Annotated in this window: 114 protein-coding genes, 2 tRNA genes and 4 pseudogenes (2 of these 120 cut by a window edge); 49 read left to right on the top strand and 71 right to left on the bottom strand. The window is 35.5% G+C overall.

Features of this window, described 5'->3' with window-relative positions:
- The 6 genes from GYY69_RS02635 to cyaY form a co-directional block, all read left to right on the top strand.
- A protein-coding gene (locus GYY69_RS02635; protein ID WP_174796291.1) for a DNA polymerase III subunit psi crosses the window boundary here: on the top strand, positions 1–238 show its 3' portion. 170 nt of this gene lie to the left of the window's left edge; the window shows 238 of its 408 coding nt (coding positions 171–408); its start codon lies off the left edge, out of view; the stop codon is at positions 236–238.
- Positions 207–668, top strand: a complete 462-nt coding sequence (gene rimI / locus GYY69_RS02630) for a ribosomal protein S18-alanine N-acetyltransferase (RefSeq protein ID WP_174796290.1) — start codon at positions 207–209, stop codon at positions 666–668. The genes GYY69_RS02635 and rimI overlap by 32 nt, the downstream gene beginning before the upstream one ends.
- A gap of 34 nt (positions 669–702) precedes the next feature.
- Positions 703–1,326 (top strand): thiamine diphosphokinase, encoded by a 624-nt coding sequence (locus GYY69_RS02625; protein ID WP_174796289.1) that lies wholly within the window; start codon positions 703–705, stop codon positions 1,324–1,326.
- An 84-nt stretch (positions 1,327–1,410) separates the two neighbouring features.
- Positions 1,411–2,196, top strand: a complete 786-nt coding sequence (locus GYY69_RS02620) for a hypothetical protein (protein ID WP_174796288.1) — start codon at positions 1,411–1,413, stop codon at positions 2,194–2,196.
- On the top strand, positions 2,196–2,711 hold the full coding sequence (locus GYY69_RS02615) for a surface-adhesin E family protein (protein WP_174796287.1): 516 nt from the start codon (positions 2,196–2,198) through the stop codon (positions 2,709–2,711). Before GYY69_RS02620 ends, GYY69_RS02615 begins: the two co-directional genes overlap by 1 nt.
- Before the next feature lie 99 nt (positions 2,712–2,810).
- Complete coding sequence (gene cyaY / locus GYY69_RS02610) at positions 2,811–3,122, top strand: iron donor protein CyaY (RefSeq protein ID WP_174796286.1); 312 nt, start codon at positions 2,811–2,813, stop codon at positions 3,120–3,122.
- A gap of 80 nt (positions 3,123–3,202) precedes the next feature.
- On the opposite strand, the gene uvrD is transcribed toward cyaY, so the two are convergent.
- From uvrD to GYY69_RS02550, 12 genes are all read right to left on the bottom strand, one after another.
- Positions 3,203–5,386 carry a DNA helicase II gene (gene uvrD / locus GYY69_RS02605; RefSeq protein ID WP_174796285.1) on the bottom strand — a complete coding sequence of 728 codons (2,184 nt, stop codon included), beginning with the start codon at positions 5,384–5,386 and terminating at the stop codon, positions 3,203–3,205.
- 202 nt (positions 5,387–5,588) lie between these two features.
- Positions 5,589–6,302, bottom strand: coding sequence for a 5-amino-6-(5-phospho-D-ribitylamino)uracil phosphatase YigB (yigB, locus tag GYY69_RS02600; RefSeq protein ID WP_174796284.1), 714 nt, complete (start codon positions 6,300–6,302; stop codon positions 5,589–5,591).
- A 2-nt stretch (positions 6,303–6,304) separates the two neighbouring features.
- Entirely contained in the window at positions 6,305–7,225 is a 921-nt protein-coding gene (gene xerC, locus GYY69_RS02595) for a tyrosine recombinase XerC (protein ID WP_174796283.1), read from the bottom strand.
- A 9-nt stretch (positions 7,226–7,234) separates the two neighbouring features.
- Complete coding sequence (locus GYY69_RS02590) at positions 7,235–7,969, bottom strand: DUF484 family protein (RefSeq protein WP_174796282.1); 735 nt, start codon at positions 7,967–7,969, stop codon at positions 7,235–7,237.
- 158 nt (positions 7,970–8,127) lie between these two features.
- Complete coding sequence (dapF, locus tag GYY69_RS02585; protein WP_174796281.1) at positions 8,128–8,952, bottom strand: diaminopimelate epimerase; 825 nt, start codon at positions 8,950–8,952, stop codon at positions 8,128–8,130.
- 121 nt (positions 8,953–9,073) lie between these two features.
- Complete coding sequence (gene lysA, locus GYY69_RS02580; RefSeq protein WP_174796280.1) at positions 9,074–10,327, bottom strand: diaminopimelate decarboxylase; 1,254 nt, start codon at positions 10,325–10,327, stop codon at positions 9,074–9,076.
- Positions 10,328–10,339: 12 nt separating this feature from the next.
- Positions 10,340–10,507 carry an LPS translocon maturation chaperone LptM gene (gene lptM / locus GYY69_RS02575; protein ID WP_174796279.1) on the bottom strand — a complete coding sequence of 56 codons (168 nt, stop codon included), beginning with the start codon at positions 10,505–10,507 and terminating at the stop codon, positions 10,340–10,342.
- 307 nt (positions 10,508–10,814) lie between these two features.
- Positions 10,815–11,690, bottom strand: a complete 876-nt coding sequence (locus GYY69_RS02570; RefSeq protein ID WP_174796390.1) for an L-ribulose-5-phosphate 3-epimerase — start codon at positions 11,688–11,690, stop codon at positions 10,815–10,817.
- A 96-nt stretch (positions 11,691–11,786) separates the two neighbouring features.
- Positions 11,787–12,431, bottom strand: a complete 645-nt coding sequence (locus GYY69_RS02565) for a 3-keto-L-gulonate-6-phosphate decarboxylase UlaD (RefSeq protein ID WP_174796278.1) — start codon at positions 12,429–12,431, stop codon at positions 11,787–11,789.
- A 19-nt stretch (positions 12,432–12,450) separates the two neighbouring features.
- Positions 12,451–13,143, bottom strand: a complete 693-nt coding sequence (locus GYY69_RS02560; RefSeq protein WP_174796277.1) for an L-ribulose-5-phosphate 4-epimerase — start codon at positions 13,141–13,143, stop codon at positions 12,451–12,453.
- Positions 13,128–13,619: a PTS sugar transporter subunit IIA gene (locus GYY69_RS02555; protein WP_174796276.1), complete on the bottom strand. Its 492-nt coding sequence runs from the start codon at positions 13,617–13,619 to the stop codon at positions 13,128–13,130. Before GYY69_RS02555 ends, GYY69_RS02560 begins: the two co-directional genes overlap by 16 nt.
- A 27-nt stretch (positions 13,620–13,646) precedes the next feature.
- Positions 13,647–15,368: a PTS ascorbate-specific subunit IIBC gene (locus GYY69_RS02550; RefSeq protein WP_446718875.1), complete on the bottom strand. Its 1,722-nt coding sequence runs from the start codon at positions 15,366–15,368 to the stop codon at positions 13,647–13,649.
- Between the two features lie 394 nt (positions 15,369–15,762).
- Between GYY69_RS02550 and ulaR the strand changes: the two genes are divergently transcribed.
- Both ulaR and ulaG read left to right on the top strand, forming a co-directional pair.
- Positions 15,763–16,524: an HTH-type transcriptional regulator UlaR gene (ulaR, locus tag GYY69_RS02545; protein ID WP_174796274.1), complete on the top strand. Its 762-nt coding sequence runs from the start codon at positions 15,763–15,765 to the stop codon at positions 16,522–16,524.
- 25 nt (positions 16,525–16,549) lie between these two features.
- A complete protein-coding gene (gene ulaG / locus GYY69_RS02540; protein WP_174796273.1) occupies positions 16,550–17,617 on the top strand; it encodes an L-ascorbate 6-phosphate lactonase in 1,068 nt (355 codons plus the stop codon).
- Between the two features lie 136 nt (positions 17,618–17,753).
- On the opposite strand, the gene recG is transcribed toward ulaG, so the two are convergent.
- The 5 genes from recG to pmbA form a co-directional block, all read right to left on the bottom strand.
- The gene (recG, locus tag GYY69_RS02535) at positions 17,754–19,847 is read right to left on the bottom strand and encodes an ATP-dependent DNA helicase RecG (RefSeq protein ID WP_174796272.1); all 2,094 of its coding nucleotides are present in this window, start codon (positions 19,845–19,847) and stop codon (positions 17,754–17,756) included.
- 5 nt (positions 19,848–19,852) lie between these two features.
- Entirely contained in the window at positions 19,853–21,958 is a 2,106-nt protein-coding gene (spoT, locus tag GYY69_RS02530; RefSeq protein WP_174796271.1) for a bifunctional GTP diphosphokinase/guanosine-3',5'-bis pyrophosphate 3'-pyrophosphohydrolase, read from the bottom strand.
- Positions 21,959–21,976: 18 nt separating this feature from the next.
- On the bottom strand, positions 21,977–22,267 hold the full coding sequence (gene rpoZ, locus GYY69_RS02525) for a DNA-directed RNA polymerase subunit omega (protein WP_160431732.1): 291 nt from the start codon (positions 22,265–22,267) through the stop codon (positions 21,977–21,979).
- Between the two features lie 156 nt (positions 22,268–22,423).
- On the bottom strand, positions 22,424–24,166 hold the full coding sequence (locus GYY69_RS02520) for a SulP family inorganic anion transporter (RefSeq protein ID WP_202984929.1): 1,743 nt from the start codon (positions 24,164–24,166) through the stop codon (positions 22,424–22,426).
- A 9-nt stretch (positions 24,167–24,175) separates the two neighbouring features.
- Complete coding sequence (pmbA, locus tag GYY69_RS02515; protein ID WP_174796270.1) at positions 24,176–25,528, bottom strand: metalloprotease PmbA; 1,353 nt, start codon at positions 25,526–25,528, stop codon at positions 24,176–24,178.
- A 77-nt stretch (positions 25,529–25,605) separates the two neighbouring features.
- Between pmbA and yjgA the strand changes: the two genes are divergently transcribed.
- The 3 genes from yjgA to cspE all read left to right on the top strand — a co-directional run bounded on the left by yjgA (position 25,606) and on the right by cspE (position 27,337).
- On the top strand, positions 25,606–26,142 hold the full coding sequence (gene yjgA, locus GYY69_RS02510) for a ribosome biogenesis factor YjgA (protein WP_174796269.1): 537 nt from the start codon (positions 25,606–25,608) through the stop codon (positions 26,140–26,142).
- Positions 26,143–26,206: 64 nt separating this feature from the next.
- A complete protein-coding gene (gene ppa, locus GYY69_RS02505; protein WP_065561528.1) occupies positions 26,207–26,737 on the top strand; it encodes an inorganic diphosphatase in 531 nt (176 codons plus the stop codon).
- Between the two features lie 390 nt (positions 26,738–27,127).
- Positions 27,128–27,337, top strand: coding sequence for a transcription antiterminator/RNA stability regulator CspE (gene cspE / locus GYY69_RS02500; protein ID WP_025315032.1), 210 nt, complete (start codon positions 27,128–27,130; stop codon positions 27,335–27,337).
- A 157-nt stretch (positions 27,338–27,494) separates the two neighbouring features.
- Here cspE and gapA read toward each other — a convergent pair whose 3' ends face one another.
- Positions 27,495–28,490, bottom strand: coding sequence for a glyceraldehyde-3-phosphate dehydrogenase (gapA, locus tag GYY69_RS02495; protein ID WP_174796268.1), 996 nt, complete (start codon positions 28,488–28,490; stop codon positions 27,495–27,497).
- Between the two features lie 975 nt (positions 28,491–29,465).
- Between gapA and asnA the strand changes: the two genes are divergently transcribed.
- Entirely contained in the window at positions 29,466–30,458 is a 993-nt protein-coding gene (gene asnA / locus GYY69_RS02490; RefSeq protein ID WP_174796267.1) for an aspartate--ammonia ligase, read from the top strand.
- 73 nt (positions 30,459–30,531) lie between these two features.
- On the opposite strand, the gene GYY69_RS02485 is transcribed toward asnA, so the two are convergent.
- The 5 genes from GYY69_RS02485 to GYY69_RS02465 form a co-directional block, all read right to left on the bottom strand.
- Complete coding sequence (locus tag GYY69_RS02485; protein ID WP_174796266.1) at positions 30,532–30,921, bottom strand: DUF1161 domain-containing protein; 390 nt, start codon at positions 30,919–30,921, stop codon at positions 30,532–30,534.
- 370 nt (positions 30,922–31,291) lie between these two features.
- The gene (locus tag GYY69_RS02480) at positions 31,292–31,555 is read right to left on the bottom strand and encodes a SemiSWEET family transporter (RefSeq protein WP_081303094.1); all 264 of its coding nucleotides are present in this window, start codon (positions 31,553–31,555) and stop codon (positions 31,292–31,294) included.
- Between the two features lie 743 nt (positions 31,556–32,298).
- Positions 32,299–33,450 carry a lactaldehyde reductase gene (gene fucO, locus GYY69_RS02475; protein WP_174796265.1) on the bottom strand — a complete coding sequence of 384 codons (1,152 nt, stop codon included), beginning with the start codon at positions 33,448–33,450 and terminating at the stop codon, positions 32,299–32,301.
- Between the two features lie 4 nt (positions 33,451–33,454).
- Positions 33,455–34,423: a 2-keto-3-deoxygluconate transporter gene (gene kdgT, locus GYY69_RS02470; RefSeq protein WP_174796264.1), complete on the bottom strand. Its 969-nt coding sequence runs from the start codon at positions 34,421–34,423 to the stop codon at positions 33,455–33,457.
- A 12-nt stretch (positions 34,424–34,435) separates the two neighbouring features.
- Positions 34,436–35,329 (bottom strand): dihydrodipicolinate synthase family protein, encoded by an 894-nt coding sequence (locus GYY69_RS02465; protein ID WP_174796263.1) that lies wholly within the window; start codon positions 35,327–35,329, stop codon positions 34,436–34,438.
- Positions 35,330–35,547: 218 nt separating this feature from the next.
- Between GYY69_RS02465 and GYY69_RS12940 the strand changes: the two genes are divergently transcribed.
- Complete coding sequence (locus GYY69_RS12940) at positions 35,548–36,306, top strand: IclR family transcriptional regulator domain-containing protein (protein ID WP_174796262.1); 759 nt, start codon at positions 35,548–35,550, stop codon at positions 36,304–36,306.
- 27 nt (positions 36,307–36,333) lie between these two features.
- Here the strand turns inward: GYY69_RS12940 and GYY69_RS02455 are convergent, their stop codons facing one another.
- Positions 36,334–37,737 carry an aminotransferase-like domain-containing protein gene (locus GYY69_RS02455; protein WP_174796261.1) on the bottom strand — a complete coding sequence of 468 codons (1,404 nt, stop codon included), beginning with the start codon at positions 37,735–37,737 and terminating at the stop codon, positions 36,334–36,336.
- A 173-nt stretch (positions 37,738–37,910) separates the two neighbouring features.
- On the opposite strand from GYY69_RS02455, the gene pdxS reads away from it, so the two are divergent.
- The 5 genes from pdxS (at position 37,911) to GYY69_RS02430 (ending at position 41,505) form a co-directional block, all read left to right on the top strand.
- Positions 37,911–38,798 (top strand): pyridoxal 5'-phosphate synthase lyase subunit PdxS, encoded by an 888-nt coding sequence (pdxS, locus tag GYY69_RS02450; protein WP_174796260.1) that lies wholly within the window; start codon positions 37,911–37,913, stop codon positions 38,796–38,798.
- Complete coding sequence (gene pdxT, locus GYY69_RS02445; RefSeq protein ID WP_174796259.1) at positions 38,798–39,391, top strand: pyridoxal 5'-phosphate synthase glutaminase subunit PdxT; 594 nt, start codon at positions 38,798–38,800, stop codon at positions 39,389–39,391. Before pdxS ends, pdxT begins: the two co-directional genes overlap by 1 nt.
- 338 nt (positions 39,392–39,729) lie before the next feature.
- Positions 39,730–40,086 carry an ArsC family reductase gene (locus GYY69_RS02440; RefSeq protein ID WP_174796258.1) on the top strand — a complete coding sequence of 119 codons (357 nt, stop codon included), beginning with the start codon at positions 39,730–39,732 and terminating at the stop codon, positions 40,084–40,086.
- 13 nt (positions 40,087–40,099) lie between these two features.
- Entirely contained in the window at positions 40,100–41,239 is a 1,140-nt protein-coding gene (gene dapE, locus GYY69_RS02435; protein WP_174796257.1) for a succinyl-diaminopimelate desuccinylase, read from the top strand.
- A 77-nt stretch (positions 41,240–41,316) separates the two neighbouring features.
- Entirely contained in the window at positions 41,317–41,505 is a 189-nt protein-coding gene (locus GYY69_RS02430) for a YpfN family protein (RefSeq protein WP_174796256.1), read from the top strand.
- 8 nt (positions 41,506–41,513) lie between these two features.
- Here the strand turns inward: GYY69_RS02430 and cysZ are convergent, their stop codons facing one another.
- From cysZ to GYY69_RS02395, 7 genes are all read right to left on the bottom strand, one after another.
- Complete coding sequence (gene cysZ, locus GYY69_RS02425) at positions 41,514–42,359, bottom strand: sulfate transporter CysZ (RefSeq protein ID WP_238786503.1); 846 nt, start codon at positions 42,357–42,359, stop codon at positions 41,514–41,516.
- 102 nt (positions 42,360–42,461) lie between these two features.
- Positions 42,462–44,489, bottom strand: coding sequence for a tRNA(Met) cytidine acetyltransferase TmcA (locus GYY69_RS02420; protein ID WP_174796255.1), 2,028 nt, complete (start codon positions 44,487–44,489; stop codon positions 42,462–42,464).
- 3 nt (positions 44,490–44,492) lie between these two features.
- On the bottom strand, positions 44,493–44,948 hold the full coding sequence (locus GYY69_RS02415; protein WP_174796254.1) for a DUF441 domain-containing protein: 456 nt from the start codon (positions 44,946–44,948) through the stop codon (positions 44,493–44,495).
- A complete protein-coding gene (purC, locus tag GYY69_RS02410; RefSeq protein WP_174796253.1) occupies positions 44,948–45,658 on the bottom strand; it encodes a phosphoribosylaminoimidazolesuccinocarboxamide synthase in 711 nt (236 codons plus the stop codon). The genes GYY69_RS02415 and purC overlap by 1 nt, the downstream gene beginning before the upstream one ends.
- A 66-nt stretch (positions 45,659–45,724) precedes the next feature.
- Positions 45,725–46,489: an outer membrane protein assembly factor BamC gene (gene bamC / locus GYY69_RS02405; RefSeq protein WP_174796252.1), complete on the bottom strand. Its 765-nt coding sequence runs from the start codon at positions 46,487–46,489 to the stop codon at positions 45,725–45,727.
- A 38-nt stretch (positions 46,490–46,527) separates the two neighbouring features.
- On the bottom strand, positions 46,528–47,406 hold the full coding sequence (gene dapA / locus GYY69_RS02400) for a 4-hydroxy-tetrahydrodipicolinate synthase (RefSeq protein WP_174796251.1): 879 nt from the start codon (positions 47,404–47,406) through the stop codon (positions 46,528–46,530).
- A gap of 96 nt (positions 47,407–47,502) precedes the next feature.
- On the bottom strand, positions 47,503–48,261 hold the full coding sequence (locus GYY69_RS02395; RefSeq protein WP_174796250.1) for a Nif3-like dinuclear metal center hexameric protein: 759 nt from the start codon (positions 48,259–48,261) through the stop codon (positions 47,503–47,505).
- Between the two features lie 233 nt (positions 48,262–48,494).
- Between GYY69_RS02395 and rnt the strand changes: the two genes are divergently transcribed.
- Complete coding sequence (gene rnt / locus GYY69_RS02390) at positions 48,495–49,163, top strand: ribonuclease T (RefSeq protein ID WP_174796249.1); 669 nt, start codon at positions 48,495–48,497, stop codon at positions 49,161–49,163.
- Between the two features lie 104 nt (positions 49,164–49,267).
- Here the strand turns inward: rnt and GYY69_RS02385 are convergent, their stop codons facing one another.
- The 3 genes from GYY69_RS02385 to GYY69_RS02375 all read right to left on the bottom strand — a co-directional run bounded on the left by GYY69_RS02385 (position 49,268) and on the right by GYY69_RS02375 (position 52,465).
- Positions 49,268–49,594, bottom strand: coding sequence for a Grx4 family monothiol glutaredoxin (locus tag GYY69_RS02385; RefSeq protein WP_174796387.1), 327 nt, complete (start codon positions 49,592–49,594; stop codon positions 49,268–49,270).
- A gap of 917 nt (positions 49,595–50,511) precedes the next feature.
- The gene (locus GYY69_RS02380) at positions 50,512–50,967 is read right to left on the bottom strand and encodes a DNA polymerase III subunit chi (protein ID WP_174796248.1); all 456 of its coding nucleotides are present in this window, start codon (positions 50,965–50,967) and stop codon (positions 50,512–50,514) included.
- Between the two features lie 16 nt (positions 50,968–50,983).
- Positions 50,984–52,465, bottom strand: coding sequence for a leucyl aminopeptidase (locus GYY69_RS02375; RefSeq protein ID WP_174796247.1), 1,482 nt, complete (start codon positions 52,463–52,465; stop codon positions 50,984–50,986).
- Between the two features lie 137 nt (positions 52,466–52,602).
- Here GYY69_RS02375 and lptF point away from each other — a divergent pair, with 137 nt between their 5' ends.
- Complete coding sequence (lptF, locus tag GYY69_RS02370) at positions 52,603–53,706, top strand: LPS export ABC transporter permease LptF (RefSeq protein ID WP_174796246.1); 1,104 nt, start codon at positions 52,603–52,605, stop codon at positions 53,704–53,706.
- Between the two features lie 10 nt (positions 53,707–53,716).
- The gene (lptG, locus tag GYY69_RS02365; protein ID WP_174796245.1) at positions 53,717–54,781 is read left to right on the top strand and encodes an LPS export ABC transporter permease LptG; all 1,065 of its coding nucleotides are present in this window, start codon (positions 53,717–53,719) and stop codon (positions 54,779–54,781) included.
- Positions 54,782–54,866: 85 nt separating this feature from the next.
- Here lptG and msrB read toward each other — a convergent pair whose 3' ends face one another.
- The 3 genes from msrB to msrA are packed head-to-tail and all read right to left on the bottom strand — an operon-like array spanning position 54,867 to position 56,430.
- A complete protein-coding gene (gene msrB, locus GYY69_RS02360; protein ID WP_174796386.1) occupies positions 54,867–55,298 on the bottom strand; it encodes a peptide-methionine (R)-S-oxide reductase MsrB in 432 nt (143 codons plus the stop codon).
- Between the two features lie 57 nt (positions 55,299–55,355).
- A complete protein-coding gene (locus GYY69_RS02355; RefSeq protein ID WP_174796244.1) occupies positions 55,356–55,883 on the bottom strand; it encodes a cytochrome b in 528 nt (175 codons plus the stop codon).
- Between the two features lie 7 nt (positions 55,884–55,890).
- The gene (msrA, locus tag GYY69_RS02350) at positions 55,891–56,430 is read right to left on the bottom strand and encodes a peptide-methionine (S)-S-oxide reductase MsrA (protein ID WP_174796243.1); all 540 of its coding nucleotides are present in this window, start codon (positions 56,428–56,430) and stop codon (positions 55,891–55,893) included.
- 168 nt (positions 56,431–56,598) lie between these two features.
- Here msrA and GYY69_RS02345 point away from each other — a divergent pair, with 168 nt between their 5' ends.
- Entirely contained in the window at positions 56,599–56,871 is a 273-nt protein-coding gene (locus GYY69_RS02345) for a DksA/TraR family C4-type zinc finger protein (RefSeq protein WP_174796242.1), read from the top strand.
- Between the two features lie 63 nt (positions 56,872–56,934).
- Here GYY69_RS02345 and GYY69_RS02340 read toward each other — a convergent pair whose 3' ends face one another.
- Positions 56,935–57,585 carry a DUF421 domain-containing protein gene (locus tag GYY69_RS02340; protein WP_174796241.1) on the bottom strand — a complete coding sequence of 217 codons (651 nt, stop codon included), beginning with the start codon at positions 57,583–57,585 and terminating at the stop codon, positions 56,935–56,937.
- 576 nt (positions 57,586–58,161) lie between these two features.
- Positions 58,162–58,584: pseudogene (locus GYY69_RS02335) on the bottom strand (HPP family protein); the annotation flags it as partial.
- Positions 58,585–58,809: 225 nt separating this feature from the next.
- Here GYY69_RS02335 and GYY69_RS13020 point away from each other — a divergent pair.
- Together GYY69_RS13020 and GYY69_RS13015 are read left to right on the top strand one after the other, a co-directional pair.
- Positions 58,810–58,947 (top strand): annotated as a pseudogene (locus tag GYY69_RS13020) (TetR/AcrR family transcriptional regulator); the annotation flags it as partial.
- 462 nt (positions 58,948–59,409) lie between these two features.
- Complete coding sequence (locus GYY69_RS13015; RefSeq protein WP_446718874.1) at positions 59,410–59,559, top strand: hypothetical protein; 150 nt, start codon at positions 59,410–59,412, stop codon at positions 59,557–59,559.
- A gap of 151 nt (positions 59,560–59,710) precedes the next feature.
- On the opposite strand, the gene GYY69_RS02325 is transcribed toward GYY69_RS13015, so the two are convergent.
- From GYY69_RS02325 to erpA, 3 genes are all read right to left on the bottom strand, one after another.
- A tRNA-Gly gene (locus GYY69_RS02325) sits at positions 59,711–59,786 on the bottom strand.
- Positions 59,787–59,805: 19 nt separating this feature from the next.
- Positions 59,806–59,893: transfer RNA gene (locus GYY69_RS02320), tRNA-Leu, on the bottom strand.
- 217 nt (positions 59,894–60,110) lie between these two features.
- Entirely contained in the window at positions 60,111–60,449 is a 339-nt protein-coding gene (gene erpA / locus GYY69_RS02315; RefSeq protein WP_034914816.1) for an iron-sulfur cluster insertion protein ErpA, read from the bottom strand.
- Between the two features lie 159 nt (positions 60,450–60,608).
- On the opposite strand from erpA, the gene hemL reads away from it, so the two are divergent.
- Together hemL and bcp are read left to right on the top strand one after the other, a co-directional pair.
- Positions 60,609–61,901 carry a glutamate-1-semialdehyde 2,1-aminomutase gene (gene hemL, locus GYY69_RS02310; protein WP_174796240.1) on the top strand — a complete coding sequence of 431 codons (1,293 nt, stop codon included), beginning with the start codon at positions 60,609–60,611 and terminating at the stop codon, positions 61,899–61,901.
- A 68-nt stretch (positions 61,902–61,969) separates the two neighbouring features.
- Positions 61,970–62,446, top strand: a complete 477-nt coding sequence (bcp, locus tag GYY69_RS02305; protein WP_065638162.1) for a thioredoxin-dependent thiol peroxidase — start codon at positions 61,970–61,972, stop codon at positions 62,444–62,446.
- A 23-nt stretch (positions 62,447–62,469) separates the two neighbouring features.
- Here bcp and GYY69_RS02300 read toward each other — a convergent pair whose 3' ends face one another.
- Positions 62,470–63,552 (bottom strand): AI-2E family transporter, encoded by a 1,083-nt coding sequence (locus GYY69_RS02300; RefSeq protein WP_174796239.1) that lies wholly within the window; start codon positions 63,550–63,552, stop codon positions 62,470–62,472.
- A gap of 48 nt (positions 63,553–63,600) precedes the next feature.
- A complete protein-coding gene (locus GYY69_RS02295) occupies positions 63,601–65,103 on the bottom strand; it encodes a helicase HerA-like C-terminal domain-containing protein (RefSeq protein ID WP_174796238.1) in 1,503 nt (500 codons plus the stop codon).
- Positions 65,104–65,264: 161 nt separating this feature from the next.
- On the opposite strand from GYY69_RS02295, the gene GYY69_RS02290 reads away from it, so the two are divergent.
- Entirely contained in the window at positions 65,265–65,495 is a 231-nt protein-coding gene (locus GYY69_RS02290) for a YdcH family protein (protein WP_174796237.1), read from the top strand.
- A gap of 630 nt (positions 65,496–66,125) precedes the next feature.
- Here the strand turns inward: GYY69_RS02290 and GYY69_RS02285 are convergent.
- From GYY69_RS02285 to GYY69_RS02205, 18 genes and pseudogenes are all read right to left on the bottom strand, one after another.
- Positions 66,126–66,992, bottom strand: a complete 867-nt coding sequence (locus tag GYY69_RS02285) for a hypothetical protein (RefSeq protein ID WP_174796236.1) — start codon at positions 66,990–66,992, stop codon at positions 66,126–66,128.
- Between the two features lie 3 nt (positions 66,993–66,995).
- Positions 66,996–69,803 carry a phage tail protein gene (locus tag GYY69_RS02280; protein WP_174796235.1) on the bottom strand — a complete coding sequence of 936 codons (2,808 nt, stop codon included), beginning with the start codon at positions 69,801–69,803 and terminating at the stop codon, positions 66,996–66,998.
- Positions 69,773–69,991 (bottom strand): hypothetical protein, encoded by a 219-nt coding sequence (locus tag GYY69_RS02275; protein ID WP_174796234.1) that lies wholly within the window; start codon positions 69,989–69,991, stop codon positions 69,773–69,775. The genes GYY69_RS02280 and GYY69_RS02275 overlap by 31 nt, the downstream gene beginning before the upstream one ends.
- Positions 69,991–70,230 carry a hypothetical protein gene (locus tag GYY69_RS02270; protein WP_065638155.1) on the bottom strand — a complete coding sequence of 80 codons (240 nt, stop codon included), beginning with the start codon at positions 70,228–70,230 and terminating at the stop codon, positions 69,991–69,993. The genes GYY69_RS02275 and GYY69_RS02270 overlap by 1 nt, the downstream gene beginning before the upstream one ends.
- A 12-nt stretch (positions 70,231–70,242) precedes the next feature.
- Positions 70,243–71,028, bottom strand: coding sequence for a phage BR0599 family protein (locus GYY69_RS02265; protein WP_174796233.1), 786 nt, complete (start codon positions 71,026–71,028; stop codon positions 70,243–70,245).
- A complete protein-coding gene (locus GYY69_RS02260; RefSeq protein WP_174796232.1) occupies positions 71,012–72,196 on the bottom strand; it encodes a hypothetical protein in 1,185 nt (394 codons plus the stop codon). The genes GYY69_RS02265 and GYY69_RS02260 overlap by 17 nt, the downstream gene beginning before the upstream one ends.
- A 164-nt stretch (positions 72,197–72,360) precedes the next feature.
- On the bottom strand, positions 72,361–75,558 hold the full coding sequence (locus tag GYY69_RS02255) for a tape measure protein (protein ID WP_174796231.1): 3,198 nt from the start codon (positions 75,556–75,558) through the stop codon (positions 72,361–72,363).
- 390 nt (positions 75,559–75,948) lie between these two features.
- Positions 75,949–76,254: a phage tail assembly chaperone gene (locus tag GYY69_RS02250; RefSeq protein WP_174796230.1), complete on the bottom strand. Its 306-nt coding sequence runs from the start codon at positions 76,252–76,254 to the stop codon at positions 75,949–75,951.
- 26 nt (positions 76,255–76,280) lie between these two features.
- Positions 76,281–76,700, bottom strand: a complete 420-nt coding sequence (locus GYY69_RS02245) for a hypothetical protein (protein WP_065638150.1) — start codon at positions 76,698–76,700, stop codon at positions 76,281–76,283.
- 47 nt (positions 76,701–76,747) lie between these two features.
- Positions 76,748–78,283, bottom strand: coding sequence for a phage tail tube protein (locus GYY69_RS02240; RefSeq protein WP_174796229.1), 1,536 nt, complete (start codon positions 78,281–78,283; stop codon positions 76,748–76,750).
- A gap of 169 nt (positions 78,284–78,452) precedes the next feature.
- Positions 78,453–78,578 carry a KilA-N domain-containing protein gene (locus tag GYY69_RS13010; RefSeq protein WP_174796384.1) on the bottom strand — a complete coding sequence of 42 codons (126 nt, stop codon included), beginning with the start codon at positions 78,576–78,578 and terminating at the stop codon, positions 78,453–78,455.
- A 356-nt stretch (positions 78,579–78,934) separates the two neighbouring features.
- Positions 78,935–79,150: an Rz1-like lysis system protein LysC gene (lysC, locus tag GYY69_RS13005; protein ID WP_446718873.1), complete on the bottom strand. Its 216-nt coding sequence runs from the start codon at positions 79,148–79,150 to the stop codon at positions 78,935–78,937.
- Positions 79,059–79,406, bottom strand: a complete 348-nt coding sequence (locus GYY69_RS02230; RefSeq protein ID WP_174796228.1) for a hypothetical protein — start codon at positions 79,404–79,406, stop codon at positions 79,059–79,061. Before GYY69_RS02230 ends, lysC begins: the two co-directional genes overlap by 92 nt.
- Positions 79,403–79,846, bottom strand: a complete 444-nt coding sequence (locus tag GYY69_RS02225) for a D-Ala-D-Ala carboxypeptidase family metallohydrolase (protein WP_174796227.1) — start codon at positions 79,844–79,846, stop codon at positions 79,403–79,405. The genes GYY69_RS02230 and GYY69_RS02225 overlap by 4 nt, the downstream gene beginning before the upstream one ends.
- Positions 79,839–80,144, bottom strand: a complete 306-nt coding sequence (locus tag GYY69_RS02220; protein ID WP_202984927.1) for a phage holin, lambda family — start codon at positions 80,142–80,144, stop codon at positions 79,839–79,841. The genes GYY69_RS02225 and GYY69_RS02220 overlap by 8 nt, the downstream gene beginning before the upstream one ends.
- An 837-nt stretch (positions 80,145–80,981) precedes the next feature.
- Complete coding sequence (locus GYY69_RS02215) at positions 80,982–81,266, bottom strand: hypothetical protein (protein WP_174796225.1); 285 nt, start codon at positions 81,264–81,266, stop codon at positions 80,982–80,984.
- Between the two features lie 720 nt (positions 81,267–81,986).
- Positions 81,987–83,132: pseudogene (locus GYY69_RS13000) on the bottom strand (type I restriction endonuclease).
- Between the two features lie 92 nt (positions 83,133–83,224).
- On the bottom strand, positions 83,225–83,869 hold the full coding sequence (locus GYY69_RS02205) for a LexA family protein (RefSeq protein WP_065638143.1): 645 nt from the start codon (positions 83,867–83,869) through the stop codon (positions 83,225–83,227).
- Positions 83,870–84,198: 329 nt separating this feature from the next.
- Between GYY69_RS02205 and GYY69_RS02200 the strand changes: the two genes are divergently transcribed.
- Positions 84,199–84,915: a replication protein gene (locus GYY69_RS02200; protein ID WP_174796224.1), complete on the top strand. Its 717-nt coding sequence runs from the start codon at positions 84,199–84,201 to the stop codon at positions 84,913–84,915.
- Positions 84,912–86,330 (top strand): replicative DNA helicase, encoded by a 1,419-nt coding sequence (locus GYY69_RS02195; RefSeq protein ID WP_174796223.1) that lies wholly within the window; start codon positions 84,912–84,914, stop codon positions 86,328–86,330. Before GYY69_RS02200 ends, GYY69_RS02195 begins: the two co-directional genes overlap by 4 nt.
- A 419-nt stretch (positions 86,331–86,749) precedes the next feature.
- On the opposite strand, the gene GYY69_RS02190 is transcribed toward GYY69_RS02195, so the two are convergent.
- The 4 genes from GYY69_RS02190 to GYY69_RS02175 form a co-directional block, all read right to left on the bottom strand.
- Positions 86,750–88,345, bottom strand: coding sequence for a bifunctional aspartate transaminase/aspartate 4-decarboxylase (locus GYY69_RS02190; protein ID WP_174796222.1), 1,596 nt, complete (start codon positions 88,343–88,345; stop codon positions 86,750–86,752).
- Positions 88,346–88,374: 29 nt separating this feature from the next.
- Complete coding sequence (gene aspT / locus GYY69_RS02185) at positions 88,375–90,075, bottom strand: aspartate-alanine antiporter (protein ID WP_174796221.1); 1,701 nt, start codon at positions 90,073–90,075, stop codon at positions 88,375–88,377.
- A 337-nt stretch (positions 90,076–90,412) separates the two neighbouring features.
- Positions 90,413–90,811 carry a hypothetical protein gene (locus tag GYY69_RS02180; RefSeq protein ID WP_174796220.1) on the bottom strand — a complete coding sequence of 133 codons (399 nt, stop codon included), beginning with the start codon at positions 90,809–90,811 and terminating at the stop codon, positions 90,413–90,415.
- A gap of 21 nt (positions 90,812–90,832) precedes the next feature.
- The gene (locus tag GYY69_RS02175) at positions 90,833–91,930 is read right to left on the bottom strand and encodes a methyltransferase (protein WP_174796219.1); all 1,098 of its coding nucleotides are present in this window, start codon (positions 91,928–91,930) and stop codon (positions 90,833–90,835) included.
- Positions 91,931–92,053: 123 nt separating this feature from the next.
- Here GYY69_RS02175 and GYY69_RS02170 point away from each other — a divergent pair, with 123 nt between their 5' ends.
- The 16 genes from GYY69_RS02170 to GYY69_RS02095 are packed head-to-tail and all read left to right on the top strand — an operon-like array spanning position 92,054 to position 105,640.
- The gene (locus tag GYY69_RS02170; RefSeq protein WP_174796218.1) at positions 92,054–92,767 is read left to right on the top strand and encodes a beta-ketoacyl synthase chain length factor; all 714 of its coding nucleotides are present in this window, start codon (positions 92,054–92,056) and stop codon (positions 92,765–92,767) included.
- Positions 92,749–93,585, top strand: a complete 837-nt coding sequence (locus GYY69_RS02165; RefSeq protein ID WP_174796217.1) for a lysophospholipid acyltransferase family protein — start codon at positions 92,749–92,751, stop codon at positions 93,583–93,585. Before GYY69_RS02170 ends, GYY69_RS02165 begins: the two co-directional genes overlap by 19 nt.
- On the top strand, positions 93,569–93,826 hold the full coding sequence (locus GYY69_RS02160; RefSeq protein ID WP_174796216.1) for a phosphopantetheine-binding protein: 258 nt from the start codon (positions 93,569–93,571) through the stop codon (positions 93,824–93,826). Before GYY69_RS02165 ends, GYY69_RS02160 begins: the two co-directional genes overlap by 17 nt.
- A 13-nt stretch (positions 93,827–93,839) precedes the next feature.
- The gene (locus GYY69_RS02155; protein WP_174796215.1) at positions 93,840–94,088 is read left to right on the top strand and encodes an acyl carrier protein; all 249 of its coding nucleotides are present in this window, start codon (positions 93,840–93,842) and stop codon (positions 94,086–94,088) included.
- Positions 94,088–94,657 (top strand): COG4648 family protein, encoded by a 570-nt coding sequence (locus GYY69_RS02150; protein WP_174796214.1) that lies wholly within the window; start codon positions 94,088–94,090, stop codon positions 94,655–94,657. Before GYY69_RS02155 ends, GYY69_RS02150 begins: the two co-directional genes overlap by 1 nt.
- Positions 94,627–96,006 (top strand): AMP-binding protein, encoded by a 1,380-nt coding sequence (locus GYY69_RS02145; RefSeq protein WP_174796213.1) that lies wholly within the window; start codon positions 94,627–94,629, stop codon positions 96,004–96,006. Before GYY69_RS02150 ends, GYY69_RS02145 begins: the two co-directional genes overlap by 31 nt.
- Positions 96,003–96,362, top strand: coding sequence for an ApeI family dehydratase (locus GYY69_RS02140; RefSeq protein WP_174796212.1), 360 nt, complete (start codon positions 96,003–96,005; stop codon positions 96,360–96,362). The genes GYY69_RS02145 and GYY69_RS02140 overlap by 4 nt, the downstream gene beginning before the upstream one ends.
- Positions 96,353–98,104 carry a glycosyltransferase family 2 protein gene (locus GYY69_RS02135; protein WP_174796211.1) on the top strand — a complete coding sequence of 584 codons (1,752 nt, stop codon included), beginning with the start codon at positions 96,353–96,355 and terminating at the stop codon, positions 98,102–98,104. Before GYY69_RS02140 ends, GYY69_RS02135 begins: the two co-directional genes overlap by 10 nt.
- The gene (locus GYY69_RS02130; RefSeq protein WP_174796210.1) at positions 98,094–98,510 is read left to right on the top strand and encodes an acyl-CoA thioesterase; all 417 of its coding nucleotides are present in this window, start codon (positions 98,094–98,096) and stop codon (positions 98,508–98,510) included. Before GYY69_RS02135 ends, GYY69_RS02130 begins: the two co-directional genes overlap by 11 nt.
- A 2-nt stretch (positions 98,511–98,512) precedes the next feature.
- Complete coding sequence (locus GYY69_RS02125; RefSeq protein WP_174796209.1) at positions 98,513–99,118, top strand: outer membrane lipoprotein carrier protein LolA; 606 nt, start codon at positions 98,513–98,515, stop codon at positions 99,116–99,118.
- Complete coding sequence (locus tag GYY69_RS02120; protein WP_174796208.1) at positions 99,096–101,408, top strand: MMPL family transporter; 2,313 nt, start codon at positions 99,096–99,098, stop codon at positions 101,406–101,408. Before GYY69_RS02125 ends, GYY69_RS02120 begins: the two co-directional genes overlap by 23 nt.
- A gap of 44 nt (positions 101,409–101,452) precedes the next feature.
- Positions 101,453–102,025, top strand: coding sequence for a DUF3261 domain-containing protein (locus GYY69_RS02115; protein WP_174796207.1), 573 nt, complete (start codon positions 101,453–101,455; stop codon positions 102,023–102,025).
- Positions 102,026–103,207, top strand: coding sequence for a beta-ketoacyl-[acyl-carrier-protein] synthase family protein (locus tag GYY69_RS02110; protein ID WP_174796206.1), 1,182 nt, complete (start codon positions 102,026–102,028; stop codon positions 103,205–103,207).
- On the top strand, positions 103,207–103,689 hold the full coding sequence (locus GYY69_RS02105) for an ApeP family dehydratase (RefSeq protein ID WP_194240585.1): 483 nt from the start codon (positions 103,207–103,209) through the stop codon (positions 103,687–103,689). Before GYY69_RS02110 ends, GYY69_RS02105 begins: the two co-directional genes overlap by 1 nt.
- Entirely contained in the window at positions 103,686–104,417 is a 732-nt protein-coding gene (locus GYY69_RS02100; protein ID WP_174796205.1) for a 3-ketoacyl-ACP reductase FabG2, read from the top strand. The genes GYY69_RS02105 and GYY69_RS02100 overlap by 4 nt, the downstream gene beginning before the upstream one ends.
- A complete protein-coding gene (locus tag GYY69_RS02095) occupies positions 104,414–105,640 on the top strand; it encodes a beta-ketoacyl-ACP synthase (protein WP_174796204.1) in 1,227 nt (408 codons plus the stop codon). The genes GYY69_RS02100 and GYY69_RS02095 overlap by 4 nt, the downstream gene beginning before the upstream one ends.
- Before the next feature lie 104 nt (positions 105,641–105,744).
- Here the strand turns inward: GYY69_RS02095 and sohB are convergent, their stop codons facing one another.
- Positions 105,745–106,854 (bottom strand): protease SohB, encoded by a 1,110-nt coding sequence (gene sohB / locus GYY69_RS02090; protein WP_174796203.1) that lies wholly within the window; start codon positions 106,852–106,854, stop codon positions 105,745–105,747.
- Positions 106,855–106,994: 140 nt separating this feature from the next.
- On the opposite strand from sohB, the gene GYY69_RS02085 reads away from it, so the two are divergent.
- A complete protein-coding gene (locus tag GYY69_RS02085) occupies positions 106,995–108,707 on the top strand; it encodes a formate--tetrahydrofolate ligase (RefSeq protein WP_174796202.1) in 1,713 nt (570 codons plus the stop codon).
- A 26-nt stretch (positions 108,708–108,733) separates the two neighbouring features.
- Positions 108,734–109,123, top strand: a pseudogene (locus GYY69_RS02080) (RnfABCDGE type electron transport complex subunit B); the annotation flags it as partial.
- A 45-nt stretch (positions 109,124–109,168) separates the two neighbouring features.
- Here the strand turns inward: GYY69_RS02080 and GYY69_RS02075 are convergent.
- The 4 genes from GYY69_RS02075 to hemG all read right to left on the bottom strand — a co-directional run bounded on the left by GYY69_RS02075 (position 109,169) and on the right by hemG (position 112,489).
- Complete coding sequence (locus GYY69_RS02075) at positions 109,169–109,423, bottom strand: Txe/YoeB family addiction module toxin (RefSeq protein WP_174796200.1); 255 nt, start codon at positions 109,421–109,423, stop codon at positions 109,169–109,171.
- A complete protein-coding gene (locus GYY69_RS02070; RefSeq protein WP_174796199.1) occupies positions 109,416–109,670 on the bottom strand; it encodes a type II toxin-antitoxin system prevent-host-death family antitoxin in 255 nt (84 codons plus the stop codon). The genes GYY69_RS02075 and GYY69_RS02070 overlap by 8 nt, the downstream gene beginning before the upstream one ends.
- A gap of 305 nt (positions 109,671–109,975) precedes the next feature.
- On the bottom strand, positions 109,976–111,802 hold the full coding sequence (typA, locus tag GYY69_RS02065; protein ID WP_174796198.1) for a ribosome-dependent GTPase TypA: 1,827 nt from the start codon (positions 111,800–111,802) through the stop codon (positions 109,976–109,978).
- Positions 111,803–111,967: 165 nt separating this feature from the next.
- Positions 111,968–112,489, bottom strand: coding sequence for a menaquinone-dependent protoporphyrinogen IX dehydrogenase (gene hemG / locus GYY69_RS02060; RefSeq protein ID WP_174796382.1), 522 nt, complete (start codon positions 112,487–112,489; stop codon positions 111,968–111,970).
- 152 nt (positions 112,490–112,641) lie between these two features.
- On the opposite strand from hemG, the gene glmU reads away from it, so the two are divergent.
- Complete coding sequence (glmU, locus tag GYY69_RS02055) at positions 112,642–114,027, top strand: bifunctional UDP-N-acetylglucosamine diphosphorylase/glucosamine-1-phosphate N-acetyltransferase GlmU (protein WP_174796197.1); 1,386 nt, start codon at positions 112,642–112,644, stop codon at positions 114,025–114,027.
- 3 nt (positions 114,028–114,030) lie between these two features.
- A protein-coding gene (gene glmS, locus GYY69_RS02050; protein ID WP_174796196.1) for a glutamine--fructose-6-phosphate transaminase (isomerizing) crosses the window boundary here: on the top strand, positions 114,031–115,343 show its 5' portion. 520 nt of this gene lie beyond the right edge of the window; the window shows 1,313 of its 1,833 coding nt (coding positions 1–1,313); its start codon is at positions 114,031–114,033; its stop codon lies beyond the right edge, outside the window.

Below are 115,343 nucleotides of genomic sequence, written 5' to 3'. Positions count from 1 at the left end.
AATTAGCCTTACTCAAGATCAGGTGTTAGTATTAACACCATCCCAACTCATCGTACCAGCAAATGATATTAGGACTGTGATTTGGTTTATTGATGTTAAGCCCGAAGAATCTTGGCAAAATCCATTAACCATTCAAACAACTAGCTTAGATCAACTTGCAAAAACACCAAAACAAAAACGCTTACTGTGGCAACAATTATGTCAATATGAAAACTATTTCCACCCTGACCGAACATGATTTAACAAAAGCCTTTGAATTAGAACAGATCTGTCATGCTATTCCTTGGTCAAAACAGACATTCTTTTCAAACCAAGGCGATCGTTATTTAAATTTTAAAATAGCCGTTGATAACCAAATCATCGGATTTTGCATTTGCCAACATGCCTTTGATGAAGCAAATCTATTTAATATTGTAATACACCCCCATTTTAGAAAACAGGGACTAGCAAAAGCTTTGCTCAACCATTTGATAGATAAATTAATAACCATAAAATCGCCCTGCCCGATTTCAACACTTTGGCTCGAAGTCAGACAATCAAATAGCCCTGCAATCGAGTTATACCATGCGCTGGGGTTTAATCAAATAACGGTTCGAAAAAATTATTATCCAACAACTGAAGGTAAACAAGAAGATGCGATTATCATGGCTTATACGTTAGCATTGTAATTAACCAATCAGGTAAACCAAAAAAGGAAAGCCAATGTCACAAAATAAAGCCTTACTCTTTGTCAATGGTGAGCCGCCATTGCATGACTTTTGCAATTTAGAAAAGTACACCTATATCGCTTGTACAGATGGCGCTTACCATAATTATCTGTCAGCATTGTCAATCGAGCCTGATTTTATTATTGGAGATTTAGACAGCTATCAGGTTAACAAAACAATTCCGCCTGAAACCGAAATCATTCACACTCCAGACCAAAATAAGACTGATTTTGAAAAGGCTATTTTATTTTTAGCCAGTAAAGGAATAACAGAATTTGATGTTTATGGTGCTTGTGGTCGTGCTAGCGATCACTTTTTGGGAAATATTTCTGTTGCAATGAAATATTATCATCAATATCGAATCACTTTTTACGATAATTATTGCCATTTCTTTTTTTCCAAGCCTTATTTAGAAATTACTAATGTAAAAGATCATATCATTTCACTCATGCCGCTTTCCAAAGTAACGGGGTTAACCATCACCGGCTTCCAGTATCCTTTGATTGACAAAACTCTATTCTTAGGTGGCAGTGTTAGTTTAAGAAACAAAGCAATTAGCAATTTGGTTAAAATATCTTTTAAAAACGGAAATTTAATGATTTTTATTGAAAATTTATAGGATGTTAATTGACACGAGCGTTTACATTACTTTACAATAGGTTTACAAAACAATAAGTATAATTATTGAACAAAGGATTTTCACATGCTTCTAAAAAAACTTTCTGTGCTTTTGTGTGCAGCTTTATTTTCTTGTATAACTTTTGCACAAACCAACAATAAGAAGAGTGAAACTGATAAGGTAATCGATACATTTCTTCAATGTAACAATCAGTTTTTTGAGCAACTTGCTATCCATCAAGAATCAATAAGTCAATATGTTGACTTAATGACAACACCCGATAACGTAACTTATATTCCTGTTGAATCTATTCAACAAAATGATAAGAATAAAGTCCTGTTTAAAAAACCACTTAAGTATCGTGGCTTAGAAATTACTGGTTATCAAAATATCTATATTCCAACTTCATTATCTGGTCACTTTTTATACTGGGGGTTCATCTTTAATAATACTGAAGATGAAATTAAAGCCACTTTAAATAATATTAATTGGTTGCCATACAACACTAATATTTATATAGCAAACGCAAAAATTTATGATCGCCAATTGAAATCGCCAGAATGGCAAAATGATCCTTATGCTATTGATGGTGTTATTCCAAGACTCGGCACGATGAATAAGTCACTTTATTTAGAACTTTCTACCAATAATAAAAGTAGTGTTTTTTGTTCTATTCAAGGTGATTTGGATAAAGAGACGCTTCTTGCAACTCGCCCTGATCTAAAACCAATCATTGAAAAACAAGAAGCCGAACGTCAAGAACAGATTAAAGCCTACAAAGAGAAAAAGCAAAAAGAAAAACAAGTACAACAATCTCAACCACAAGCTAACCCTACAGAAGCGGCTTTAACACATGGAGATAATATTTAATGAAAAAACTTAGTTTATTCTTAATCCTTTTTTCTTTTGCAACATTTAGTCATGCAGTTGTAGAACAAGCTAATGTTGACGCTAAAACGAATACCAATACAGCAGTAGAGAGTTTAAAAGATCCTAGAGTAGGTGAACAATTTATTCCAACGTCTAAATCAAAAGAAGATAATACTGTTGGTTATTCTTTTTTAGATAGGAATTCAATTAAGCTTCATCCTTTCAATGCCAAAATTCGTATGTTTAAAGAAGTGACAAATTATAGCCCAGCATTAGTGCAAAAAAATGATGATAGTACTGTAACGCCCTATCACGCCATTGAAATTGATTATTATGCCAATTGTGACAAAATGGAGTTAGCGAAAGGTGAACTTAGAACAATCGAAAACAACTTTGGTGATGGAAAATTAGTTAATACCATTCAAATGCCAAACCGCTGGTTAGCGGTGAGCCAAGACCAAGAACAATATAAGCTACTTGTTATTGCTTGTTCTTTGCCTCTTGCAAATGAATAATTAAGTCAATACTTATTTAACTCTTGCCACCTTGCTGTGGCAGAGTATATCCATTTATGCTAATATCACGCCATTATTTACCTGAATGATTACACCTTTATGAATATCAAACAATTCCATACGCTTGCTGATCAGTTATTTAATAAAATCGAGCTGTTTTTGGATGGTTATGCAGATGAGCATGACATCGATTTAGATTATGAAACAAACGGCAATGTCATCACAGTTAGTTTTCCCAATAGCAGTAAGATTATTGTTAATACCCAAGAACCACTATTTCAAGTTTGGCTAGCCACTCGCAATCAAGGGTATCATTTTGATTATGCGGATAATAATTGGATTTGCAATCGAACCAACAAGTCGTTCGACCAAATTTTTTCTGAGGCTGTAAAAGAACAAGCTGATCAATAATATATACAAAAGCGGGAATTAATTTAACACTTAATTCCCATTTAATCACATAATTAACCAATCTTATTCAAAAGAAAAACCTACAATAAAGTTAGGTTTGCCAGTTTAACTACCAACCATTTAATGCCTTCATTAACAAAAGCAATTTGTGCTCGTTTGTGATCGCCTTCGCCATCAAGGTTGACTATAGTTCCTTCACCAAAACGGTTATGTAATACTTTACGACCTAATTTATAACCATCACATTGAGGCTTTTTCTTAGGATAAGGTTCTTTTTTCTTAGATAGCGTGATATTACCTTGATAACTAATTTCATTTAATTTATCAACAGGTAATTCTGCTAGAAAACGTGACGGTAAATTTCGCTCCTCACGGCCATATAGACGCCTTATCTGAGCTAATGACAATGTTAGGCATTTACGTGCTCTAGTAATACCAACATAAGCAAGACGCCTTTCTTCTTCCATTTTATCGAATTCTTGAGACGATCGTAAGTCTGGAAATATGCCCTCTTCTAACCCAACAATAAATACATTATCAAATTCAAGACCTTTAGCTGAATGCAGTGTCATTAACTGAACTGAATCTTGTTCATTAATCACATCTCGGCTTTCTAGTGAAGTATAAGCCAAAAATGATTCTAAAACTGTCAAAGTTTTACCTGTTATACTATCTTGAATAACTGTGTTTTCATTAGCACGATAGAACTGCTCAGCGGCTGATACTAATTCTTCAAGATTCTCTAACCTTGCTTGCCCTTTAATACCAGGTTCTTGCTCATACATCTGCAATACACCAGATAATTTAATAATGGCATCAAGCTGCTTGTAAAATGGTTGCTCCCCAACTTCATTATAGATAGATTCCATCAATTCCAAAAAGCGACTAATACCTGAGCACTGTCTTTCAGTCAATGCATTGCTTTGAATTAGCATTAAGCATGCATTCCATAACGAAATATTATGTTGCTTTGCTGTCAACCTAACTTTATCTAGCGTGATATTACCAACACCTCGTGTTGGAGTATTGATTGTAGCTTCAAACGCCATGTCATTATTGTGATCATGCAATAGTCGCAAATAGGCAAGCGCTAATTTAACTTCTTGTCTTTCATAAAAACGAATGGAGCCATAAATTTGGTAAGGTAATCCTGCTTGTAATAATGTATCTTCAAGTAGGCGCGATTGTAGATTATTGCGGTACAAAATAGCGCAATCTGCAAACTTTTCACCTTCTTGATGGCATTTTTTTATTTGACTCACAACAAATCTTGCTTCGTCGATATCATTAAAACCAATATAAAGCGAAATTTTTTCACCCTCGCCTCTATCAGTCCATAGATTCTTACCCAATCGATTTCGGTTTTGCGCTATCAAGCTATTCGCTACATCTAAAATATTACCTGTTGAACGGTAATTTTGCTCTAAACGAATAATTTCTGTTTCAGGATAATCATTGCTAAATAATTGAAGATTATCCGCATTAGCACCGCGCCAACTATAGATAGACTGGTCATCATCACCAACAATCATCACATTAGCTGTATTACCCGCTATTTTTTGCACCAACCGATATTGAATTTTATTAGTATCTTGAAATTCATCAATTAATATATTACTAAAGCGATGATGACAATAAGCTAAAACTTCGTTATCACGGCAAAGCAGTTCATAAGATCTTAGAATTAATTCAGAAAAATCAACATAACCGACTCTATCACAAATGGCTTGATAATCGCGATAAATCGTTTGCCACATGACTTGTTTAGGATCTTCAGGAACAATATCATCCGCACGAAGTCCCTTTTCTTTTTGAGTGGAAATAAAACCAGCACACTGTTTGGCTGACCACTGTTTTTCGTCGATTTTTAGTTCACGAAAAATTCGCTTGATAAGCCGAATTTGATCTTCTGTATCAATAAGTTGAAAATTAGGTGGCAAATTAGCTTGCTCAGAGAACATGCGTAATAAACGATGGGTCAATCCATGAAACGTACCCACCCACATACCATTGAAATAACCCTCACCGACTAATGCTTGAATCCGTTCTTGCATTTCAGCAGCAGCTTTATTGGTAAATGTAACGGCAAAAATAGAACTAGGCGAATAATGCTTTTCAAGACAAAGCCAAGCAATACGATGAACTAAAACGCGAGTTTTACCGCTCCCAGCACCGGCAAGAACAATGGTATATTGGTTATCAGTGGTGACAGCATTTTGTTGCTCTGCATTCAGTCCATCTAATAATGTTTTATTAATTTCCATTAAATTCAAACCTATTTTGATAATAGAAAACATTAACCAGCATTAATATTGAGTGTATTATTAATATTTTTATCATATTCCGAGATATTTTGACGACTGTAATCGAACAGAATCTAATGATAAGTTTCTTTAAGTGAAATTTATCAGAATTTAATCTATCTTTATGTAAATTTACTGTCTATTTATACAGAAAAAGAAATAATTATAACAGATTCTCCAATTCTGACAATTGAGTTATTTCTATGTGGGGCAAACATATTGCATTATCAAGGTGTAAAATATCACGATGATAAATATTGATAAAGCAAGCCAAAAAGCCGTTATTAATTGCACCATTGACATCAGTCAATAGATTATCACCCACATGTAAAATATGATGTGATGGAATAGCTAGCTTATCAGAGGCCAAATCAAAAACCTCGGGAAAAGGTTTGGAACGCCCGTGTTCACCACCACGTAATGAAAACTGAAAATAGTTACCCAAACCAATTTGATGAATATCAACGTTACCATTAGTAATCACCGCTAAAGGATATTTAGTTGCCAATTTGGTTAATAGCAAATGAGTTGATTCAGGAACGTTTATCTTGTGTCGCCAAAAATTAAAACAGGTAACAGATTCATCAATCACATCAGCAAATTTTGATACTGGCATATTAGTTTTACTTAATAGCGATTTAATAGTTTGAATTCGCCAAACTATGACATCATGATAAATTTCAGGATAGGATGCCAGTACTGCATACTTTTCAGCAAAAAAGTCGGATATCGTTAAAGTGCATAATTGTTCATGACGTTGAAGCATTTTAACCATTTCTTCTTCCGCTTTTTCAACAATCATACTGTTATCATATAACGTATCATCAAGATCGAATGTGAATGCTTTAATACGATGAATAGACCGATAAAAGTGCATCGTTATTTTCCCCTTTTGGCTCGCGGATGGGCTGAGTCATAAACTTCTGACAGGTGTGAAAAATCTAAATGGGTATAAACTTGGGTCGTTGATAAATCGGCATGACCAAGCAATTCCTGAACTGCACGCAAGTCCCGACTTGATTCAAGCATATGGGTGGCAAATGAATGGCGTAATTTATGTGGATGAACGTGACTACTTAACCCTTGTTTAACACCCCATTGCGCAAATCGTTTTTCAACATTACGAGGTGAAATTCGTTTGCCTAACTTTGAAATAAATAGTGCATCATCTTGCGGTACAAAAAAATCTCGCATGGATAACCAGTGTTTAATCCATTTGATAGACTCCCGACCTAATGGCAGTTTCCGTTCTTTACTACCCTTCCCCATTACGCGAATTTCACCATCGATAAGATTTAATTCTCGACAATTAAGACTAACTAATTCGGACAGACGCAACCCCGAACCATACATGACTTCAAGCATTGCTCTGTCGCGGACTGAAAGCGGATCGTTAGCTTCGATATCAAGCAATTGATTAATTTCGTCAATATCAATATTTTTAGGCAGATGCTGACCTAATTTTGGATTTAATACTCCTCGAGCAGGGTTAGCTGTAAGACGTTCATTTTTTACCATCCAATCACAAAAACTACGCAAAGCCGATAGCCTTAATGACAAGCTTCTTGCTTGTAATCCTTTTTGTTTACTGCGACTAATTAACACTCTTACTGCTGATGAATCTAAATCCTGCCAATTTGAAATTTCACTTTCTTTTGCCAGCGAAATAAGCGCATAAAGCTGACGTCGATAATTGATTTGAGTATTTAAACTGAGCTGCTTTTCTGACTTTAAATAATTCAAAAACTGATCGACAGGCAATGTTAAGGAAGCATTAGCATTTTCGTTAAGCTGAACCATGATATTTCCTTATTTTTTTCGCATAATCCATCGGCTAATTAAAATAGGCAAAATTTCACTCATTTTCTCAAGTAACAATGTACCTTGCCCAGCTTGATAATGTTCTGGATTAGTGCTAGTAAACATTAAAAGCCCTAAATCTCCAAATTGCCCTAATAAAGATAAAGCCACCGACCCAACATAACCATGTTCAGGTAATAAAAAATCAAGTTCAGTTGAATTTAAAGTGCCTAAATATTGTTGAGTATACTGTAAATGTCTAACACGAATAAAATCAAATTGTGATGAATTTAAAGCTAAGTGATGGTAATTTGACGGTGCACTAAGCAGCCATTTATCGTCAAAGAGATATAAATAAGCTCCGCTAAGGCCTAACGATTTTGCCCATGTATTTAATAATACAATCAATTGATTGAGATCCTGCGCTTTAATCAATTCAATTTGTAAATCCATCAGTTGTCTAAACAGCAATTCGTTAGCACTGGCATGTTCCATTAATAATGATATTTCACACTCTAATTGCTTAATTTTGTTACGCTGACGAGCCATATTCCATTCAGGTAACGAAATAATCCCCCGAACGGGGTGGGGCACTCGCATGTACTCAACATACCGCGCATTTCGCATAAAAAAATCAGGGTTATCAATAAGATATTGACTCACAATGTCGTCATTTAATTTTTCCGATGAGGGCTGTTGTTGTATTTGTTTTGCTCTCAACTTTCGTGTATTTTTAGCAACCATAATTAACGTCTATCGTATTATCTTATATTTCTAATGCTTTCTACTTTTGATTGAATCACGCCAAACATAAAAATAAAATAAAATCAACACCATTATCAGTTTATTTTATGAAGTTTTCTATCAACAAATGTTAGAGCCATACAGTAAAAATATCAAAATTAAATGGCAATAAAGCCATCATACACATGCGTAGCAGGTCCAGTCATATAAAGGGAATGCTTGCCACCTTTCCATTCAATTAATAATTTGCCACCTGGCAAATTAACATTAACGCGTTGGTTTAATAACCCTTGATTAATACCAACTGCTACCGCAGCACAAGCCCCGGTACCACAAGCTTGCGTTTCGCCAACCCCACGTTCAAATACACGCAAATTAATGTTTTCGCGATCAATAATATGCATAAACCCAATATTGGCGCGTTCAGGAAAGCGCTCATGTTGCTCTAATAGTGATCCGAGTGTTGCAACTTCTGCGGTTACAATATCATCAACTTGAATCACACAGTGAGGATTACCCATAGATGCAACACCACATAATATGGTCTGTTCTTGTACGCGAATGATATAAGTTTTTTCTTCTTTAATAGCCTTGAAAGGGATTTTATTGGGTTCGAAAATGGGCTCCCCCATATTCACACGTACTGTATCATCATCATTGACGGTTAATACAATATTACCTCTCATGGTGCTGACTTTTAACACGCGTTTTCGGCTTAATCCTTTTAAACGAACAAAACGTGCAAAACAACGAGCACCATTACCACACTGCTCGACTTCAGAACCATCGGAATTAAAAATACGATAATGAAAATCACTATCGGGTACATAAGGAGGCTCAACAATAAGAAGCTGATCAAACCCGACCCCCGTATACCTATCTGCCATGCGTTTAATCATTTCTGTCGAAAGATGAACATTTTGCGTCACTGCATCAATAACCATAAAATCATTTCCGAGTCCATGCATTTTTGAAAAGTTCATCGTTAGTTTACCTTCTATTGTCAAACATGTTAGTTTGTTATTCTTCTGTTTAGGCTGTTAACCAGCAGCAACTTCAAAAGGAAATGCTATTGTGATTGAGCATTTCGATATAATGTAAATATTATAAAACCACTTCACCGCGCCATAAATCTTCAAAAGATTCACGCTCACGGATTAATTTATGTTGTTGTTCATCAATGAGCATCACTTCGGCAGGCCTTGGATGACTATTGTAATTCGATGCCATACTAAAGCCATAAGCACCAGCGCCACAAATGACCAATAGATCATCTTGGTTAACCGAAAGCTGGCGCTGATAAGCCAGTACATCGCTTGATTCACATATTGGCCCAACAACATTGTATACCAAAGATTCATCGCCAGCTTGTGGTTGTTTTTCGGGCAATATGTTCATCCAAGCATCGTAAAGTGCTGGACGGATCAAGTCATTCATCCCCGCATCAACAATCGCAAAATGGTTACCATCTTGGTGTTTGGTATATTCTACTTTAGTAATTAACACACCTGAATTAGCAACAATAGATCGTCCTGGCTCAAACAAAATTTCAATATCGGGATAATTAGCTAATTTGTTTTTTAACTCAGTAACAAGTTGTGATGCTGCAGGAGGTTGCTCATTATTATAACACACGCCTAAACCACCGCCTAAATCGATATGTTTAATAACAATATTATCCGATTGTAGTTTATCTACTAAGGCGAGTATGCGATCGGCAGCATCAAGAAATGGCGATAGTTGAGTTAACTGTGAACCAATATGACAATCAATACCAACAATATTAATATTAACCAATGATCGTGCCTTTCGGTAAACATCTAAAGCTAACTCATAGCTAATCCCAAATTTATTTTCGCGTAGACCTGTTGAGATATAAGGATGTGTTTTAGCATCTACATCGGGATTGATTCTTAATGAAATTGGTGCAGTTTTATTTAATCGTTTGGCAACTTCATCAATTCGGTACAATTCGGCTTCAGATTCAACATTAAAGCATTTAATGCCAACTTCAAGCGCACGTTCAATTTCAACGATTGATTTAGCAACACCAGAAAAAACGATTTTTTTAGGATCGGCACCCGCTTTTAATACTCGCTCTAACTCACCTTGTGAAACAATATCAAAACCAGCCCCCAGTTTTACCAGTAAACTTAAAACAGCTAAATTACTATTAGCTTTAACCGCATAACAAACTAAATGCTTATTATTGATCAAAGCTTGTTCATAGGCTAAAAACTGTTTACTTATGTGAGCAGCCGAATAAACATATAACGGGGTTCCATAGTGCTTAGCAAGAGCGGCTATAGCTATTTGATTGGCAAATAAGCGAGCATGTCTATAATTTAAAAAGTCCATTACCTTACTCCACTATGCATTTTTAATCAATAGATTAGATTGAATTGAGGCAGTTGTTGTTAGTTTGGTTTGTTGCGTTTGTGCCTTTTCAACTGGCTGATAAAGTGGGCCCTTTAATCCACATCCCACTAATGCCAAAGTAACAAAAAAGATAGAGAGTGATTTTATCGTTGATTTCATACAATATCCGCAATTCTTTCCATTTTTTTATAATGCTATCTATATTACACGATAGACATAGCAGTGCAAAGGGTAAATAATCATGTCTAAGCAAACACATATATAAAATTTGTAACTCGTGCAGATAAAAAGATAAATAAAAATATAAACTGCGAGTTAAAGCTTGGTTTTCGTCATTAACCACAAAACTTAATACACGTTAAACTATTTAATGTTAATCTCCACCATTAAATGGCTTGCGAGGAGCTTAACACCCCCAATCACAGCAATGGTATTAATCCTTTAAGGAATAAAAATGATTAAAATATTAGCAAAAAAGCGGAAAATCTGTTTTGTCACCTATTGCTTTTAATCGTTTTTGAGCGGTGATAATATTGGATTTCCAGTTATCATCATTTGCCCACATTTCGATAACTAAGGGTGCTACATAATTCATGGCATTAAGCGTTTTGAATATAGCAGTAAAATCAACTTCTCCTTCACCTATGATAAGATCTCTAAACTGACCTGGATAATTGGGTTTAACTTTATGAGTGTCCTTTAAGTGAATCTGTACAATATGCTCACAACTTAACATTAATTCGGTGCAAGTATCGTAATTCCATCCTGTGATGTTTCCAACGTCTGGATAAGCCATAAAATAAGGCGAGTTAATTTCTTTTTTTAGAATTTCAAATTTACTTAAACAGTTAAGATATTGCGTATCCATAATTTCAACTGCCAACATTATGCCAACTCGCTCGGCCTGTTTTGCTGCCCATTTAATTCCTTCAATAAAACGTTGATGTGTTTGCAAATCAGACGGTTCATAATACACATCATATCCAGCAAGCTGAATCACCCTTATACCCAATTTATAAGCAAACGTAATTGCTTTATCCATTATGGCTTTGGCTTCTTTTCTAATATCGCTATTTGCTGATCCAAACGGATATTTACGATGAGCACTAAGACACATAGAATGAATTGGTATACCAGTCTTTTCGCATAAATGTCTAAGCGAATATATCTCATCATCAGACCAATCTAACCTTGCACGACGCGCATGCGACTCATCGACTGAAATTTCGACAAAATCAAATCCTAATGTTTTAGCTTCATTTAATTTATTTTGCCATGATAGTTCGGTAGGCAATGCTTTTTCATAAATCCCTATACGAGGAGTCGTTTTAGATTGATACATTGTTCTTGATATATCTGTACTTTGCGGCATAGTGACCACCTAATAATAATTAAACAAAAAAGAAAAATGGCCCAATTAACGGCCACATGATGGTAATTACCAATATTGAGTTATTTGTTCTTTTAATGCTTGAGCGGTTTTTTTGCCGTTTTCATTAGCCAAAGCACGCCCCGCAATAAACGCTTTAGTTTTAATACCTGCAAATAGATGTATATCTTCAGGTACAATGCCTCCTGTAATTGACAGTTCTAGCCCTAAATCGGAAAGTTGACGCATTTTAGTTAGGTCATCTTCACCCCAGCCGATACCAGCAAGTTCAGCATCGCGTGACCGATGATATATTGCTTGCTTAATGCCTAATTTTCGCCACGCTTTTGCATCTTCTAAAGTCCAATGGCCATATAATTCAATTTGAATTTCACCTTTAAATTCATCGGCAACTTTTTTACATGCCTCAACAGTTGCAATATGCGCTGCTGCCGACACGGTTAACCAATTTGCACCAGCAGAAAAAGCCATTTTAGCCAAAATAGCTCCACCATCAGTCGTTTTTAAATCACACACCAAAATATGATTTGGATAGAGTTGTCTTAAACGTTTAACACTTTGCATTCCTGCTCCAAATGCCAAAATAGTACCGACCTCGATGATATCGACAAACCCAGCTACATTTTGAGCAACGTCTAATGCCAGAGTTAACTCGGTTTGATCTAACGCGATTTGTAATTTAGGTGTTGACATGTTTTTCTCCTTATCTCTTTTATTTTTGACCGTAGTAAGCATTCGCACCATGTTTGCGAAAGTAGTGCTTATCGGATAAAGTTTGTTGGATTTTAATTGTTTGATTCAATTGACGGGTTGCCAATGCCATCATGGCGACTTCTTCAAGTACAACGGCGTTATGCACAGCATCAAAGGCGCTTTTACCCCAGCAAAATGGCGCATGCCCCGAAATCACCGCTCCCGGCATTGCGACAGGATCAAGCCCGCGGTATTTAAATTCTTCAACAATAACTAAGCCGGTGTTTTTTTCGTAATCAGTCGCAATTTCGCTATCGGTCAATTTACGTGTGCAGGGCACATCGCCATAAAAGTAATCTGCATGAGTGGTGCCTAAAGCAGGAATATCTAATTCAGCCTGAGCCCAAATGGTTGCATAACGTGAATGCGTATGCACAATACCACCAATAGCAGGAAATGCTTTATACAGTTCGATATGCGTTGCAGTATCGCTTGAAGGATTTAACTTCCCTTCAACAATGTCGCCCGTTAATGAAACCACCACGATATCGTCAACGGTCATAGTGCTATACTCAACGCCAGAAGGCTTAATGGCAATAACGTCTCTAGTGCGATCAATTTCAGAGACATTACCCCACGTAAAAGTGACTAAATTATATTTTGGTAGCAATAAGTTGGCTTGCAAGACACTTTCTTTTAAAGCTTGATACATAACTCCCCCCTACTTATAGCCTGTTCAATAACGGCATAAACATCTTCTTTTGAGTTACATCGCCTTAATTTGTCAAGATCAATACCCGTTTCGCTATTTTCATCATCTAAGATTTGGGTTACTTCCATTAATCCTTCCATATGCTGATCAGAAGTACTGCCAGCAAGCGTAACTAAAACATCAACTGGTTCGTCTTCACCTTCAAAATAGACAGGATTTTTTAAGGTAACTAAAGCAAACGCGGTTCTATTCACTCCGTCTTCAGGTCTAGCATGGGGCATGGCAAAGTTTGGAGCAATAATAATGTAGGGCCCCATTGTCTTAACACAGCTAATAATGGCATCGTAATACGAAGGCTCTATCGCTTTTGATGCAACTAACATATCCGTGCCTAACTTAATAGCTTCTTGCCAAGTTGCAACATCTGCTTTGAGTAAAATCGAGTTATTCTCAATCAGTGATTCTTTTAAGGCCATGTTGTACTCCTTTTTTAATTGGAAAAACTATCTAGAAACTACTTGATTAATCAGCTTAATAAGCTCATCGCCAAATGTTTGTGGATTAAGCATATTTTTAACACCTAACGCATACTGACCGTCATTGACTTCAATTTCATGAATAAGATGCTTTGATGCGACAATAATATCGACATTAGGAAGACGTGATTTGTAATCAGTCACCGCACAAGAGTCCATTTCATTCGGAATACCTTTTTTATTTAAGTAGTTGGCAATTTTCATTTTCATCATCATTGAGGAACCTTGGCCACTACCACAGACAGCCAAAATTCGAACTACGCGACCATCACTAGTTGCGATCTCATCCATTTTTTCAACTACAGCTATATTCATATCTTGATGTTCGTCATTTATTTCTGATTGTTTTGTTTGCATGGCCTCATCTAAACGTAACTGTTTAGCAGCAAAGAACATATAAAGCACTGCTAATGCTATAAGCACATAGATAAATAAATGCGAAATAGATAAACCTTGTAAAATAAGTGGAAATAATATTGCCCAATCAGCCATTCCCATCCAAGAGTCAATCGGTGTCCCATTTTGTGCAAAAATATAAATGACCCAAGCCGAACCAAATACCTCTATCATGCCCATCACAAAACAAATTTTCATAACGGCTTTCCAACCACCAAAGTGGTTAGCAAAAACACCAATAGTTGCGTTCGAAAAAAACATCGGAATAAAACCAGGAATAATCATAATAGGTGATTTAAAGACAAGTAATAAAGCAATAGCAAAAAATTGTCCTAACGCCCCCCAAATAAAACCAAATACCATGGCATTAGGGGAAAACGCATAAATAGCAGCACAATCAATAGCCAATACAGCATTAGGGATTAATTTTTCAGAAATGCCTTTAAAGGCTTCAGACAGCTCAGCAACAAACATTCGCACACCACTTACAATCACTTGGATAGCCACAGCGAATTTAAGACCAGTTTCAAAAATATAGATTGCCCAATGAGTTGACCCAGCCATGGTTTGCAAATTATCTAAGCCAAACGAAAGTAAAATAATTCCAAAGAAAAAAGTCATAACAATGGTGGTTGCAGCGATACTATCATGAAAAATATGCAACCATTTAGGCAGTTTCAAATTATCAACAGAATCGTTTTTATCACCCAATTTAGGCGCTAATTTAACGGCAATCCATGAGCCCAGTTGTTGTTGGTGACCAATTGAGAATCCAGCACCACCGGTGACAGCTTCAGTAGGTTTGAACATCATATTCGAAAAGATACCCCAATAAAGCGCGATAATAACGGCCGAATAGATAATGGTTTCCCACATACTGTAGCCAAAAAGAAAGTAAAATAATGCAATTAAACCAACCTGCTGAAACATAATATGGCCAGTTAACATGATGGTTCGAATACCTGTTATACGGCGAAAAATAACCAGCACGATATTAATAGCCAATGCTAACAATACCGCATAACCAACCCATGAATAGTTTTCATGCATGCCATTTTCAACGGCCACCATTGATGCATAAGTATCAATAATAGATCCTTTAATACCATGATACTCAGCCAGTTTGGCAATAACTGGTTTGAAAGTTGAAACTAACACGCCAGATCCAACTTGCAATAGCATAAAACCAACAATGGTCTTAATGGTACCTTTTAACACCGTTGATATATCTTTACGTAACAGACAATAACCTAGCATTGTCACTAAGCCAAGTAACAAAGGTGCCTTTGTCATAACTTGACTATAAAAAATATAAAATACGTTATACATTACTTCCATATGTTCCTCTCATCAGTTATCGACATTTTTCATTGCTTCAACAATACATCTCGGAGATCAAGTTTTATCAAAATGAAATACTAGCAACATATTCCACAATCAAAACAAATCACTCAATGATTATTTATGATTATTTTGATAAGGATCACTTTTTCAAATAATTAATAACCATACCTGTGACATGCATCACACTTTAATAAAAAAGAAAGAAAACAAAAATTAAATTAAATATTATCAATATAATAAATAATTAACCAATAAATTTAAATTTAAAATAATTGACATTCATACAAATGAAAATTATCATCATTTTAAATCACATTTAATCAATAAGAATAAAGGGGTTGTAATGAGTGAGTTATCTCGGCATAACGAAATGGTGGCTTTAGTTAATGAAAAAGGTATGGTTAAAGTCTCCGAGTTAATTTCGTATTTCGCTATTTCTCCCGCAACTGCTCGCAGAGATATCACAAAACTGGATCAAGAAGGGCGAGTAAAAAAAGTTCGCAATGGCATTACACGATTAGAAGAAGTAAAACCAATTTGGGCTCCAATTGATAATCATAATACCGACCACTATCACGAAAAAGCGCGCATTGCCATTCGTGCTGCCAAACTGTGCAACAATGAAGAAAACATTGTTATAAACTGCGGATCAACGGCATTTTTACTCGGACGCGAACTGTGTGGTAAAAATGTCTCGATTATTACGAACTACTTTCCATTAGCGTGTTACTTAATTGAACATGACCATGAAAACGTCATTATTATGGGCGGATTATACAATAAAACACAAAATATAATTATTAATCCTATTATTAGCATAACCGACTCCTATGCAGGCAAATGGATGTTTACTAGTGGCAAAACATTAACACCAACTGGTCTTTATAAAAACGAAATATTAGGTGCGGTTGCTGAACAACAAATATTGGAAAAAGTTGAGAATTTAGTTGTTGTTGTCGATAGTTCAAAAATTGATAAAAAAGCCAATTCAGGCATGCTTTTTTGTCCTGTTAATAAAATCGATATTTTAATTACAGGAAAACAAGCAAATAAGGATGTGATTGAATGTATTAAGGAGCAAGGTGTTGAAGTTATTTTAGTTTAACAATTAATTGTAAAAGGAACAAAGTATGAGTAAAGTGAACGAGATTACCCGTGAATCATGGATATTAAATACATTTCCTGAATGGGGAACATGGCTCAATGAAGAAATAGAAACGACAGAAGTTAAACCCAACACATTTACGATGTGGTGGCTTGCTTGTACTGGTATCTGGTTAAAATCAGCTGGCAATACAAATATATCTGTCGATTTTTGGTGTGGAACTGGAAAAAAGACACACGCAAATCCATTAATGAATAAACAACATCAAATGATGCGTATGGGTGGCGTGCGTGAATTACAACCAAATTTAAGAACGAGCCCATTTGTTCTTGACCCTTTTGCAATTAAACAAATTGATGCAGTAATGGCAACTCACGATCATGCTGATCATATTGATATCAATGTTGCTGCTGCTGTTATTCAAAACTGTTCATCTAGTGTTAAATTTATCGGTCCTAAAGCCTGTGTAGAATTATGGAAAAGTTGGGGAGTACCAGAAGATCGTTGCATTGTTGCCAAAGTGGGCGAAACAATCCAAGTCGGCGATATCACCATTCGGGTATTGGATTCTTTTGATAGAACATCACTAGTTACTCTCCCCAAAGGCGTATCATCAACTGATAAATCTATTTTAGATGGCATGAACGACAGAGCTGTTAACTATCTATTTGAAACATCGGGCGGATCGCTTTATCATTCTGGTGATTCACACTATTCTAATTATTATGCAAAACATGGTAACGATTATAAAATCGATGTTGCATTGCTATCTTACGGCGAAAACCCTCGCGGTGTGACAGATAAAATGACGTCAGCCGATATTTTGCGTGCGGCTGAATCACTCAATACTAAAGTTGTTATTCCATTCCATCATGATATTTGGGCAAACTTCCAAAGCGACCCTCGTGAAATCGAAGTATTATGGCAAATGAAAAAAGATCGCCTAAATTATCAATTTACGCCTTTCTTTTGGCAAGTGGGCGGAAGATATACTTATCCAGCCGATCAACATAAAATGCATTATCAACATTATCGTGGTTTTAGAGATATTTTTATTGATGAGCCAGAATTACCTTATCGCTCATTCTTATAACTCTGCAATGTTATCTTAACTTCTTAGATATTAACTTCAATGTGTGGACTGAAAACAACAATGCTTCAGCCCACACATAAATTTATTACCCATAAATAAGTACAACATTTAATTTTAGTAAAAAAATACAGCACAATTATACATTAATGTATTTTTCACGATTTGGCAGCCAGCAATCAATTAATTGTATGGCGTTTTGTGGATAGTTGTTTTGGAAATCATAAGATGCTTGCTGCACTTCACTAATCAAATGCTGATCGCGAATCAAATCAACCACTTTAAAATTAGCCATACCCATTTGCCGAGTTCCTAAAATTTCACCACTACCACGAAGTTCAAGATCTTTTTGGGCTATAATAAAACCATCATTACTTTCACGCATTACCTTCATGCGAGCTTGAGCGACTCTGCTTAGGGGCGCTTGATACATTAATACACAATGAGACACTACCGAACCTCGTCCAACTCGTCCACGTAACTGATGCAATTGTGCTAAACCTAATCGTTCTGCATTTTCGATAATCATTAAACTAGCATTAGGTACATCAACGCCAACTTCAATAACCGTTGTGGCGACAAGCAATTGAATTTTTCCGGCTTTAAAGTCTTGCATCACCGACTGCTTTAAATCAGATTTCATTTTGCCATGCACTAACGCAATACTTAAATGAGGCAAACGCGCTTGTAATTCAGCAACCAACATTTCAGCCGCTTGTGCATCAAGCGTTTCGGACTCTTCAACCAAAGTACATACCCAATATACTTGGCGATTGTCTAAACAGGCTTGATTTACACGTTCAATGATCTCATCTCGGCGAGTATTAGGTATAACAACTGTGGTGATAGGCGTTCTTCCTGGTGGCAATTCATCAATGACTGAAACATCGAGATCGGCATAAACAGTCATGGCTAATGTTCTGGGAATAGGCGTTGCGGTCATAATTAATTGATGAGGATAAATATGATCTTTAATGCCTTTTTCCCAAAGACTTAAGCGCTGATTAACGCCAAAACGGTGCTGCTCATCAATAATCACCAAACCTAATGAATTAAATTGCACTTTATCAACAAATACCGCATGCGTTCCAATTAACATGGTAAGTTCACCATTTAAAATACGCTCATAACGCTGACGCTTATTTTTAGCGGTTAATGTCCCTGATAACCAATCCACAGAAATACCAAGAGGATCAAACCATTGTTTAAAATTGTTATAATGTTGTTCTGCTAATATTTCAGTCGGCGCCATTAATACCACTTGTCGATTATTTTCTATTGCATTGAGTGCCGCTAGTGCTGCAACTAACGTTTTGCCAGAACCAACATCTCCCTGAATTAATCGCATCATTGGAGTTGGTTTTGCCATATCTAGATAAATATCTTGAACCACTCGTTTCTGAGCATGAGTGGGGTAAAAAGATAATGAAGATAAAAACGGTTTTATAAACTTTTGACTGACATTCATTGCATAAGCTTGCTGCTTTTGATTATTTATTTTCAACATCAACATGCTTAAATGATAGGCGAGCAACTCTTCAAAAATAAACCGTTTAATTGCAGGGTGTTCCCCATTCGACAATTGATTTATATCAGTATCTATTGGTGGGTTATGAATAATATTTAACGAATCGAAAACAGTGAAATAGCGACTCGCTAGCGATGCCGGTAAAATTTCTTTTGGCGGGTTACGTTTTAATAATAGCAGTGCAGCTTGAATCAGTTTACGAATAATATTTTGGGTAAGTCCGTAAGTCGTTGAATAGATAGGCGTATATCTTTCTTCATTGCAATCAGAAGCTAACAAATTATTCTCAAGATTACCTTTAACTTTATATTGTGGATGAATTATTTCAGGATAGTTTTTTCCTCTTTTTACCTCACCATAAGCACTTATCCACTTACCTTGCATTAAACTTGCTTTCAGCCCAGCATTAAAATTCATAAATCTTAATATGGCTATTCCTGATTCATCTTGAATATAACAAACTAACATTTGCTTACGCCTAAAGATGACTTCAGTTTTTATGATGCACCCTTCAATCGTAGTATACCCACCGATAGCCACATCACCAATGGCACAAGTAGAAGTGCGATCTTCATAACGCAAAGGAAAATGCAATAATAGATCTTTGACGCTATAGATACCTAATATATTGAATTTTTTTTCTAAACTTGCACCAACTCCTGTTAATTTTATCAACGGTAAATGGTCCAAAAAACGATTTATCATAATGACTAATTTATATTTCGTGTAACACTCACTACATCCGGTTGTAGTGACATTTTACGAATTAACTCATTAAGTTGCTGAGTATCTTTCACTTCTATCTGCAAGATGATTGTATAAATTTGTCTATCTTTTTCTTCAGTATTTAACCATTGCAAGTGGGCATTTTCATCATTAATAATTGAAAGAATATGTGCTAAAGAACCTTGAGTATTTAAAATATCGACCCAAATTTCAGCAACAAAGGATTGAGAAATATTAGGAGCCCATTTAAGCGAAATAAATTTTTCTGGGTTATGTTGATAGCCCGTAATATTTCGGCAAGATTCATGATGAACGGTCAGTCCTTTTTCAGGGCTAACATGGCCAACAATAGGATCATTAGGGATAGGATGACAACACTTAGCAAACGTAACCAAAACGCCTTCACTGCCAGTAATAACAAGTGTTTTATTTGGCTCTGCTTTATTTGGTAACAGCGATTTATGTTCTAAACCTTTGACAATAAAATGACTCATAATATTGCCTAATCCAATTTCGGCCAAGACATCTTCAAAATTGGACAACTTTGTTAATTCAACCACTCGATCTTTTTGACTCGATGATAGCCCACCAATACCTCCAGATTTAACTAACGAAAGGTTAAGTAAACGCCGCCCTAATTCAATTGCATCCTCACGTTTAAGCGTTTTAAGCGCATGACGAATACGAGACTTTGCTTTAGCACTAACTACAAAATTCAACCAATTCGCGTTAGGTCGTCCTTCTGGTGAGGTAATAATTTCCACGGTTTGCCCACTACTTAGTGGTTGTGATAGAGGATAAGGTTTACGATCAACAATCGCTCCAATACATTGATAACCAATATCTGAATGAACCGCATAAGCAAGATCAACAGCTGTCGCCCCCTCTGGTAACTGAACAATACGACCTTTAGGGGTAAAAACATAAATTTCTTTAGGAAACAAATCTGATTTTACATTTTCGATAAACTCAAAAGAATTACCTACACTTTGTTGTAGTTCTAATAAGCTTTGCATCCAGCGTTGCGCTTTAATTTGCGTGGTAGTATTCAACTCATCTTTTTCGTTATATGCCCAATGTGCAGCAACCCCCATTTCAGCCATTTGATCCATGTCTTCAGTACGGATTTGTACTTCAACTGGAGTACCGTGTGGTCCAATTAATGATGAATGTAACGACTGATACCCATTCGCTTTAGGAATCGCTATATAGTCTTTAAAACGATTTAGCCGTGGTTTATATAAATTATGTACCAGCCCAAGCGCACGATAACAAGCATCGACATCTTTAACCACAATTCTAAAAGTGTAAATATCCATAATGGAATGAAACTGCTGTTCACGCAGTTTCATCTTTTGATAAATCACATAAATATTTTTTTCGATACCTGTCACATTGGCATCAATATGTGCGTCACGTAATCGCTGCTTTATTTCAGACAAAATTCGTTGAATCAGTTCTTTTCGTTTATTTCGCGCTGTTTTAATTACTTTTTCAATTACTTTAGCACGATTGGGATGCATTGCTGTAAAGCCTAAAATCTCAAGTTCAGTTTTAATATGATGAATACCTAAACGATGAGCTAAAGGAGCATAAATTTCGAGAGTTTCTTTGGCAATGCGACGGCGCTTGTCAGGTCTTAAGGCACAGAGTGTGCGCATGTTATGGGTGCGGTCAGCTAGTTTAATTAAAATAACACGCACATCTTCGGTCATGGCAAGCACCATTTTCCGAAAATTTTCGGCTTGAGCCTCTTGTCTGTTACGGAATTTTAATTTATCAAGTTTAGAAACACCTTCAACTAAAATGGCAACATGTTTACCAAATTTATTCGTAATATCTTGAAAGGTAACAGGAGTATCTTCAATAGTGTCATGCAAAAGTGCAGCAATAATGGTTTCATAATCAAGCCGCATCTCAGCTAAATTTGTTGCGACTGCAACTGGGTGAGTGATATAAGGTTCACCACTACATCGGAATTGCCCATCATGTGCATTTTTAGCAAAAAGATAAGCATCTTGAATCAATTCGACTTGTTTAGGCGGAAGATAAGATGCTACAACCTCTTTTAAGCTATCGAAATATTGCATAAGCAATTCCTGTGAAGCTTATTCGTACGATGGTGTATTTTCGAGAAGAATCGACTCATGAAGTGTTGCGCGCACTTCTGCTTCTTCATCTTGACGCGCTTGGAAATCAGCAATATCAAGAATTTGTTTATTGACAAGACCATCTTCTATTTCACGTAAAGCAACAACGGTTTCTTTGTCGTTTTCTTCCGGAACCAGTGGAGATTTATTTTCAACCTGTAGTTGACGAGCGCGTCTTGCTGCTACAATAACGAGATCAAAGCGATTACCAATTTTTTCTACTGCATCTTGAACAGTTACACGTGCCATTTTTACCTCTAAAATTGTTTACTAAAATGCTTCATTTGAAAGATCTGACATTGTACTTAAATTTATAGGCGATTGTCTATATTAATATTGCTTGATCTATCGAAATCAAGGGATGTGAGATAAATAAAAAAGCAATCTTTCCAATTTTGTTAACGGTCACGATAACTGAACAGATTCATCATCAACTTTACTATTTATATGTTCCTTACTTTGGACTAATTTAACCGCAAAATAAAGATCATAAGCAAAATCAATATACTTATCATCGAGCTTGATATCCATTTGTTTAAACCAGTTTTTGAGCGTTTTGCGTCGGCCAGATAATATTAAAGTCACGTTTCTTACTTTTAAAGACTTTACTAATTCATCAATGCCCGACAAAACACTCACATCCTTATAGGTAAAACAAGGAATCGCATCGACAATCACATAATTTATAGTTTCTTGTGCTTCGTCAATATAACTAATAATTCTTCGTTTAAAATAAGCAATATTGAAATACGTTAACGGAGAATTAAATCGATAAATCATCGTATTATTGACTGGTCGTACATCCTGACCTATTGAATGAATTCGACCACTTTCATCAATACCTAGCAGCTGATCTTTTGGCCTAAATACACGGCGTAAAAATAAAAATAGGCCAAGGAGTACTGCTAACGCCATACCAGGAATAATGCCAATTACGAGCACTGAAACGAGTGTTGTCAAACTTAAATAAAACGCATCTCGATCAAATTTAAAAAAGCGGATAATTGTTTGAAAATTGATTAACGAAATTGAAGAATAAATTAAAATCACTCCTAATACGCAAGTTGGAATAAATTGCAAAGGTGAAAGAAAAAACAACACAACTATACCAATTAACATTGCAGCAATAATCGAAACGAGTTGAGTTTTCCCCCCATTGGCATCATTCACAGCGGTTCTTGATGATGTGCCACTAACCACAAAGCCTTGTGATAACCCTGCTACAATATTGGCGATACCTAACGCTTTAAATTCAACATCAGCATTGGTTTCATAGTTATTTTTGGATGCAAAACTGCGCACGGTTATCATCATACTCACAAAACAGATGATGGCAATATTAAGCGAAGGCACAACTAAATCACGCATTAAACCTTTATCGAAATCAAGCCATGATTCGACAGGAATAAAATCACCGCTCACATTACCAATAATACGAATATTAAAATATTCAAAATTAAACAACCATGAAAAAAACGTCATCACAATAACGGCTAACAGCGGTGCTGGATATTGAGGCTTTAAACGCTTTAAAACAATTAAAATTAATAACGTAAAAAATGAAACCAGTGCAGTACCTATATGGATTTGTAGTATTTTAAAAGGGAAATACATAATTCGCTCAATCAAATAAGAATAATCATAACTAAAGCCCAATGTTTTGGCTAACTGATCAACCATAATGGTGATTGAAATACCATTTAGTAAACCAATTAAAATAGGCTGACTAAGCAAGTCGGCCAAGGCACCCAGATGCAACTTTCCTGCGATGATACACCAAATACCGATCATGATTGTTAATATTACAACTAATTGCCAACGCAATATTGGATCATTTGCCGCTAACGGTAATACAACAGCCGCAACCACAGCACAAGTAGCCGTATCAGGCCCAACAATCAGTTGCTTAGAAGAACCAAAAAACGCATACACAATTAAAGGCAAAATGGTCGAATACAATCCTGCTATAGCGCCAACGCCAGTCAATTCAGCATAAGCAATTGATACAGGTAACGAAACAGCCGCAACCGACAAGCCAGCCTTAAGGTCAAAAGTAAAATATTCGCGTTTATACTGTAATAAACTACTTAATCCAGGCATCCATGAAGTTATTTTCTGGAAAAAAGTACTGTTTAAAAAACTGCCCATACTACTCCTTTATTTTCCGGCTATACTCATATTATCAATCAAAATTGAACCACATTGAATATTCGTTCTTGTTTCGACATCATTACCAATTGCCACAATATTTTTATACATATCTTTAAGATTGCCAGCAATAGTAATTTCGCTAACCGGATATTGAATTTGTCCGTTTTCAACCCAAAACCCAGTGGCTCCGCGTGAATAATCGCCATTCACACCATTAACACCTTGCCCCATTAATGAAGTCACCACAATACCTTTATCCATTTTTTTAAGCATATCATTAAAATCAGCATTAGTTCGGCTTGGTGAAACCCGCCAATTATGAATACCACCTGCATGCCCAGTCGATGTTAAGCCCAATTTACGCGCAGAATAGTTACCTAACAAATAAGTTTGCAACACGCCTTGTTCAACAATATTACGTTGAACTGTTTTGCTACCTTCATTATCAAAAGGTGACGACCCAACGCCTTTTAGAATATGAGGATCTTCATAAATGGTTAGCCACTTAGGAAAGACAGCTTGCCCAACACTATTTAATAAAAACGAAGATTTCCGATAGATTGCACCGCCACTTATGGCGCCTACTAAATGCCTAATTAGCCCAACGGCAACTTCAGCACTAAATAGCACTGGCGCTTGCATTGTTGCGATTTGTTTAGCGCCTAAATGTGAAATCGCTCTATCAGCCGCCTGCATGCCAACCCAATTTGCTGATTTTAATTCACTAAAATCGCGTGATGAAGTATAAGCATAATTACTTTCCATCTGCCCTGCTTGTTCAGCAATGACAGAGCATGAAAGTGAATGTGAACTTGCGCAATAACCTTGTAACATCCCCAAACTATTGCCATACACATAAACACCATAGCGACTACTAAAATAACCGCCATCAGTATTAATTAATTTTGAATGATTGAGCGCGGTTAACTCGGCTTGTTTGGCCAGCTCAATAGCATTATCAACATTCAAATCACTTGGGTAAAATAAATCTAAATCGGGTGGATTAAATGCCATTTGGCTTACATCCCCCAAACCAGAACAAGGATCGGGCGAGGTGTATTGCATAATATTAATTGCCATATCCACCGTGTGCAAAATAGCCTGTTCGGATAAATCATTGGTTGATGCACAGCCTTTACATTGATTTTGATAAACCGTAATGGATAATGCCCCATCACTATTAAATTCAACATTTTCGGTTTCGCCAAGGCGCGTACTGACACTAATACCTGTTGACTTGTTAATCGACACCTCAACTTCATCAACTCGCGACTTTGCTTGATTAATGGCATTAGCAACAATTTCTGATAAATTCACTTTTTGATTTAAAGCTTCTTTTTTAATCTGTTCAATACTCATTTTATTATTTTCTACAATTCTGCTAGTGATACGTTATAATAAGCCAGAATTGAATATTAGTTAACAAAAGAAATAACATGAATCACAATCAAGAGACAAATCTAGAACCCAACTTTACTATTGACAATGAAGACGAAGAAATCATTTACGTTAGCAAAAGTGAAATCAAACGCGATGCCGAAGCCCTAAAAAAATTGGGTATTGAACTTATCAATTTAAGCAAGAACGAACTGGAAAAAATCCCTCTTGATGAGGATCTTATTTATGCTATTGAACTTGCGCAAAAGATAAAAAAAGAAGGGTATCGCAGACAAATTCAATATATTGGCAAGCTTTTACGTAGCCGAGATATTGAACCTATTAGCCAAGCGCTTGATAAGCTCAAAAATCGCCACAATCAGCAAATTGCCTTATTTCACAAACTTGAAAAGCTACGCGATGATCTGATTGCAACTGGTGATGCTGAAACCATTATGGACTTATATCCAACGGCCGATCGCCAGCAACTGCGCACCTTAGCCCGTTTAGCTAAAAAAGAGCAAGAATCCAATAAACCCGTCAAATTGGCAAAGCAAATTTTTCAATATTTAAAAGAATTGAGCGATACAGAATAATCTTTATAATGTGCGCTTATTGTTATTAACAAACACTATATAAACTTAGATAGAGGATACAAAAATGGGACTTTTAAATGTACCAGCAGGTAAAGAATTACCAGATGATATTTATGTTGTGATAGAAATTCCAGCTAATGCTGATCCAATAAAATACGAAGTCGATAAAGATACGGGTGCTGTATTCGTTGACCGCTTTATGGCAACAGCAATGTTTTATCCATGTAACTATGGTTATATTAATCACACATTATCATTGGATGGTGATCCAGTTGATGTATTAGTCCCAACACCATACCCATTACAACCGGGTTCTGTTATCCGTTGTCGCCCAGTTGGGGTATTAAAAATGACTGATGAAGCAGGTCAAGATGCAAAACTAGTTGCAGTACCTCACAGTAAACTATCAAAAGAATATGATCATATTAAAGATGTTGATGATTTGCCTGAATTACTAAAATCACAAATCAAACACTTTTTTGAACAATACAAAGCATTAGAAAAAGGTAAATGGGTTAAAGTTGACGGTTGGGACAATGCTGAGGCAGCTCGTAAAGAAATTATTGAGTCATTTGAACGAGCAAAAAATAAATAAAATGGAGTGATAAAAAAATAATCGTTGATTAAAGCCATAAATACTATTTTATGGCTTTTTTGTTTTTGATTAATTTATTAACATTCAAAATTAATTAAAAGTTTTAACTATACAATAATTTGCCTTTTATCAATTTATAAGTAATTATCTAAAAAATTAAGAAAAACTAAATTCTAAGCAAAAAAAATTATTATTAATATCTTGCTTTTGGTTATAATTTATGCGGTAATAGCACTGGGTAAACAACAAAGTTGAAATTATGAAAACGACTAACTTTGGTAATGTGGTTTTGAACGTTTATCATGGTTGTGAGTTACATAATGAAGACAATGTTAAAACTCATACCAGCCTAAAAGGCTAATTATTAATTATTGTTAGGATGTCTAGTAAATGAATAAGAAAACAGGCCAAGTAAAATGGTTTAATGAAAGTAAAGGTTTTGGTTTTATCACACCTGCGGATGGAAGTAAAGATGTATTTGTTCACTTTTCTGCTATTTCAGGAGATGGTTTTAAAACCTTAGCTGAAGGACAACAGGTTGAATTTGCGATCCAAGATAGCCCTCGTGGACCAGCAGCAGCTGAAGTTGTTGTAATCTAGTTCAACTTTAAATAATTTATTTCCATACTAGCAAAACGCTCGCCTACAAGGAGATCGTTTTTTATATCAAAAAGCTAAAAAATTACACGTAATTTAGCATAGAAAAAAAGCGACCCTAAGGTCGCCATTTTAACAAAACTAGGATAAAGGCTAATTTTTACTTAGAAATAACAGCAATTAAATCTAATACTTTGTTTGAATAACCCACTTCGTTGTCATACCAAGAAACAAGTTTCACAAAGTTATCACTTAATTGAATACCAGCTTTAGCATCAAATACAGATGTACAAACTTCACCTAAGAAATCGGTAGAAACAACATCATCTTCTGTATAGCCAAGAACGCCTTTCATCGGACCTTCAGCAGCTGCTTTGATAGCTTTACAGATATCTTCGTATTTAGCAGGTTTTTCCAAACGGGCAGTTAAGTCAACAACAGAAACATCTGGAGTTGGAACACGGAAAGCCATACCAGTTAATTTACCATTTAACTCAGGAATCACTTTACCTACTGCTTTAGCAGCACCTGTTGATGAAGGGATAATGTTTTGCGCAGCACCACGACCACCACGCCAATCTTTATGAGATGGACCGTCAACCGTTTTTTGAGTTGCAGTAGTTGCGTGAACAGTAGTCATTAATGCTTCAACGATACCAAAGTTGTCGTTGATAACTTTAGCTAAAGGCGCTAAACAATTAGTTGTACATGATGCATTTGAAACGATATCTTGACCTGCATAATCTTTATCATTAACGCCGATAACAAACATTGGCGTGCTATCTTTTGATGGACCGGTTAAGACAACTTTTTTAGCACCTGCTTGAATATGCTTACGCGCAGTTTCGTCAGTTAAGAATAGCCCTGTTGCTTCAGCAACAACATCAACACCGACTTCGTCCCATTTTAAATTAGCAGGATCGCGTTCAGCAGTAACACGGATTGCTTTACCGTTAACAACCAATTTACCGTCTTTAACTTCAACTGTACCGTCAAAACGACCGTGAGTTGAATCATATTTAAGCATATAAGCCATATATTCAACATCTAATAAATCGTTGATTGCAACAATTTCAATGTCTGAACGTTTTTGAGCAGCACGGAAAACAATACGACCAATACGGCCAAATCCATTAATACCTACTTTGATTGTCATAACAATTACCTTCTTTTTTGTGTTTTTAATGTTAAAAATATTTCTTGTAAGCTATCAAATTTTAAAGATTTATTCAAGAAGATTCCTAATAATTAAACACGAATTGATTAAATAGATTAGACCAAGTCCAGGTTAGATAAATTATCGCAAATAAAATCATTGTGTTATTTAAATTAACCGCTCAGCATGATAAAGCATACTATAGTCATACATTACTCCCAAAAGTTTATATGCGCTATCGATTCAACCGAATAAAAAGCGAATTGAAATATTTCGCTTTAAATATCTATTAAAACTACTCCAAAACTATATTACATGCTAATAACCCAACTCAGTTGTATGAGCTAAACACTTTAATAAGTGTTGCTGTAACAGTTTAAGATTTTATTCAACCGTTCGGGTTGTTACCGATAATTGAATAAATACATTAGTGATAGTTACACTTCGCTCAGTTGTCGGCATATTCTGATGCAGAAATAAGATAAACAAAACAAACTATTGTTTTTGGTTAACAACAAAAAATACTAATATAATCAATGGTATTTTCGAGCGTTCTTTGCGAAAAATAAAACTTTTTTGGTGGTTGGAATGGATTAGGTGCAGTGCTTTTGAACGTCTACAGTTTAGATGTTCAAAATAGCTACCATGAACATTTCCAAAACCTAACCGCCCCCCCAATAGCTTATAGAAAACCTAAAAAAACTTCATTTTTTCAGATATAGCATTGATAAGATTTAAATTTTTAGTTTTTTTGATTTAAATCATGTTGTGAAAAATTCAGTATTTTCTTATAAAAAGAAACAAGTTAATGAGTTGATTTCGTTAATATTGCACTAAAATATCATTAAATAAATCCAATAATTTATATACCGTCGAACAAATCCAAGCTATAACCTTTTTATCTACATCTTGCAAAATTTATCCATCTAGTTTACTTTACCTATTCAGATAAAACTAAATAACTAGAGTGTAAGCATGATGATATCATTCAAAGAGCAACAACAGCGAATTAGTTTTGTTAAGCAATTTTTCGCCAATCAACTTGCCGAGCGTTTATCACTGCTCGAAGTGCAAGCCCCGTTACTAAGTAAAGTTGGCGATGGTATTCAAGATAATTTATCAGGCACTGAGCACGCAGTCCAAGTTAAGGTAAAAGCAATACCTGATGTACAATATGAAGTGGTACATTCACTGGCTAAATGGAAGCGTAAGATTCTAAGTGAGCACCATTTTGAAGTTGGCGAAGGCATTTACACCAATATGAAAGCACTACGCCCAGACGAGGATCAACTTTCGCCCATTCATTCCGTTTATGTCGATCAGTGGGATTGGGAAAAAGTGATTCGCCCAGAAGATCGCAATTTAACTTATCTCAAACAAACGGTTGACAATATTTATACTGCGATTAAGGCGACCGAAAAGGCAGTTTCACAGCAGTATCACCTTTCGCGATTTTTACCCGAATCAATCACCTTTATCGATAGTGAACAGCTATTAAAACGTTATCCTAATTTATCCCCAAAAGAGCGTGAAAACACCATAACAAAAGAACTAGGTGCGGTGTTTTTAATTGGTATTGGTGGTAAGCTGTCAAATAATGAAAAACACGATGTGCGTGCACCCGATTATGATGATTGGAGTAGTGATAACGATTTAGGCTCTAAAGGATTAAATGGCGATATTTTAGTGTGGAATCCGATTTTAAATAGCGCAATTGAAATTTCATCAATGGGCATTCGAGTCGACCCAGAGACATTAAAACGTCAATTAAAATTAACTAATGATGAAGATCGTCTACAACTAACTTGGCATAATTCATTAATTAATGGTGACTTATTACAAACTATTGGCGGTGGCATTGGTCAATCGCGTTTGATAATGTTACTGTTACAACAAAATCATATTGGTCAAGTACAAGCAAGTGTATGGAGCGATGCTGTCAAAGCAAATTATAGTCAATTGCTATAACAACACACCATACAAACATAGGGCTTTACGCCCCATGTTTTTGCTTTAAAAACACTAGTTCGGTTGCCGTAAATTATTGACTTTGTGTTGGAGTAGATTCGGTATTTTGTAACACTGGTTGCTGCTGTTCAGTTGGATTTATTTTTGATGGCTGTGATGCTTTATCAGCGCCGCTTTGCATTGGTTCATCTTTTGCATTGCTAGTCTTATCTTGCGACTCAGTTGCTAATCCGTCTAAACGAATATAAACAATATGTTGCTGACCACGATCACATGATCCTACTATTTTACCTTCAATTTGTTGTTCGGACTTATCAGCTGGTTCAAGTTTGAGTTGAAACAGAGATGGAGAAACGCCATTATTTTTGATTTTTTCGGCAATATTATTGCTAATTTCTTCACAATTTGATGCCGCAGCTAACATAGGTAAACCAAGTAAAAACAAACCAATTAATTTTTTCATTTTCTATTCCTTTCATATATGATGAAATTATCGTATGCATTATAAAACGATTAGTCAATCTGTCTATCTTGTTTTAATGTGTGATTAAAACAATTGCCAACATAGTTACACATCTAACAAACTTGTCATTTTGTCGGATAATGTTAATGCGAACCGCCTAACTCAATTTATTCACTATAAAATTTGATAAGTGTTTAACAAACCTGTTGATAACTTAGTAATACAATGATTATTAATTATTTTTTTAAAAGATTAAATCTTAACCAATCCTGTTTGTGATTTTATTTTGTTGAAAAAAATTAACCTTAATAAGTAAAATAGCCATAAAAAAAAGTAAAAAAGTAATTACTACTCAATAGTTTAATAACAATCATAGCGCGGTAAAAAAAGCGATTAAACCGAAAAATACGCCAGGAGAATTAGCAATTGCAATTGGCCAGTCTTTCTTTTCTCTCAATAAGCCATAGCTAACCCAAAGCGAGCAGTTAATAGCTGCTGCTAACGGTTGAGTAGGATTTGATTTAAACCCATGTAAATTATCAATGATTTGCGGCACATAAGAAACATACATCCCTAATGATGCTATCGTAGCTATAATCCCTAAAATACGAAAAGCCTTTGGTGAAAGATGCAAAATTGCCTCCTAATATCGTTTATGATTTATCATCTAATACCAATGATTATAGCTAGTTAGAGTATTGTCAGTAAACCATAAACTGGGAAAAGCGGTGTAAATTAGGTTAAAATAAGTCGAACAATTACCCTAGTTTGACTTATGAACTCATATTATTTATAAGGGATTGACATTTAATCATCAGGTTATAAAGACGTCCCAATCATTTGTAATGCAGCGTGATAACAACTAACACGGCGTAACTAATTTCAATAATTGGTTAAATGGTTAATGTTACTTAATCTCGCCTTCAACTATTTTAGTCAATTATGTTGCTGATAACGCAAAACGGATTTGAAATATTTATTCACCATATGATTTGATAAGTACTGAATAAGCCTGTTGATAACTCAATAATATAATGATTACTTATTAATTTTTAAAAAGGTTAAATATTAAATTATCCTAATAATGGTTTTATTCTGACTACCCAGCCCGCTTTTTTAACTTTTTGAACTCACTTGCTAAGCAAATAAACTCATGTGTTTTGCTGGCATTACATAATGACATAAATAATAGTTTAAAGAGTAAATCGAATAGTTAAATACTAACAAAAAGGCGATAGCCATAAGCCACAACAAATGAACTATCGCAATAGGCCAAATATTTATTTTATGTAATGATTTATTACAAATTCAACATAACCTATTCATCAACACAATCATCCTTGTAAAATTCAAGTTATGGAGAATTTTTATCAAAAGTTAATAAACATAGTGATATAACATTTCAATATCCTTTACATTAACCTCTCGTGGATTGCCACTAGTACAAACGTCGGCAAATGCAGCCTGAGCAAGCTCGGGAATATCTTGCTCTTGAACGCCAATATCACGCAATTTAGCCGGAATGCCGACATCTTTATTTAGCTGTTTAACCGCTTCAACGACATATTTGCGAACCTCTTGTATTGGCTGATTTAAAATATCCTTTAATCCCATTGCTTTGGCAATATCACGGTATTTGTCACCAGTTGATTCAGCATTAAATTCCATGATATAAGGTAATAAAACAGCATTAGCAACACCATGAGGGATATTATAAAAAGCACCCAAAGGATGTGCCATACCATGAACAAGCCCAAGGCCTACATTTGAAAACCCCATACCGGCTATATATTGCCCCAGCGCCATATCTTCTACGCCTTTAGGATCGCCTTTAACCGATTCGCGTAATGCACGGCTAATAATTTCTATCGCTTTTAAATGCATCATGTCTGATAGCTCCCATGCACCTTTGGTGATAAAACCTTCGATAGCATGCGTTAATGCATCAATCCCCGTTGCTGCTTTTAAACTAGCGGGCATCGAAGCCATCATTTCGCTATCAACAATAGCAACAACAGGAATATCATGTGGATCGACACACACAAACTTACGTTTGTTTTGTTCATCGATAATAACATAGTTAATGGTGACTTCGGCTGCTGTTCCAGCTGTGGTTGGAATCGCAATAATTGGCACAGCCGCTTTTTGCGTATTAACTGTCCCTTCTAAGCTACGCACATCAGCATGCTGCGGATTATTAATGATAATACCAATCGCTTTAGCCGTATCTTGTGGCGAACCGCCACCGATAGCAATTAGATAATCAGCCTCTGACTTTTTAAATCTTTCTACCCCATTTTTAACAATACCAATAGTTGGGTTTGGAATTACTTCGTCAAAAACATCATAATTAAGCCCAAATTTATCTAATAAATCGGTAACTTTTGTAGCGATTTTAAATTTAATAAGATCTTTATCTGTAACGATAAGTGCCTTTTTAAAATGGCGTTTTTTTACTTCATCAATCAAATGGCTAATTGATCCGGCACCAAAGTACGAGGTCTCATTTAATATCATACGATAAGTCATACTATTACTCCTTAATTTGAATATTTTTTGCAATATACTTGCTAAATAAAGAGGTGATGATTGGGACAACAATCGAGGTAATTACCACCGATGCTGCAACAAGTGCGGTTGCGGCAGGTGCCGCTTCGGCAAAAGTTGGGGCAACTTCAGCTACTAAAAAAGGGGTTGCCACAGCAGCGCCGGCAGTACCTGATGCAGCAATTCCTGCAACGCCTCGACCGCCACCTACAAATATATCAGCCAATATAAGCGGTATACCTGAAACAACAATAACAAAAACAGCCAAAAATACGCCTAAGAATCCTGTTTTAAAAATAACGGTCAAATCAATTGTGTTACCTAAAGCAAAAGCAAAAAAAGGGATGAGTGTTTTTGTGCCAACACTAAATAAGCTTCTTAATTCTTCATCTAAGTTGCCTAAAATAAACCCAACAATAAATGGAATTAAGACACCCATTAAATGCTCTGGTTGAAAGGATGCCAAACCAGCAGAACCTAAAATAATCATAGTCATTAAAGGTCCTGACTCCATGGAAATTAATACTGATGCACCAGCTTCTTCTTTAGTGCCATATTCTTGCATTAAAGAGGCATACAATCCGGCATTGGTCATATCGAGCGACGCCACGATGGCTAAAACCGATAAGCCCGCAAAAAATCCCGTTTTAACTAAGCCATCATCAGGCAGTATTTGTGTAAAAATAAAAGCGCATGCCCATGCTACCGCTAATTTAGTGGCAACTAATGTGCCTGATTTTTTCAGTACTGTACCAGTTGCGCTCACTTTTATTGAAGCGCCCATGCAAAATAACCAAACCGCCAAAATGGGCACCACACCATTTATAATACCGTTAGTAAAAGAACCAAAGTATTTAGCAGTTCCAGGTGCAAAAGTATGCAAAAACGCACCTAAAAAAAGAGGTACCAGCATCATGCCACCAGGCACTTTATCGATAAACTTTTTGATTTTCATAAATAAGCCCTTTTATTGACAGTTAAAAAGTTTTTTTATTTTTTCAATTTGTTCACCACTTAATGTTCCACCAAAATTCCGCGATCTTGGTTCTAAATAATGTTGTTTTTGTTCTACCGCAACTTTAATGGTTGTTACAAAATCATCGCCAATGCTGTAAATATTAGACAATTGGCTGATTTCTTTATGTAATCGAGTCAGTTCATTAAAATCGTTTTGCTTAAAGGCGGCCATTACACTGGCAAAAATTTCAGGAACAACATTGTTAAGACCCGATAAAACGCCTGCACCACCATTCATTAAATTCGGCACGAAATACTCATCAAAACCAGAAAATACAGAGAAGTCTTTGCGAATTTTTTGTGAGGCCAACACGATAGAACGAGTGTGAGATGCACAATCAACGGTATCTTTAATACCAATAAATTTTGGAAAGTCAGATATTAATCGAGTGACTAGTTGTGAATCAACATCGCACCCAGTTCTAGCAGGAAAATTATATATAAACCAGTTACCTACAAATTTTGAATCTAAATATTTATAATATTCATATAATTGATTTGGTGTTTGTGCAAAATAGAAATGTGGTAATGCCATTACGGCGCCATAGCCAGCATCAAATGCTGCATCAGCAAGCTTTACCATATCGTCAACAACGGTGGTTGATACGTTAACAATTAAAGGTAAATCAGTAAATTGATGAGCTTGCTTAATGATTTCTAACCGCTCTTGTATGGTCATGGTGACAAACTCACCAATAGTGCCCATAACCAAAATTCCATTAATTTTTGAATCAGTTAACATTTTGTAGTGCTGTTCCATCGCACCAAAATCGATTTTATTTTGACGGTTAAACGGGGTAATTGCAGGACAGATAGCACCAAAGTATGGATTTGAATTACTCATAATAACTCCTAATTAAATTAACAACATTATATTGAAATTAATTTCAATATAATGTTGTTGATAAATCAACTCAACTTAATTACGGGGAAATAGCTCACTATTTATTAAAAATGTGACGGCGATCAAATATTAGGCAGAATCATCAAGAAAGAACGGCTATTGTTGAAACTAAAAAAAATATTTATACTTACAACAACTTCAATACATGAGTTTAATTTGTGACAACAGAAATAACAACGCAAGCGCCTGCCATCGATAAAGCAACCCGAATATTTCACTTTATTGCAAAACACGATGGCGCCACTTATACCCAAATCTATCAAGGATTATCGTTACCTCAAAGTTCAACATCAGCATTACTTGCCAGCTTGGTTACTAATGGCTTATTACGGCAAAACGAGGGTAAGTATTTTTTGGGCCTTGTCTTTTATGAATTTGGTAATAATGCCATTAAACAATTTAATATTAAAGATTTGGCAACTGAACCGCTTTTGTTTTTGCGCGATAAAACACAACTTGCGTGTCATTTAGGTGTATTAGATGGCAATTCTGCTATTTATTTGGCTAAAGTCGAAAGCCCAAGCGCTATTCAAGTTAAAAGCTGGTTAGGCCGTAAGCTTTCCTTACACAGCTCTGCACTGGGTAAAACACTTTTAGCATGGGAACCCGAGCAACGAGTTGATAACTTGTTCCCAAACGAAAACTTACCCATAAAAACGCAAAACACTATCACCACAAAAACTGCGTACAAAAATGAGTTGAAAAAGATACGTGAACAAGGTTGGGCATTTGATAATGCTGAAGACTTTGACGAAGTAACCTGTTTAGCTGCGCCCGTTTATGATAAGAATGGCAAAGTCATTGCCGCAATTAGTACATCGGGGGTTCGATTTCAAATGCCAAACGAAAGAATAAACGAATTTGTTCAATATTTGCTAGCAGCTACAAAAATGCTATCCGATAAAATAAGAAGCTAGTGGTTTATTTTTGTGACAATTTGTTTGTTACCTAACCAATGGCGGTACAAAATGACCAAAGCTAAATCTTGTTGTCCCAAGGCTATCGCCAAAATCGGCACCTTGTGACACAATCACACCATTTAATAACAGTTGATTAAGTAGCGCTAATTCTTGCGCTACCGTGCTCACCGGTAAATGAGCATATAAATGAAAGCCCCCTAATGGTGCTTGGTATGTAATATCACCACAAAAATAGCTATCTAACCATTGCATTAATTGCTCGGCTTTGATTTGCAGTGCTTGCCGTAATTGTTGTTGATGGACTAAATGATGATGTTGCAAATATTCTTGAGCTAATAATTGTGGCAATATACTTAGACCCGAATCAATATGTTGCCGAATTTTGGCCAGATTTTCGATGATGCTACGCGGAGCGATCATCCACCCAACACGAATATTTCGTCCTATATATTTTGATAGCGATCCTAAATAGATAACTTGATTATGCTGATCCCATTTCTTAATGGGCAATACCGCCAAATCAGGTTGAAATGCTAAACTACTGTAAGCATCATCTTCAACAATTCCAATACTTTGTGAACGGCAAAATGCCAGTATTGCTTGTTTTCGCTTGTCGCTCATAACAAAACCGCTCGGATTTTGAAAAATGGGATTCAAAAACAACCACTTAATTTGATGTTGCTGCACGCAGTTGGATAAACTTTCAAGCATAATCCCCTCATTATCGCACGCAATACCGTACAAACGTAAGCCCGCCGCTTGAAACAAAGGTAATGAGTAAAAATAAGAGGGAGACTCAATTCCAACCGCATCACCAGGTTTAAGTAATCCCTGCGTAATAAGAAATAACGATTGCTGTGTGCCCGATGTAATTAAAATTTCATTAATATCAACTTGCATGGAAAACTGCGCTTGCATATAAAGCGCAATTTGGATTTTAAGCGATGGCAAACCTAATTGTAGTGTATCGCTGTTTTTTTCGTGCATAATCAGTTCATTTAACGAAGTATTTGGTAGCTGTAGTTTAGGAATCAAATTGGTTGGCAAATCGCCATTAGCTAGATCGCAAATATATGGTTGCTGCGCTCGAACTTGCGCTACTTTTTGTTGATAAAACGATTGTTTATTTTGATAAAAATGCGCAGGTAACCGCCAATTAATTGATGAATACGCTTGAACGCCCCACTTTTGATGATTGACATAAGTACCACTTCCTTGTCGCCGGATCAGCACACCACGTTCAGTTAACAGCTCTAACGCATGCACAACCGTTGAGCGATTGATACCCAATTTTTTTGCTAGTTCGCGTTCTGAAGGTAGCCTCTCTCCCGCAATCAATACGCCCTGCTCAATATAGTGCTCGATAAGTTGCGTGACTTTTTTAAAAAGTGATCCAGTAAATTGTACTAGTGTTTGTCTATTCCACATGGTTATTTTACTTTAATGTGTTGGTCGCTTTAAGCATTTTGCTACGACAAATTCGTTCCAAAAATTGGATGGTTTAATTATAGTCCAATTGGCTGTTTTTTGCTGAGCTTTATTTTTGAATAATATTGCAAATTTAACAATATTATCATTATTGATTTAATCAGGAGCAAAAAATGAACCAAGTCATAGGCACACAAACAGTTAAACGTGGCATGGCAAAAATGCAAAAAGGTGGCGTCATTATGGACGTTGTTAATGCAGAGCAAGCAAAAATTGCTGAGCAAGCCGGTGCGGTTGCAGTAATGGCTTTAGAGCGAGTTCCTTCAGATATTCGCGCCGCTGGTGGGGTTGCCCGAATGGCTGACCCAACTATTGTTGAACAAGTCATGAATGCTGTTACTATACCGGTGATGGCCAAAGCACGCATTGGGCACGTTGTTGAAGCCCGTATTTTAGAATCAATGGGCGTTGATTATATTGATGAAAGCGAGGTATTAACTCCGGCTGATGAACAATATCACTTACTTAAGGATGAATTTACCGTACCTTTTGTATGTGGTTGTCGTGATTTGGGCGAAGCATTACGTCGAATTGGCGAAGGAGCATCAATGCTACGCACCAAAGGTGAACCCGGTACCGGCAACATTGTTGAAGCAGTGCGCCATATACGTAAAGTAAACGAACAAATCCGCCTAGTAACAAGCAAATCAAAAGATGAATTAATGACGTTTGCCAAAGCAATTGGCGCACCATATGAACTGGTTTTACAAATCAAACAGTTAGGAAAATTACCCGTAGTTAACTTTGCTGCCGGTGGCGTGGCTACTCCTGCCGATGCAGCATTAATGATGCAACTTGGTGCTGATGGTGTGTTTGTTGGATCGGGTATTTTTAAATCCCAAGACCCAGAAAAGTTTGCGAAAGCCATCGTACAGGCCACCACTTATTTTAATGATTATCCACGTTTAGCGCAGCTTTCAAAGGGCTTAGGCGAAGCAATGAAAGGCATTGAAATTAGCACGCTGGCTCAGTCAGAAAGAATGCAAGATCGAGGCTGGTAATGACAAAAGCATCCAAACAAAGTCATATTAAACATATTGGTGTACTCAACTTACAAGGTGCGGTGAGCGAACATATCACTATGCTAAAAAGTATCGACAATGTACAAGCGACTTTAGTACAAAAACCCGAACAATTAACTAAACTAAACGGTTTAATCATTCCCGGAGGCGAATCGACAACCATTAGCCGTTTAATTAAACAAAATGGACTTGTCGAACCGATAAAACAATTTGCCAAACAAGGAAAAGGCATTTTAGGTACTTGCGCGGGACTGGTGCTTTGCGGTAACAGCACAACTCATAACGAGGTCGAATTGTTGGGCTTAATGGATATTTGTGTTGAACGCAACGGTTTTGGACGGCAAATTAACAGCTTTGAAACAACTTTAGAGATACCAACGATTGGTGACCAAATCCCTGCTATATTTATTCGCGCACCTTATATTGCCAAAGCAGGAAAAGGCATTGAGCAACTGGCATTTGTCGATCAGCACTGTATTATGGCACAGCAAAATAACATCTTAGTTTGTGCCTTTCATCCTGAACTAACAACCGATAATCGTATTATGCGTTACTTTATTGATAAATGTTAGAATAAAGGATTGTTTAAATCGTCTATACGGAGATAAACTTGTAAAAAATATTCAGGATTCTATACCGTTTCGTTTAAATCGCTTATACGGAGGTAAACTAGAAGCTGATATACTATAAAGCTTGTTTTCAAAAGACAAATAGGATTTTTGTTTTTAAAAAAACTTTTTTCAGCCAGTTATTGATTGTTTTTTATTTTTTGTTTTGTTTCTTTTGAGGAAACACAAACGCATCAAACCAACTACAAAAAAGATTTTATTTAGATGAACCCTACGATTTGCTGGCGTATACTGATAACTGTTATAATCTCCCTTTATTTTTTAGATTTGGATCACTGGTTATGTACATCATCTACGGTATAAAAAACTGCAATACGATGAAAAAAGCCTTTACTTGGCTTGATGATCATCATATAGCTTATCAATTTTATAATTATAAAACCGATGGTCTGTCGGCAGATCTTTTAGATACTTTTTTAAAATTGGTAGATTGGCAAAGTTTGCTTAATACTCGCGGTACCACATGGCGTAAGTTAGATGAGTCTGTCCGTGCACGGGTTGATAATGAGCAAGCAGCAAAACAGATCATGTTAGCCAATCCTTCCATTTTAAAACGTCCTTTGCTCATTGAGGGTAAGCGTGCTTTGTTAGGTTATTCAGACGAACTTTATTCCCAATTTATTTCACAATCTAAATAAAATAGAGACCATTATGACTGAACCTGTTATTGCGCTAACCAAAGCGCTCATTGCTGAGAAATCGATAAGTCCTGACGATAAAAATTGTCAAAAAATAATTATTGAGAGATTAAAACCACTCGGTTTTATTATTGAAGAAGTCAATATTGGGCAAACCAAGAACTTATGGGCCTATCATGGCGATGCTACCGGCAAAACTTTGATGTTTGCTGGCCATACTGATGTCGTACCAGCAGGTGATGAAAGCAAATGGCTTTATCCGCCATTTTCACCAACGATTGATGAAAATGGCATACTTTATGGTCGTGGTGCATCGGATATGAAAAGTGGCGTTGCTGCCATGGTTTGTGCGGCAGAGGATTTTGTTAAACAACATCCTAATCACACTGGGCGCGTCGCCTTTTTGATCACATCAGATGAAGAAGCCGATGCAAGCGATGGTACGGTTAAGGTGGTTGATTTGCTCATCAAACGCCAAGAGCGTGTTGATTATTGTATTGTGGGCGAACCATCAAGCGATGTAGCACTTGGCGATCAGATTAAAAACGGACGCCGCGGTTCACTAACTGCCAATTTAGTTGTGCATGGCATTCAAGGTCATGTGGCTTACCCTCATCTTGCTGATAACCCTGTGCATCGTTTTGCACCTGCATTAAATGAACTGGTTAGCACCGTTTGGGATGAAGGCAATCAATACTTCCCACAAACAACAATGCAAATTGCCAATATTAATGGCGGCACAGGAGCTGAAAACGTCGTGCCGGGTGAGCTTCGCGTACAATTTAACTTCCGTTATAGTAGCGAATTGACAGACGCAGATATTAAAACACGCGTTGAGCAGATTTTACAAAAATATAACGTAAACTACACCTTAACTTGGCGGTTATCAGGCCATCCATTTTTAACACCACAAGGCGATTTAACCAACGCTGCTGCTAGCGCTATTAAGGAATTTACTGACATTGATACCAAACTATCCACCAGTGGCGGCACATCTGACGGACGCTTTATTGCAAAAATGGGATGCCAAGTGATCGAGCTTGGGGTACTTAATAAAACCATCCATAAAGTGAACGAAAATGCCAATTGCCAAGATATTATTACCTTAACCGCAATTTATCACCGCATTTTAGAGAAACTGCTGTTAGTATAGTATTGTTAGCATTGCGTTATTGGCATGGATGATTGCTATAATTGGATTATTCCGATTTTAACTTAAAGGGGAATACGATGGAGTGGCTCAAAGATTATTGGTGGATAATTGTTGTTATTTTAATTGGTATTTTTATTAATACCATTAAAGCACTGAATCGATTGAGTTATAAATCGTATCTTGAAAAAAAGAAAGGGATAAAACCTATCCCTTATCAAGATGACGACGATGATTGGCCGTCAACAAATTCAACGAAAAAAAAGTAGCACTCACCTTAACGAAAATCTTGGCTACCGCTGTCAAATAGTGCTTTATGACGGTAGCGGTCAACCCACATTGCCGTTGCGCCACACACGGCAATAGGCATAATAATTAAATTAAACAAGGGTATCATGGTAAAAAAACCAACCAATATGCCAAAAATTAAATTATCGGCTTTATCTTGTTTAAGTAATTCACGCATACGTTGAAAAGTGATTTTGTGGTTATCAAAAGCATAATCGGCATATTGGATATTAATTTGCCAGGCCGTAAATAAAAACCAAATCACAGGCGTTACTGATTGCCCAATAATAGGAATAAAATAGGTCAACAGTATCGGAATGGCCCATAATAAATAATTAATCAATTTTTGAAATTCGCGACCAAAAATTCGAGGAAGATCTTTAATGATGCTAAACCATGACAGATCTTCTGCGGGAATGCCCGTTAACTTTGCTTCAACTTGTTCGGCTAATAAGCCATTAAAGGGGGCGGCAATGATATTGGTTACCGTACTAAAAAAATAACAAAACAAAACAGTCAACATTAAAATAACCATAAAAACAATGATATATCCTAGCCAGTGCAGCCAACTTGGCATATACGATACCCCCCAATCGACCATGCCCGATATAGCGGTAAAAAACCAATAAAATAGTGCCGACATAACTACAATATTAGCAATTAATGGTAAAAAAACAAATCGCTTAATCCCTGGACTAAACGCCAACGACCAACCTTTAAAAAAGTATTCAATTCCTGTTGTGGGTTGACGTTTTGGATTGTGGTTGCTTGATTGGTTGTATGTTTGATTTTGCGAATAGCGATGTTGCATCTGATTTTCTAATTTATTATGCATCACATTCAGTTCCTTTTAAATTAAAACGAATTGAGTTAAAACAAATTCAGTCAAAACATGCTGACTATTGTAAACATACCGCTTGATAACCTGCAATGGTGATCAGTTATCTTTACTGACTATTTCGGAAAATATTGCATTACTAGCTTGCTTTGCTAACCACGTTTTAACTTCATGTTTAATAGCTTGCATTAATGCTTTTTTACCTGCAAGTTGGCATGAATCAATAACCAAAGCCTGATTATTTTTGCTTTTTAACAGTGCGGATAAAACAGGAAAAGAGGGTACTTGAGATGATTGTTGGCGTATTTGTATATACCTGTTTAATCGACATAATGCAGCATAACTGGCTTCGAATGGCCGATGATAGTGAGCAAATCCAGTAAGTTCATCTAAATCATTGACATCTAAATCTGATGATAATAGCCAACCGCCATCGCTGATAATCATATCGTTAAACGGTAAATCAATGATATCCTTTAACCAATAGGCGTTACGCTGTAATTTTTGTTTTAATTTATAGGTTAACAGATCCCCAGATCGGGTGATTGGTTTAAGCGCCATAACCGAATAACTGCCACTACTTGCCTGTTTATGGCTACTAACATGAATCAAAACAAAACCACAAGCAGCCCAAAATTGATAATTAGACGGGCTATAAGAAAAACTGACTGACACAAAATCGTTATTTTGTACTTTGGCATGATCACAAATCGTCTGCACCAGTTGTTTTGCAATATGTTTCCGTCGATAAGCACTCATAACCGCAATACGGTTAATGCGAACTGAGCGCAACTTAGCCGCTAACCGTTCGCCGGCATGAGCAACAAGCGATTGCGCCACTAAATTGCCTTTAGGACGGCGTGTTCCTTGCCACACTTGGGTTATTAGATTATCGGGCAAGTTTCCCTCGGTAATTGTAAGAGCTGCCGCAATTTGTTTATTATCTATTGTTGCCTGCCAAACCGACAAGTTTTGCGCATCAAACAAACGCCTTAAATCGATTAATGTGGTTTGATAGTGAGCAATTTTTAATAGATAAAAGATCGACCTTAAGGAATCAACATCATTTTGTTCAACCATTGAATATTGGGTTGATGATAGGCCTGTAACAGGGTTATCGTCCGGCGTTAATAAACCATTAAGTAATAGCCGATCGCTAAATTGCTCTAGCATATCATCTGCCTGCCAACGAATGGGTGTGTGTAGATGAAAATATTGGCATGCTTTACCTGATAGTAATTTCAACAAAAAGCCCTGTCCAGTACCTTCATATCCGTCAACGGTGGTGGTCAGCAATACCCGACAGTTATTGGCAATGGCCAGTTGTAGCAGTTTTTCGAGCATAGGTAACGGAATCATGGCTGCTTCGTCGATAATTAAATAATCAGCAACATCAATCTTTGACTGCACAATTAATTCATCAGGTGCAAAAAATGGCGTATCGGGCTTAGCAAAAGTAAAAAAAGTCGTCAATGCTGATTTATTGGGCGCAGTCACAATACAACGTTGATAATGACTAAACCGCCCAGCTAGTGCCGATTTACCCCGTCCGCGTTTAGCAACTAATACATTTATGGGCTTACTGCTGTTTAATAACTGTTTTAACGTGGCTTGCTGTTCGGCTAAGTCCCGAGTGTCATCGGTCATCACTTGCAAAGAAGGTATGGCGGATATAGCGTTTTTTGGCAAAGATGTTAAATTGATTGATACACAAAATTCAGCCAAAGTTTCCGTTAAATGTGCAACAAAATTAGGCACAGGAATCGGGTTTTGACTTTCGTTCCAGCGCAAGCTATCTTGATCATACCAAGTAGACAGATCCTTAGGCAATAACAAAACCAATACACTACCTTTAACTAGCGCGCCAACCAGCATAGCAAAAGCATCAAGATTAAATCCTGCTGTTGCATCAAAAATAGCATGCCGATACTGCTGGCCCAATAATTGTTTGGTTTGATGGGGCTTGAGTACATTGGTAATTAACGAACAAGGCAAATAGTCAGGCTGATACGTAACAGTTACCCAATCGCCAACATTCTGCTCAAGGATGGAACGCAATTGTTCAAATAATTGCGTACTTTCACCCTGTAACACCCATAGCATTCGGTTGCTGTTGGGATTTTGCATAAGCTAACTTTTTCCAATTAATAGCGATAATATACCGGCAGCAATCAGAGGACCAACTGGAATGCCTTTGAAAAATGCAACACCAATGAGCGTGCCAATAATTAAGCCATTAATAATGGTAGGATGTGCACCAATGAGCGATATACCACGCGTGCCAAGCCACGAGACTAAAATACCTACAAAAATAGCCAATATAGATTGCCAAGTGGTAAACGATTTGACAATATCACTAATTTTTAACGATCCATCCGCCAATGGCACCATCATCGCGGCAGTTAAAATAACAATACCGATAGTTAAGCCATATTTATTTAAAAACGGGAAATAAGTGTCAAGTGGCGTTAATTTAAACAGTAACAATAACAGTACGGCAAATGTCACTGTGTTATTGTGCGTCAAATAACACAGTGCCGCTAACCCCAAAAGAAGAAAAAAAGAGATATCAAACTGCGCAAACATTACAAAGGCACACCAATGCGTTTTGCCACTTCTTCATAAGCTTCAATCACTCCACCCAACCCTTGGCGAAAGCGGTCTTTGTCCATTTTTTTAAGTGTGGACTTTTCCCACAGGCGACAACCATCAGGTGAAAACTCATCACCTAAAGTAATTTCGCCTTTAAATAAACCAAATTCGAGTTTGTAATCGACCAATATTAACCCTGCTTTATCAAATAGATCAATCAAAATGGTATTGATTTTAAAGCTGAGTTCTTTCATTTTGGCTAGTTGATCATCGCTAGCCCAACCAAAAGCTTTACAGTGCGATTCGTTGACCATTGGATCGTGCAATGCATCATTTTTTAGAAATAATTCAAACGTAGGAGGATTTAAAACTTGACCTTCTTCAACCCCTAAACGTTTAACTAAAGATCCCGCTGCGCGATTGCGCACAACGCATTCAACAGGTACCATTTGCAGCTTTTTGACAAGCACTTCATTGTCAGATAATAAGGCCTCAACCTGTGTTGGAATACCCGCTTCGTGCAATTTAGTCATAATAAAATAGTTAAATTTGTTATTCACCATGCCTTTACGATCCAGCTGCTCAATGCGTAAACCATCAAATGCCGATGTATCATTACGAAACTCAAGAATTAATAAATCGGTGTTTTCGGTGGTATATACCGTTTTTGCTTTACCACGATAAAGCTCAGCCAACTTTTTCATGTTTATAACCTTATATCAAATTACTTATAAATAATTAAGGAGCTATTCGCTCCTTAAATTCCAAACTTATTCTTGATTTGTATCGCTTACGGCTGTTGCAGGTTTCTTACTTTCATTATCTTTTTCAGCACTATTGTTTTGTGCTTTTGGTGGCACAACTCGCACTGAATCAGGCGCAACATCATCCATTATGTCATTAAACAAACCAACAACATAACGTTGGACTTCGATCGGTTGCGACATCAAATCGTCAGAGCCACGAGTTAACGAAGTTATTGAAATGGCGATAGTTTCGGTATCTCCTAATAATTGTCGCTTAATTGAATAAGTAGCTTGAACGGCTTGATCTTCGTCAGCACGTGGCATAAAGGCATTACCTGTTTTAATAGTATTATTGTCACGATTAACAATAGAGATATTTTTCTTACTTAAGCTATCAGGGATTCGCTCCCACACATGGCTGCTTAATGGCACATTAAAAGTGACCGCACCATTGTTATAAATCGCAAATGCATCTTGAATAGTTGGAATTGGTAAACTTGGTGGTCTAATATCTAGCTGTTTGCCTAAATCACCATGAAATTCGGATTTATCAACGTAAAAGTCACCACTTTCAGCCGGTACCTTAATGCCTTTAGGAATGACTAACGGTTTTAAAGTGGGTGATTTAAGGTAATCTTCATTACCTTCGACTTCGCGCTTAAAATTTTGATCGCTACCACAACCGACAAGAAATAAAGAAGCCAAAACGGTTAAAACAGCCGTTTTTTTAATAACATTGCTTTTAAATATGGTTTTGTTCAATGTTTTATTCAATGTATTATTTAACATAGATATCTGCTTTTTAATTAAAGGTTATACAAAACTAATTACAGTAAATTTGCCTCTTTTAATGCTTGCTCAACGGCAGGAATCGCCGAGGTACTTAGCTCAACTAATGGTAAGCGAATGGTTGCGCTTTGCATTAAACCTAATCTCGCGCACGCCCATTTGGCTGGCGTTGGGTTGGGTTCGATAAATAAATTATGGTGTAAAGCCATTAAAGTGTCGTTTAAGGCGCGGGCTTCTTGAATTTGGTTATTAGCAGCAAGCTGACACACAGTAGCAACGGCTTTAGCCGCAACATTAGCTGTCACCGAAATTACACCATTACCCCCTAAAATCATAAAGTCTAAAAAGGTTGAATCATCGCCACTCAATAATTTAAAATCAGAACCAACCAGTTTGCGCGTTGGATAAACTCTAGAAAGGTCGCCAGTTGCATCTTTTAGGGCAACAATATTCTTGATTTTAGCTAAACGACCAACGGTTTCGGGTTTAATATCACTACTAGTGCGCCCTGGCACGTTATATAAAATCTGCGGTAGTGCAGTGCTTTCGGCAATGGCTTTAAAGTGTTGATAAATACCTTCTTGAGTGGGTTTGTTATAATAAGGTGCAACCGTTAAACAACCTGCAACACCAATATGTTCTACTCGGCTGGTTAATTCAATGGCCTCTTTTGTTGCGTTTGCACCAGTGCCGGCAATAATGGCAATACGTCCATCGGCATAGTCGATGGTTCGTTTAATCACATCAATATGCTCATGGTGATCAAGGGTTGCCGATTCGCCTGTTGTTCCCACCGAAACGATACCCGATGTTCCATTGGCAATATGATATTCGACCAATTTTTTTAAGCTTACGTGGTCAACGTTTCCTTTCGTATCCATGGGAGTAACAAGTGCGACCAGACTTCCTGTAAACATAAAATGACCTCTCAGATTATTGGTTTATAACACAACGTAAAGAATAAAAAATCTGCGAATAAGTATGCGATATTTCTAAGGTAAATTCAACTTTTGTTATGCAGGATTATCAATATCAACAAAAATAACCTCAACGCCATAACAACTCGCTAACCATTCGCCCAATTTTTTAATACCATAACGCTCGGTGGCATGATGCCCAGCAGCATAAAAATTAATCCCATATTCACGCGCAAGGTGGATGGTACGTTCCGACACTTCACCCGTAAAAAATGCATCTACGCCCATTTGTGCCGCTTGTTCAATATAATCTTGCCCACCGCCACTACACCACGCAATATGATTAATCAGTTCTGGCGCATTATCACCACAAAATAGTACTTGCCGTTTATTATTGTGTAACACTTGTTCAAGCTGAAGTTTAAATTGCAAAGCAGTCAGTGGCGAGCGTAATGTGCCAGTAAAAAGTAGATCGGTGATATCGTTGCGTTTATCGACCAAAATACCTAACAAATTAGCCAATTCGATATTATTGCCAAAAATGGGATGACCATCTAATGGCAAGTGATAACCATATAAATTAATATCGTTAGTTAATAGCGTTTTTAGCCGTTGGTATTTAATGCCGGTGATGGTTTGTACTTCGTTCTTCCAAAAATAGCCATGATGTACAAGCACTGCATCGGCTTGCAGTTCGACCGCTTTATCTAACAATAACTGGCAAGCGGTAACACCTGTCACAATTTTATTGACTTGCGCACGCCCCTGCACTTGCAATCCATTTGGTGCATAGTCACGATAGCGGGTAATTTGCAGTTCGTTGTTAATAATCTTTTCTAACTCAAAGTTTTGCATTGATTGCTCGGTTTTAATATTGTTTAATGATGATTGATAATTATAATCACTTTAACCAATAATGGCATCTAATCGTTCGCTTTAATGTGACTTAAACGTGATTGGCGTAAAGCTTACTAGAATGACACCTAATAAAAATAAAGGCATGGAATGCAAACACTCAACACCAATGCTAGGCGAACCGCTTAAAAGCTGGCATAATAGCCCTTTTTTGATAGATAAGATAGATTAACGTGCCAAACGCCAAATTATGTGAACGCTTTCGAGGATTTTATCCGGTTGTAATTGATATTGAAACATCAGGATTCGATCCAAAACTCAACGCTATTTTAGAAATCGCCGCTATCACCTTAAAAATGACACCTGATGGTTGGTTAGAGCCTGATCAATCCTTACAATTTAATGTCAATCCGTTTAACGATGCAATTTTAGAACCCACCGCACTTGCTTTTAACGGCATTGATCCTAATAATCCACTGCGCGCTGCCGTGGACGAAAAGCACGCCTTAGATGAAATCTTCAAAATGGTTAGATCAGGCATAAAAGCCAGCGACTGTACGCGCGCGGTGATGGTTGCACATAATGCGCACTTTGATCATAGTTTTTTAATGGCAGCGGCTGAACGCTCAGGCATCAAGCGTAACCCTTTTCATCCTTTTGCCACCTTTGATACAGCATCACTCAGTGGTCTGATTTTTGGGCAAACGGTGCTAGCAAAAGCTTGCCAAGTGGCACAAATTACATTCGATCACAAACAAGCCCACAGCGCACTATATGATACGCAAAAAACAGCCATACTCTTTTGTAAAATTGTTAATCGACTTAAATCGCTTGGGGGGTGGCCTTTAGTGCCTATGGATAATGAAACAGAGACACAACAAGACGATAATAATGCGCAATAAACTAAAAATGAATAAACATACAAAAACAATTGAAAATTAATTTACTCGTTATATAACTACCATAAAAAAGCGCGCTCAACTTGCGCGCTTAATTCATCGTTTAATTAAGATTTATGCTTTTCGGCAGTTTGCTTAATAAGCGTTTGCAGTTCACCAGCTTGAAACATTTCTAACATAATATCACAGCCACCTATTAATTCGCCTTCCACCCATAATTGTGGAAACGTAGGCCAATTTGCAAATTTAGGCAATTCAGCGCGAATATCAGGATTTTGTAAAATATCAACATAAGCAAACGGCTCACCACATTGCGATAAAACCTGCACCGCTTGAGCCGAAAAACCACAACTTGGTAATTTTGGTGACCCTTTCATATATAAAATAATCGGGTTTTCGGCAATTTGTTTTTTGATTTTATCGAGTGTTGTCATTTCGATTGTCATGCGATTTCCTTGGTAATTCATTGTAATAATAAAGGCTATTTTAACGCACAATAGGGTTTGTTCCTACTGCTATCTTATAACCAATTTGTTTAATGGTGGTTTTTAGAGCAAATTGTAAATCGATTGTTTTTATAAAAGACAATATCTATAAAAAAACAATAAAATCAACATGATTTCTAGCGTTTTTTTGCTGGGATAAATGGATTTTGCTGGATTTACCTTTTGCAAGGTGCTAATCACGTCTTTGGCATCTTCAGTCTTGACTCCTCTTCAATTAACGCATTGTTTTACGTATCTTTTTTTCAATAGTTAGCCTAAAAACAAACTAGCTTAATTATCACCGTTAAAATTATAATGTTAAAAAAAAGCTTGGCTAGTTTTTTGACGGATTTTTTTATAAGGAAATGTAAATAACAGAACGGTTCAGCTTTGGGATGGTAGAGATTTTTCAATCAAAATAATCGATTATATTTCAATCGTTTTAACTTTTTGGTGGAATAAATAGCGTCTGTAACAACACCGAGATGGATTGCGAATTTTATCTAATAATCTTGTAACGTTTCTAAACCGCCTACACGGCGGTAAACATCTTAATTAAAATGACAATGCCCTTTATTAATTTCTAAACCGCCTACACGGCGGTAAACTAGAAGCCGACATACTATAAACCTTGTTGTGAAAAAGACAAACAAGATTTTTGCTATTAAAAACCCTTTTTTATAATGTGTTTTCAATTTATTGTTTTTATTGATTTTTATTTATTAATAAAAAAAAGGGTTAACGCAGTTTTAAGTTTTCGGATAATGCGTAAATTTTTTGGTCGTAAAAAGCCAGTTGCATGTTGATTTTTTTATTTATGATTTTTAGAAAAAACATTAAAAAAATCAGCAATATATTAACCAAATTTATTCACAAGTGATTGGAATGGTTTTAAGATTAAATCCAGCCTCTTTATATAACTTATACCTTGCCCTTGCAAGTGACTTTAGTCGTTCATCAACTGGCACAAAATCGATAATATCACGATAAACGCCAGCAAATTCGGGAAATTGCTCTTGCAAATTAATCAGCAACTGGCGAGAACCACTGCTGCGTTTTTCTGGCCAGCAGATTTCGACAGGGGATCCCCCTTTTATACCTTCGCCAGCTAAATTGTGTGGTACAAAATTGGTGGTGTCAAGTTGCCAAAGGTATTCATCTATTCGCTCAGCTTGAGCCTGATTTTGACAAGCAACTAGCACGCGCTGTTTGGCGTGCCAAGCTTCAACTATCTTTTGGCATGCTAGCTTTTCATAAAATAGCATGCCCAATTCGTTGGCTTCTTTTTGATTTTCAAGTAAATAGAAGATCACTTTTTTCATAAAATCTTAGCTCAATTTATTGATCTTGTAGATATTGAATCAACATGGCAACTGGGCGACCTGTTGCACCTTTTTGCCCGCCAGACTTCCATGCAGTGCCAGCAATATCTAAATGTGCCCATTGATATTTTTCGGTAAAGCGTGATAAGAAGCAAGCAGCGGTAATGGTGCCACCATCACGTCCACTTGCATTGAGAATATCAGCACAAGTTGATTTGATCTGTTCTTGGAACTCACTATCAATAGGTAGTGCCCATGCCTTGTCGCCCGCTTTGTTGGATGATGCTACCAATTGCGCAATTAGCTTGTCGTTGTTACCCATTACCCCGGTGTAGTGATGACCCAACGCAACGATACAAGCACCTGTTAAGGTGGCTATATCAATAACGATTTTGGGATTGTAACGTTCAACATAAGTTAACGCATCACACAATACTAAGCGCCCTTCGGCATCGGTGTTAATTACTTCAACCGTAGTACCTGACATGGTGGTGAGTATGTCACCAGGGCGATAGCTGTTGCCGTCGGGCATATTTTCACAACCCGCCATAATGCCAACCACGTTAATAGGTAATTTGAGTTCAGCTACTGCTTGCATAACTCCATAAACGGTCGCCGCGCCACACATGTCGTATTTCATTTCGTCCATGCCAGCAGATGGTTTGATGGATATGCCCCCAGAATCAAACGTTAGCCCTTTGCCAACTAAGACATAGGGCTGGGCTTTTTTATCTTTAGCACCTTGATATTCCATCACTGTCATGATTGATTCATTTTGCGATCCGCGTCCGACAGCTAAATAAGCATTCATATTCAATTTTGCTAGTTCTTTTTCGCCAAGGCAGGTGACTTTTAATGATGAGTGTAATTTACCAAGCTGTTTGCCTTGTTCGGCTAAGTATTTTGCATTACAAACATTTGATGGCATATTGGCAATCGTTTTTGTTGTCGCAATCGCATTTGCAATAATTTGCCCTTGCAACAAGTTATCAGTTAATGCTGATAATGCTTTTTTGTCGTGGGTTAATAATGTGATGTTAGTTAGACTAAGTACTGGGGATTTCGTGGTTTTGAATTCATCAAATCGATAAGTTATGTCGCTCACAATTTGCGGTAGTTGTTTGGCAATTTCAAGGCTATTTACTTCATTGAATGCAAATAAATCCCATGCAATATTTTTGATTTTTTTTGCAATTAGCTCTTTTATGACCGCTTGAATAGCTTTTTTGGCTTGCATTAAGCCAAACGCTTTGGCTTTGCCACATCCAACAAATAAGATCTTTTGTTTTAAGCTATTACTGTTTGGATATAACAAGGTGGTTTGACCTAGTTCACCACTTATGTCGCCTGATTTGATAAGCTCACTAACTAAGCCATTAGTTGATTTATCGATATCTTTAACAAAATCAGACTGGATTTTTCCTGAATCAATTGAAATAACTAAACACTCTGTTTTTTGTTTGGTTATAATAGCGCTGTTTTTTATTTGAAATTCCATAATGCTTCTCGTTTGTGAATGGGTAGAGATTATTAATATTCTATCGGTTCATTGTTGGATAGCAACAAAAAGATAACTAAAACTAAACAAATCAGATTATAATAGCCTGATTTTGTGCCAACATATATAGGTAAAATGTGATAATTCGTCGATATTTAGTTAAAGAGACATTGAAAACCCAAGGGGCAATATTGTTTATTTTGTTGCTAATTTTCTTTTCTCAAAAATTAATTCGAATTTTGTCGAGCGCCATTGATGGTTCGATCCCCCGTGATTTAATTATGCCGTTGTTAGTTTTGGGCGTGTCGAATATGGCTGATCTTATTTTACCACTGAGCCTTTTTCTTGGTGTATTAGTTACCTTTGGGCGCCTTTATTCTGACAGCGAAATGGTGGCAATGCACGCTTGCGGGGTGAAGAAGCATTTGACTTATCAAGTGGTGCTTTTTCTTTGTATTTTAACCTGCATATTAACAGCACTCAATTCGCTTTGGTTTGGTCCTTGGTCTAGCGTTAAGCAAGATCAGCTACTTGCCAATGCTAAAATAAACCCTAGTTTAGCAGGATTGTTAGCTGGGCAATTTCAACAAACGCCTGATGGTAATTCGGTAATTTATATTGGTAATGTGGATAACAATAATTTAGAAAATGTGTTTATTGCTCAAATCAATCCAAAAACCAATCAACGCCCTTCCATTATTATTGCCAACAAAGGAAAGACTGGACATGATAATGAAGGTAATCAAATCATTACCCTTGAAAATGCCAATCGTTATGAAGGCACAGCACAATTAAAGGATTTTCGAATTTCACACTTTAATAATTATTTAGGCATAATTAAACCCAAAGTGTTGTCGACCAATGAGGATACAGATAAAACTGATGTTCAACAATTAGGATTATTTGAGCTGGCAAGCACTAATACACCTAAAGCCAATTCTGAATTTTATTGGCGAGTAACGTTGATTATTTCAGTACCATTAATGGCATTTTTAGTGATTCCACTGAGCGTATCTAACCCACGCCAAGGACGACTTGCACAAGTTTTACCGGCTTTACTGCTGTATTTGGTTTACTTTTTGTCGGCCAGTTCTATTAAAGCCAATGCAGGTAAAAGCCGTTTAGATCCCGAATTATGGTTTTATATTTTGAATTTAGGGTATTTTATGTTAGCGCTAATTTTGAATTGTTGGGATAACTTATTTATGCGTAAACTTCGCTTAAAATATTCGGCATCTTAAGGAGAAAAGCGTGTTTTCGATTTTGGATCGTTATATTGGTAAAACTATATTAAGCACCATCGGTATTAGCCTTTTTTTACTTATTAGTTTGTCGGGTATTATCCGTTTTATTGATCAACTGCGAAAAATTAAAGTTGATTATGATGCGTTTTCTGTGGGTATTTATACCCTGCTAATGGTGCCGAAAGATTTGGAAGTGTTCTTTCCTATGGCAGCATTGTTAGGTGCGTTAATTGGTTTGGGCTTGTTGGCATCACGCAGTGAGCTCATTATAATGGAAACTTCGGGCTTTAGCCGTTTTAAAATTGCGTTTGCGGTGATGAAAACTGCCTTACCACTAGTGTTAATTACTATGGCGATTGGTGAATGGGTTGCGCCAGTTAGCGAACAAACAGCACGCAATATGCGTTCTGAAAAACTTTATGGTAATTCGTTAATGGCTGAACAAGGCAGCCTTTGGGCTAAAGATGGTAATGATTATGTGTTTATTGGGCATGTAAATAACGATAATTCGATTTCAAATGTTTATATCTATTCGGTCGATGACAATAAGCTACTATCCATTACCCACGCCGCCAATGGTGTTTATGAAAACGATAGTTGGTCTTTGTCGCAAGTCGAAAAAAATGAGCTAACGATGCCCAACAAAATTGTGGGGGTCAATATGGTCTCCATCCCTTGGAAAACAAATATTACCCCCGATAAATTAAGTATTGTAGCATTTGACCCTGATTCGTTGTCGGCATCTGGGCTTTATCAATATTCACAATACCTGAAAAATTCTGGACAAGACACAAAATATTATGATTTGCTATTCTGGAAAAAGATCATCAAACCAGTTTCTGTTGCGGTAATGATGTTACTAGCGTTGTCGTTTATCTTTGGTCCGTTACGTAGCGTGTCAATGGGGATTCGCGTGGTGATAGGCATCAGCTTTGGCTTTTTGTTTTATATTGCCGATAATTTATTTGCTCAAGTGAGTATTGTCATGGGTATTTACCCTATTATTGGATCACTTATCACTAGTTTTGTGTTTTTATTAATTAGTTATATTTTATTTAAACGAAAGAATTAATCTAACTATGTTTTTATTAATCCTATCATCTTTTGCTGAAATGATAGGATTTTTTGTTTTATGCGATTGTTTTGTCGCCTTTTATTTATGATTTATCAAACAGCTTTAAATATTGCCCATAACCTTCTTCTTCAAGCTCATCTTTTGGAATGAAGCGTAACGAAGCCGAGTTGATGCAATAGCGCAGTCCACCTAAATCTTTTGGTCCATCATTAAAGACATGACCAAGATGAGAATCAGCATTTGCAGATCGCACCTCAGTACGTCGCATACCAAAACTGGTATCTTTTTTTTCAATAATATTGCCTTTTTCTATTGGTTTGGTAAAGCTTGGCCAACCACAACCCGAATCAAATTTATCTAACGAAGCAAATAGCGGTTCGCCAGATACGATATCAACATATAGCCCATCTTGCTGATTGGCATAAAATTCGTTTTCGAATGGGGGTTCTGTCCCATTTTTTTGGGTAACATGATATTGCATAGGTGTTAATATGGATAGTGCTTTTTCTTTCATTGTTTTATTCATAAGTCACCTTCGTTATTTAATGTTGTTTATTTTAATTAATGGTGATTAATCACGGCTTAACATAGATTGCAATACTTTATCTTTAATCCAAAAATAATGATATAAGGCGCCAGCTATATGTAAAATAAGTAACATAGCTAATAAATATGAGCCAACTTTATGGGCAGTATGAAAAAAATGATAATACATGTTAGGCATATCAAGCGCAGGAATAGATAAGATGCCAAATACATTTAGTGAATGACTACTCATCAAATATCCAGAGGCCGGTACTATCAGTAATGAAATATAAATAAATCCTTGTACCGATTTTGATAATGTGCGTTGTAACTTTTGCTCTTTTGGTAAGACATCAGGCACACCTTCTTTTTTAATCACAACAAAGCGCCATAATGTGATTACAAAAATCATTAAGCCAAAAGATTTGTGCAATATATAAAGGGTAAACATGCCCCCCACATAGCGTGATAATATCACGTTAAATTTCACCAATAAAAATGCTAATACAATGAGTATTAATGTTAGCCAATGGATCCATTTTTGTTTGCTACTGTATTGTGGGTAGTTTTGCATTATTAATTCATCCTTTATTTGATTTTTGCCAATGTTTAGCCAAAAAGTCAGATCTCCCTGATAATTTGTAATATTGGTTATAGTGTTGAGGCTGTTTGGTATAATAACTTTGGTGATAATCCTCAGCCGGATAAAAAACCACCGCAGGCTCTATCGCAACACCAATTGGCTTATTAAATCGTCCACTTTCTTGCAAAGTTTGTTTAGACGCTAATGCTTGTTTATGCTGAAATTCGTTATGGTAAAAAATCGCTGGACGATAAGAATTCCCCCGATCAGCAAATTGACCTTGAGAATCGGTTGGATCAATTTGTTGCCAAAAGATATCTAAAAGCTTTTTATAACTAATTAGTTTGGGATCAAACGTGATTTGAACCGCTTCGGTATGTCCGGTTGTGCCCGAACAGACTTGTTGGTAGGTTGGGTTTGCAACATGCCCACCAGTATACCCCGAAACAACCTTGATCACCCCCTCATACTGATCAAAGGGTTTTACCATACACCAAAAACAACCGCCGGCAAATGTTGCTTGCTCATATTGCTGCATAAAAACCTCCGTATTTTGATAATGTTAAATTAAATACACGAATGCTTACCCAGAAACAATATAATCAATAACGCCATTTTTTGATTATTTATTGGCTATATTACTTGAAATAATTAAAAAAAACACTATATCATCAACATACTATTTCAGTTATAGGAGCTTCCTTTTATGGCGAGTGGATGGGCACCTGACGATGCCGTTAATCAACAAATCGAAGGAACAATTGCCGATGCTATTGAAAACGCAAGAAGCCAACTTAATCACGGTACCACTAGCGCTGATTTTTGTATTGCATGTGGAGAACCTATTGCTGAAGCCAGAAAAGCAGCATTACCCGGAGTGCAATATTGTCTGTCTTGCCAGCAAGAAATCGATAAGCAATTAACTAAGGTATCAAACTTATATAATCGCCGTGGCAGTAAAGATAGCCAACTGCGTTAATTAGTCGATGGTTCTAAATTAATTGAGCTAAAATGGGTGGAGCTAATCCACCCTAAAAAATGATTATTTTTTACCTTCACGTACCGCATCATAAGGATAAATAATCAATTTATTATCAAACCATTCAGCACAAAAAATATCATCAATTTTTTCATATCCTTGTTTTGAAATTTCGCTTTTAACCCAATCTTCATCTTTATTAAGCTGCTTAAGATTATCCTGACTAATTGCACCATTTTCAATGATGAGTACAGCGATATCTTTATCGCCTTTTTTGATAATGGTTAAAGAACCATTGAGTTCATACCAAACTTCTTTCAATTCATCAAATGAAGCTATACTTTGTATATTCACTAAAGTTTCAAAATCTCTTACCGGTAAGTTGGCTTTTATAAAATTATCCGTGATTAAATGGCCACTTTTCACTAATTGGATTGGTTCACCATCTATGGCATCGCGTAGGCGTGAGTTTTTAGATTTGATAAAACGAATTAAAACAAGTAGACCAGCCCAAATAGCCACTAACCCAGCAGCTTCCCAAGGCGATACTGTCGGGCTAAGTAATGCCCCCCCAACTAGCGCACCAATGACCATACTACCCACCTGATCGAGCTGCGACATTGGTGCAATTTGGCTTTTTCCTGACAACTTCACATAAACAAGTAAAATAATTAAAGCTAACAAAAATTTTGGTGCCATTTCTAATAAATACATTTCCTTTCTCCAAGCTAAACATTATATGTTGAACTACAATTCCAAATGCAGAATTAAATAGAAACTTCTGTATCGAAACGGGTAATAATTTATGTAAAAACCGGTGTAACTTTTGTTTAATTGACAATCAATCCATGTCTATTTTTTATAAGAAAATCTAAAACACTGCATGATTATTATGATAAGTAATTAATTGTATTGTACTCTAAAATTTGAATAAATTATAAGATTATTGCTTTGATTGCAATAACTAATTTCTATTATGTAATGCGATTTTGGCATAATGAAATATTAAGCGATTGTTAATGGCTAAAATACGATTAATTATTACTTAAAAACTCGATCGCATTATGCGGGCCATTATTTGCAATATTATTCAAGGCAACAACCGCTAATGCATTGTCTTCCCCTCCTTAGGATACTAATTGTTGAATTACCTGCACCACTTATGATAGCCTTTGTTTACATCGAATTGCGATCTGGTTCGATAAAGTTAACTATTTATTTCAATTAAAATATGATGTTATTCGTTTATTCTTATTTATGTGCTTTTACTATTAACCAATAGAGTGGCCACTAGTTTTTTCCAGTAAGATTATTAACAATGTACGCAATGATGGCTAAAGCGATAGAGCCCGATAACACCGGAAACAGTAAGAAGCTAAAATCATAATGAATTTGACTTGGTGTTAACAATATCACTAACGGATTAGCGGCTGCAGGCGGATGCACATATCGAAAGAACTGCATTGCTGCAATGGCACATCCCACAGCCAAGGCGATAACTAATGCTGAGTCACCGAGTAACTTTAAAAATAATAAGCCGATAAGCGCTGATATTAAATACCCAAAGATTATATTCTAGACTGCGCCAAAGGAGACTGAGAAACTGCAAATAAAATAACACACGAAGTTCCAAACAGAGCCATGATAAAATAGCTAGCAGAGTATGTTGTCAAATACTCTAACGTTAAAAATTGCCAAAAAACCACCTAACAATCCTTATACTAAATAAAGTAATTTGGGTCTACTAGGTAATTTTTCGCTAACCAAAAAGAAGAGTTTCATTAGTTATTTGTCCTGTTTCGTTATAATGGATAATTCAATAAAATCGTACATTTCTGTTCATCTTGCAATTTATTTAGGCAACTTAATTTTGAAAAAATGTACAAACGAATCATCAAAACAGCTGAAAAACTCTTTTATTAAAGTGGTTTTGCTAAAGTTGGCGTCGATGAAATAAAAGATAAATCTGGATGCTCTAAAACCACCTTATATAATAACTTTGGTAGTAAAGACAAACTGATAATTGAAGTATTTAAATATAGAGATTCAAAGAAAAGCTTAATGAAGCTGTCCTAGGCCTCAGTGCAATGGATGGAATTAAAAATGGCCTTGCGAAGAGAATTTTAACGGCTGTTTATTTATGCGAGCAACGGAAAAAATGTATGAAGATTAGCCCTGCATATAGGATATCATTACCGAACAGAAAGAATTCATTCGAAATCTTATTCCTTCAAAGCTTGAAGATCATCCTGATAAAGCATCTTTAACCAATAAGCTAATGGTACTGGTACTACTTGAAAGACTGCTTAATATTAGTGTGATATACAAAAATAATCAACGTCTGCATAAACAAATTTAACAAGATGCTCTTAATCTTATGCTAGATTTGCTAAATAATAAATCGGTAAATAAGGAAGATTAATTAAAAGCAAGTATTAGATTTTTTTTAAATAACTTGCATATAACGCTTTTTGATGATTTTAAAAGATGGTTCATATCTATCATTGTATGCGTCGCTAAGTAGATGGGGATTGTCGTATTCAATTTTGTCGACATAATATTGATGTTTTTAAAGAAATAAGCCTCAATAAGATAAACTATCCCTATGTAAAACAAATGTATATTATAGAGTATGCAATTCGAGTCTATAATACTGATTCAGTAAAGCAATGGGATAATCATAATTAACCGCACCCATTTCAGATTGATCAAGTCTTGATCGTATTTTTGTCCAGATGATTGGTCTACTGTTTATAATGACAAGTTCTACCATTATGAATATTGATAAAAACTCAATAATATTGATAAATTTTTCTACACTAATGTTATAAAATTTTATTGGAGCGGGAAACGAGGTTCGAACTCGCGACCCCGACCTTGGCAAGGTCGTGCTCTACCAACTGAGCTATTCCCGCGTAAGAGGTGTTTGTTTAATGGTGCCCGGGGCGAGACTTGAACTCGCACGGCCAAAAAGGCCGAGGGATTTTAAATCCCTTGTGTCTACCGATTTCACCACCCGGGCTCAAAACTTATTACCGAAAGGTAATTGCGTTTTGAATGCTGTGCATTTTACCCATCTTAAATTTTCCGTCAACAAAAAAATTTAAATTATTATCTAATTGCTCAATGTTTGTCACATTTTGTGGGTTTATTCATCTATCCCGCTTAAAAAATAAAAAATTCGGATTTATTGTTTAGCAATATGTGTTATTAGTATTTAAAAAAAGCTTAAATACGACTTAAACACTAAAAGATGAACCACAACCACAAGTCGTTGTTGCATTAGGATTGTCAACCACAAAGCGAGAACCTTGTAAGCCTTCTACATAATCGATTGTGCCACCAACAAGATATTGTAAGCTCATAGGATCGATAACTAGTGATACGCCATTTTTTTCGATGGCTAGATCATCTTCATTGACTTTTTCATCGAAAGTAAACCCGTACTGAAATCCACTACAGCCACCACCAGTAATGTAAACTCTTAGTTTAAGGTTTGGGTTTTCCTCTTCTGTTACTAATGATTTTACTTTATTTGCTGCTGCATCAGTAAAGTTGATTGGTAAAGCATCGCTCATATTCTTCTCCTAATATATTTATCTTAGCATTATATACCCTTGCTAAATGAAAATACAAAATAGAAAACTTCTATTAAATAAATTTCTAATAGCCAGCTTGAATTTACTTTGATTTTATGAATAAATACCACAAAATTTTATAGAGAGAGCATCTCAATTATGCGAAATATATTTAAATCAGAAAAGCTTTATCATCATGCCTTATCCGTTATGCCTGGCGGTGTTAATTCACCGGTCCGCGCATTTAATGGCGTGGGTGGCACGCCTTTATTTATTGAACGCGCAAATGGTGCATATATTTATGATGTAGACGACAAGGCCTATATCGATTATGTCGGTTCTTGGGGACCAATGATCCTTGGGCATAATGATCCTGATGTAGCCAATGCGGTAATTAATGCGGTGCATAATGGTTTAAGTTATGGAGCACCAACCGAAATTGAAACCAAAGTTGCCAATTTAGTGACGCAATTAATGCCTTCTATTGAAATGGTGCGAATGGTGAATTCGGGAACTGAGGCAACCATGAGCGCCATTCGTGTTGCACGTGGTTTTACAGGGCGCGATAAGATTATTAAGTTTGAGGGTTGCTATCACGGACATGCCGACTATTTGTTAGTTAAAGCTGGTTCTGGTGCGCTTACTTTTGGACATCCGACATCTCCCGGTGTACCTAATGATTTCGTTAAACATACATTAGTTTGTGATTATAATAATTTAGAGTCAGTCAAAAAGCAATTTCAGCAATACCCTAATGAAATAGCTGCCATTATTATTGAGCCTGTTGCTGGCAATATGAATTGTGTACCAGCCAAAAAAGAGTTTTTACAAGGACTGCGTGAACTTTGTGATCAATACGGTGCGTTATTGATTATTGACGAAGTAATGACGGGTTTTAGAGTGGCGCTTGGTGGTGCTCAAGATTATTATGATGTGGTGCCCGATTTAACTTGTTTAGGCAAGATTATTGGTGGTGGTATGCCTGTTGGAGCTTTTGGTGGTCGTGCGAATATTATGATGCAATTAGCACCAACTGGTCCAATATACCAAGCTGGAACTCTTTCAGGTAATCCCGTTGCAATGGCAGCAGGTTATACAACTTTAACCAAGCTAATGGAAGTTGGGATCTATCAAGAGTTAGCAGATAAAACTGCATCGCTTGCTGATGGATTATTATCGGTCGCTAAAAAACATAATGTGCCATTAGTGGTGAATTATGTAGGCGCTATGTTTGGGTTGTTTTTTACAACTGCTTCTGAAGTAACCAGTTATCAAGATGTTATGCAGTGTGATATTGAATTATTCAAAAAATTCTATCATCATATGCTAACTGAAGGTGTTTATTTTGCACCGTCAGCTTTTGAAGCTGGTTTCATGTCACTTAAACACACAGACAAAGAGATCAATCACACCATTGATGCAGCAAATCGTTTTTTTAGTAACTTAATTTAAAAGTATGACAATACTTTTAATATACCTAAACAGATCAAATTTAAACTATTAAAATAGGTAATAATTATATGGTTAATCCACTTAAAGAAGGTGAAAAAGCACCACTGTTTTCGTTGCCAGACCAAGATGGAGAGCTTGTAGGCTTGAATGACTTTAAAGGTCAACGTGTTTTAATTTATTTTTACCCAAAAGCAATGACGCCAGGTTGCACTGTGCAAGCATGTAATTTGCGCGATTGTTCTGATGAGTTTAAAAAATGCAATGTGGCAATCCTTGGAATTAGTACCGATAAGCCAGAAAAGTTATCTCGATTTGTTGAAAAAGAGTTATTAAATTTCACGTTGCTTTCTGATGAGAATCATGAAGTCGCCCAAGCATTTGGTACTTGGGGTGAAAAAGAGTTTATGGGTAAAACCTATGATGGGATTCACCGTATTAGCTTTTTAATCAGCAAAGACGGTACAATCGAAAAAGTGTTTAATGATTTTAAAACATCCAATCACCACGAAGTAATTTTAGATTATCTAAAAACCCACTGTAAATAATTTATACAAAAGCAGATTAACCATTAATCTGCTTTTACTTCACTATTATTATTTAACTCATCTGTTTTTGGCCAAGCATTTATAATTGCTTTGACCAATGTAGCCAAAGGTATTGCAAAAAATATCCCCCAAAATCCCCATAGACCACCAAAAACAATTACCGCTAAAATAATAACAAGTGGATGTAAGTTTAGCTTTTCAGAGAATAAGCAAGGTACGAGTAAGTTGCCGTCTAATGTTTGAATCAGAATATAGAAAAATAATAAATAACCAAATTGCGCGGTTAAACCCCATTGAAATAGTGCAATTAATACAACGGGAATCGTTGAAATAATAATACCAACATAGGGCACTAAAACAGATAATCCGACAAGCACAGCTAATAAGAGTCCATAATCTAACCCAAAATACCAAAAAGGAATATAAACACAAACCGTTAAAATAATAATATGTAGTACATTGCCAACAATATAATTGGATATTTGCATATCCATTTCAGCGGCAACTTTGTTTAAAATTGTGCGGTTTTTGGGTAAGATTTTGGAGCAGTATCCCCATATCTTTGCTTTATCTTTTAGTAAAAAGAACATCATTATTGGCACTAATACCGCATTAATCGCAACAGATACCATCCCTAACAAAGAAACAATTGAAAATTGTAACAACGAATTACCAGTTTGCACGACTTTGTTGGTAATACCTTGGATGACCGAATCGAATAAACCAACATCGATTAATTCTGGATAGTGTTCAGGCAAGTTGGTGAGGAAATTATTAGCAAAATTGAGCATGTTTGGGATATTGGTAATTAAGCTAACACTTTGTTGCCAAATTAATGGTAATAAAATCATAAATCCAACGAATACCACCATTAAAAAAAGTAGTAATACCATCACAACAGCGAGAGTTCTTGGAATATTTTTTTTATGTAAAAAGTTAACTGGTCTATCCAGTAAATAAGCAAGCACAATAGCAATTAAAACAGGCAGTAAAATTTTATTAAAAAAATAGATGATAATAAATAAGCCAACAATAACAGCCATTAGCGATACAACATGCGGGTCGCTAAAACGCTTTTTATACCATTCCATAAACATTTTTAACATTAAAATACTCCTATTTTGCTAACTTTTGGGGTAATAAGCTCAGTTTTATTATTTTTTAAAACCACCTAATATGCCACGGGTGATCTGTTTACCAATTTGATTAACAACTTGCCTTGTTGCACTTTTGGCTATTTGTTGAGTAATACCATCATGTTGACCTCCTTTTGGTCCTTTTTTACCAAAAAGGACAGTGCTTAAAAAATTAAGCAATCCACCATTATTTTGTTTATTGCTTACATCGTTATTCATGTTTTGGTTAGACAAGTTATCTAATGAAAATCCATTTTTCAATATTTCATAAGCCGATTGTCGATCTAAGGTTTGCACATATTTATTGTAAAAATCGGATTGATGAATAATAGATGATTGATTGTCTGGCGACATTGATCCCATTTTTGAACCTGGCGCAATAATATAACCACGCTCAACCATGTTTGGGCTACCCTTTTCATCTAAGAACGAAATGAGTGCTTCACCAACACCTAATTCCATTATCGCTTTTTCAGTGTCAAAACTTGGATTTGTGCGCATGGTTTGGGCGGCTGTTTTTACCGCTTTTTGGTCTTTAGGGGTAAATGCGCGTAAAGCATGCTGCACACGATTACCTAATTGCCCTAAAACTGTATCAGGAATATCACTTGGGTTTTGCGAGGCAAAATAAATCCCAATTCCCTTAGAGCGAATTAAGCGCACAACTTGCTCTATTTTTTCTAATAATGCAGGCGAAATGTCATTAAAAAGTAAGTGAGCCTCGTCAAAAAAGAAGACAAGTTTAGGTTTATCAAGATCACCAACTTCTGGCAAATGCTCAAAAAGTTCTGATAATAGCCATAATAAAAAGACTGAATATAATTTAGGCGAGTTATATAATTTGTCGGCCAACAATATGTTAACTATGCCATGACCTTCAGGATTAACTTGCATTAAATCTTGAATATCGAGCATCGGTTCGCCAAGAAAAAATTCGGCACCTTGTTGCTCGAGCGTTAGCAATCCGCGTTGGATTGCACCAATTGACGATAACGAAATATTCCCGTATTGTGTGGTGAATTTTTTAGCATTATCACCCACAAATTGAATTAATGCTCGAAGATCTTTGAAATCAATTAATAATAAGCCGTTATCATCCGCAATTTTAAATGCTAACTGTAACACGCCTGCTTGAACTTCATTTAAATCAAGTAATCGACCAAGTAAAATCGGTCCTATATCTGACACGGTACTGCGAACAGGTATCCCTTTTTCAGCAAAGACATCCCATAATTCAATGGGTGACGAATCTGGTTGCCAGTTATCGACTCCAATGCTAGCTAAGCGAGCTTGTAGTTTTTCAGATAATATGCCCTTTTCACCAATTCCTGTTAGATCACCTTTAACATCAGCAAGAAAAACAGGTACACCTATTTTTGAAAAACCTTCAGCCATTTTTTGTAATGTAACTGTCTTGCCGGTACCCGTTGCCCCAGTAATTAAACCATGACGATTAGCTAATGAAGCTATAATAGATAAATCTTTGTTATGGCTTTTGGCAATTACAATCGATTCACTCATGGATTAACCCCTTAGTAAATTTGTGATTAAAACAGTTTTGTTATAAAAATAATTTCGCTATTAAAACAATTTTTCTATTAATGCGACAAATAATATTGTATTCTGAATTAGTAATAGGTGCTATTGTTATTATTCTATTTAGCCTAATATAAGGAGGCGCTATGTTTCCAGAATATCGAGAAATAATTTCTAAATTAAAGAATACCGATTTACGTTTTCAAAAATTGTTTGATCAACATAATGAGCTTGATCAAAAGATTAAAAACATTGAATCAGGCATTATTGTCAATACGACCGACACAATAGAGGCATTAAAAAAACAAAAACTTAAAATTAAAGATGAAATTTACGAAATTTTAAGAAAAGCGTCTGATACTCATTTAAATTTATAAACAAGTACAGCTTATAAATATTTTAATTAAGAAAATCTTAATATATCAAAAAGATTAAACAAAAAAACAATCATTTTTTTAAATTTCTGTCAAAGTACTCTCTCTTTAGCGAGTACTTTGAACTAATAGATTAGAAGAATATTTAATCAACAGAGGTTTTCTACTATGCCTAGAAAACCAATAACAGCAATACAAGAAAAAAATAGTGCAAATCTTACTTGAAATGCTGATCCCTGCCAATAACCTTATCCAAAAAATAGCGAAAGGGATTGATATTGCTTCGATAATCTGTCGCTTCAGTTATTGTATAGATAATAATTGTCCAGAAAAATATCTTATCAGATTTCTTAAAATCAAACTGTTACTCATCTTTTGGATACCCACTGTGAGCGACGACTGGTTCAGAAAATTCAGGTTAACCTAGCTTACCGTTGCTTCTTTTGTATGGGATTAACTAGAATTTTCTGAAAGAATTTATGTTCACTGATCACAATAAACAACACACTACCAATTTACATACATCAAACACACAAGCACAATATGATATTACCGATTTTGTGATGTTATATGATGCAATTGATTATTGTAAGTTGAAGATTGATAGTGTGATATGATCTATGTCAATATGAATTATGCAATGATATTATCAATAGCGACTGCGTTTTTTACGCCTCCTTTTTTGTCAAACGCAATAGCGTAATAATCAAATTTATGTCTGATTCTAAAGACAACATCTCCATTTTCGTCACTTTGGTGTTTTGCTATTAAGTCACCATTTAATCTGGAATGCAAATAAACATCTTGGTTTGATAGCGGAGTTCCATCCTGATCTTTAACTTTGGCTGTAATGTACGTTTTATTTAATAACCAATAAATAACATCGTTGACAATATTCATCGCGTCATTAGTTAATTCAACATTAAAAGGGTAGCCAATAAAAGCACAATCCGCAGCAAAAGGTTGACCTTTTAAATTTAAATCACCTTTACGAAACACAGTACAAGTGACAGTAGGTGCGTAATAATTACTTTCAAATCGATAAATCGCCAATGGCATCATATCTTTTGGCGTTGTTTTGTTATCATCAAAGATATAATAAAGCCAAGTGCTTTTGTCTGATTTTTGATATAGTGAAATTTCTTTTTTACTATAATTTATTGATATAACATCTTTATTATTTATAACTTTTGTATGACGTTGACCGTACGAATAATCTATTTTATTTGAAATACCGATCGACGTAACAGCTCCACTATTACCGTCCGAACCGCCAGCTACAACTGGAATGCCTTTCTCAAAGCATTTTTGGATTGGTTCACCTGCACGTTTTTCTTGAGAATTTATATAATCCATAATTAGATCAAATGTTGATAAATAACTTTCAGTATAATCGCGTGATGTCGTATCACAAAAAAATACTTGATGATCTTCACTAAGCGCAGTAATCATCGCTTTAACATAATCTTCTGCATCACTGCAAATAACAATTTTTGCCATTTTTTAATCCTCAAATTTAAATTCTAATTCGTTTTGTCTTTCTTTATTGAAAATAAACTCAATATCTTTACCCACAATAATACTATGTCTAAATTTCTGACTTGATTCTAAATCATTTTTGATGCTAGATAATTCAATAGATAAATCGCCTTTTTTTAGATGGCTAATATCAAACGAAAAACTTGGTTCTTCGGTTATTGTATCAATAAGCGTATTTGTGAAATGTCGCAATACAATGCGATATTTTACATCAGGTTCAACAGTTACATTCCCTTCATACCACCCGACCATGACACCAGATGTCTGCTGTAACCTATTTCTTGACGACCAGTTAATGTCTATTGTTTTATCGAGTATTGATGCAGGATAATAGCAACCATTGATAGTAACGTTAGCAGGAGGATAAGGCCGTATTGCCCGTCCATTAATATCAATAACGCGCCCCGTTGCATCTTTGGGATCGAGTGAACCAGTTGAGGTGCTTGTAATGATACGACAATCAACTTTGTCACCCTCGTAATAGTCTTCTGTTTTTATCGTTAACTGTCCTCCGCAAAAATAGACTCGACTATTTTGATTGTGTATTTCAGGTATTGTGTCAAGACAACCTCGTTTTACAGTTAATTGATTACCATTACATGATTCAACAAATAGAATCTCATCATCAATTAAAATCCACGTATATTCACTGTTTCTCGGCGCATTATCCAGCGTAATAACAGATTCCATTTTGTTAATTTGCTGTACTAATGTTCGCATTTCACATTCAGTGAGGCTTTCTGCATTATCAAAGTTATTAGACAGCGATGTGACCAATTCCGCCAAAATCACATCATTAGGTAAATCAATAACAGCAGAAGCAATTTGTCCTGCCAAATCATTGTCACCCTCTAATAACCGATCTACTGCTTTTTGTCCGTAGTTATAAACTAGTTCATAATAAGGCGATTCAACGATAATAAAGTTTTTGACAGGTTTTGCTACACCATTATCAGCAGGTAAAGAAATAGGTGGTTGAGTACTAACAACAGATGAAGTAGGCAATGAAAACACATCTCGGGAACATTCAATCGTTACCTGATTACTTTTTTGTGTGCCATAGTCAACAGATATTATTCGCATTACCACATTGCCCAATCCCAATTGTGGCATATTTAATAGAAACACATCTCCTCGACTCAACATTCTACCGTCTAAATTAAGCGTTAGTGTAACAGAAGCAAGATCTGAAGATAAATACGCTAAGTCCCTCATAGCCAATCGAGAAGCCAAAGAACGACTGTATACAGTATCGTACGTGACTGTTGTATTATTTTCTCGACCAGCCATTGTGATTAGTGCATCGTCACGAACTGTGACCGAACCTTGTTTATAATCATTTGTTCTATCAATAAAATTGACTGTAACAGAATTAATCATCTCAGTGACAATATTTTTTTTGATATCCGAAATTTTAACAATATTTGTTTTATCAAATATCGGTAGTTCATCAATATTGTAATTATTTCTGATCAATTTTATTTCAAACTGATTTGTTTGCGCATTTTGATCAAGCACACAATCAACCGTTTTTTCAATGTTCTTCTTTAAATCTTCAAATTTACTCTGATTGTTCCAAAGATAAGATAACCCAAGTTTTTCTTGATAAAAAATATCTGCAGCTTGCTTGAATGACTCCTCATTAATAATATTTTGCACTGATTGAGAATTAAATCCTGTATACTGGCTTAACACCAATTCTCTTAGTATATGTGCTGGATTCATATCTGCATTTGGACCATTAATAGCGTACATCATTGTGTCATAAATTAGGCTAGAATCAGAACCAACAATAACGGGGATACCATCCTCGGGTGTGTTGTCGATCTTTGCACTTAAAGATACATTATGATTGCCAACATTAATGCAATAAATATCAACATCTCGACCGTTAGCTATATTAAATCTGCCCGATTTATTAATTAGATCATGAATATCATTATTTTTAATAGAATCGACATTCTCTAGTTCGCCGTCACTCACGAAGATACAACAACGGTTCATATCAAAATTAACTACTTCTTTAAAAAAAGAGACAGATGCATTTAAAACAGACTCGAGATTATCACCCCCCACAATCTTCAAGTCATCAATAAATGATAAAAGAGGTGAAATATCATTTTCTGATACCTTTCTAATTAATTTAGTTTGCGGTGAACCACCTTGATATGTTGTGATCAGTATATCTAATCTTGACGAAGCTAGATCCATAGAAGTTTCAAGATTATTAATTGCTCGTTTCATTGCTGTTTTTAGTGCAGTGATGCGTGACCCACTCATACTATTAGATGTGTCTAAAATAAAATGTATCGCGGTGTTACCTAGTCCGCCTTCAGATCTAATTTCAGCTTTTTCGTTATACCATTGAGGTGTTTTTTTTGCATCTTGATAATGTATGCGTTGTACAACAACCGCTATATCTTTTAAATATGGATTATTTCCCCAATAAAAATGCTTGAAAACTGCGCCAGCAACATAACGATACGCCGGTACAATTTGCGAAATCTTGCTAGCTAGATAGCTATTCCGGCTATGTTTATCGTGACCTGAATAAACATCAACACTTCCAGATAAGCCACCCTCTCTAGATTCTCCACCGAAAAGAGATGGTTTATCAACAAATAACGTCCCATCTTGCAGCGATCCTTTCCATGCAATTCTGTCTGCTACGCTGATATTAATCAATTTATCAATCGTACCTTGGCAAAAGATCATACTAGTACCAGCGTAATATTTGTAACCTACTGTTTGTTTCTTTTTGCTTCCACCCATATTCTCCGCCTAGCTTGTTCTATTACTTGATTTGCCATTACATCATTAATTTTTATTAAAATTTCAGCATCAATACCATTTTTCAAAAAATCGGACCAATCTAATCCATGACGTTTAAAAAAAGCTCTTCCACCTGAACTACATTGTCGTGCTGCAATTAGATCTTCACGCTTAACAATTAACTTCATTATTTTTTACCGCCTTTCTTTCTAATAGCTTTAAGCGATTTATCGCCTACCCAAGTGTAAATTGGATTTGTTATTTTAACTGTGCCAAAAACAATTGGTATTTCTGTCCCTTCGGTTGAAGTGCCAGTTTTAAACTCATCCGCTTCTATTTTTTGTTGGTTCTTTTTACCGTGCGATCCAACCACACCAACAATTAAACCAACAACAACAGCAACCAATGCTGCAACTAATGCAAACATAAAACCTCCTTTTTAAACAATGGAATTGCCACTATTTAGCGGCTCCAAAGGAAGGTATGGAAATCCACCGTAATTAAGTGTGTTATTAAACGTATTGCAAGAATCAAGGGTTCTTAAACATCCCTTATAGAGAATGACTGATGCAATACCTTTACTTAGATTATCTATAAGCTGTTGATTTTTTCTAAATAAAGTGATTGAAGTTTCACTATGTTCTTTAATAAATGTTTGTTCTCCTTGTGGTGTTTGTACTATTCCGCCAGTGAAATATCCATTCGGAACCTCTTTTTCAAATACAACAGTTATCACATCATTTTTATAAGACGTGACATTACCTGTTATTTTAAAATCATCACGATTTAACCCACATCGTTCACCATATAGGGAATACCGACAGTTTCGCTGGACCTTATCATTTACTCCCGTTTGTCCAGCCCTTGTAATTAGCAACTCGAACGTCATTGTCATTTCTTTATCTGATGTGGAGGTTTGAGTTAACCGACCACTCCAAGCCATCGTGACCAAATTTTTTTTATCTAATGTATAAATATCAACTAGTAGGTATTTTGTTATGTCTGGTGTTATCCATTGCTGCACAATCTCATTAGTAATTGGCATGGTTATAGTGATTTTGTTTTTAGATAACGATGCATCACGCTTTATTGCACTTCGATTAATTGATTCTTTAATATAAATATTGTTGTCGATATTTAACTCACGCATACCACTCGTATAACGATAAGTGTTTAAACCATCATTAAAAACATACAATTCCGATTGTTTAAAAATATTGATCATCAAAAACCTCTATTACTTGAATATCTGATTGTGCTTGTTGATTTGTACCGTATTCAATTTGCACTCGGTCTGTATCAAACCTACAAAGCGTTAGGCAACTAATTTTATTGACTGGCTGTTCGATAATTTTGTCGATAACGATTATTGTTTTATCATGTAAATCATTGCTTATGCTAATTATTTTTGCATAAGAGACAGCGTTATCGTGAAATAATGATAAATATTTAAATGATGGTAAATCATTGTAATGACCGTTACGAATAACAATCTGATTGCCACGAACCTTTCCACCATATATATTTACATCGCCATCACATAACCAAAATGGTTTAACTCTACCCTCCCTTCGATAAATAAACTCCTTAAATTTTTTTATCTCATCAAACCCATCAAGATAAAATTTAATAGACCTTGATAATTTTGTACGCTCCCATCGTTCAATTCTAGTGATTTTACCAACATCATAATCAACAATATCAATATCTTTATTTAATGTTGATTCGTTAGTGCCATAATTATTATGAAGTACCTCGATGCCAAGATAAGTCGGTTTTTTAATTATTTTGCTATGATAGTTTGGTTGTTCAATCAACTCGATAGTTACATCAAACTGAGCATCAAAACCCGATGTTTTATACTTAGAGCTATTTAAGTAACATTCTCTTAATGGCAATAAATAGGCAGCTTTATAATTATTGATTACAGCACTTATCGCTTCCTTTTTCTCATTCGGCGGTTCTGCAAAAACAAAATCAGGTTTTAATTGACGTTCTGCATGGAACACAAACTCTAATGATTTAATTTCTGATGATTTTAACCATGTAACAACTTCATTTTTTTTGCTATCCTGATAAATCAGTAAGTTATCATCAACATGATTGTCAAAATAATTTCTGATTAAGGTTGTTCCCTGATTAATTCGACCAATGTAAACAGCCCTTAACCATTCTGGAATCAACCAAGTCCCAGTTAAATTATTACGTAGCAAATTAAGATAACGATTTCTATTGTGCGGGTGCGCTATAAATGAATAATCTAACATTACTCTAGGTAAAGAACGCAACATTATTCTATGTTCTCGACCGTCTCTTGACTCGATAATATCAGTGAGCCATTCAAAACTCTCTGTTATTCCTTCGATTGGCTGTTCAGCAATAATATTTGGCATTTCCACCTCAATTTTAAACATAAAAAAAGCCCGCAATTGCGAGCCTTAAAATCAATTTTCTATTGTATGTATATCTACATTAGATTTTTTATACTCCGTTAACAACAATCCACATATTTTTGTAATATTACACGCATCAAGAACTAGTTAGATATTTTAGTTATTTAGGATGCATTAACAATCATCGCTAACTCCTCTCCATTATCTCTATTTATTTGCATAACTCGCTTAACACCCTCTTGTGTTGCTAACCATTGCTCTGCTGACTCGTAATCACTCACAAGTGCAATATTAATGGTTGGTGACACCGTCTGAGGTGCATTTTCTTGTGTTGTTGATTGTGAATAGTTATTAACTACTTGTGGACGCTGTAAGCCATTCATATCGCCTCGTTGCAATGCCTCCAGATTATCGACACCAATCCGCTGGGTTGCTGCTGCATTCATCACAAACTCTTGACCATGAACGACGCCAGCAATCTGATTTCGTGCTATATTGCCAGTGTATCCACCTGTCATAAACCCAGTTGACTGAGAACGCATCGCTGAAACATTAGCCATCCCTGTAGCAATTGCCATTGCCGCTGCTGCTGCACCTAACGCAGGTCCGACATACGGAATTCCTGCCATAGCAGCATATGCAGCATTAGCTGCTTGATACGTGTTAATAACTGCTTGTGCAATCGCTGCTGCTTTACCTATTCTTGCCATTGCTACATTGTTGGAATTCTGCATCTGCGCCAGTTGTTCGAAAAATTTATTAGCCTGATTTAAAATAAATTCATTCTGTTTAGCCCAAACTTGCGCTCTTAACGATGCCGCCATTGATTGATCCAAGTTAAACTTCTCTGTTAATTCATTTATTTGCTCATACATCTTTTGGAATTGTGAGATTTGCTCACTCATTAGAACCCATGAGCCTTCGAACATACCAGCAAATGGGCTTGCACTCTCAGAATTGAGCGCATTAATTAAATCATTATATCCATAATTTTCACTATCTTTTAACTCAATCAGTGCTCTAACTAAATCAGCAAAATTTTGATCTTTTCTGAACTGAGAATTACTTTCAAGAGAATCTTTAATAGAAAGAATTCTTACATAATTTTCATTAAGAGCTATTTTCTTTCTTAACTCATCATTTTGTGCTTCAGAAAGCACCAAGCCTTTGCTCATCATATCTTGACTAACGCGATAGAGTTCGTTTTCTATGCCTCGCTGCTCTGATGAAAGTTTCATTAAATTCCACTGCTTATCTAACTCTTTGTTATAATGGCCAAGCGGATCTATTGATTCTTCATATTTATTGGTAAGCAAAGTGGTGTATTCATTATATTGGCTGGCTGTAATTGCTCCCTCCTTATACATAGCGGTTAATGCACTTAAGCTCTTGCTGTACTCTTGCAGTGCACCTTGTATTGGTTTTAATGAGTTAAGCAGTTTATTGTGCTCTTGTGTTAACGGGGTCACTCCTTTTGCAATCTTTGAGGTATCATTCTCTGGTGGCAACGGATTCATTGTGGTTTCTTCAGCAGATTTTCTTTTTTTTGTTTGTTCGATGATGCTGTTGTATCCTTCTTTTAAAAAACCACCAATTCTAAATAAATAATCTGTTTTAGACACTTTTTCGAGCTCATCTTTAAGCTTGTTTAACCCTCTTTCAGCCGATGGATCTAATTCAAATTTGTTAAATTTTATCGTCATTGAATCAATCTTTTCGAGGAGTGCCTTTCCTGCATCTTTATCAAAATACGACAGTACTGATGCAAATTCACGAAAGAGAGGTTGCCATAAATTGAGAATGCCAGCAATAATATCCCCAGTAAAATTTGCGATGCCTTTCCAGACAATCTCCCATGCATCACCAAGATTATTAAAAGCAAATGATCCTATTGTTGCTACCGACATTATCAATCTAACAATCGTATTAAAGTACATTTTCGATACGTCAATAATTGCTTTAAATACGTCGTTAACCGTGACCTGTATGCCTTTGAAAGCATTATTCACCGAGTTTACGAACCCATCCCACATACCGCCGATCCATTCGATCGCTGCTGAAGCCGCCTCTTTAATATTACCCCACACCGTTATAGCGACGTCCTTTAACGATATTGTGCCATCTTCTGTAAGCTTAATTTCATCCGAAAATAATGTTAAGGCAGCAATAACGGCTGTGATCGCCAAAATTATTGCACCAATAGGATTGGCAATTAATGCAAGATTTAATCGCATTATTGTTGCAGTAGCTTTTGATACACTTTTCCCTCCCATTTCAACAGATTTTACAAATAAGGCGTGATATACAGTTGCAGCGATATATCCAGCATCAAGAACAGCCAGCGCCGCTGAGGTATTTTTTACATTATCAGAAAACCATTGAATTGCTTGAGCTATTTTATTGTTAGCACCAATTGCGTTATCCGTTTCAAAAATGTATTGCTGAATACCTGCTGTTAGGTTTGTAAAAGCACCTAGTAGCCGGTTAGGTATATCATCAGCTTTCTGCGTGAACATATCAAAGCAATTCGATAAGGACTGAAAAATCACATCAGTTGTAATTTTCCCTTTTTCACCAGCATCTACAAGCTTATCTGTTGTAACATTGAGTTGTTCGGCTAAATCGCCTGTTTCTTGATTACTATTATTTATAACAGAGTTTAACTCCTGTCCTGACAACATTGCTAACATTAAGGCGCTTTGAAAAGTATTTATCTCAGATGCTGCAAAAGCTCCAGTTATTGCTAATGTAACTAAAGCATTATTTAATGCTTCAGTGTATGTTAACTGTTGAGTTATGTTACAACCAAGTTCCTTCAGCGCAGTTGCATTAATTAAAAAGCCTTCTGTCGTTATTTCGAAACTTGAATAAGTTTCTTTAGCGGAATCTATCGTATCATCTAAACACGTTTTAAAATCACTTAATAATGAAATGGCAACTGCAATTGTCTCCATACTAATAAAACTGGATAATGTTTTCAGTATAAAACCAAAATTTTGTGCAACAACTGTCGCTGTTTCAAGTTGCACTGTAAAGTTTTGATAATTGTTTATAGCATCTTTCAATTGGTTAGCATAAGCAATATTAATCGTTAAAGCTCGTTCAAGTGTATTATTTATTTCATTAAATGCGTTTTTGAATGTTGTTGTTTCGCTTACTGCTAATTTTATGGATTCAGTAAACGTATGGATCGAATTAAAATATTTTTTAAATGGATCATTATTAAAGCTTTTTAGCATTTTCTTCATCAACTCAAGATTTTTTTGAGCCCTTTCTGATGAAGAAGCAATGCTATCTAATTTTTTTGCTATTGAATTTGCTATGTTATCAGATACCGTGATAACAGTTGCTTCACGTGGCATATTAACTCCTTAATTCACTTCTGAAAAATAATAAGTGCTTTTGAAATAAAACCATCAGAAAACTGCTGAGAGTTACCGTCGTCCTGCCCTTCTATATTCTATAGAATTTGTGCCGCCAGATTTCCGCACTTTAAGTACGATTAATGCTGAGTTAACAATCACCATTTTGCGAATGGTTTTTTAATTATCCGCTTGTCATCTGATAAAAAGCATTATTTAATTCAATAATCTGGCTATTTATAGACGCTGACCAACCAGTTATCACATGCGGTTACTTAATTTGCGTAATATCTGGTAGATCTTCAACTACAGCCAATGATGCTTTTATTACTTTGTTGTGAGTGCGAACTTTGATCTATCTATTGACAGATTATAAAATTTCAGTCCGTATCATTTTTTGTCCTTGAAGGCTTTCTCGACATGTTTTAGGTTAACTTGATCCATTGCTCGAATAATTTGAATTAGATCGTGTGTATCTTCATCATCAAGCTGATAAAAACGCGCATACTCAATAATTGATAACCATGATATTGCTGTAGGTGCCATATTGTGAGTACGCGTTGTATCTAAATCAAGAAAAGATTGATAATAAAAAATCAAATCATCATTAAGCACTGGTTTATTTTTTATTTTATCAGGAATGGGATGCCCCATTTGCTTTGCCATTCTGATTAAATCGCTATCCTTACCACTCATGTCTAGCTGATATTCAAGGACTGCGATTAGTTTTTTATATCTTCCTCTATTTGCACTGATTTATATAGTTCAATATCATTCGCTTGTGATATCAAGTCAGTAAATAAATCGGGAAGCTGTTTAAACAAATTACAGGCATTTTCAATAGAAAAAGGAATATTTTTTCCTTTTCGATCTTGAATATTATCCCATCCACGTAATGCCCCTTCAGAAAACGCCTTAATTGAAATCTCAATTAGTTTTTCTTCTGGAAGTGTATCCATTTGGATCTGTCGTTTATATTGTTTCGTCATTTTTTTAATCAGTAATGAATATTTAGAGTTCGCACCACCAATCCTTGCAATATAAAATGTTGGAATCGTTCCGTTTGCGTTTGCTGCATATTCAATAGGTACACCATCTTTTTCTTTAGTTTTATCAGTTTCAAATTGTTCAAATAAACTCATTTTTTTCTCCTATAAAAAAGCCTCAATTATGAGGCTAGGTTAAATTATTAATCATTAGCAACAGGCATTGCTATATCTGGTAAATATTCAAAAGACTGATACATCATTGTATAACCATGTTTATTTTCTGCCCCTGTTTTTTCAAGTGGAATAGTTATTTTCTGATCTTTTTCAACGTTAGGCATTCCACCACTAAGTGCAAGCAATGGAATATCAAAAATAGCACCGGCATTATTTGATGCTAAAATAGTTGAAAAACCAACATCAGCATTATTTTTAATTGCCTCTATAGCGGCAACTGATGAGAAGAAAGCCGTTAGTGATCCTGTTACATTAAAGTTACCAACCGAAACATCAAAGCTACCTAAAATACCTAGCGCTTTAATCCCCGTAACACCATTACTAATAGATAAATTTGAATCTGTTACGTATGCAAATAAAGTCTGCGGAATTGATGATGTTTTATCGATAACGCTCAATTTTTGGCGATAAATATTAGATGTTGTGTTGTACGCTTCACTTTTATCAGCCACTAACCGTACACCATCCAATCGTTCCCCGCCTTTTTTGGTTAATGAACCACAAGCAACATAACTCAAATCACAGGTAATATACTGAGCTGTCGATAAATTAAACTTAATTTCATTCGCTACTGCACCTGTAACATATTGTGCTTGCAAACCATTGCCATCATCACCAAGCGTACGTTCAATACAGTAAGATCGTTTTTTGATTAAATCTTGACGACTCTCATTTTTAATAACTGTTCCAAAATACAGTTCCAATTCAAGATTATTATTGTTTTCATCGATTGGGGTAAAATCAGTATCATCAAAAGTTAACGAATAATCAGAAATAGCTGTTATACGAGCCCATCCCTTATTCTTTTTAAATGATGAATTACTGGTATCACCACCTAAAAAAATCCACTCACCCAGTGTTAAATTTAAGCTTGTCACTTTTGTTTTTGTTGTGACTAATGACGGGAATCCACCACCATTGGCTACTATTGAACATTCCCCTGCTTGGAATTTAAAACCAACCGCGGTTAGTTTTGCATTGTCATTAACTAAAGTATTTTCAGCCAAACCGCCATTAACAATGATTTTACTAGCTGTTGCACTTTTAATAACTTTGATTCCATTGTTTTTATGTTTATCGAAGCCAGAAGCAGAAATCAACATACCTTTAATTGGTGGATTAACACAAGGTGTTTCCAAATTATAACCATCACTGTCAATGCTCATTATCTTATTTTGGATACCATCTAGTGGTTTAGTGGTAAACTTTTCTCTAGCATCGGCAAACATAAAACCTTGCATTAACCAAGTTAGAATATTTTTTGTGAAATCTAACGAAAAACCTGCGTTAGCATCAAGATCAACAATTTTACCCTTTTGATTCTGCCGCGATGGATTAATAGTTTCTCGTTGTAATAAAGTTGTAGATCCTCCCAAATCACTATAGCTATTAACTTCTATACCATGCCAAACTGGATTATCCGGCAAAATCTTGAGACAATCTTCATTTGCGATATACAGCCCCGCTACATTACTATCAATTGTTTTATTTTTACATGTCATATTTTTAAACTCTCCTATCATAAGAAATATCTACTATTGTGTTGGTTCGATATGGTTTTGGCACAAAACCTGCGCCATTAGGTTGCTGGAATCACTTTTTCCAAGTTTAAGATTAATTATGGGTTAGAATTGCTAATACCTGCTCATCTGTGTATGTAACTTTTTGCGATCAAATTAATTTATCGATTTGTAAATTACACCAAACTACAAAATTAGCTGATATCCATATAACAAAGTTAACTGCTAATTTCGGGTGAAACCATATTTCACCAAATTTACCTCGACTAGTTTTTATTAATTCCTACCGTCTGGAAGTATTTAAATATTCCATGAACATGGCAATACATTCTTGCATTTCGTTAGATTTCCACCTGACATCCAATCGTCACTATCGAACAAACTTGATGATCGTTGAAATCAAATTTATTAAATTCATGGTTTTCTCCATTAGAAATGAATTTAGTTTGTGGAACCTCACAGAAAATAAGTACAAAAAAACCGCAACCAAGCGGATTGTTACATTGTTTTAGAATTATTTAACTTGGTGGAATATAGCTTGCAATACTATTTCGCTATCTGTTTAATTATATTTATTTTTGTTATTATCACGCCCCTCTTTGTTCATTCCTTGTGGGGCTGTCACAGATTTCTTTATTTTATCTTCTTTATTGCTTGTTTATCGCTATTACACTTCTCGATAACATTTAACAAATACTCATTGTATTTGAGACTATCACTAAATGTCATTGATTTTGCTGGTAAATTTGGCAGACAGTCACTGAGTAAATTTGCTGGTATCGGTCGATTGACGTAAACTTTTCGCTCTGTTGTACAGGCGGTCAACAACAGAACTGGGAATACGTTCATTAGCACAATGATTATTTTTAAGTTGCTCATTGATTCGCTCCTGACGTTCTAGTGATTGGTTTTCTAGCTCGCGTTTGCTTTGCTCATTATCTGCTATGACTTGATTGTTTTTAGCGATGTTCTGGTTCAACTGTTCGATTTTTCCGAACAGTTCATTGTTTGTTTTTTGAATTGCTTCTTTGTCTTTACACAAATTAACAATAACATAAATCATAAATACAAAAATAATCGCTATTGTCGTGTATGTTTTATTCATTTTAAACCACTCAAATAAACCGTTTTACCGTCCTGCTTGACTGCTGTTAACACTATTTGGCGATTATGTGTTGGACTAAACCCTATGTGCACCCATTGATTATGCTCTTGAATTAATTTATCGAACTGTACACCAGCATCAACCAACTGCTGACAAATCTCTTTAGGTGTACCAAATGATGATTTAAAATCTACCGCTAATCCTTTTGTGTGAGCACTAGTAGATACCCCTCCAACTCTTGAATTCAATGCCGAACAACGATATCCAGACGTGATAATAATCGGCTTACCTAAAACTTTTCTTACTAGCTCCAACTTGATAGCAGTTAATTGCACGTTAGGCATTAAATCAGCAGGCACAGAGTTATCGATTTTTAATTTGTTGGCTGTTGTCGAGCGAATAAACTCTTCTAGCGTAAAATGTTCAGTTAGCTTAGTCATCGTTGCTATCAACCCTTTTTCTTAACATTGAATTTGATATTTGACGTAATTTATCAACCCCTAAAAATCCAATTGCACCACCAATAAAAGGATTCATGCTAACGGGCAAGCCAAAATAATCCAGCCCACTGCTAGCGGCTAATGATAACGCACCACACAATAATGCTTCGATCCATTTACGACGTCCACCTACCCCATCATATGTTAAACGACCGTAGGCTATGATGATAGATAAAATGACACCATAAATTAATGGCGCATTCGATTGCAACCATTCCATGATTGATGATTTATACATGTTATTATTCTTCATATGAGTTAATGATGTAACAGCGTACTAGCCATTGTGTAGTTATGTGTGTCTAGCATTGCTGTCGATTCGATGTTGAGTGAATTACTCAAAATTTTGGTATAAAAAACCGACTTTCGTCGGCTAGAATTAATTACATTATGAATATAATGATCTTGTTATCATTACCCTTAATTTTCCTATCAGCTTATTGTATTCACATTTCTGTTGTTAGATAGAAACTTTATCTAAAGCTTAATTTTATTCTTAGAAATACCATCTTATACATATTATATGTTTAAATAGTCAAGCATTTAAGTAATTCGACAAAAATTAATTAGAGAACTTATTTTATTCATCGAGCACATATTTTGCTAAAATGAAATCCGATGTATAATTAGTATCTGTCATATTAAATTTCAGTTACTACAATTTTTCTATTATCTGCTAGTCATTTTCCATAACTGAGATTCTTCATTAGCTTATCAGCCCGACTTTCAATCCAATCATCTTTAGCTTTTTGCATTGTTATATTATTCATCATTTTGTAATATTTGAAATTATAATTATTTTCAAACAATCTATTCAACCTACATAATTCACTTTGTACCGATTTCAAACATCCAATAAAACACTCCAAATAGACAACCGGATGACAAAAGAAAAGTACATAATAATGCAAACTTGATTTCACTATCTGTTAGTTTATATTCATTATTAAATCTGTCTGTAGCTTTAATATTCACAAAATCTTTATTAGTCATAATCGTCTCAAAAACGGCCCTCAGAAGAGAGCAAATGGGTATACTATGCGATCATCTTTTCGAACTGTCAGAAATCGTTAACTTAATAAAATAATAGTTTATTTTTTTCGTTAAAACGATATTCCGCTTCTACATAACATATAGATCTTAAAGCAGTTTGGACTGAATCAGGATTGATGTTTTCCCAGCCCAATGCCATCCTTATTATTTCTTCAATTTCTAGATAATCATCATCGCTGAGCTCGTCATAAAGTTTAGTTGACAGCGCGTCAATTGTCGCTTCTTTGTCATCTCTCATTTCGATATTGCTCATCATTTTGCAATATGCTCTTTCATGAGCATTTGCTACTACACTATGTAACTGCATAACTAACCTCACCAGTAACTAAATATTTTTTAAGCTATCAGAGTATTTTGTCATCCAATAGGAATCAACTGAATTATCTCACTCGGCGGTATAAATAAATTTACCAAATTAAAAAAGCTCACATTTTAAAAAACCGATTACAGTGCACTCAAATTTAAATTCGAAACCATTTGTAAAAATCACCCGATCGTCAACCTTAACATTACAATCGACTAGTGGAATATCAGTGAATTCTTTTTTATCTAATCTTTTAACTCTATTTGGTAATTCATTTGAAGTCCTCGCTGATTGTTAATTTCAAACTCAAGCGCACTCTATGAATGCGCTTTGGTTTGAACTTAAAATAGCAATCTCTTTATTAAAGAACTTGATGGCTAGTCGATCTCTGTCGAGGCTAGGAGTGATTAAGTCGCTCACCCGATGCGTACTGCTGTGATTGCTATCAAAACCGCTGTACTTTCATATGCCCCAGCTAGCTACTTGAATCTCGCTTAACTAATTAAGTAACTCGTGGTATTGCTTAATTGTTTTGTTAAGTTGATTTGTTTTGATGTGAAGATGATACAGCTAAAACTGTTAAAAGTAAACAGTAAAAACTGTATTTTTAACTACGATTAATTTGATTGGGTGTTTTTTAATCATAAATCGTGGATTTAAAATTTTGAATTGGGGTATAAAAAATCCCCATATTGGCTTTAAAATATAAACTAAAAGAAATATTTATTTTCTTTTGAAATTTTCATCATTTTTTGTGTATTCATATGCATCAACAATTAGTTCCCATATTCTTAACACATTTTCTGGTTTATCAATAATAATTTGATCTCTAGCATCTATTTCTAATCCGGCTCTCTTAACCTCATTTTTTATCTTGTCGGTTAGCTCAATTGGCAGTTGAATTGATGGGCGTTGTTTATTATCGTCGTATCGAACCACCCACCTATTTGATTTATTTTGATAAAGAACACTAAAATATGATTCAGTGTCCTTATATGTCAATTCGTTATCATCTATAATTGGATTTAAATATTCAAATAAAACTCTTTCAGAATAAGTGGTAATAATTTTATTATTTTCAGGATCTATAATATCGGCTTTTTCATCAATTATTGTTTTTTCTTCATTATCGTTTGATAAGTCATCTGATATTTCTTTTTTCCCTGTTAAGCCTACAACAACCATATTACTTACAGCTCTTTCAATTGCATTTTTCACAATGGGAGTAATGCTATCAAGAAATTTTTGATTTAGTTGTCTTGATATGTTCGATTTGTTTGCTACATATTTAACAAAATCAATCGGTGCCTCTCTCAACGTTGAAGTTATCGTTTTAGTAAATAATGAAAAGTAAATACTTTCTTCTGCTGAGGTTCTTAACGCTTCGGGTTTGAATTGATCATATCTAAATTAATATAGTTGTTCATAATCATTATTTTGTAATTCTTCAATATTTATTTTTAAGAAAGGAGTTGAATCCATGATATTTTTTTGTTCTAAATCGGTGAAAAATCTCCATTCTCTACCGTTTGTTATCGCTGCTACAGCCACTTCTGGTGTTGCATTAAAATATCTTGAAAGTTGAGGGCAGTGATTTGTTAATTCTTCACTCCACGATTTTGCTTCTATAAACATTACTGGTAAATCTTGGCAGAAAAGGGCATAATCAACGCGTTCATTAGCTTTTTCTCCAGGAAAGTCTGCTTTAAATTCAGCTTTAACTTTGGTTGGTTCATAAGGTATAAAACCTAATATATCAAGCAGTAGTAATATTAAAGCTTGTTTGGTTGTTTCTTCTGTGGCACAGTGACTCCCAACCTTTTTCACGTGCTCCGAGTGATTATCTAGCTTGTTTTTGAAATTATTCATATTTATAACATTATATTATTTCAATCATCTGTTTTATATTAATAAAATACTAAAACCTTAACTAATCTTATAATGCTAATAAATTGTAATTATTATCTCTTTCGTCTAAATATCCTATGCTCGACCATTGTGCCAACAATTCTGATTTGTTGATTTAAGGTACTCATTGTTGTGTAATCGGGATTAAGAGGGATAAGCTCAAATTGCATTCTTTCATGCTCATCATATCCCAACTCTCGGTATTTTTTAAAAGTGGCTTCTGATTCACCGTTCATAGCGACCACAAATTCACCGGGTATTGGTTTAATCGCAGGATCAATAATGACAACATCACCCTCTTTAAATTCTGGCTCCATTGAATCGCCTTTTATTTTTAGTGCAAACGCTTTATCTGATAATTCCAATGATGTCATAATGTATTCAAATCCTGTTGAATCTCTTAATTCGCAAGATTCTGTCCAGACTCCAGCTTGAACAAAACTAATTAAAGGCACTTGGCGAGCCTTTAGATTTATGGGTTCTATATTTTTTACTTCTTTCTCTTTCCCACTTAAGAGCCATGCCATATCACATTTAAGAGCAACAGATATTTCATATAAATAGCGAGGTTTTTTTACATCTCCACTTTCAATCGCTTGATAAGATTGTTGTTTTATTCCAACTTGCGAAGCTACTTGTTCCTGCGTTAAATTTAATTCTTCTCGTCTGGCTCGGATTCGTTGACCAAGATTATTCATTTTAAAAGTCTCCATTGTGTTAAAAAAATAATACAGATAAATCTGTATTTGACAAACAGTATAAACTGTTATTTAATACAGTTATAACTGTTGATATTTAATAAGGACAAATATGGCAATGGGGGAACGAGTTAAACAAAAAAGAATTGAGCAAAATATAAGCCATCTTTTTTAGCTAATTTGAGGCGCACATAAGTCCCCTAAAAACTAAAAAACACTAAACCTGAGTGCGCGTACTTATAATTTAAAACAAGCAGGGTTCAATATTAGCAATAAATTAGTTTACAGAAAAAGTAAAAATTTGCTAAGTATTCGATGAAGGATGATTAATGCGCAATTTTATATCTAACTCATTTCAAGTTCCCAACGTTGTAATTGATGAGCTAATGGCTAACATGTCTGCCAATGCATTACGTTGTTATTTGCTCATTACTCGCAAAACTACGGGATGGGGCAAAGCGAGCGATAAAATCAGTATATCTCAATTTATGCAATATTTAGGGATAAAAGACAAGCGAACTGTTTATGCTGCTCTATCTGAATTGATAAATTTAGGTTTAGTCAATGCAATTAAAAATAATGGTGAAATTACTGAATATTCATTAGTGTTGGAAACGGCAGAACCAGTAGCAAAAAATGCAGGTACAAAAAATGCTACTGGTAGCAAAAAATGTATGGAACTAGTGACAAAAAATGCTACTACCACCAGTGACAAAAAAAGTCACTCTACAAAAGACACGATTAAAAACAATACTACAAAAAAAAATTATATTGATTTCGATTTGGTTATGGATGCATACAACGATGCTGTAGAACACAGATTACCACAAATTCAAAAAATGACCACTGCACGAAAAAATGCAGTGAAGAAATTACTCAAAGAGCTTGAACCACCAACATTCCAGAACTTGGCAAATTATTTTTATGATTTTGTAGATCAGGCTAAACCGTTTTACCTTGGCAAAAACGACAGAGGATGGCGTGCTGATTTTGATTACATCATAAAACCGAGTACATATTTGAAAGTTGTGGAGGGTACGCTATGAACGTGATCCCACATGACTTAGTTGCTGAACAAGCCGTGCTTGGCTCAATGATGTTAGGTTTTCAATCAGACCGCTGCCAAAAAGCGATTCGCTTATTGAAGCCTGAATCATTTTACAGCAAGCATCATCAAGTTATTTTTGAAGAAATACTTGAATTAAATCGTAAAAACCACCCCATTGATCTAATTACCTTGTCAAACAGTATGGAAGCAAAGGGCACATTGAAAGATTGTGGTGGTTTGGCTTATCTAGCGGAATTATCTAAAAACACGCCATTCATGGTGAATGTCACCGCTTATGCTAGAATCGTTCGAGATAAAGCGATTGAACGTTACACATTGCAAAAATTAAACGACTGTATCGCAATGATTTTTGAGAAATCAAATTTATCTACTAGCGACAAAATATCAGCTATTCATACATTATTTACTCAAATTGATGACTATAACAAAACAGGCAAGTCCGCAGGGCTCAAATCATTAAAAGCAATTGCTGATAATTGGACCGAAACATTAGAAAAACGATTAGAAAATTCAGATAGCGAGCGCGGTTTATCAACTGGGATCAAAGCACTAGATGAAAAATTATCGCCTAAAGGACTTGTTCGCGGCTCGCTATTTGTCGTTGGTGCCCGTCCAAAAATGGGTAAAACCACATTCGCAATCAGCATATCGCGTAATTGTGCAATACATGAAAAATTACCTGTATTGATGTTTTCTCTAGAAATGCAAAACGAACAAATGCTTGAAAATATTCTAGCTCAAGAATCGGCTGTAAACAGCAATATTTTCTATGACGGTGGACTAAGATCGGAATCAGAATTTTCGCGTGTTATGCATCATCTAAATAAGTTAACAAACTTAGATAATATCTACATTGACGATACGCCTGCTATCACGCTATCACATATACGCGCAGAATCTCGACGAATGGCAAGACAAAAAGGACAAATAGGTATGATAATGGTGGATTATTTAACGCTCATGGAAAAAGAAAAAATAGGTAATGATATACGTAACGACTTGGCTTATGGAGAAATCACAAAAGGCCTTAAAGCATTGGCCAAAGAGCTTAATTGCGTGGTGGTTATGTTGACTCAATTAAATCGTAATCTTGAATCAAGAGTAGATAAACGACCGATACCTAGCGACAGCAGAGATACGGGACAAATTGAACAAGATTGTGATTACTGGGTGGGTCTTTATCGCGATGCGGTTTATAACCAAAGCGCAGATAAAAATATAATAGAAATTAGTGTTGCGTTAAACCGCCATGGTGTGAGTAATTTTAAGATCTATGCTGGCATAAAGGACGTTCGTATTTATGACGTAAATCAAGCCGAATCTCACGCTAAAGCTAATCCAGAGCCAGTGAAAAAAGAGCGCAAATATGCAAGCAACCCGTACGGTTGCTAACAAAAGCTCAACAAAATAGCGTTTGACGGCGTGAGAGTGATAAGAAAATCTAGAACGAATACTATATGGTTATCCTCAACAAAATATTAGACTAGAGTTATGGTCCTAAAGTTAATCCATAAAAATAGCAAACAGATTTGTTGTTGCTACTAAAATTCAAAAAATGCGTGACTCATCAAAATCGTTGACCGAGTTATTTCCTCACTTGGTCCAACGATTCTTTGTCTGGTAAACGACTTCATTTCCTTAAAAACACCAAAACAAAAAATATAATAAAATCAATTTTTTCTGAACGATTTTTGTAAGAAAATTTGTTTATTTTTGATAATAAATGATTAGATTGGGGCTATTTTTATTGGGTAATAAAAACCCTAGATAACTAGGGTTTTGGGGGTAAGTTTATTAGTCAAACTATTTAGCTATTTGTTTTTTGCTTTATACTCATCATAATATTCTTCCGCTAATTTGCGCATTGATAAACCAATTGCCGCATATTGATATTCATTTAAGTTTGCTAACGAGGCGCGAGCAGAAGGATGCTGTACAGCAAATCCTTTGCCTGGTAATAATACAACACCAGCTTCATCAGCAATTCTGAATAACATTTCAGATGGATTTTTATTTTTGAGGATCCATTTAGCAAATTTATCGTCATATAATTCTCGGCAAATATGTTCAAGATCCACTAGCGTATAGTAATCTACACTATTTTCATCTGTTTGATGTTTAAGACCTAAATGTTGATAAAGTGATGCTGCACGGCGTCGGATTAGTGATTTTAAAGCGGTTTTATAACTTTGATCGCTATCCATCATTTCGCATAATGCAAATAAAACCATTTGAACTTGTTGTGGTGTTGAAAGACCCGCTGTATGGTTTAGTGCAACCGCACGACTATCAGCCACTAATCGATCAATAAATTTTAGATTTTCTGGATCAGTAACAATTGAGCTATAGCGTTTATTTAAGATCTGTTTGGTTTTACTTGGTAACGCTTTAATCGTTTTGTCGATGACATTATCGCGTGCTGTGGCAATAACACCTAAACGCCAACCTGTCGCACCAAAATATTTCGAAAATGAATAAACTAAAATGGTATTTTTTGGGCATATCGCAAATAAAGATTGGAAGTCATCGGCAAATGTACCATAAACATCATCGGTCAAAATAATCAATTCAGGGCGTTTTTGAACGATATCTGCAATAATTTTTAGACTTTTATCATCAATTTTAACTGATGGCGGGTTAGATGGATTAACAACGAAAAAGGCTTTAATTGCTGGGTCTTCTAATTTACGCAATTCTGACTCAGGATACTGCCAATTTGCATTAGGATCAGAATTGATTAACACTTCAACTAGTTGATAGTCATTGAGTTCGGGAATTTCAAGATAAGGTGTGAATATTGGCGCACCAATGGCAATTTTATCGCCTTTTTGGATTAAGCCATTTTCTTTCATTGAATTAAAAATATAAGCCATGGCGGCTGTGCCACCTTCAACGGCAAATAAATCGATATTATCACGATCCAGATATTGAGCGCCCATTTGTTGTAAAATATAGGCTTTAACCACATCTTCACTAAAATGTAACATTCTGTCAGGTACTGGGTAATTGCATCCCAAAATACCTTCTACCATCTCTTGTAAAAAGGCATTTTCGTCCAACCCAAGTTGGTCACGAATATAAGAAAAAGCCTTACCTAAAAAGGCAACTCCCGGAGTGTTATAGTTTTGATAAATAAAATGCTCAAAGCGTCCTGTTAGTCCAGCTTTGATTGGCATGCCACCAACACCTTCATTTAAATATGAAAATGACATTTCGGATTCTTGGGTTGCAAACACACCTAGTTGAAAAAAAGCTTGTCGAGGCCAAGTGGCAAGAAAGTTGGGATTACCTCTTCCTGCATTTAACATTACGCGATCAGTATGACTTTGTGCCAGTTTAATTAAGTTATCTTTTAATTCAAAAGGACTTAAATTAGCATATTGACTATATTGTGTGTTATTTTTCATACAGTTGTATCCTTAATTTGATATATCAATTAAACAAAAGCAACAACTAATGGGCCTAATAAAGTTAGGAAAACATTAGCTAAAGCATAAGTAATAGCAAAAGAGTTGGTCGGTGTTGAGTTGCCAGCTTTATTGAGTACTTCACCAAAAGCAGGATTAGCACTACGTGATCCAGCTAAAGCACCCGCAAATACCGCTACATTTTTATAACCAAGCACATATTTGCCAAAATAGATAGCAAGAAACATGGGTAATAAGGTCACAACCACACCAATTAGAAATAGAGATAAACCTTGTTCTTTAATAGTATTAATTGCTTGAAGACCAGAACTGAGCCCCACAACCGCCACAAAACCTGCCAAACCAAAGTCTTTTAAAAGTTGCACGGCACCAGTTGGAATATTACCGATAGTTTGATGAAGAGAACGATACCAACCAAATAATAAGCCAGATAAAAGTGCACCACCACCTGCGCCTAATGTAATAGGAATATCGCTAACACGAATCACAATTAAACCAATAATAAGCCCCACAACAAGTCCTAACCCATGAAATATCCAGTCAGTTTTTTCACTTTTAGTAATTGGGGCACCAATTTTATCAACAACACGACGAAGATCACTGTCAGCACCATAAATGGTAATTACATCGCCCAGTTTTAAATAAATATCATTATTAAGAGGCAAAGATTGACCATCACGATGAATAGCCACAAGATAGATACCGTGTTTTAATTTCATGACTTCATCAGAAGCGAGCACTTGTGTAAGATTTTGTCCCACATACTTGTTGTTTCGCATTTCAACATCTAGCTTGTTCATCACAACATCCACACCTGATGCTGAATTAACTTCGGTACCAAGTAAATCATGCGCCTCGATCATTGCATCACGGTGACCAACAACCAGAATGATATCTTTCGACTTTAATATTGTTTCAGGCGTTGCTTCAATAATGTTATTACCACGTTTGATACGCTCAATACTGATGCCATTCACCGTTTGTTCAACATGCGCAACCGTTTGATTGATCTTATTTGTAATACGGTATAAACGACCACTAATATCTGATAAAGCTAAATTTTGATCAGCACCCAACAAAAGTGAACCATGAAGCTGTTCAGCCTGCGCCTTAATTGCATCATCGGCAATATCTTTACCCATGATTTTTGGCAAAATATTGACGCACACAATAATGGCACCTAGTGAACCAAATATATAAGTTACCGCATAGCCAATGGTGACATTTGCTTGCATTTTGCTTAACTCTTCTGCACTTAAACCAAGTTGGCTTAAAGCATCAGAAGCCGTACCCATAATAGCAGATTGCGTTAATCCACCCGCAGCTAATCCTGCGGCAAGTCCTTTATCCAAATTAAATATTTTGGCTAATACTATTACAGTCACAAAACTTGCTACCGCAATAAATAATGCTAAAAAGATTTCGCGTAATGTTTTAACACCCAGAGAGCGGAAAAACTGAGGACCACTTTCATAACCTACAGCATAAATAAATAATGCAAAAAGAATTGCTTTAACGCCGGCGTCAATAGTCACACCAAAAACACTTAACGCAACGGCAACGAGTAACGAACCGGCGACACCACCAAGTTGGAATTTACCCATCCGAATGCCACCAATTAAATACCCTAAACTTAACGATAAAAATAATAAAATTTCGGGTGAGTGTTTAAGTCCATCTAAAATCCAGTTTGAAAGCCATTGAAACATAATAATTGTCCTCAAGCATAATGATTTGTGAATAGAAAAAGATATGTAATAGAATGGAGCCATATCCATCAATTTGTATGAATATAGGTGTATATTAAATCGCAATTAGATTAATAGATATTCAGTTTTAACAATTAATGCTATCGTTAAAAATTAGTTAACAAGCATTATTTTTTAGCGAATATTTAATCAAAGACAAGAAATTCTGAAATAAATGTTTTGGAGTTAGATAAGCTCAACTTACAAATTGAGCTTAATTATTCAATTAACAAATCTTGATTAACTATATTTTGGTTTATCTCTTATTGGAGATATTCAAATTAGATCAAAAATTGCTTTATTTTGCTTTAAAAATATTTTCTTGAATTTTGGCATCAAGGTTATTTATCCAACGATTATAATTTCGATGAACTTCACCATGACTATTTTTTAAATTGTTGCTGACTGAGACATAATTAATAGAGTAGCTGCTTGCAGAATAAGGTATATTTATCACAGCTTCAAACTTACGGTTAAATAAACGTCCTCGGATAGTATTACTATCTATAACATCCATCTTCCATGTACCAAAAGCAGCCCGACCATTAGTAGCAGAAGCTAGAATAGCTTTTTTTACTTGCTCTTTTGACAGTCCACTTACTGGAGTGGTAATATTTTTAGGCTCTTGATATTTACTTGCACATCCTATTAATAACGGAAGTAATAATGCACTAACGATATATTTTAAAAATTTCATTGATTGCTCCTTATTTATTATTTAAATATTACTAATTAATTTTTTACAGATTAACAAAGTATGACCATAACCTAAATTATCGATATCCTTTTCAATATAAAAACCTGCATTCTTAAGGCATTGATAAAATACCCTAGAATGATAAAAACGACTATTACCATTTGCTAAACATGTAAAATATAAAGAGGAGGCATTTAAGCTCAATGCTCCGGCCTCAAAACTCTGCCTATCCCAAAATAGATCCATAATACATACTATCGCATCATCTTTCATACTAAGATGAATCAATTTTAAAATATGGGTAATTTGTTCAATACTAAAGCAATCTAAAAACTGGCTCATCCACCAAATATCAGCTTTATTAGGTAATATTTCTACATTCAATAAATCAACTGGATAGCTATCGATGCGATCAGCAAAACCAGCATGCTTAACATTTTGTTCAGCAACGTCAATTTGCTCAGGCAGATCTAATAATGTAACCTTGAGATCCGGAGAGTGTTTAGCACAATAAATAGCCCATTTACCTGTATTGCCACCAATATCATATATATGTTTAGGCTTCAATGAAGAAATATGGGAAAAAGCAATTGGAAATGAGTGATCCGAATAAAAATGGTCAAATTCGAACCAGCTTTCTCTAGCTTTTTCTGGCAATGACTGTAATGCAGGGTATATTGTTTTCCAATCACCAAAAACTTTTAATCCTTCAGGGGTACCAGACTCAAGCGCATCTTGTAGATAAAACATACTTTGATAACAGATCTCTTGAGTAAAATTAAGGTTTATTTCTGTCATTTTGTCATGTAATAAATAATGCCCTACTTTACCAAGAATATAGTATCCATCTTTTTTATAAATAACATGCATACTTAAACCAACATCTAACAAAAGTTCAATTGCGTAAGAAGATAAAGAAATTTCCTTTGCTATTTCATCAAAAGTGAGGCCTATTTTTCCTGCCTGATCTATGCACGCTAAAATACCTTTGTTTTTCATACAAATTATTGCTTGAAAAAAGATAGGATAAAATGCGATTTTTTGAGCTTCAGTTATTGCTTCTAAAGCAGTATAAATATCTTTATGATACCCATATCTAACATTTTCTTGTTCAGTCAATCTCTTGCCTTTTTAAATTTTTAATGTATTGTATTAATATATAGCAAATTAAATTAAATTATAATAAATAATATTACAAAATATTGTTAAGTAAAGAATTAATTAACTAAAAATATTAACGAAATGAATTTCTCTATTGAAAATTGGTTTGCTTTATCTTCAGGATTATCTAGTAAAGATGAGTGGGCTTTGTGGTCACAACAATCAAAACACGATTGGGGTTTACCTCTACCTAAATTGAACAAACTACCCATGATGCAAGCGCGTCGAATGAGTATATCTTCGCGCTTAGCTGTTGAAGTTGGTCTTGAACTTGTAAACAATAACAGCGTTGATTTAGCCATTTTTACTAGTCGACATGGTGAATTAGAAAGAACTTATAAAATATTATCTATGCTTAGCCAAAATAATGAGATTTCACCTACTGATTTTTCCCTATCTGTCCACAATACAGCTGCTGGTTTACTAACAATTATTGCAAATCAAACATTTCCGATCACTTCGTTATCGGCGCATAATGATAGCTTTCAACAAGGTTTGATAGAAGCATTATCTTTATTAAATCAAAAAAATAAAAAAGTACTATTGATAGATTTTGATGGTATTGTTCCAGCGCCCTATCAAGCAGATGTCAAACAATTAGTTCCAATTTATGCTGTTGGGTACATATTAACAAGTGGTAATGAATTGAATTGTCAAAGCATTGAAAAAAAATCAAAAGGTTATCTATCAAACTATCCGCAATCTCTTGCTTTTTTACATGCTTATTTGAATAGACAAAAACAATTTATAGTACAAGGAAACGCTCAAGATTGGCAATGGACACTAAATTCGTAGCGAAAAAATACCGTTATAATCTCAACCAATATTGGCGTTTATTAGTTACTGCTTTGGGCTTTACATTATTTGGACTTTGTGGTTTTTTTATAATTTCACTATTATGGTTTAGCTTGTTAAGAATATTCATTTGGAATAAATACCAACGAAGCATTATTGCCCAAAGAAGTGTTCAGCTTAGTTTTAAAATTTTTATATGGGTAATAAAGTCGTTAGGCGTAATTAATTATCAATTTAATGGACTTGAAAAACTCAAACAAGACAATGGCTGTTTAATTGTGGCTAATCACCCTTCTTTACTTGATGTTGTACTTTTAGCATCGGTAATGCCACGTTGTGATTGCTTAGTTAAAGGTGAACTCCTCAACAATGTCTTTATTAGTCGTATCATAAAAACTGCGGGATACATTTTAAATGCAGATTCAGAAAAAATATTACCGCAAAGCCAACAAATATTAGCTGGTGGAGGGCGAATATTGATATTCCCCGAAGGTACAAGAAGTGTACCAAATAAACCAATTAAATTGCAAAGAGGTGCTGCTAATATCGCATTACGTTGCCAAGTAGATATTCGGATCATCCACATAAAATGTGATCCCCCTTGTCTTATTAAAAAGCAAAAATGGTATGATATACCAATAAAAAAAGCTTGTTTTAATATAACTGTTGGCGAAAAAATCTCAATTGCGGATTTTATCAGCCCCAATACAACCGTTGCTGCTAGAAGATTAACAAGGCATTTGACTTCAGTATTTACTGAAACTGGAAAAACTGAAACAGGCTCAATAGAAAGGAGAACTAATGGAAAAACTACATAATGAAATTAAGACGCTCATAATTAATGTATTAAATTTAGAAGCTATCATGCCAGATGATATTGACACTCAAGCCCCATTATTTGGTGATGGATTAGGACTTGATTCAATTGATGCTTTAGAACTTGGTCTTGCTATTAAAAATAAATACGGCATTGTCTTATCTGCAGAAAATGAAGACACAAAAAAAGCGTTTTACTCAATTCAAACATTAGCTAATTTTATATTATCACAACAACAATAGGAGAGACATTAGCATGGACAAGAGACAAATTTTTGAACAAGTCCAATCTGCACTGGTGCAACTTTTTGAGCTATCGGCAGAAGATATTAAACCCGAGTCTAAACTGTTCGAAGAATTAGATCTTGATAGCATTGATGCTGTTGATTTAGTTGTGCATCTCCAAAAAAAGATTGGTAAAAAAGTCGATCCCGAAACATTCAAATCTGTCAGAACAGTACAAGATATTGTTGAAGCCATTAATAACTTAGTGAATGCAAAGTAATGAACATAAATAAAGTTAAGTTAATAATAAATATTGTCACAAATATCTTATTTGTCGGCTATCCTTTTATTATTTACTTATCTTTATACTACAATAGGTTTAGTTTAGCTATTTTGTATTTAGTTTTTTCTTTTGTTTTACGACTAATAACTTTACCAAATTTATTTTCAAATATGCGCTGGATGGCAAAGACTATTGCATGTATAGGTTTATCTTTGGCGTTGATGAGTTGGTTATGTGCTAAATATCAAATACTCCTTTTTTATCCTGTATTAGTGAACCTATTATTTTTTATCGCCTTTTATTACTCCTTATATCAACCACAAACAATGGTAGAAAAATTTGCCAGATTAAAACATGCAAATTTATCTGTAGAAGCTATCTTATATATCCGAAAAGTTACATTATATTGGTGTTTATTTTTTATTTTTAATGGAGCTATAGCTTTAATAACTTGCTTGATAAATAACATGTACTGGTGGACTATTTATAATGGTTTAATTAGCTATATTTTGATTGGTTTATTTATGGGGGGAGAATGGTTAATACGTCAGAAAGTACAACACTAATGTTATTGTCAAAGCAGCTATTACGACAAGAACATGAAATTGTAGCATTTAGAAATAACCAGCCTTTAACGATAGGTGAGTTAAAAAAGCAGGTTTTAAAAATAACTAATGTACTGAATAATCACCCTAACAAGCGTTGGGCATTACGCATGCAAGATAGTTTTAATTTTATTGCAGGTTTATTGGCACTTCTCTATTCTGGTAAGCAACCTATATTAATAAATCCTCACCCAAAAGAAATGGAGGAGCACTACGACGCACTATTAATCGATGATATTAAATTTACCAATCAACAGTTTTTATGCAAACAAATCATCGATATCAACCAAATTGATAAAAATCGTACAATTACAGAAGAACAGTTAATAGCTTCTGGATTTAAAAATAGCAAATTAATACTGTTTACTTCAGGCTCTACTGGATTACCGAAACCAATTGAAAAATCAATTTCTCAACTTGAATTAGAGATTGATATACTTATATCCGAGTGGAGGGAGTTTAAAAATGATCTATTTATTGCCTCGGTTTCCCATGAGCATATGTATGGGTTAACATTTAAAATAATGTTACCACTCTGTTGTAAAATCCCGTTTATTTGTGAACCAGTGCTTTATCAAGAACAACTAACCACTCAGAGTCATAAAAAAATTATCTACATTACAACACCATCAATTCTCAAAAATTTAGATGACAAATTACCAACAATAAATTGTGATAAAGTAATTTCATCTGGAGGAAAACTTGCATATAAAGAAGCACTATTATGCCAGAAAAGCTATGGTGTTCTTCCTAATGAGATATATGGCTCAAGCGAAACAGGTATCATTGCAACTCGTCAACAAACACAAGCCGATATATTTTGGCAATTATTCCCATCAATGCGTATAGAATGTAAACAATCAAAACCACCTTTATTAATTTCACCGTTATTAACCCAACCTGAACCATTACATGACGAAATAAAGAAAATAGATAACAATCATTTTTACCTAAATGGGCGAATAGATAAAATTATAAAAATATCCGAAAACAGAGTATCACTAACATTCATTGAAAAACAATTTAATCAACTTGATGAAGTAGCACAAGCTATTGTTATTCCACTAGAACAAAACAATCGAACAATACTTGGCGCAGTAATCGAGCTATCTTTACCATATAAACAACTATTACATGAATATAAACATTTCGAATTAACACAATATTTTCGACTTTTATTGAAAGATACATTATCATTAATCGAAATACCTAAAAAATGGCGATTTGTTGAATTTTTACCCCAAAACGCTCAAGGGAAATGCTCTTATATTGATTTAAAAATATTATTTGATGCACCAGAAAAACAATGAAAAAAAAGTTTACTAAGGAAAAGACAATTAATATTAGCAAAACCTCTGCTAATATTGAACTAACAATCTCGCCTGATCTTTTTTGGTTTGAAGGCCATTTTAAATCGCAACCTTTATTACCAGGAGTTACCCAACTTAACTGGGTAATCTATTACACCCAAAAATATTTTGATAACTCATTGCGCTTATTATCCATTGATGTAATCAAATTTCAATGCCCAGTTCTTCCCAAAGATCGCCTTATTTTACACCTAGCATGGTATGAAAAAATAAAAAAATTAGAATTTAGCTATACTATTATCACACCAAATAGCAATAAAGTAGCAAGCACAGGGAAGCTCTCGTTATGTCATTAGCACAATATTCCTTACTAACTAACTACTGTTTTGTTATTCCGTCTTACAATCATAGTGAAACCTTACCTACAGTTTTGAAAAATATTGAACCTTATCAATTAGAATGTATTTTAATCGATGATGGTAGTTCAACTGATGCAGCACTAAAACTGGAACAAATCTCAGCCTTATATCCTTGGGTAACACTATTACACTTAGCAACTAATCAAGGAAAAGGCGCAGCAGTCATGGCGGGTCTCGAATATGCGCTTAACCATGGTTTCACACATGCAATACAAATAGATGCTGATGGGCAACATGATAGCCAATCTGTTAAACAACTACTAGAACAATCACAGCTTAATCCCGATGCCTTAATATCTGGTTATCCTGTCTATGACAACTCTGTACCTAAACATCGATTAATCGCTAGATATATAACACATTTTTGGGTATGGGTTGAAACCTTATCATTCTCAATCAAAGATAGCATGTGTGGATTTCGTATTTACCCACTACAGCAAACACTTGACCTTATAAAACAGATTAAAATAGGCAAAAGAATGGATTTCGATACAGATATCATGGTGAGATTGTACTGGCAAGGTACACCATCTATTTTCGTGCCTACACATGTAACTTACCCTAAAGATGGTATATCACATTTCAACGCATTTAAAGATAATGTTCGAATATCTTGGATGCACACACGTTTATTTTTTGGAATGATTCCACGCTTACCTTTGTTACTTAGAAGGAAACAATACAAAAATAAAGAACAAAGACACTGGTCGCAGACACCTGAAAGGAAAGGACTATTTGGCATCAGGTTTATTCTAAAACTTTATCAACTTTTTGGGCGAAATTTTGCAAAGTTGATTATGTATCCAGTTATTACCTATTTTTGGTTAACTGGAAACATGCAACGCCAAGCATCAAAATCCTATTTAGAAAAAATAAAAAACTTTTACGACCAGATCCCTTATGTTGAAAAAAAACAGCTTACCACATTTCATCATTTCCAGCGATTTGGTGAATCGCTACTTGATAAAATAGCCAGTTGGAATGGCGACATCAAACTTGATCAACTTTATTTTCCCAACAATAAAGAATGCTTAGATATTATTTCTAATAAACGAGGTATTATTTTAATTTGTTCACATCTTGGTGATATAGAAATGTGTAGAGCACTTGCCGAGTTATCGCATAATATAAAAATTAATGCACTTGTTTTCAAAAAACATGCTATGCGTTTTCAGCAAGTATTACAAGAAGTCAATCAAGCATCTGCAATTAATTTAATCCAAGTAGATACTTTGGGTCCCAGTACCGCTATTTTACTAAAAGAAAAACTAGATAATGGTGAATGGGTTGCTATTGTTGGCGATAGAACATCAAGCAATCCGCATCAAAGAATGCCGGATAACTCAATTAGTTGGGCTAATTTCTTAGGTGACCTTGCCCCTTTTCCGAAAGGCCCGTTTATTTTATCTTCTGCTTTAGGTTATCCAGTTTATTTAATTTGGGGACTAAAACCTAATGGACGCTTTCAAATCTATTTTGAGCATTTTTCGGATGGAATTTTGTTACCAAGACAAAATCGACAAAATGAGCTAAATAGAATTATACAAGATTATGCAAAAAGATTAGAACATTACTGCCTTATTTCTCCACTGGATTGGTTTAACTTTTACGATTTTTGGCGATTTACCCCTCCTACACCAAACAAATTAAATAAAGATACAGATAAAAATGAAAAATAATTTTGAACATAGTTCGACTATTGAATATACCACTTCATTCCATGATACAGATGCAATGGGTGTGGTTTGGCACGGTAACTATCTGAAATTTTTTGAAAAAGCAAGAGAAGCTTTATTCCAAAAATTTAATTATGGTTACAAACAGATGATTGACTCGGGTTATCTTTGGCCTATTGTTGATGCTAGAGTAAAATATATTGCGCCAACAATCGCTGAACAAACCTTGCAAATTATTGCTACCTTAAAAGAATATGAACATCGCATAAAAATTAATTACACAATAATAGATTGTTTGACAGGAAAAAAAACAACATCTGGCTACACAATTCAAGTAGCTATATCAGCATCAACTCAAGAGATGTGTTTTATTACGCCTCCAATTTTTTTAGAACGTTTTGGATTATAAAAATGAAGAAATACTTAGTCACGGCAATTACCATAATGGTTATGTGCTTTTCCACATTGACCTATTCAATTACCCTAGAAGATTTACAACAACAATTTAATAAACAGAATATTATTCGTGCTGATTTTATACAAGCGCGTTACATAAATGGGCTATCAACTCCATTACATTCAACAGGAAAAATGATTATTTCTCAAAATTTAGGATTATGGTGGCACCAACAAACACCTTTTACCATGACGTTAAAAATGAATCAACAGCGAATGGAACAAAGTATCGACGAACAACAACCTCAAATAATTACTGCGGAGAGCCAACCTCAGCTATTTCAATTTAATCATTTATTAACAGCAATTTTTACTGCTGATAAGCAAATACTAGAAAATAATTTTGACGTAATACTGTCAGAAAAAAATCAACAATGGACGCTTATACTTACGCCCAAAAATGCTCCGTTAAATAAAATTTTTAAACAAATAATATTAAACGGTAACACATACCTACAAACTATCACTATAGATGATAAACAAAACGATAAAACTTTAATTACATTTAAAAATCACAAAACATCAAAACTAACAAAACATGAACAATTGCTATTCAAATAAGATAATAAAACTTAAACATAAAGCAATTTTATGGGTTATTACTGTTATTTGCTTACTGTTAGCTGCCTGCTACCTTATTTCTAACAGTAAACTCAATAGTAGCGTTTTATCCTTACTACCTAAGGAACAAACTAACCATGTTCCAACTGAACTTATTAATGGCTTCCAAGATAGGCTTGATAAACAACTTGTTTGGTTAATTAAACCCACCAATCCCAATAATTTAGAGCCAGTAAACTGGTGGTATCATCACTTACAAAAACTTTCCATTTTTAATCAAATTAATGGACATTTTGATGATCAATTTCAAAAAAATTGGGGAGAATTTGCTTATAAATATCGTTATCAGTTAATGGATGAAAATACGATTGAAAGGTTAAAAACACATAAACATTTTGCTTGGATTCAAAGCCAAATATACTCACCATTTAGTGGAATAAGTGCAACAGAACTGAATAAAGATCCGTTACTACTTACTCGCGCCTCGCAATTAAAACAACTTAGCAATACGGGAAATCTAACCATTAAAAATAATTGGTTAACAGGTCAAGATAAACAAGGTAATGTATGGTACATGATTTATGCTCAGCTTAATGGTTCTTCATTTGATTTAAACCAATCACACCAAATCGTTACCGCGCTGGAAACATTAAGTGAACAATTAAAAACAAATTATCCCGGGACAGAAATATTAAAGCGAGGTGTGCTTTTCTACAGCGATAATGCAAGTATTGAAGCTAAAAAAGATATTTCCACAATAGGAAGCCTTTCAATCATCGGTATTATTGTATTGATAATTGCTGTATTTCGCTCTATTACTCCTATTCTTCTTTCTCTATTATCAATTTTAATTGGTATTGTTTGTGGATTAGTCGCAGTATTAATGATATTTGGCGAAATTCACGTTATGACGTTAGTAATGAGTACTAGCGTAATTGGAATAACCATTGATTATTCATTACATTATCTAACTGAACGATTACTTCATGGCAATAATGAATCACCTTATGTCAGTTTAAAAAAACTAATATCAACCTTAACTATCGCATTGTGCACCAGTTTTATTGCTTATCTTATTTTGTTAATTGCACCATTCTCAGGGTTAAAACAGCTATCTATTTTTGCTGTATTTGGTTTAATTGGCGCCTTTTTAACTGTCACTTGCTGGTATCCTTTCTTAGTAAAGAAAATACCTGTACGCCAAAATGTCGGACATCGCTTCTTCACCTTTTGGCTTAAATTGTGGAAAAATAAAAATATGCAATGGATAACTTTATCAGTTGCAATAGTATTTATTAGTTATGGTTTTAATAATTTAGAAATTGATGATGATATCAGCAAGTTACAAGCTTTACCTGCTGATATCCAAAAAGAAGAGCAAGATATAATAAATATTACTCACCAATCCTCGGATCAAAAATGGTTTATCGTATTTGGTGATACAGCAGAACAAACATTACAACGGCTTGAATCGTTTCTGCCAAAATTAGAACAAGCAAAACAGCGTGGTGTCTTTCAACAATATCAAACCATTACTTTACCCTCAATTGAAAAACAACAACATAATATTGCTTTAATAAACAAATATACACCTGAAATTTTATCTTCGCTCAAACAAATAGGTATCAATGTTAAAGTACCAGATACTGAAGATTCAAACAGTTTTATCACACCAGAAATCTGGGTAAAAAGCGAAATTAGTCAAGGGCAAAATTTACTATGGCTATCACTACCAAACGGTAAAAGTGCAACATTAATACCTATTGGTAACGTTAAACAATTAAGCGAGATCAATGCATTATCACAAATAAATAATGGCATCTATTGGCTTGATCGCCATACTGAATTTAATAATATGTTTACCAACTATAGAATACACTTATCTCAATTAATTACAGGTGCGGTAATTGTTATCTGTATCTGCTTTATTTTCTACAATCGCAAATATGGCTTAATTACAGCATTAAAAAGCACCCTACCGACATTACTATCAATTGGAGTTGCTCTATCTGTACATGGCATCATTCACCAACCATTGAATCTATTTTCAATGTTAGCACTCATTCTTGTCATTGGTATTGGTATCGACTATAGTCTCTTTTTAGGTAATTATAAATGCCAAACCAAAAGTGCCTTATTAGCAGTTACAATGGCAGCTCTAACAACCTTATTATCCTTTGGACTACTGATAATTAGCCACACAAATGCCATAATGTGTTTTGGAATAGTGTTAACAAGTGGCATTTTTGCCGCCTTTATATTTGCACCATTAGCTATAAAAAACACATAAATTATTAAGAAAAATCATAAAAAATTCAGAATAGGTAATACATAATGAAAAAATATTTAGTTTTAACCATAATGATGTTAGTGATATTAGTAGCTGGCTGTGCAAATAAAACACAATCTCAAGCATGGCTCACCAGAGAAGTTAAAATTAATCTTCCAATAATAAATATAAAACAACATTATCATGATCAACAACTATTAAAATTTAAATATAATGATCTGGAAAACTCAATTATTGCCATAGTCGATATTAACAACAACCAATTAAAAGTAATTGGTCTTTCTGCTCTAGGCTTCAAGTTATTTGAAATTGACTATGATGGAAAGCTAGTAAAAACAAAACACAATATTTTTATTAAAGAGCTACCGGCGCCTGAACAAGTTTTATCTGATATTATGCTAAGTATTTTACCTATAAAAGAGTGGCAGACCGTGTTACCCGCAGGTTGGCAACTCATTGATAGCGAATTACATAGAACATTGATCAATAATAAACAAGAAATCATAATTGATATAGCCTATGCAGAACAACCATCTGCTAAGATAAGAAAACCGACTCAAATTAAGCATCATATATTTGGTTATAAAATCGCAATACAAAGTATGGATACAAAATAAATGATTTATATTACAGCTCTTGGGGCAATCAATACTTTAGGTAATTCTATAAATGAAATTAAACAGAAGCTACTTAAACTATATTGTGCATCTCATTGTTTAATTGAAGAAAGCGGTTGGTTACTAAACAACCAAAAAACATGGCTAGGTAAAGTCAAAACTGATTTACCTAAAATACCTAAACATTTGTCGCAATATGCAACACGGAATAACCGATTACTGTATGGAGCTTACTTACAAATTCAATCAGAAATTGATGATGCTATTTTACGCCACGGAAATAAACGAATAGCAATTATTATGGGGACAAGCACCTCGGGTATTCATGAAGGGGATGTCAATTTAAAACATTACCTACAAAAACATAGTCATTTGCAATCCTTTTCTTATAATCAACAAGAGTTAGGTGATCCATCGTGCTTTTTAACAGCTTTGCTTGGTTTAAAAGGCCCTAGTTACACAATATCAACAGCCTGCACATCTAGTGCTAAAGCAATTATTAGTGGTAAAAGATTGATTGAGTCAGGCATAGTTGATGCAGCAATTGTTGGAGGGGCAGATAGCCTAAGCCGAATGCCAATTAATGGATTTAATGCGCTTGAATCACTTTCGGCAAGTCCATGTATGCCTTTTGCACAAAACCGAAATGGAATTAATATTGGCGAAGCAAGCGCTATATTTTTACTTACCAAAGAAGAAACAAGCAATATCGCTATTTTAGGTACTGGGGAATCATCCGATGCACATCATATTTCATCACCCCATCCAGAAGGATTAGGGGCTGAAAAAGCAATGTATGCAGCTTTAAATGATGCAAAATTAACGACCAATGACATTGGTTATATCAACCTTCATGGAACAGCAACAATATTGAATGATCTTGCAGAAAGTAAAGCTGTTTATCGCCTATTCAATCGAAATTTACCACCATGTAGCTCAACTAAACATCTTACCGGTCATACTTTAGGTAGTGCTGCAGCGACAGAATTAGCCATTAGCACCTTATTACTTCACCAAGATATTTATTTACCACAACAGGATTTTTCAATCTCACCATTTGATGAAACTCTCGACAAAATCAATATTGTTACAAATCGCATGACATTAAATGCTCCAGTTATAATGTCAAATTCTTTTGCATTTGGTGGTAACAATGCATCTCTAATTATTGGAAAAATATAATGCAATATTACCCAGCGATTTATTATTTACCTCATGAAAAACCAATGGTCATGGTAGAAAAAGTTCATTTAATTGATGATGAACAATGCATCTGTAGTGTTCAAGTTAATAAAAATGGTATTCTGGCACCTTTTTTAAACGAAAATAATGAATTACCCAATTTATATACCATTGAATTAATGGCTCAAACCATTGGTGTATGGAATGGATACCATGGTATTATTAACAATAAAAAACCACAATTAGGTATGTTATTAGGTGGAAGATCAATCAAAACATCATTACCAACCTTTCCCCACTACAGCAATTTGATTATACATGCAAACTTGGTTCTTTTTGATACCAAACTAGCTAATTTCGATTGTCAAATAAAGATCGACGATCAATGTGTCGTTTCAGGAAAACTCAATGTTTATGAACCCGATCAAACTGAATTAGATTATTTATTTGGCCAAAATCGATTAGGAGAAGAAAAGAAATGAAACGAACAATCCTGGTAACTGGCGCCAGTAAAGGAATTGGCAAAGCTATTGCTTGCAAACTTTCACAAGATGGCTTTGCAATTGTAGTTCACTACCATAATGATAAACAAGGTGCGATTGAGACAAAAAATGATATTGAAAAAACAGGCGGTACGGCTCGATTAATACAATTTGATGTAAGTAATCGTATACAATGTAAACAAACCATTGAAGCTGATATCGAACTTCATGGCGCATATTATGGTGTTGTAAATAATGCAGGTATCATCCGTGATGGTGCTTTCCCAGCTTTAACCGACGATGATTGGAATAATGTCATTCATACCGATCTTGACAGTTTTTACAATGTTTTGCATCCTTGCATTATGCCAATGATAGGACTTCGTAACGGCGGACGGATTATTGTGATATCTTCAATTTCTGGTTTGATGGGTAATCGTGGGCAAGTTAATTATAGTGCTGCAAAAGCCGGTTTAATTGGAGCAAGCAAAGCTCTAGCGCTTGAGCTTGCTAAACGTAAAATCACAGTAAATTGTATTGCACCTGGTTTAATTGATACGGGTATATTAGATATGGAACCTATTGCATTACAAGAAGCAATGAAAATAATACCATTAAAACGCATGGGACAAGTGAATGAAGTGGCGGGATTAGCAAGTTATTTGATGTCTGATATAGCGGGATATATAACACGCCAAGTAATTTCAATCAACGGAGGGATGATATGACTAAAAGAGTTGTCATAACAGGGATGGGTGGTGTTACAGCATTTGGTAATGACTGGATTACTATACAAGAAAAGTTAAAAAAATTAGAAAACGCAGTGAGATATATGCCCGAATGGGAAATATATGATGGATTGCACACAAAATTAGGTGCACCTATCGATAATTTTACCGTCCCTGAGCATTATACCCGAAAAAAAATACGCTCCATGGGAAGAGTATCCCTATTATCGACTAAGGCAACAGAAATAGCCCTTGAAAAAGCGGGGCTACTTGATGATCCAATTATTGCAAATGGTGAAACAGGAATTGCTTTTGGTTCTTCAACAGGTAGTACACAACCAGTTGCTTCATTTGCAACAATGCTAAATGAAAAACATACCAACAATATTACAGCTACAACTTACGTACAAATGATGCCACATACTACTGTTGTCAATACTGGATTATTTTTTGGATTGAAAGGACGAGTTATTACGACTTCTAGCGCTTGCACATCAGGTAGTCAAGCTATTGGTTATGCTTATGAAGCAATCAAATATGGTATGCAAACAGCAATGGTTGCTGGTGGTGCAGAAGAATTATGTCCCTCAGAAGCAGCAGTATTTGATACTTTATTTGCTACCAGTCAAAAGAATGATAGTCCAAAAAGTTCCCCTCGCCCATTTGACAAAAATCGCGACGGTTTAGTAATTGGTGAAGGAGCTGGCGCTTTGATTCTTGAAGAATATGAGCACGCAAAGGCGCGAGGAGCAAAAATATATGGCGAAATCGTCGGTTTTATGACTAATTGTGATGCTAGCCATATCACTCAACCACGTAAAGAAACTATGAAAATATGCATGGAGCAAGCATTAAAAAAAGCTAATCTATCGCCTGAAAATATAGGTTACATCAGTGCTCATGGCACCGCAACCAATCGTGGTGATATTGCCGAAAGTAATGCAACTGCCGAAATATTTGGCAATAAAACTCCTATCTCATCGTTAAAAAGTTATTTCGGGCATACTCTTGGAGCATGTGGCGCCGTAGAAGCCTGGCTAACACTTGAAATGATGCACTCGGGTTGGTTCAATCCAACAATTAATCTGAATAATATTGATCCTGCATGTGGTGACCTTGACTATTTAGTTGGGACAGGTCGAAAATTAGATATTGAATATTTTCAAACCAACAATTTTGCATTTGGTGGAATAAATACTTCAATTATTATCAAACGATTTTAGACAATGCAAAAACCACAACAATATACGGCAGCTAATTATGACTGCCTGTATAATTAACTACGAAAGATCAAATCGAAAAATTTTTCTTAATCAAAAAAGGGCTATTACAGCCCATTTCCTTGTCTAAAAAATAATTTTTCGACACTTTTTACGACGTTTTTCGAAATTCTTTCTGATAGTTTTTGCTTGCGTTGATAACTAACAGCGATAATTTTATGTGTTTTTAAATGAGATAAAATAAAGTCATCACTAGTGCTAATTTCGTCAACTAAGCCTTTATCTTTGGCTTGCGTCGCAAACCAGTGCTCGCCAGTGGCAACTTGTTCGATATCCACGTTTGGACGATACTCTTTAACAAAATCTTTAAATAAAAGATGAGTTTCTTCTAATTCCTGTTTGAATTTTTGGCGACCTTCTTCGGTGTTTTCGCCAAACATGGTTAACGTACGTTTATATGCACCTGCTGTTTGTAACTCAATATCCACATCATGTTTTTTAAGTAAACGATTAAAGTTAGGAATTTGTGCAACCACACCAATAGACCCCACAATGGCAAATGGCGCTGCCACAATTTTATTAGCAGTACATGCCATCATATACCCACCACTTGCCGCAACTTTATCAACAACTGCGGTAAAAGGAATATCACGCTGTCTAAACCGTAATAGCTGGGATGCAGCAAGCCCATAGCCATGGACTACCCCGCCAGGGCTTTCAAGCTTAACCACAACTTTATCCTCTGGTTTAATAACAGCCAATACAGCGGTAATTTCTTGACGTAATTCTTCAACTTCATGCGCATCCATACTGCCGTTGAAAGACAATACAAACAATTTTGGTTTTGCTTGCTGATCGGTATTACTTTCTGCTAGCTGCGTTGTATTATCTAGCGTTGACTGTTCGTCAGAGTTTTTTTGCTTGTTAACTTGTTTCTTTTTTTGTTTAGCCGCTAATTTTGCCTGTTTCTTTTCAAGTTTTTTCTGTTTTTTAAGATCTTTCATAAACAGCTTAGCTTCTAGTTCGTCCATACTTGACATTAACATATCATCTTTAACTTGCTCATATTCTTGACTAATGTCTTTGACTGACAAACGTCCTGCCACCGTTGCTGACTTACGGCGTTGGCTTAATATAAAAATAAGTACCGCTAAAATTGCAATAACAACTGTTGCTGTTTCAGCTAAAAAAAGTGAATACTCAGAAAACCAATTCATTTAACTATTTTCCTTTTATTGAATGTATTAAGTTATTATAACAAGATAATTGCGACTTGTGCCGAAAATCAATAAAGATAAAATTGTCGCTTTATTCGGCTATTTAAATTATTTATACTGATAGTCCAATTTATTGTTAGATGAGAACTAATATGCCTTTACGCCCAATTACTGAAATCGCTAAACAATGCAACATTCCAGAAGAATTTATCCTGCCTTATGGCAAACACGTGGCAAAAATCGATTTATCCATTCTTAAAGCCAACCAAAGCAAACCTAACGGCAAATTGGTGTTAGTTACCGCTATCACGCCAACTCCACTTGGTGAGGGAAAAACGGTGAATACTATCGGGCTAAGTGAAGGCTTAAATTATATTGGAAAAAAAGCCATTGCTTGTATCCGTCAACCAAGTTTAGGCCCTGTATTTGGTGTAAAAGGTGGTGCTGCTGGCGGTGGTCAAGCCGAAGTATTGCCAATGGAAACCTTAAATCTACATTTAACTGGTGATATTCACGCTATTACCGCCGCCCATGATTTGGCATCAGCCGCATTAGATTCGCGCCTTTATCATGAAGAACGCTTGGGCGATGAATTTACCGCACAAACGGGCTTGCCGCGTCTTAATATCGATGTAAATCGTATTGAGTGGAAACGTGTGATGGATCATAATGATCGTGCACTTCGTAAGATTACCGTTGGTGTCGGTGGTGGTGTTAATGGCATTACACGTCAAGATGGCTTTGAGATTACTGCAGCGTCAGAACTTATGGCAATTTTAGCATTAGCCTCAGATTTGCACGATATGCGCACGCGCATTGGGCGTATTATTTTAGCTTATAATACTCAAGGCGAAGCGATTACCGCGGAACAACTTGAAGTTGCGGGCGCTATGACAGTGTTACTTAAAAATGCGATTAATCCAAACCTGATGCAAACAGTTGAAAATACGCCGGTACTTATTCATGCAGGACCTTTTGCTAATATTGCCCATGGCAACTCATCAGTCATTGCCGATCGCATTGCTTTACAACTTGCCGATTATGTCGTAACCGAAGCTGGTTTTGGCTCAGATATGGGCATGGAAAAATTCTTTAATATTAAATATCGCCAAGCAGGAATAAAAGCCTCATGTGTGGTGCTTGTTGCAACGGTTCGTAGCTTAAAATCTAACAGCGGTAAATATAATATCAAACCAGGGCAAGCGATTCCAAAAGAAATCTCAGAATCTAATGTGGAGCTGCTTGAAATTGGTGCGGCTAATTTAGCATGGCATATCAACAATGCTAAAAGTTATGGGCTACAAGTGATTGTTGCTATTAACCGCTTTCCACACGACAGTGAAGAAGAACTAGCCTTTTTACAAAAATATGCCATTAAGCATGGGGCGTTTGCTTGTGAAGTGAGTGAAGTTTTCACTCAAGGCGGTAAAGGCGCAGAAAAACTGGCTGAGCATATTATCAAAGCATGTGATATGCCAAGTGAGATCAAATTACCTTATCCTGACAACATGTCACTTGCTGATAAAATCCAAACTATGGTAAAAAAATACGGTGCCAACAAAGCTAATTTATCAGCACAAGCACTGGAAAATATCAAAGAGATCGAAGCATTAAAACTCGATCATTTGCCTCTTTGTATTGCTAAAACCCCCATGTCAATTAGTGCTGATGCCAATCTAAAAAATGTCCCTACCGATTTTGATGTTGATATTAGTCACTTAGCGATATCTGCTGGTGCTGGTTTTATTCGTGTTTATGCTGGTAATGTAATGACCATGCCAGGACTAGGCACTAATCCAGCTTATAGACAAATTGATATTGACAAAGATGGTAATATTGTAGGTTTAAGTTAATGCAAGAAGTGATTATGCAAACCCAACAACAATATAAAGCATTTATTGACGAAGAAAACTGTATTGGCTGTGGCAAATGCATCCGTGTTTGCCCAACTGATGCTATTGTCGGTAGCAAACAAGTATTGCACACAATACTGCCACAGTTATGTACTTCGTGTAGTAATTGTATCAATACTTGCCCAACAGACTGTATTACATTAAGTACGTTAGGCCGCGTATTGAATGAATCAGAAGAGTTAGCGCTAACTCAGAAAAAGCAACAGCGATTAGGCCATAATCAGTTAGTTCCACCAACCATTTTGTTTCCAGGCACTATGCCGACGACAAACAAGATCAGCACCCCCACTGATCGTAAACAGTCAATAGCTGACGCCATTGCCAGAGTAAAAGCCAAAAAAAACCTCGCTAAATAGCGGGGTTCAACAATCTGAGCCAACTTTGTTGGCTACTTTCTAGTTTCAATAATGATAACGACACGATAGAATAATAATGCAATTATTTTCAATTTTATAAACTAATCTATGTTCACTATCAATCCTTCTTGACCAATAGCCAGATAAATTAAACTTTAGGCTTTCGGGCTTACCTAGGTCAGAAAATGGTGTTCTGCTAATATCTTTAAGAAGTTCATTGATGCGTTTAATCATTTTTTTATCAGTTTTCTGCCAATATAGATAATCACTCCAAGACTCATCAGAAAATAATTTATTCATCGTTCAACTCATGCTCTTGCAATTTTCCACTATTAATTTGTTCTAATGAACGCAACAAATGAGCTGTATTTGCAGGCGAACGATATAAGCGTGCTGTTTCTTCTAAAGATGAATATTCTTCATATGACATTAAGACACAATTATCTCCATTCTGACGTGTAATAATAGTTGGCATTCTGTCATTTACAACTTCATCCATTTTTGCTGATAAATTTGCTCTCGCTGCTGAATAACTAATATGCCTCATAATATTTCCTCATTGAAAACTTAATTAATCCGCAAACATTGTACAAAATACTTGTACAACATCAACGGTTATTTTCCTTAAATTATAAAAAATGATAAAAAGAATAGACCAGTCGCAGGGAAAAAATAGCTTTTAGCGTTCTCATTGAGCACATTGAAAACAATATCGTTTATTATCAAAATAGACGAAAATTAAAAAGCTTATTTTTTGCAAAAAAAATAAACCCCGAATTGTATCGAGGTTTGTTATTAAGTCGACCTCGCTAAGCAGCGAGGTTTTCGTATTACGGTAGCATTAATACTACACTAGTCTTTATTACCACTTCTATACGCACGTTTACGATCATTTTCAGTTAAATGACGTTTACGTAAACGGATCGATAATGGTGTAACCTCCACTAATTCGTCATCATCAATAAACTCTAATGCTTGTTCTAATGACATTTTGATTGGTGGTGAAAGTGTTGTTGCTTCATCGGTACCTGATGCTCGCATGTTGGTTAATTTTTTACCGGTTAGACAGTTAACCGTCAAATCGTTTGAGCGAGTATGAATACCAATAATTTGACCTTCATAAACTTCAGCACCATGACCTAAGAATAATTTACCACGGTCTTGTAAGCCATATAGCGCATAAGCCAATGCTTTACCGGTACCGTTTGAAATCATTACGCCATTATTACGTTGACCAATTTCGCCTGGACGAACATCATCGTAATGACTAAAGGTCGAATAAAGCAAACCGGTACCTGAGGTCATGGTCATAAATTCAGTTCTAAAACCAATAAGCCCACGGCTTGGAATGACATAATCTAAACGTACGCGACCTTTACCATCTGGTAGCATATTTGTTAGGTCACCTTTACGTAAACCAAGTGCTTCCATCACTGAACCTTGATGTTGTTCTTCAATATCAAGCGTAACTTGTTCGAATGGTTCTTGTTTTTTACCATCAATTTCTCTAAAGATAACTTTAGGACGAGAAACCCCTAGCTCATAACCTTCGCGGCGCATATTTTCGATGAGTACTGACAAATGCAATTCACCACGACCAGAGACTCTAAAGGCATCGGGATCTGGCGTTTCTTCGACACGAAGAGCAACATTATGGACAAGCTCTTTATTTAAACGCTCAAGAATTTGACGAGAAGTGACATATTTACCCTCTTTACCAGCAAATGGTGAGCTATTGACATTAAAGAACATAGTTACAGTTGGTTCATCAACAGTTAACGCAGGTAATGCTTCAACGCAGCTATTATCACAAATTGTATCGGAGATACCGAGTTCACCAAGACCCGTTAATGCAATAATATCGCCAGCTTCGGCAACTTCAGCTTCATAACGTTGTAGTCCTAAATGGCCAAGAACTTGCCCTACTTTGCCGGTCCGTTTATTACCTTCACTATCAACGATAGTTACTTGTTGATTTGGTTTAACGCGACCACGTTTAATACGACCAATACCAATAACACCAACATAATTATTATAATCAAGTTGAGAAATTTGCATTTGGAATGGTCCGTCTAAATCTACTTTTGGAGGCTCAACATATTTAACAATCGCTTCAAATAATGGCGTCATATCTTCAGCCATATTTTCATGATCTAAACCTGCGATCCCCATTAATGCTGAAGCATAAACGATAGGGAAATCTAACTGTTCATCAGTAGCCCCTAAATTAACAAACAGATCGAACACTTGATCAACAACCCAATCAGGACGTGCACCGGGACGATCAACTTTATTGATAACTACAATCGGTTTTAAACCATAAGCAAATGCTTTTTGCGTTACAAAACGCGTTTGTGGCATTGGTCCATCCATTGCATCAACAAGCAATAGTACAGAATCAACCATCGACATAACACGTTCAACTTCACCACCAAAATCAGCATGTCCTGGGGTGTCAACGATATTAATTCGGTAACCATTCCAATCAATAGCGGTATTTTTAGCTAAAATGGTAATACCACGTTCTTTTTCAAGCGCATTAGAGTCCATGATACGTTCGTTATCGTCACCACGTAGATTATCTAACGTACCTGACTGTTTTAATAACTTGTCAACCAAAGTCGTTTTACCATGGTCAACGTGGGCAATAATGGCAATATTTCTTAAATTTTCAATCACAATTAAAATTCCAATTAGGAGACACATTCTATAGGCGCGGTATTGTACACCTTTTTAGCCGAAATGTTGATCTATATCACAAAGTTTATTTAAAAGAACTTGAAAAGTTGATAAGTTTAGAAAAATATCGATTTGTTTGTGAAAAAGTTTCAGGAAACTATGCATTTAAGCATAAAACTGATCGGCAAACTCATCTACCTTTGTCCAATCAGTATATTCAATCATTGGTTTTGTCACATCAGTATCGCCCTTTCCTAACCACATAATCAAACGGATCATATTGCGATCAAACCAATTATATTGTGGATAATACAGCGCGCCAGCAAAAACTGCAGTAATGGTTGGCTTCCATGCTATTTTAGCTAAGAATTTTTTGGTGTATAAATTCGTTTCTGGCGTATTTTTATTGGGTTTTCTTGCCACCAAATTTACCCCAAAAAATCCAGACTTCATCTTATTTAATTGCTGATAATGCTTATCAATAAACGCTTTCATCACTTTGCCATAAAACCCATAACGAATCGAACAACCCAATAAAGCTGCTTGGTATTGAGTTAGATCGATTTTAGTATCGGGTAGCAGTTCAATAATGTCGCACTCACATTTACCATAAAGACGCGATTTTATACGTTGCATAATCTTAAGTGTTTGTTTTTCGTGTGTGGTATAGAGTAATAAAACTTTCATCACGGAATTCATAACATGACCTCCTTTTTTGTTAAACCCATTGGTAAATATCAATATTACTTTTTTTATGATAAAAATTAAAAGATTGTGGATGATTTCATTAAAAACTTTGATTATAGTATTAGGCTAATTTAACCAGACTGGAACTGATTATGGCAATTTCACCTCCAAAACTGAGTGCTATTATTTTGGCGGCAGGAAAAGGCACACGGATGTATTCCAACCTACCTAAAGTTTTACATAAAATCGGCGAAAAACCGATGTTACAACATGTTATTGATACAGTTCAACAACTAAATACCAACCGCATTAATATTGTTTATGGACATGGCAAAGCACAGCTTGAAGATGTACTTAAAAATCAACATGTGCAGCTGATTTATCAAGCTGAACAACTCGGCACTGGCCATGCTGTTCAACAAGCTATCCCTTATATTCAAGATGATGAAGATATCTTAATTTTATATGGCGACACACCTCTTATATCGGTTCAAACGCTACAAACTTTAATTGCTAGCAAACCCAAACAAGGCATCGCATTATTGACGGTAATACTCGATAATCCAACTGGATATGGACGCATTGAACGCCACAACGGTAAAGTCGTTGCCATTGTGGAACAAAAAGATGCCACCCCTGAGCAACAAAAAATCAATGAAATTAACACCGGTATCATGCTCGTTACTGGCAAATTATTGAAAAATTGGTTATCTCGTTTAACCAACAATAATGCGCAACAAGAGTTTTACTTAACCGACATTATTGCTTTTGCGCACCAAGATGGTTATGACATATTAACCTCGCACCCAGTACAACCATTTGAAGTTGAAGGTGTCAATAATCGCCTGCAATTGGCAACATTAGAACGACGATATCAACATCAGCAAGCTCAACACTTATTACTCGCTGGTGTGACACTGCTTGATCCAAATCGCTTTGACTTACGTGGCACACTCTCGCACGGTAAAGATGTCACCATTGATTGTAACGTGGTTATTGAAGGCAATGTCACATTAGGTAATAACGTATTTATTGGTGCAGGTTGTATCTTAAAAAATTGCACGATTGATGATAACTCAAATATCAGTCCGTATAGCATTATTGAAGATTCAACTATCGCTAAACAGTGTACTATCGGTCCCTTTGCTCGCCTACGACCTGGCTCACAACTTGACGAACAAGCCCATGTCGGCAATTTTGTTGAATTAAAAAAAGCGCATCTGGGCAAAGCCACCAAAGCTGGGCACTTAAGCTACCTTGGCGACAGCGAAATCGGCAGTAATGTCAACATTGGTGCAGGCACTATCACTTGTAATTATGATGGCGCCAATAAATTTAGAACTATTATTGAAGATGATGTGTTTGTCGGTTCTGACACACAATTGATTGCACCGGTAAAAGTGGGTAAAGGTGCAACTATTGCAGCAGGCACAACCGTTACCAATAATGTAAATGATAACGAATTGGTTGTAAGTCGAGTTAAACAAAAACAACTTGCTGGTTGGAAACGACCTACAAAGTTAACTAACGAGGAATAAACTATGTGTGGAATCGTGGGAGCTATCGCCAAACGTGATGTTGCTGAAATATTATTAGAAGGTCTAAAACGATTAGAATATCGTGGTTATGACTCAGCAGGACTGGCAATTATTTCACCAGACGGCGAACTGCAACGCGTTCGCCGTGTTGGCAAAGTGCAAGCACTAAAAGATGCCATTGCAAAACATCCACTACAAGGAGCTACCGGAATTGCGCATACTCGATGGGCAACCCATGGTGAACCAGTTGAACATAACGCCCACCCACATGTATCTGGCTTTATCGCTGTCGTGCATAATGGAATTATTGAAAATTTTGAACCATTGCGTGAAAAGCTGATCGCCAAAGGCTACCAATTCCGTTCAGAAACCGATACCGAGGTTATTGCCCACTTAATTCATGACATTATATCAACCGAAGATTGCTCCTTATTTGACGCCGTGCAAAAAGCTATCCCGCAACTACGAGGCGCTTATGGCACAGTCATTATGGACACGCGCAACCCAGAGATATTAGTTGCAACGCGCTCCGGCAGTCCTTTAGTTATTGGTTGTGGCATAGGCGAGAACTTTATCGCATCAGATCAATTAGCGCTATTACCTGTCACCCGCCAATTTATCTATTTGGAAGAAGGTGATACCGCACTTATCACACACCGCACAGTGACAATCTTAGACAAGAATCATCATGAAGTAACAAGGCCATGTATAGAGTCTGATGCAAAATATGATGCGGGTAGCAAAGCAGGCTATAGCCACTATATGCAAAAAGAGATCTACGAACAACCTAATGCGATTAAAAATACCCTTGAAGGTCGTATGGCGCATGGTAAAGTGGATTTATCAGAACTGGACGATAATGCAAAAAATATACTAAAGCAGGTTGAGCATGTGCAAATTGTTGCCTGTGGCACCGCTTATAATGCCGGTATGGTGGCGCGCTACTGGTTTGAAGCCTTAGCAGGTATACCATGCGATGTCGAAATTGCCTCAGAATTTCGTTACCGCAACCCCGCCCGTCGCAAAAACAGTCTATTTATTACTCTTTCACAATCAGGCGAAACCGCAGATACACTAGCTGCCTTGCGATTGGCGAAAGAAAACCATTACTTAAGTACCCTTGCCATCTGTAATGTAGCGGCATCCACACTCGTGCGTGAAGCCGATTTCGTTTTATTAACCAAAGCAGGGGTTGAAATTGGTGTTGCATCAACTAAAGCCTTTACCACACAATTAACGGTTTTATTGCTACTAGTTGCAAAATTAGGACGTTTAAATAATATGGCACAAAGCACCGAGCAAGCAATTGTCCACGC

It is taken from the genome of Gilliamella sp. ESL0250 (assembly GCF_013345045.1).
Taxonomy (GTDB): domain Bacteria; phylum Pseudomonadota; class Gammaproteobacteria; order Enterobacterales; family Orbaceae; genus Gilliamella; species Gilliamella apicola_H.
This window is presented reverse-complemented; position numbering and strand designations above follow the sequence as displayed.

Coding starts and splice junctions, on each gene's coding strand:
- rimI (WP_174796290.1), top strand. CDS start 207: ATGAAAACTATTTCCACCCTGACCGAACATGATTTAACAAAAGCCTTT.
- GYY69_RS02625 (WP_174796289.1), top strand. CDS start 703: ATGTCACAAAATAAAGCCTTACTCTTTGTCAATGGTGAGCCGCCATTG.
- GYY69_RS02620 (WP_174796288.1), top strand. CDS start 1,411: ATGCTTCTAAAAAAACTTTCTGTGCTTTTGTGTGCAGCTTTATTTTCT.
- GYY69_RS02615 (WP_174796287.1), top strand. CDS start 2,196: ATGAAAAAACTTAGTTTATTCTTAATCCTTTTTTCTTTTGCAACATTT.
- cyaY (WP_174796286.1), top strand. CDS start 2,811: ATGAATATCAAACAATTCCATACGCTTGCTGATCAGTTATTTAATAAA.
- uvrD (WP_174796285.1), bottom strand. CDS start 5,386: ATGGAAATTAATAAAACATTATTAGATGGACTGAATGCAGAGCAACAA.
- yigB (WP_174796284.1), bottom strand. CDS start 6,302: ATGCACTTTTATCGGTCTATTCATCGTATTAAAGCATTCACATTCGAT.
- xerC (WP_174796283.1), bottom strand. CDS start 7,225: ATGGTTCAGCTTAACGAAAATGCTAATGCTTCCTTAACATTGCCTGTC.
- GYY69_RS02590 (WP_174796282.1), bottom strand. CDS start 7,969: ATGGTTGCTAAAAATACACGAAAGTTGAGAGCAAAACAAATACAACAA.
- dapF (WP_174796281.1), bottom strand. CDS start 8,952: ATGAACTTTTCAAAAATGCATGGACTCGGAAATGATTTTATGGTTATT.
- lysA (WP_174796280.1), bottom strand. CDS start 10,327: ATGGACTTTTTAAATTATAGACATGCTCGCTTATTTGCCAATCAAATA.
- lptM (WP_174796279.1), bottom strand. CDS start 10,507: ATGAAATCAACGATAAAATCACTCTCTATCTTTTTTGTTACTTTGGCA.
- GYY69_RS02570 (WP_174796390.1), bottom strand. CDS start 11,690: ATGTATCAATCTAAAACGACTCCTCGTATAGGGATTTATGAAAAAGCA.
- GYY69_RS02565 (WP_174796278.1), bottom strand. CDS start 12,431: ATGTCAACACCTAAATTACAAATCGCGTTAGATCAAACCGAGTTAACT.
- GYY69_RS02560 (WP_174796277.1), bottom strand. CDS start 13,143: ATGTATCAAGCTTTAAAAGAAAGTGTCTTGCAAGCCAACTTATTGCTA.
- GYY69_RS02555 (WP_174796276.1), bottom strand. CDS start 13,619: ATGGCCTTAAAAGAATCACTGATTGAGAATAACTCGATTTTACTCAAA.
- GYY69_RS02550 (WP_446718875.1), bottom strand. CDS start 15,368: ATGACAAAGGCACCTTTGTTACTTGGCTTAGTGACAATGCTAGGTTAT.
- ulaR (WP_174796274.1), top strand. CDS start 15,763: ATGAGTGAGTTATCTCGGCATAACGAAATGGTGGCTTTAGTTAATGAA.
- ulaG (WP_174796273.1), top strand. CDS start 16,550: ATGAGTAAAGTGAACGAGATTACCCGTGAATCATGGATATTAAATACA.
- recG (WP_174796272.1), bottom strand. CDS start 19,847: ATGATAAATCGTTTTTTGGACCATTTACCGTTGATAAAATTAACAGGA.
- spoT (WP_174796271.1), bottom strand. CDS start 21,958: ATGCAATATTTCGATAGCTTAAAAGAGGTTGTAGCATCTTATCTTCCG.
- rpoZ (WP_160431732.1), bottom strand. CDS start 22,267: ATGGCACGTGTAACTGTTCAAGATGCAGTAGAAAAAATTGGTAATCGC.
- GYY69_RS02520 (WP_202984929.1), bottom strand. CDS start 24,166: ATGGGCAGTTTTTTAAACAGTACTTTTTTCCAGAAAATAACTTCATGG.
- pmbA (WP_174796270.1), bottom strand. CDS start 25,528: ATGAGTATTGAACAGATTAAAAAAGAAGCTTTAAATCAAAAAGTGAAT.
- yjgA (WP_174796269.1), top strand. CDS start 25,606: ATGAATCACAATCAAGAGACAAATCTAGAACCCAACTTTACTATTGAC.
- ppa (WP_065561528.1), top strand. CDS start 26,207: ATGGGACTTTTAAATGTACCAGCAGGTAAAGAATTACCAGATGATATT.
- cspE (WP_025315032.1), top strand. CDS start 27,128: ATGAATAAGAAAACAGGCCAAGTAAAATGGTTTAATGAAAGTAAAGGT.
- gapA (WP_174796268.1), bottom strand. CDS start 28,490: ATGACAATCAAAGTAGGTATTAATGGATTTGGCCGTATTGGTCGTATT.
- asnA (WP_174796267.1), top strand. CDS start 29,466: ATGATGATATCATTCAAAGAGCAACAACAGCGAATTAGTTTTGTTAAG.
- GYY69_RS02485 (WP_174796266.1), bottom strand. CDS start 30,921: ATGAAAAAATTAATTGGTTTGTTTTTACTTGGTTTACCTATGTTAGCT.
- fucO (WP_174796265.1), bottom strand. CDS start 33,450: ATGACTTATCGTATGATATTAAATGAGACCTCGTACTTTGGTGCCGGA.
- kdgT (WP_174796264.1), bottom strand. CDS start 34,423: ATGAAAATCAAAAAGTTTATCGATAAAGTGCCTGGTGGCATGATGCTG.
- GYY69_RS02465 (WP_174796263.1), bottom strand. CDS start 35,329: ATGAGTAATTCAAATCCATACTTTGGTGCTATCTGTCCTGCAATTACC.
- GYY69_RS02455 (WP_174796261.1), bottom strand. CDS start 37,737: ATGTGGAATAGACAAACACTAGTACAATTTACTGGATCACTTTTTAAA.
- pdxS (WP_174796260.1), top strand. CDS start 37,911: ATGAACCAAGTCATAGGCACACAAACAGTTAAACGTGGCATGGCAAAA.
- pdxT (WP_174796259.1), top strand. CDS start 38,798: ATGACAAAAGCATCCAAACAAAGTCATATTAAACATATTGGTGTACTC.
- GYY69_RS02440 (WP_174796258.1), top strand. CDS start 39,730: ATGTACATCATCTACGGTATAAAAAACTGCAATACGATGAAAAAAGCC.
- dapE (WP_174796257.1), top strand. CDS start 40,100: ATGACTGAACCTGTTATTGCGCTAACCAAAGCGCTCATTGCTGAGAAA.
- GYY69_RS02430 (WP_174796256.1), top strand. CDS start 41,317: ATGGAGTGGCTCAAAGATTATTGGTGGATAATTGTTGTTATTTTAATT.
- cysZ (WP_238786503.1), bottom strand. CDS start 42,359: ATGCATAATAAATTAGAAAATCAGATGCAACATCGCTATTCGCAAAAT.
- GYY69_RS02420 (WP_174796255.1), bottom strand. CDS start 44,489: ATGCAAAATCCCAACAGCAACCGAATGCTATGGGTGTTACAGGGTGAA.
- GYY69_RS02415 (WP_174796254.1), bottom strand. CDS start 44,948: ATGTTTGCGCAGTTTGATATCTCTTTTTTTCTTCTTTTGGGGTTAGCG.
- purC (WP_174796253.1), bottom strand. CDS start 45,658: ATGAAAAAGTTGGCTGAGCTTTATCGTGGTAAAGCAAAAACGGTATAT.
- bamC (WP_174796252.1), bottom strand. CDS start 46,489: ATGTTAAATAATACATTGAATAAAACATTGAACAAAACCATATTTAAA.
- dapA (WP_174796251.1), bottom strand. CDS start 47,406: ATGTTTACAGGAAGTCTGGTCGCACTTGTTACTCCCATGGATACGAAA.
- GYY69_RS02395 (WP_174796250.1), bottom strand. CDS start 48,261: ATGCAAAACTTTGAGTTAGAAAAGATTATTAACAACGAACTGCAAATT.
- GYY69_RS02385 (WP_174796387.1), bottom strand. CDS start 49,594: ATGACAACACTCGATAAAATCAAAAAACAAATTGCCGAAAACCCGATT.
- GYY69_RS02380 (WP_174796248.1), bottom strand. CDS start 50,967: ATGAAAAAAGTGATCTTCTATTTACTTGAAAATCAAAAAGAAGCCAAC.
- GYY69_RS02375 (WP_174796247.1), bottom strand. CDS start 52,465: ATGGAATTTCAAATAAAAAACAGCGCTATTATAACCAAACAAAAAACA.
- msrB (WP_174796386.1), bottom strand. CDS start 55,298: ATGAAAGAAAAAGCACTATCCATATTAACACCTATGCAATATCATGTT.
- GYY69_RS02355 (WP_174796244.1), bottom strand. CDS start 55,883: ATGCAAAACTACCCACAATACAGTAGCAAACAAAAATGGATCCATTGG.
- msrA (WP_174796243.1), bottom strand. CDS start 56,430: ATGCAGCAATATGAGCAAGCAACATTTGCCGGCGGTTGTTTTTGGTGT.
- GYY69_RS02345 (WP_174796242.1), top strand. CDS start 56,599: ATGGCGAGTGGATGGGCACCTGACGATGCCGTTAATCAACAAATCGAA.
- GYY69_RS02340 (WP_174796241.1), bottom strand. CDS start 57,585: ATGTATTTATTAGAAATGGCACCAAAATTTTTGTTAGCTTTAATTATT.
- erpA (WP_034914816.1), bottom strand. CDS start 60,449: ATGAGCGATGCTTTACCAATCAACTTTACTGATGCAGCAGCAAATAAA.
- hemL (WP_174796240.1), top strand. CDS start 60,609: ATGCGAAATATATTTAAATCAGAAAAGCTTTATCATCATGCCTTATCC.
- bcp (WP_065638162.1), top strand. CDS start 61,970: ATGGTTAATCCACTTAAAGAAGGTGAAAAAGCACCACTGTTTTCGTTG.
- GYY69_RS02300 (WP_174796239.1), bottom strand. CDS start 63,552: ATGTTAAAAATGTTTATGGAATGGTATAAAAAGCGTTTTAGCGACCCG.
- GYY69_RS02295 (WP_174796238.1), bottom strand. CDS start 65,103: ATGAGTGAATCGATTGTAATTGCCAAAAGCCATAACAAAGATTTATCT.
- GYY69_RS02290 (WP_174796237.1), top strand. CDS start 65,265: ATGTTTCCAGAATATCGAGAAATAATTTCTAAATTAAAGAATACCGAT.
- GYY69_RS02285 (WP_174796236.1), bottom strand. CDS start 66,992: ATGGCAAAAATTGTTATTTGCAGTGATGCAGAAGATTATGTTAAAGCG.
- GYY69_RS02280 (WP_174796235.1), bottom strand. CDS start 69,803: ATGGGTGGAAGCAAAAAGAAACAAACAGTAGGTTACAAATATTACGCT.
- GYY69_RS02275 (WP_174796234.1), bottom strand. CDS start 69,991: ATGAAGTTAATTGTTAAGCGTGAAGATCTAATTGCAGCACGACAATGT.
- GYY69_RS02270 (WP_065638155.1), bottom strand. CDS start 70,230: ATGTTTGCATTAGTTGCAGCATTGGTTGCTGTTGTTGTTGGTTTAATT.
- GYY69_RS02265 (WP_174796233.1), bottom strand. CDS start 71,028: ATGATCAATATTTTTAAACAATCGGAATTGTATGTTTTTAATGATGGT.
- GYY69_RS02260 (WP_174796232.1), bottom strand. CDS start 72,196: ATGCCAAATATTATTGCTGAACAGCCAATCGAAGGAATAACAGAGAGT.
- GYY69_RS02255 (WP_174796231.1), bottom strand. CDS start 75,558: ATGCCACGTGAAGCAACTGTTATCACGGTATCTGATAACATAGCAAAT.
- GYY69_RS02250 (WP_174796230.1), bottom strand. CDS start 76,254: ATGAGTGGTAAGGATAGCGATTTAATCAGAATGGCAAAGCAAATGGGG.
- GYY69_RS02245 (WP_065638150.1), bottom strand. CDS start 76,700: ATGAGTTTATTTGAACAATTTGAAACTGATAAAACTAAAGAAAAAGAT.
- GYY69_RS02240 (WP_174796229.1), bottom strand. CDS start 78,283: ATGACATGTAAAAATAAAACAATTGATAGTAATGTAGCGGGGCTGTAT.
- lysC (WP_446718873.1), bottom strand. CDS start 79,150: ATGAACGTATTCCCAGTTCTGTTGTTGACCGCCTGTACAACAGAGCGA.
- GYY69_RS02230 (WP_174796228.1), bottom strand. CDS start 79,406: ATGAATAAAACATACACGACAATAGCGATTATTTTTGTATTTATGATT.
- GYY69_RS02225 (WP_174796227.1), bottom strand. CDS start 79,846: ATGACTAAGCTAACTGAACATTTTACGCTAGAAGAGTTTATTCGCTCG.
- GYY69_RS02220 (WP_202984927.1), bottom strand. CDS start 80,144: ATGTATAAATCATCAATCATGGAATGGTTGCAATCGAATGCGCCATTA.
- GYY69_RS02215 (WP_174796225.1), bottom strand. CDS start 81,266: ATGCAGTTACATAGTGTAGTAGCAAATGCTCATGAAAGAGCATATTGC.
- GYY69_RS02205 (WP_065638143.1), bottom strand. CDS start 83,869: ATGAATAATCTTGGTCAACGAATCCGAGCCAGACGAGAAGAATTAAAT.
- GYY69_RS02200 (WP_174796224.1), top strand. CDS start 84,199: ATGCGCAATTTTATATCTAACTCATTTCAAGTTCCCAACGTTGTAATT.
- GYY69_RS02195 (WP_174796223.1), top strand. CDS start 84,912: ATGAACGTGATCCCACATGACTTAGTTGCTGAACAAGCCGTGCTTGGC.
- GYY69_RS02190 (WP_174796222.1), bottom strand. CDS start 88,345: ATGAAAAATAACACACAATATAGTCAATATGCTAATTTAAGTCCTTTT.
- aspT (WP_174796221.1), bottom strand. CDS start 90,075: ATGTTTCAATGGCTTTCAAACTGGATTTTAGATGGACTTAAACACTCA.
- GYY69_RS02180 (WP_174796220.1), bottom strand. CDS start 90,811: ATGAAATTTTTAAAATATATCGTTAGTGCATTATTACTTCCGTTATTA.
- GYY69_RS02170 (WP_174796218.1), top strand. CDS start 92,054: ATGAATTTCTCTATTGAAAATTGGTTTGCTTTATCTTCAGGATTATCT.
- GYY69_RS02165 (WP_174796217.1), top strand. CDS start 92,749: ATGGACACTAAATTCGTAGCGAAAAAATACCGTTATAATCTCAACCAA.
- GYY69_RS02160 (WP_174796216.1), top strand. CDS start 93,569: ATGGAAAAACTACATAATGAAATTAAGACGCTCATAATTAATGTATTA.
- GYY69_RS02155 (WP_174796215.1), top strand. CDS start 93,840: ATGGACAAGAGACAAATTTTTGAACAAGTCCAATCTGCACTGGTGCAA.
- GYY69_RS02150 (WP_174796214.1), top strand. CDS start 94,088: ATGAACATAAATAAAGTTAAGTTAATAATAAATATTGTCACAAATATC.
- GYY69_RS02145 (WP_174796213.1), top strand. CDS start 94,627: ATGGTTAATACGTCAGAAAGTACAACACTAATGTTATTGTCAAAGCAG.
- GYY69_RS02140 (WP_174796212.1), top strand. CDS start 96,003: ATGAAAAAAAAGTTTACTAAGGAAAAGACAATTAATATTAGCAAAACC.
- GYY69_RS02135 (WP_174796211.1), top strand. CDS start 96,353: ATGTCATTAGCACAATATTCCTTACTAACTAACTACTGTTTTGTTATT.
- GYY69_RS02130 (WP_174796210.1), top strand. CDS start 98,094: ATGAAAAATAATTTTGAACATAGTTCGACTATTGAATATACCACTTCA.
- GYY69_RS02125 (WP_174796209.1), top strand. CDS start 98,513: ATGAAGAAATACTTAGTCACGGCAATTACCATAATGGTTATGTGCTTT.
- GYY69_RS02120 (WP_174796208.1), top strand. CDS start 99,096: ATGAACAATTGCTATTCAAATAAGATAATAAAACTTAAACATAAAGCA.
- GYY69_RS02115 (WP_174796207.1), top strand. CDS start 101,453: ATGAAAAAATATTTAGTTTTAACCATAATGATGTTAGTGATATTAGTA.
- GYY69_RS02110 (WP_174796206.1), top strand. CDS start 102,026: ATGATTTATATTACAGCTCTTGGGGCAATCAATACTTTAGGTAATTCT.
- GYY69_RS02105 (WP_194240585.1), top strand. CDS start 103,207: ATGCAATATTACCCAGCGATTTATTATTTACCTCATGAAAAACCAATG.
- GYY69_RS02100 (WP_174796205.1), top strand. CDS start 103,686: ATGAAACGAACAATCCTGGTAACTGGCGCCAGTAAAGGAATTGGCAAA.
- GYY69_RS02095 (WP_174796204.1), top strand. CDS start 104,414: ATGACTAAAAGAGTTGTCATAACAGGGATGGGTGGTGTTACAGCATTT.
- sohB (WP_174796203.1), bottom strand. CDS start 106,854: ATGAATTGGTTTTCTGAGTATTCACTTTTTTTAGCTGAAACAGCAACA.
- GYY69_RS02085 (WP_174796202.1), top strand. CDS start 106,995: ATGAGAACTAATATGCCTTTACGCCCAATTACTGAAATCGCTAAACAA.
- GYY69_RS02075 (WP_174796200.1), bottom strand. CDS start 109,423: ATGAATAAATTATTTTCTGATGAGTCTTGGAGTGATTATCTATATTGG.
- GYY69_RS02070 (WP_174796199.1), bottom strand. CDS start 109,670: ATGAGGCATATTAGTTATTCAGCAGCGAGAGCAAATTTATCAGCAAAA.
- hemG (WP_174796382.1), bottom strand. CDS start 112,489: ATGAAAGTTTTATTACTCTATACCACACACGAAAAACAAACACTTAAG.
- glmU (WP_174796197.1), top strand. CDS start 112,642: ATGGCAATTTCACCTCCAAAACTGAGTGCTATTATTTTGGCGGCAGGA.